General features: G+C 61.7%; 87 protein-coding genes, 3 tRNA genes and 2 pseudogenes (1 of these 92 only partly in view). 63 read left to right on the forward strand and 29 right to left on the reverse strand.

Translation table 11 applies throughout. From position 1 onward, the window contains the following. From ppk1 to QMG46_RS12145, 4 genes are all read right to left on the reverse strand, one after another. Positions 1-471, reverse strand: partial view of a polyphosphate kinase 1 gene (ppk1, locus tag QMG46_RS12130; RefSeq protein ID WP_281848093.1) — the start only. 1,635 nt of this gene lie to the left of the window's left edge; only the first 471 of its 2,106 coding nucleotides appear in the window; its start codon is at positions 469-471; its stop codon lies off the left edge, out of view. Positions 472-544: 73 nt separating this feature from the next. After that, complete coding sequence (phoR, locus tag QMG46_RS12135; protein WP_281848094.1) at positions 545-1,810, reverse strand: phosphate regulon sensor histidine kinase PhoR; 1,266 nt, start codon at positions 1,808-1,810, stop codon at positions 545-547. Between the two features lie 95 nt (positions 1,811-1,905). Next, the gene (gene phoB / locus QMG46_RS12140) at positions 1,906-2,595 is read right to left on the reverse strand and encodes a phosphate regulon transcriptional regulator PhoB (RefSeq protein WP_281848095.1); all 690 of its coding nucleotides are present in this window, start codon (positions 2,593-2,595) and stop codon (positions 1,906-1,908) included. Positions 2,596-2,743: 148 nt separating this feature from the next. Further along, on the reverse strand, positions 2,744-4,375 hold the full coding sequence (locus tag QMG46_RS12145; protein WP_281848096.1) for a M48 family metalloprotease: 1,632 nt from the start codon (positions 4,373-4,375) through the stop codon (positions 2,744-2,746). Between the two features lie 122 nt (positions 4,376-4,497). Between QMG46_RS12145 and grxC the strand changes: the two genes are divergently transcribed. The 3 genes from grxC to QMG46_RS12160 all read left to right on the forward strand — a co-directional run bounded on the left by grxC (position 4,498) and on the right by QMG46_RS12160 (position 6,487). Continuing rightward, entirely contained in the window at positions 4,498-4,764 is a 267-nt protein-coding gene (gene grxC, locus QMG46_RS12150) for a glutaredoxin 3 (protein ID WP_281848097.1), read from the forward strand. Continuing rightward, positions 4,761-5,144 (forward strand): carboxymuconolactone decarboxylase family protein, encoded by a 384-nt coding sequence (locus QMG46_RS12155; protein WP_281848098.1) that lies wholly within the window; start codon positions 4,761-4,763, stop codon positions 5,142-5,144. Before grxC ends, QMG46_RS12155 begins: the two co-directional genes overlap by 4 nt. Positions 5,145-5,470: 326 nt before the next feature. Further along, positions 5,471-6,487 carry an isocitrate dehydrogenase gene (locus QMG46_RS12160; protein WP_281848099.1) on the forward strand — a complete coding sequence of 339 codons (1,017 nt, stop codon included), beginning with the start codon at positions 5,471-5,473 and terminating at the stop codon, positions 6,485-6,487. A 61-nt stretch (positions 6,488-6,548) separates the two neighbouring features. On the opposite strand, the gene QMG46_RS12165 is transcribed toward QMG46_RS12160, so the two are convergent. The 8 genes from QMG46_RS12165 to QMG46_RS12200 all read right to left on the reverse strand — a co-directional run bounded on the left by QMG46_RS12165 (position 6,549) and on the right by QMG46_RS12200 (position 13,200). Then, positions 6,549-7,019 carry a carboxymuconolactone decarboxylase family protein gene (locus tag QMG46_RS12165; protein WP_281848100.1) on the reverse strand — a complete coding sequence of 157 codons (471 nt, stop codon included), beginning with the start codon at positions 7,017-7,019 and terminating at the stop codon, positions 6,549-6,551. 46 nt (positions 7,020-7,065) lie between these two features. Then, positions 7,066-7,959: an RNA polymerase sigma factor SigJ gene (sigJ, locus tag QMG46_RS12170; RefSeq protein WP_281848101.1), complete on the reverse strand. Its 894-nt coding sequence runs from the start codon at positions 7,957-7,959 to the stop codon at positions 7,066-7,068. A 58-nt stretch (positions 7,960-8,017) separates the two neighbouring features. Beyond that, complete coding sequence (locus QMG46_RS12175) at positions 8,018-8,959, reverse strand: aspartyl/asparaginyl beta-hydroxylase domain-containing protein (RefSeq protein ID WP_281848102.1); 942 nt, start codon at positions 8,957-8,959, stop codon at positions 8,018-8,020. Positions 8,960-9,046: 87 nt separating this feature from the next. Then, entirely contained in the window at positions 9,047-9,832 is a 786-nt protein-coding gene (gene thiD, locus QMG46_RS12180; RefSeq protein ID WP_281848103.1) for a bifunctional hydroxymethylpyrimidine kinase/phosphomethylpyrimidine kinase, read from the reverse strand. A 33-nt stretch (positions 9,833-9,865) separates the two neighbouring features. Then, on the reverse strand, positions 9,866-10,192 hold the full coding sequence (locus tag QMG46_RS12185) for a GIY-YIG nuclease family protein (protein ID WP_281848104.1): 327 nt from the start codon (positions 10,190-10,192) through the stop codon (positions 9,866-9,868). Between the two features lie 220 nt (positions 10,193-10,412). After that, positions 10,413-11,792 (reverse strand): PhoH family protein, encoded by a 1,380-nt coding sequence (locus QMG46_RS12190; protein ID WP_281848105.1) that lies wholly within the window; start codon positions 11,790-11,792, stop codon positions 10,413-10,415. Between the two features lie 127 nt (positions 11,793-11,919). Further along, positions 11,920-12,381 carry a peroxiredoxin gene (locus QMG46_RS12195; protein WP_281848106.1) on the reverse strand — a complete coding sequence of 154 codons (462 nt, stop codon included), beginning with the start codon at positions 12,379-12,381 and terminating at the stop codon, positions 11,920-11,922. 228 nt (positions 12,382-12,609) lie between these two features. Beyond that, positions 12,610-13,200, reverse strand: a complete 591-nt coding sequence (locus QMG46_RS12200) for a glycine cleavage system transcriptional repressor (RefSeq protein WP_281848107.1) — start codon at positions 13,198-13,200, stop codon at positions 12,610-12,612. Positions 13,201-13,285: 85 nt separating this feature from the next. Here QMG46_RS12200 and dapA point away from each other — a divergent pair, with 85 nt between their 5' ends. After that, positions 13,286-14,179, forward strand: coding sequence for a 4-hydroxy-tetrahydrodipicolinate synthase (gene dapA, locus QMG46_RS12205; protein ID WP_281848108.1), 894 nt, complete (start codon positions 13,286-13,288; stop codon positions 14,177-14,179). 43 nt (positions 14,180-14,222) lie between these two features. Next, entirely contained in the window at positions 14,223-14,828 is a 606-nt protein-coding gene (locus tag QMG46_RS12210) for a hypothetical protein (RefSeq protein ID WP_281848109.1), read from the forward strand. A 240-nt stretch (positions 14,829-15,068) separates the two neighbouring features. Here QMG46_RS12210 and fdxA read toward each other — a convergent pair whose 3' ends face one another. Together fdxA and QMG46_RS12220 are read right to left on the reverse strand one after the other, a co-directional pair. After that, a complete protein-coding gene (fdxA, locus tag QMG46_RS12215; protein ID WP_281848110.1) occupies positions 15,069-15,392 on the reverse strand; it encodes a ferredoxin FdxA in 324 nt (107 codons plus the stop codon). A 48-nt stretch (positions 15,393-15,440) separates the two neighbouring features. Further along, positions 15,441-15,516 (reverse strand) — tRNA-Glu (locus QMG46_RS12220). 169 nt (positions 15,517-15,685) lie between these two features. On the opposite strand from QMG46_RS12220, the gene pcnB reads away from it, so the two are divergent. The 6 genes from pcnB (at position 15,686) to pgi (ending at position 21,693) form a co-directional block, all read left to right on the forward strand. Beyond that, positions 15,686-17,053, forward strand: coding sequence for a polynucleotide adenylyltransferase PcnB (gene pcnB / locus QMG46_RS12225; RefSeq protein ID WP_281848111.1), 1,368 nt, complete (start codon positions 15,686-15,688; stop codon positions 17,051-17,053). Then, positions 17,050-17,532, forward strand: coding sequence for a 2-amino-4-hydroxy-6-hydroxymethyldihydropteridine diphosphokinase (folK, locus tag QMG46_RS12230; protein WP_281848112.1), 483 nt, complete (start codon positions 17,050-17,052; stop codon positions 17,530-17,532). Before pcnB ends, folK begins: the two co-directional genes overlap by 4 nt. Before the next feature lie 127 nt (positions 17,533-17,659). Then, entirely contained in the window at positions 17,660-18,427 is a 768-nt protein-coding gene (gene panB / locus QMG46_RS12235) for a 3-methyl-2-oxobutanoate hydroxymethyltransferase (RefSeq protein ID WP_281852883.1), read from the forward strand. A 41-nt stretch (positions 18,428-18,468) separates the two neighbouring features. Further along, complete coding sequence (gene panC, locus QMG46_RS12240) at positions 18,469-19,314, forward strand: pantoate--beta-alanine ligase (protein WP_281848113.1); 846 nt, start codon at positions 18,469-18,471, stop codon at positions 19,312-19,314. Between the two features lie 170 nt (positions 19,315-19,484). Further along, a complete protein-coding gene (gene panD, locus QMG46_RS12245; protein ID WP_281848114.1) occupies positions 19,485-19,871 on the forward strand; it encodes an aspartate 1-decarboxylase in 387 nt (128 codons plus the stop codon). A gap of 187 nt (positions 19,872-20,058) precedes the next feature. Then, positions 20,059-21,693, forward strand: coding sequence for a glucose-6-phosphate isomerase (pgi, locus tag QMG46_RS12250; protein WP_281848115.1), 1,635 nt, complete (start codon positions 20,059-20,061; stop codon positions 21,691-21,693). A 109-nt stretch (positions 21,694-21,802) separates the two neighbouring features. On the opposite strand, the gene queG is transcribed toward pgi, so the two are convergent. Beyond that, positions 21,803-22,927, reverse strand: a complete 1,125-nt coding sequence (gene queG, locus QMG46_RS12255; RefSeq protein WP_281848116.1) for a tRNA epoxyqueuosine(34) reductase QueG — start codon at positions 22,925-22,927, stop codon at positions 21,803-21,805. A 58-nt stretch (positions 22,928-22,985) separates the two neighbouring features. Between queG and QMG46_RS12260 the strand changes: the two genes are divergently transcribed. The 5 genes from QMG46_RS12260 to QMG46_RS12280 all read left to right on the forward strand — a co-directional run bounded on the left by QMG46_RS12260 (position 22,986) and on the right by QMG46_RS12280 (position 29,572). Continuing rightward, the gene (locus QMG46_RS12260) at positions 22,986-24,467 is read left to right on the forward strand and encodes an NAD(P)H-hydrate dehydratase (protein ID WP_281848117.1); all 1,482 of its coding nucleotides are present in this window, start codon (positions 22,986-22,988) and stop codon (positions 24,465-24,467) included. Beyond that, positions 24,464-24,928 (forward strand): tRNA (adenosine(37)-N6)-threonylcarbamoyltransferase complex ATPase subunit type 1 TsaE, encoded by a 465-nt coding sequence (tsaE, locus tag QMG46_RS12265; RefSeq protein WP_281848118.1) that lies wholly within the window; start codon positions 24,464-24,466, stop codon positions 24,926-24,928. The genes QMG46_RS12260 and tsaE overlap by 4 nt, the downstream gene beginning before the upstream one ends. Positions 24,929-25,100: 172 nt before the next feature. After that, a complete protein-coding gene (locus QMG46_RS12270) occupies positions 25,101-26,702 on the forward strand; it encodes an N-acetylmuramoyl-L-alanine amidase (RefSeq protein WP_281848119.1) in 1,602 nt (533 codons plus the stop codon). A gap of 43 nt (positions 26,703-26,745) precedes the next feature. Next, the gene (gene mutL / locus QMG46_RS12275) at positions 26,746-28,581 is read left to right on the forward strand and encodes a DNA mismatch repair endonuclease MutL (RefSeq protein WP_281848120.1); all 1,836 of its coding nucleotides are present in this window, start codon (positions 26,746-26,748) and stop codon (positions 28,579-28,581) included. Between the two features lie 112 nt (positions 28,582-28,693). Further along, positions 28,694-29,572, forward strand: a complete 879-nt coding sequence (locus QMG46_RS12280) for a DUF1684 domain-containing protein (protein ID WP_281848121.1) — start codon at positions 28,694-28,696, stop codon at positions 29,570-29,572. Positions 29,573-29,680: 108 nt separating this feature from the next. On the opposite strand, the gene QMG46_RS12285 is transcribed toward QMG46_RS12280, so the two are convergent. Then, entirely contained in the window at positions 29,681-30,463 is a 783-nt protein-coding gene (locus QMG46_RS12285) for an enoyl-CoA hydratase-related protein (RefSeq protein ID WP_281848122.1), read from the reverse strand. A 132-nt stretch (positions 30,464-30,595) separates the two neighbouring features. Between QMG46_RS12285 and QMG46_RS12290 the strand changes: the two genes are divergently transcribed. From QMG46_RS12290 to QMG46_RS12300, 3 genes and pseudogenes are all read left to right on the forward strand, one after another. After that, complete coding sequence (locus QMG46_RS12290) at positions 30,596-31,312, forward strand: BamJ family beta-barrel-assembly machinery protein (RefSeq protein WP_281848123.1); 717 nt, start codon at positions 30,596-30,598, stop codon at positions 31,310-31,312. Between the two features lie 63 nt (positions 31,313-31,375). After that, positions 31,376-32,169, forward strand: a pseudogene (locus QMG46_RS12295) (CoA pyrophosphatase). Then, positions 32,166-33,014, forward strand: coding sequence for a sulfurtransferase (locus tag QMG46_RS12300; protein ID WP_281848124.1), 849 nt, complete (start codon positions 32,166-32,168; stop codon positions 33,012-33,014). Before QMG46_RS12295 ends, QMG46_RS12300 begins: the two are co-directional and overlap by 4 nt. Here the strand turns inward: QMG46_RS12300 and QMG46_RS12305 are convergent. From QMG46_RS12305 to uvrA, 4 genes are all read right to left on the reverse strand, one after another. Next, positions 33,011-33,766, reverse strand: a complete 756-nt coding sequence (locus QMG46_RS12305; protein WP_281848125.1) for an enoyl-CoA hydratase/isomerase family protein — start codon at positions 33,764-33,766, stop codon at positions 33,011-33,013. The two genes, QMG46_RS12300 and QMG46_RS12305, sit on opposite strands and share 4 nt — an antisense overlap. 314 nt (positions 33,767-34,080) lie before the next feature. Beyond that, positions 34,081-35,535, reverse strand: coding sequence for a DUF4139 domain-containing protein (locus QMG46_RS12310; protein WP_281848126.1), 1,455 nt, complete (start codon positions 35,533-35,535; stop codon positions 34,081-34,083). 105 nt (positions 35,536-35,640) lie between these two features. Continuing rightward, positions 35,641-36,075, reverse strand: a complete 435-nt coding sequence (locus QMG46_RS12315; RefSeq protein WP_281848127.1) for an acyl-CoA thioesterase — start codon at positions 36,073-36,075, stop codon at positions 35,641-35,643. Then, a complete protein-coding gene (gene uvrA / locus QMG46_RS12320; RefSeq protein ID WP_281848128.1) occupies positions 36,072-38,930 on the reverse strand; it encodes an excinuclease ABC subunit UvrA in 2,859 nt (952 codons plus the stop codon). Before uvrA ends, QMG46_RS12315 begins: the two co-directional genes overlap by 4 nt. Before the next feature lie 174 nt (positions 38,931-39,104). On the opposite strand from uvrA, the gene QMG46_RS12325 reads away from it, so the two are divergent. The 7 genes and pseudogenes from QMG46_RS12325 to QMG46_RS12355 form a co-directional block, all read left to right on the forward strand. Continuing rightward, a complete protein-coding gene (locus QMG46_RS12325) occupies positions 39,105-39,635 on the forward strand; it encodes a DUF2059 domain-containing protein (protein WP_281848129.1) in 531 nt (176 codons plus the stop codon). A 154-nt stretch (positions 39,636-39,789) separates the two neighbouring features. Beyond that, the gene (rplU, locus tag QMG46_RS12330; protein WP_281848130.1) at positions 39,790-40,104 is read left to right on the forward strand and encodes a 50S ribosomal protein L21; all 315 of its coding nucleotides are present in this window, start codon (positions 39,790-39,792) and stop codon (positions 40,102-40,104) included. Between the two features lie 25 nt (positions 40,105-40,129). Then, positions 40,130-40,387 carry a 50S ribosomal protein L27 gene (rpmA, locus tag QMG46_RS12335; protein WP_281848131.1) on the forward strand — a complete coding sequence of 86 codons (258 nt, stop codon included), beginning with the start codon at positions 40,130-40,132 and terminating at the stop codon, positions 40,385-40,387. Between the two features lie 179 nt (positions 40,388-40,566). Further along, positions 40,567-41,646, forward strand: a complete 1,080-nt coding sequence (cgtA, locus tag QMG46_RS12340) for an Obg family GTPase CgtA (protein ID WP_281848132.1) — start codon at positions 40,567-40,569, stop codon at positions 41,644-41,646. A gap of 54 nt (positions 41,647-41,700) precedes the next feature. Beyond that, entirely contained in the window at positions 41,701-43,170 is a 1,470-nt protein-coding gene (locus tag QMG46_RS12345) for a DUF3375 domain-containing protein (protein WP_281848133.1), read from the forward strand. After that, on the forward strand, positions 43,157-43,819 hold the full coding sequence (locus QMG46_RS12350; protein ID WP_281848134.1) for a DUF4194 domain-containing protein: 663 nt from the start codon (positions 43,157-43,159) through the stop codon (positions 43,817-43,819). Before QMG46_RS12345 ends, QMG46_RS12350 begins: the two co-directional genes overlap by 14 nt. Beyond that, positions 43,816-47,211, forward strand: a pseudogene (locus QMG46_RS12355) (SbcC/MukB-like Walker B domain-containing protein); the annotation flags it as partial. The gene QMG46_RS12350 and the pseudogene QMG46_RS12355, both read left to right, overlap by 4 nt. A 315-nt stretch (positions 47,212-47,526) precedes the next feature. Here QMG46_RS12355 and rpsT read toward each other — a convergent pair. Next, a complete protein-coding gene (gene rpsT, locus QMG46_RS12360; RefSeq protein ID WP_281848135.1) occupies positions 47,527-47,790 on the reverse strand; it encodes a 30S ribosomal protein S20 in 264 nt (87 codons plus the stop codon). Between the two features lie 247 nt (positions 47,791-48,037). Between rpsT and murJ the strand changes: the two genes are divergently transcribed. The 14 genes from murJ (at position 48,038) to QMG46_RS12430 (ending at position 65,559) form a co-directional block, all read left to right on the forward strand. Beyond that, positions 48,038-49,630 (forward strand): murein biosynthesis integral membrane protein MurJ, encoded by a 1,593-nt coding sequence (gene murJ, locus QMG46_RS12365; protein WP_281852884.1) that lies wholly within the window; start codon positions 48,038-48,040, stop codon positions 49,628-49,630. Positions 49,631-49,710: 80 nt separating this feature from the next. Next, the gene (locus QMG46_RS12370) at positions 49,711-50,664 is read left to right on the forward strand and encodes a bifunctional riboflavin kinase/FAD synthetase (RefSeq protein WP_281848136.1); all 954 of its coding nucleotides are present in this window, start codon (positions 49,711-49,713) and stop codon (positions 50,662-50,664) included. A gap of 77 nt (positions 50,665-50,741) precedes the next feature. Continuing rightward, positions 50,742-53,615: an isoleucine--tRNA ligase gene (gene ileS, locus QMG46_RS12375; protein WP_281848137.1), complete on the forward strand. Its 2,874-nt coding sequence runs from the start codon at positions 50,742-50,744 to the stop codon at positions 53,613-53,615. Between the two features lie 56 nt (positions 53,616-53,671). Continuing rightward, complete coding sequence (lspA, locus tag QMG46_RS12380; protein WP_281848138.1) at positions 53,672-54,169, forward strand: signal peptidase II; 498 nt, start codon at positions 53,672-53,674, stop codon at positions 54,167-54,169. 63 nt (positions 54,170-54,232) lie between these two features. Then, positions 54,233-55,192 (forward strand): 4-hydroxy-3-methylbut-2-enyl diphosphate reductase, encoded by a 960-nt coding sequence (ispH, locus tag QMG46_RS12385; RefSeq protein WP_281848139.1) that lies wholly within the window; start codon positions 54,233-54,235, stop codon positions 55,190-55,192. A 54-nt stretch (positions 55,193-55,246) separates the two neighbouring features. Then, positions 55,247-55,322 (forward strand) — tRNA-Thr (locus QMG46_RS12390). Positions 55,323-55,468: 146 nt separating this feature from the next. Next, the gene (locus tag QMG46_RS12395; RefSeq protein ID WP_281848140.1) at positions 55,469-55,990 is read left to right on the forward strand and encodes a hypothetical protein; all 522 of its coding nucleotides are present in this window, start codon (positions 55,469-55,471) and stop codon (positions 55,988-55,990) included. 275 nt (positions 55,991-56,265) lie between these two features. Further along, positions 56,266-56,793 carry a type IV pilus modification protein PilV gene (gene pilV / locus QMG46_RS12400; protein ID WP_281848141.1) on the forward strand — a complete coding sequence of 176 codons (528 nt, stop codon included), beginning with the start codon at positions 56,266-56,268 and terminating at the stop codon, positions 56,791-56,793. Further along, on the forward strand, positions 56,790-57,911 hold the full coding sequence (locus tag QMG46_RS12405) for a PilW family protein (RefSeq protein ID WP_281848142.1): 1,122 nt from the start codon (positions 56,790-56,792) through the stop codon (positions 57,909-57,911). The genes pilV and QMG46_RS12405 overlap by 4 nt, the downstream gene beginning before the upstream one ends. Continuing rightward, on the forward strand, positions 57,911-58,648 hold the full coding sequence (locus QMG46_RS12410; RefSeq protein WP_281848143.1) for a PilX N-terminal domain-containing pilus assembly protein: 738 nt from the start codon (positions 57,911-57,913) through the stop codon (positions 58,646-58,648). The genes QMG46_RS12405 and QMG46_RS12410 overlap by 1 nt, the downstream gene beginning before the upstream one ends. 36 nt (positions 58,649-58,684) lie before the next feature. Then, entirely contained in the window at positions 58,685-64,096 is a 5,412-nt protein-coding gene (locus QMG46_RS12415) for a pilus assembly protein (RefSeq protein ID WP_281848144.1), read from the forward strand. A gap of 11 nt (positions 64,097-64,107) precedes the next feature. After that, complete coding sequence (locus QMG46_RS12420; RefSeq protein ID WP_281848145.1) at positions 64,108-64,518, forward strand: type IV pilin protein; 411 nt, start codon at positions 64,108-64,110, stop codon at positions 64,516-64,518. A 26-nt stretch (positions 64,519-64,544) separates the two neighbouring features. Next, positions 64,545-64,949 (forward strand): DUF4124 domain-containing protein, encoded by a 405-nt coding sequence (locus QMG46_RS12425; RefSeq protein WP_281848146.1) that lies wholly within the window; start codon positions 64,545-64,547, stop codon positions 64,947-64,949. A gap of 52 nt (positions 64,950-65,001) precedes the next feature. Beyond that, the gene (locus QMG46_RS12430; protein WP_281848147.1) at positions 65,002-65,559 is read left to right on the forward strand and encodes a GspH/FimT family pseudopilin; all 558 of its coding nucleotides are present in this window, start codon (positions 65,002-65,004) and stop codon (positions 65,557-65,559) included. A 12-nt stretch (positions 65,560-65,571) separates the two neighbouring features. Here the strand turns inward: QMG46_RS12430 and recD are convergent, their stop codons facing one another. The 3 genes from recD to recC are packed head-to-tail and all read right to left on the reverse strand — an operon-like array spanning position 65,572 to position 74,613. Further along, positions 65,572-67,494: an exodeoxyribonuclease V subunit alpha gene (gene recD / locus QMG46_RS12435; protein WP_281848148.1), complete on the reverse strand. Its 1,923-nt coding sequence runs from the start codon at positions 67,492-67,494 to the stop codon at positions 65,572-65,574. Beyond that, complete coding sequence (gene recB / locus QMG46_RS12440; protein ID WP_281848149.1) at positions 67,484-71,146, reverse strand: exodeoxyribonuclease V subunit beta; 3,663 nt, start codon at positions 71,144-71,146, stop codon at positions 67,484-67,486. The genes recD and recB overlap by 11 nt, the downstream gene beginning before the upstream one ends. Further along, a complete protein-coding gene (gene recC / locus QMG46_RS12445) occupies positions 71,143-74,613 on the reverse strand; it encodes an exodeoxyribonuclease V subunit gamma (protein WP_281848150.1) in 3,471 nt (1,156 codons plus the stop codon). Before recC ends, recB begins: the two co-directional genes overlap by 4 nt. Before the next feature lie 189 nt (positions 74,614-74,802). On the opposite strand from recC, the gene QMG46_RS12450 reads away from it, so the two are divergent. From QMG46_RS12450 to QMG46_RS12535, 18 genes are all read left to right on the forward strand, one after another. After that, positions 74,803-75,513, forward strand: coding sequence for an STN domain-containing protein (locus QMG46_RS12450; protein WP_281848151.1), 711 nt, complete (start codon positions 74,803-74,805; stop codon positions 75,511-75,513). Positions 75,514-75,517: 4 nt separating this feature from the next. Continuing rightward, entirely contained in the window at positions 75,518-76,063 is a 546-nt protein-coding gene (locus tag QMG46_RS12455) for an RNA polymerase sigma factor (RefSeq protein ID WP_281848152.1), read from the forward strand. A gap of 4 nt (positions 76,064-76,067) precedes the next feature. Beyond that, on the forward strand, positions 76,068-77,069 hold the full coding sequence (locus QMG46_RS12460) for a FecR family protein (protein ID WP_281848153.1): 1,002 nt from the start codon (positions 76,068-76,070) through the stop codon (positions 77,067-77,069). A gap of 468 nt (positions 77,070-77,537) precedes the next feature. After that, a complete protein-coding gene (locus tag QMG46_RS12465; protein ID WP_281848154.1) occupies positions 77,538-77,717 on the forward strand; it encodes a hypothetical protein in 180 nt (59 codons plus the stop codon). Beyond that, entirely contained in the window at positions 77,714-79,318 is a 1,605-nt protein-coding gene (locus QMG46_RS12470; RefSeq protein ID WP_281848155.1) for a ShlB/FhaC/HecB family hemolysin secretion/activation protein, read from the forward strand. The genes QMG46_RS12465 and QMG46_RS12470 overlap by 4 nt, the downstream gene beginning before the upstream one ends. A gap of 50 nt (positions 79,319-79,368) precedes the next feature. After that, positions 79,369-81,189: a DUF2341 domain-containing protein gene (locus tag QMG46_RS12475; protein WP_281848156.1), complete on the forward strand. Its 1,821-nt coding sequence runs from the start codon at positions 79,369-79,371 to the stop codon at positions 81,187-81,189. A gap of 14 nt (positions 81,190-81,203) precedes the next feature. Next, positions 81,204-81,611, forward strand: a complete 408-nt coding sequence (locus QMG46_RS12480; protein ID WP_281848157.1) for an ExbD/TolR family protein — start codon at positions 81,204-81,206, stop codon at positions 81,609-81,611. A 16-nt stretch (positions 81,612-81,627) separates the two neighbouring features. Continuing rightward, entirely contained in the window at positions 81,628-82,299 is a 672-nt protein-coding gene (locus tag QMG46_RS12485; RefSeq protein WP_281848158.1) for a TonB C-terminal domain-containing protein, read from the forward strand. A gap of 53 nt (positions 82,300-82,352) precedes the next feature. Then, positions 82,353-84,107, forward strand: a complete 1,755-nt coding sequence (locus QMG46_RS12490) for a putative porin (RefSeq protein ID WP_281848159.1) — start codon at positions 82,353-82,355, stop codon at positions 84,105-84,107. A 15-nt stretch (positions 84,108-84,122) separates the two neighbouring features. Next, a complete protein-coding gene (locus QMG46_RS12495; RefSeq protein ID WP_281848160.1) occupies positions 84,123-84,755 on the forward strand; it encodes a hypothetical protein in 633 nt (210 codons plus the stop codon). Continuing rightward, complete coding sequence (locus tag QMG46_RS12500) at positions 84,752-85,369, forward strand: OmpH/Skp family outer membrane protein (protein WP_281848161.1); 618 nt, start codon at positions 84,752-84,754, stop codon at positions 85,367-85,369. Before QMG46_RS12495 ends, QMG46_RS12500 begins: the two co-directional genes overlap by 4 nt. Continuing rightward, positions 85,366-85,731: a hypothetical protein gene (locus tag QMG46_RS12505; RefSeq protein WP_281848162.1), complete on the forward strand. Its 366-nt coding sequence runs from the start codon at positions 85,366-85,368 to the stop codon at positions 85,729-85,731. The genes QMG46_RS12500 and QMG46_RS12505 overlap by 4 nt, the downstream gene beginning before the upstream one ends. A gap of 217 nt (positions 85,732-85,948) precedes the next feature. After that, a complete protein-coding gene (locus QMG46_RS12510) occupies positions 85,949-98,116 on the forward strand; it encodes a filamentous hemagglutinin family protein (protein ID WP_281848163.1) in 12,168 nt (4,055 codons plus the stop codon). Positions 98,117-98,279: 163 nt separating this feature from the next. Continuing rightward, complete coding sequence (locus QMG46_RS12515; RefSeq protein WP_281848164.1) at positions 98,280-98,663, forward strand: hypothetical protein; 384 nt, start codon at positions 98,280-98,282, stop codon at positions 98,661-98,663. Positions 98,664-98,876: 213 nt separating this feature from the next. After that, positions 98,877-100,217, forward strand: a complete 1,341-nt coding sequence (locus QMG46_RS12520; protein WP_281848165.1) for a PstS family phosphate ABC transporter substrate-binding protein — start codon at positions 98,877-98,879, stop codon at positions 100,215-100,217. Positions 100,218-100,376: 159 nt separating this feature from the next. Continuing rightward, positions 100,377-100,781: a type IV pilus modification PilV family protein gene (locus QMG46_RS12525; RefSeq protein WP_281848166.1), complete on the forward strand. Its 405-nt coding sequence runs from the start codon at positions 100,377-100,379 to the stop codon at positions 100,779-100,781. After that, the gene (locus tag QMG46_RS12530) at positions 100,778-101,434 is read left to right on the forward strand and encodes a prepilin-type N-terminal cleavage/methylation domain-containing protein (RefSeq protein ID WP_281848167.1); all 657 of its coding nucleotides are present in this window, start codon (positions 100,778-100,780) and stop codon (positions 101,432-101,434) included. The genes QMG46_RS12525 and QMG46_RS12530 overlap by 4 nt, the downstream gene beginning before the upstream one ends. Beyond that, on the forward strand, positions 101,431-102,273 hold the full coding sequence (locus tag QMG46_RS12535; RefSeq protein ID WP_281848168.1) for a type II secretion system minor pseudopilin: 843 nt from the start codon (positions 101,431-101,433) through the stop codon (positions 102,271-102,273). Before QMG46_RS12530 ends, QMG46_RS12535 begins: the two co-directional genes overlap by 4 nt. Positions 102,274-102,409: 136 nt before the next feature. Here QMG46_RS12535 and QMG46_RS12540 read toward each other — a convergent pair whose 3' ends face one another. Then, positions 102,410-104,866, reverse strand: a complete 2,457-nt coding sequence (locus QMG46_RS12540) for a TonB-dependent receptor plug domain-containing protein (protein ID WP_281848169.1) — start codon at positions 104,864-104,866, stop codon at positions 102,410-102,412. Between the two features lie 302 nt (positions 104,867-105,168). Between QMG46_RS12540 and QMG46_RS12545 the strand changes: the two genes are divergently transcribed. The 4 genes from QMG46_RS12545 (at position 105,169) to QMG46_RS12560 (ending at position 109,265) form a co-directional block, all read left to right on the forward strand. Beyond that, complete coding sequence (locus tag QMG46_RS12545) at positions 105,169-105,630, forward strand: DUF3574 domain-containing protein (protein WP_281848170.1); 462 nt, start codon at positions 105,169-105,171, stop codon at positions 105,628-105,630. Positions 105,631-105,662: 32 nt separating this feature from the next. Next, positions 105,663-107,258: a hypothetical protein gene (locus QMG46_RS12550; RefSeq protein ID WP_281848171.1), complete on the forward strand. Its 1,596-nt coding sequence runs from the start codon at positions 105,663-105,665 to the stop codon at positions 107,256-107,258. Positions 107,259-107,765: 507 nt separating this feature from the next. Then, positions 107,766-108,884, forward strand: coding sequence for a hypothetical protein (locus QMG46_RS12555; RefSeq protein ID WP_281848172.1), 1,119 nt, complete (start codon positions 107,766-107,768; stop codon positions 108,882-108,884). A 69-nt stretch (positions 108,885-108,953) separates the two neighbouring features. Then, the gene (locus QMG46_RS12560) at positions 108,954-109,265 is read left to right on the forward strand and encodes a hypothetical protein (RefSeq protein ID WP_281848173.1); all 312 of its coding nucleotides are present in this window, start codon (positions 108,954-108,956) and stop codon (positions 109,263-109,265) included. A gap of 452 nt (positions 109,266-109,717) precedes the next feature. On the opposite strand, the gene QMG46_RS12565 is transcribed toward QMG46_RS12560, so the two are convergent. Next, positions 109,718-109,792: transfer RNA gene (locus QMG46_RS12565), tRNA-Val, on the reverse strand. 137 nt (positions 109,793-109,929) lie between these two features. Here QMG46_RS12565 and QMG46_RS12570 point away from each other — a divergent pair. Next, positions 109,930-110,274, forward strand: coding sequence for a lipid-A-disaccharide synthase N-terminal domain-containing protein (locus QMG46_RS12570; protein ID WP_281848174.1), 345 nt, complete (start codon positions 109,930-109,932; stop codon positions 110,272-110,274). Between the two features lie 119 nt (positions 110,275-110,393). Here QMG46_RS12570 and metH read toward each other — a convergent pair whose 3' ends face one another. From metH to QMG46_RS12585, 3 genes are all read right to left on the reverse strand, one after another. Continuing rightward, positions 110,394-113,078, reverse strand: a complete 2,685-nt coding sequence (gene metH / locus QMG46_RS12575) for a methionine synthase (protein WP_281848175.1) — start codon at positions 113,076-113,078, stop codon at positions 110,394-110,396. A gap of 118 nt (positions 113,079-113,196) precedes the next feature. Beyond that, the gene (locus QMG46_RS12580) at positions 113,197-114,270 is read right to left on the reverse strand and encodes a homocysteine S-methyltransferase family protein (protein WP_281848176.1); all 1,074 of its coding nucleotides are present in this window, start codon (positions 114,268-114,270) and stop codon (positions 113,197-113,199) included. A gap of 3 nt (positions 114,271-114,273) precedes the next feature. After that, positions 114,274-115,209, reverse strand: a complete 936-nt coding sequence (locus tag QMG46_RS12585) for an ArsR/SmtB family transcription factor (RefSeq protein WP_281848177.1) — start codon at positions 115,207-115,209, stop codon at positions 114,274-114,276. Positions 115,210-115,343: the final 134 nt, after the last annotated feature.

The following is a 115,343-nucleotide window of genomic DNA, read 5'->3' on the forward strand; positions in this document are numbered from 1 at the left end:
ATCCAGTCCCAGCGGGGACAGCACCGGCATCACTTCGTTTTCGAAATAGCCCTGCAGCCAGCGACGCTGACGGTCGCTCCAGCGGTCGCGCGTGAGAAAGTGAATGTCCTCGCGCGCCAGTGCCGGGCCCAGCTCGTCCTGCCAGGTGATGTACTCCTCGGCCACCAGTTCGAGCGCGCGCTTGCGAATGCGCGTCAACAACTCCCCCGAGGAAATGCCGTCGGGGCCGGGGGCTGCCGAGCCGTAATAGTGGTGATGCTTGAGCATCGCCACGCGCACCTCGAAGAATTCGTCGAGGTTATTGACGACGATGCTCAGGTAGCGCAGCCGTTCCAGTACCGGAATCTGTTCGTCGCGCGCCTGCGCCAGCACGCGGAAATTGAATTCCAGTGCAGCGAGTTCGCGGCTGAGGTAGAGCTCAGGTGCGGAGCGGTCGGCGGTGGGCGAGGGTGTTTCGGGTTTACGGCGCATGACGCCATTCTGGCCTAAGCAGCTTTCACGTACATGCCGCAGTGCCGTAAACGTGATGGCCGTTCAGCGACGGTCAGCTCTCGTCGTTGCCGCCGGGCTTGAGCAGGCGCTCGTGGCTGAAGCTGCACGAGAAGGTCGAGCCCTGGCCCGGTTCGCTCTGGATGTCCAGGCGCGCCTGGTGCAGGTTCAGCACGTGCTTGACGATCGACAGCCCCAGACCGGTGCCGCCGCTGTCGCGCGAGCGGCTGGACGATACGCGATAGAAGCGTTCGGTCAGGCGAGCCAGATGCGTCGCGGGAATGCCGAAGCCGGTGTCGGTCACCGAGTAGGTCGCGCCTTCGGGCGTGCGCCGCCAGCGGATGGTGATGCTGCCGCCGGTGGGTGTGTAGCGCACGGCGTTGCTGACCAGGTTGGACAGCGCGCTGTGCAGATCCTTGGACGAACCGAGCAGGTCGGCCTCGGCGGTCGACTCGAGCGTGATGCGATGCCGGCCTTGGCTGAGCGCTTCGGCTTCCTTGCGGATGGTCGCCATCAACGGCGTCATCGGCACGCGTTCTTCGCTGATGTGCTCCTGCGTTTCCAGGCGCGACAGCGTGAGCAGGTCTTCGACGATCTGGCCCATGCGCTTGGACTGCGCACGCATTTCGCCGAGCACCGGTGCCAGTTCCGGCACGTCTTCCGGATCGATCAATTCGAGATAGCCGTGGATCACCGTCAGCGGCGTACGCAGTTCGTGCGAGACGTTGGCGACGAAGTCGCGGCGAATCTGTTCCAGCCGCGTCATGTGACTGATATCGCGCGCCAGCAACAGACGCTGGTTACTACCGAACGGCAGCAGCGTCACATTGATATGGCGGTTGGGGTGGCCTGGAGCCGCGACGTCGTTAAGCGGCTCGTGCGCGCCGTCTTCCAGCCAACCGGCCAGTTCGGTAGTGCTCAGGCGCTGATGCAGGTCCGCGCCGCGGTCATGCGGGCGGCGCAGGCCAAGCAGGTCCTCCGCCGCGTGGTTGAACCAGCGGACATGTTGATGACCGTCCAGCAACACGACGGCATCCGGAAGGCTGCCGGCGGCGCTGCGTAGATCACGCAAACTGGAGGCGATACGACGAGAACGCGTCATGAAACGGTCATGCTGCAAAGGGCTGATGCCGGGGACAGATGTCATCATGAGCTGTGTTTCATGACGAATTCGAGTCAGCAAAAAGACGATTTCCGCAATAGCGACAATAGCCACGCCGGTTGCGACATGCCCGCCCGTGAACCAGCCGATCGCGCCGCCGAAAAACAACGCAGCGGCCAGTGCTATGGCAAGTTTCCAGCGATGGGCGGGTTCGAGCATGTAGCGCTGCCTGGGCTTGGGACGCTCAAGCATCGGCAGTGCACTCAAGGAAAGCAAGCTGCCGAGTCGAGCGAGCCGGCACGGCAGCGCCGCCCTCAGGTGTTGGCGGAGAAGCGATAGCCGGCACCGCGCACGGTTTGCACCATGTCATCGAGCTTCCACGGTTCGAGCGTCTTGCGCAGACGGCGGATGTGCACGTCGACCGTGCGCTCCTCCACATACACGCTGCCGCCCCAGACATGGTCGAGCAGCTGCGCGCGCGAGTACACGCGCTCGGGATGGGTCATGAAGAAATACAGCAGGCGGTATTCGGTCGGACCGATCGGCACGGCGTCGTCGCCGGCAAACACGCGATGGGCCGGCCCATCGATGCGCAGGCCGCCCAGTTCGACCAGGCCCGAGCCGTCGTCGCCCTGGCTGCGACGCAGCACCGCCTTGATACGGGCGACCAGCTCGCGGGTGGAGAAGGGCTTGACCACGTAGTCGTCCACGCCGGCCTCCAGCCCGTTCACCCGGTCCATTTCCTCGCCGCGGGCGGTGAGCATGATGATCGGGATTTCGCGGCTGAGCTCTTCCTTGCGCAGGCGGCGAGCCAGCTCCAGGCCGCTGGTGCCCGGGAGCATCCAGTCGAGCAGGATCAGATCGGGGACTTGTTCGGCTATCGCCAGTTGGGCAGCGCGGGCATCGGCGGCGTGAGCCGCGTCCATGCCAGCCTTGCGCAGGGCGAAGGCGACCATGTCGCGGATCGAGGCTTCGTCTTCGACGATAAGTATGCGTTTATGCACGCTGGTGATCCGCTTGAGAGGCCTATGACGCAATTATTGCAACGATCCAATGTTACGCGACAATGACAAGCGGCACTTTTTGACAAAAATAAGCAGATTTTGAGGCTGGGTAACGATTCCGTTTTTGGGGTTTTCCGAGCTCAGTGGGTCAGTTCAGCTGCTGATCGCGTCCGGAAGGGTTGTCTTCGGTCTGTACCCGGCGTTTACGCAGCTCCATCACCAGCGGGGTGAGCTCGGTAATCCGGGCCTGGATACGGGCCCGGGCGTAGTAGTCGAGATCCGGGCGCTTGAGCAGGCGCTTGAGCTGCTCCATGGCGTCGAACGGGCGCCCCGACAGGTAGCTGGCATCGGCATAGGCTTCGCCGGCCCGGACGGGGTCGCCGGCTTTTTCGCTGGAGCGTGCGTAGGTGCGATACACCGTCGGCTCATCGGTATCGTCCAGCATCGGGCGCAACATATTGGCCGCCTGGATGGCATCGTCGCTGTTGCCGGCCACCAGCGCCTGCGCGTAGCCCAGCGCGATCGCGCGGTTGCGTGGCGATAGCCGGTTGAGTTCGGCATACAGCGACAAGGCCGCACCCCGCTGGCCCGATTGCAGGTACGCGTCGGCCAGGCCGATCTGCAGGATCTGATTACCCGGATAGGTCTTGAGCAGCTTCTGCATCTGCTCGGCAGCCAGCGTGCCGCGGCCACTGCGGGTCAACGAGAGCGCGTAACCGTAATGGTTTTCCGGGGTATCGAATGTCTTGTCCCTGGCAAGATTGTCACCGTAGTAGGTGCTCAGCTGCAAGGCATCGCCGGACAGCACGCGAATGCGCTCGCGCATCAGCAGGTAGGTGTCCAGATCGGTCTTGGACGAACCCTTGAGCAGGGTGGTCGGGTCCTTCACGTAGATGATCGGCGCGGTGGATTTTTCCCACTGATCCTTGACCAGGGTGGTATGGGTGGGTTTCAGCTTTTGCTGGGCGATCAACGTGCCGGCGCGCGACTTGGCGTCGCTGATGCGCGATAGCGTGACCGGATGGGTCTGCAGGAACTCGGGCACGTCGCGGTCGCCACCCGAACCGACGCGCATGGTGTCCTGCATGCGCTCGAAGAAATCGGCCATCGCGTTCGGGTCATAGCCTGAATTGGACAGCGTCTGGATGCCGGCGCGATCGGCTTCGACCTCGTCCTTGCGGGTGAAATTGATCTGCCGCTGCATGATCAACCCCTGGCCGCCGGCGAGCACCGCCGCGGCGCCGTCGCCTGCTCCGGCGCCTGCACCGGCGGCGATCGCGCCGAGCAGTACCAGGGCCAGCAGCGGGGCGTCTTTTTTTGATGCTTCGAAGGCGCGCTCCAGATGGTTCTGGGTGATATGACCGATTTCGTGAGAAATCACCCCGGCCAGCTCGCTTTCGCTGCGGGTGATGACGATCAGGCCGGAGTTGACCGCGATATAGCCGCCGGGCGCCGCAAAGGCGTTGATCACCGGGTCCTTGACGATAAAGAACGAGAAATGATCCTTGGGCTTGGCGCTATTGGCAGCCAGGCGGTGACCCAGGTCGTTCATATAGTCGTCGAGCATGGCGTCGTCGATGACCATGTCCAGTGCGCGCATCTGCCGCAACATGGCCGCGCCGTAGTCCTGGGCCTCCTGCGGGGAGATCAGGGCGTTGGCCGAGCTGCCCAGGTCGGGCAGGCGCGTGGGATCCTCCTGGGCACCGGCACTCAGGGCGAGGCCGGCGCAGATCAGGGTCGTAAGAAGTCGTACGGTCAGGTAGCGTGGTGCCATGCGCATAGGTGAGCGACAATACCATTTGAGACAGCTGCTCGGCGTAACGGTTCAGCCGCCGCCGGGTTGATTTTTGCCCTTTTTGCCCCATAAAGCGGGGTATCTACAGCTCTTCCGGAGTGTGCGTCGTGTCCACCAAGATTGAGGTCTATTCGACCGCGGTTTGCCCTTACTGTGTCGCTGCCAAGAACCTGCTCAAGTCCAAGGGGCTGGAGTGGAGCGAAGTGCGTATCGACACCGACCCGGCACAACGCGACGCCATGCTGGCGCGCAGTGGCGGCCGCCGTACGGTGCCGCAGATCTTCGTCAACGATCAGCACGTCGGTGGCTTTGACGACCTGGTGGCGGCCGACCGTAGCGGCAAGCTGGCCGAACTGCTGGGGCAGGCTGCATGAGCAAGGATCGCGTCGCCGAGTTCACTGCCTTCCGCCAACGCATGAACGAGCGGATCCTGGGCGAAGACAATCAGGTCATCCGCCGTTTCTTCGCGCTGGACACGCAGACCTACAAGCCCGGCGCCCTGGACGTGAAGACCAAGGAACTGTTGGGCCTGGTCGCTTCGATGGTGCTGCGCTGCGACGACTGCATCAGCTACCACATTGCCCAGTGCGTCGAGGCCGGCGTGACCCGGGAAGAGTTCTTCGAAACCTTCAGCGTCGGGCTGGTGGTGGGTGGGTCGATCGTGATCCCTCATCTGCGCCGTGGCGTGGATTTCCTGGATCAGTTGGAAGGCGGTACGGCCGCTGGCGCGGAAAATTGCGCCGATCACGCCTGAGGGCTTCATAGGAACTGTAGGAGCGACTTCAGTCGCGACAGCACGGTTGCGTCACGGCTGATCGCGACTCAAGGTGGTCTCGAAATAACCTCCTAGTCGTCATTCCGGCCTGCGCCGGGATGACGATAAGAAAAACTGAGTTTATCCGGGGCTCCAATAGGGGGCGTTCGAGTTTGCTTGACGCTGCATACGAGGATTTGCAACGCCTCAGCATGCGTCCGCACTGTTACGGCGCAGGCGCATCGGCGATAATCGGCAGGTTATGCAGGCGCCTGAGGCCTTTGCCGCCTGATCAGCTTCCCCCTTCCGTTTGAGGAGTTCCCCCGATGAGCAAAACCATTGCCGTGATCCCGGGCGACGGTATCGGTCCGGAGATCATGAATGCCACGTTGCGCGTTCTCGATGCCCTGGACACCGGCCTGAACTATGACGTTGTCGAAGCGGGCATGGTCGCGCTCGACAAGCACGGCGATTTGTTGCCGGCCGCCACGCTGGAGGCGATTGCCAAGCACAAGGTGGCGCTCAAGGGGCCGCTGACCACGCCAATCGGCGGTGGCTTTACCTCGATCAACGTGACCTTGCGTCGCCATTTCGATCTGTACGCCAACGTGCGTCCGGCGATCAGCTTCCCGGGCACCAAGGCGCGCTACGACAATATCGACATCATCACCGTGCGCGAGAACACCGAAGGCGCATATCTGGCCGAGGGTCAGACGCTGTCCGAAGACGGCGAGACGGCGCAGTCGATCATTCGCAATACCCGCAAGGGCAGCACGCGCATCGTGCGCTATGCCTTCGAGATGGCCGTCAAGAAGGGCCGCAAGAAGGTCACGGCGGTGCACAAGGCCAACATCATGAAGACGAGTTCGGGCCTGTTCCTGAATATCGCGCGTGAAGTGGCGAAGGAATATCCGCAGATCGAGTTCAACGAAATGATCGTGGACAACACCTGCATGCAGCTGGTGATGAAGCCCGAGCAGTTCGACGTGATCGTCACCACCAACCTGTTCGGCGACATTCTTTCTGATCTTTGCGCCGGCCTGGTCGGCGGCCTCGGTCTCGCACCGGGCGACAACATCGGCGAGAGCGCAGCGATCTTCGAGGCTGTGCACGGCTCTGCTCCGGACATCGCCGGCAAGGGCATCGCCAACCCGTGCGCGCTGCTGCTGGCTGCCGCCGACATGCTCGATCACTTAGGGATGGTCGAGAAGGGCAGCAAGATCCGCGCTGCCATCCGCGACACCATGGCCAACGACCGTGACCACGTCACGCCGGACCTCGGTGGCAAGGGCAGCACGGAAAGCTTTGGCGAGGCGATCGTCAAGCGCGTCAAAGCCGCCTGATCCCAGGTTTCACCCATAAAAAACCCCTCCGTATGCGGAGGGGTTTTTCTTTGCGTAACGATCAGGAAGCGAGCTTGGCCTGCGCCGGCTGGTAGTGCCCGGGTTCGGACTGGAAGGTGATGCCGAAGCGGTTGAAGCTGTTGATCATCACCACCGCCATATTGAGATGGACCAGTTCCTCGTCGCTGAATGCAGCGGTGGCCTGCTCGTAGACGTCGTCGGACACGCCGTGCTCGCCGAGTTTCGTCACGGCCTCGGCCCAGGCCAGGGCGGCACGCTCGCGCTCGCTGTACATCGAGGCGGCCTCGCGCCAGACCTGCACCAGGTACAGGCGTTGCTCGGTTTCACCTCCCGCACGCGCATCCTTGGTGTGCATGTCGATGCAGAAAGCGCAGCCATTGATCTGCGATACGCGCAGCAGCACCAGTTCGATCAGCGGCTGCTCGAGGCCGCTATGACGCAGCTGTCCGGCCATGGCGAACAAAGGCTTGAGAATGCTGGGAAATTTGTTGTAGTCGAGGCGCTTGGACATGGGATGTCTCCTGTGAGTTGTGGGGCCAAAGTGCTTGGCTTCATCTCTAGGACGCACGACCCGGGCTGGGCGTGACAGCTTTCAGCCGGGCCAGTTTGAGCGGGTCGCGCAGGGACTGGATCGCCACGATCTGCTCCCCATCGGTTTCGATCCACATCACCGTGGCCAGTTCGCCCTCGACCCAGGTCAGCAGGGCCGGAGCACCGTTGAGCCACTGCAGGCGGTGTACCGCCTCCACTGTCTGATAGCGCGCGGCGATCTGCGTATAGAGCCGGGCGACGCGGTCGCTACCTTGCAACGGACGCAGCGCAGCGGTGGCGCGGCCACCGCCGTCGGCCAGCATCATCACATCGTCGGCGAACAGGCTCTTGAGCACATCGGGCGTGGGTTGCTGCATGGCCTGCATGAACTTTTCCAGCAAACGTTGCTGCGCTTCGGGTGCGTGGGTGAAACGCGGGCGACCCTCACGCAGGCGCTGTTTCGCGCGATGTGCACGTTGTCGGCAGGCGTCTTCGGCGATGCCGAGCATGGCGGCCGCCTCGGCATGGCTGTAGTCGAAGATGTCGTGCAGCAGAAAGGCAGCCCGTTCCTCGGCGCTCAGTCGCTCCAGCATCAATAGAAAGGATATCTGCAGGCTTTCGCCGCGTTCGGCTCTGGTCTGCGGTTCTTCCTCTTCGGCGATCAGCGGCTCGGGTAACCAGGGGCCGACATGGTGCTGGCGCTCGGTCTTGGCGCGACGCAGGCGGTCCAGCGCCAGCCGCGTGGTGACCGTGACCAGCCAGGCTTCGGGGTCGTCCAGCAGCGCGGTGTCCTGTTCATGCCAGCGCAGCCACGCATCGTGCAGCACGTCTTCCGCGTCACCTGGCGTGCCGAGCATCCGATAAGCCAGCCCGAACAGGCGTGGGCGGTGCTGTTGGAATAATGCGGTTTGCGCGTCCATCAGGTACTCCTAGGGTGGATAGTCCCAGGACGCACGACTCACGTGAAACGTGACCGTCTCAGCGAAAGAACGGGTAGGGCGCCAGGAACACCAGCCAGATCACCAAGACAATACCGGCGTACTTCGCCACACGAAAAAGCTTCGGATATTTTTTCTTGAACGCGCGGCTACGTTCGCGGCTACGCTGATTCAAGGCGAACATCTGGTTGACGAAGCCGATTTTCTCTTCTGGCGACTCGGTATTGGGCGAGGCGGTGATCTTGCCCATGAAGGCGCCGACGCGGTGATTGATCGTATTCATCCAACGCGTGCGCAGCGGGCGCTCCACGTCGGCGAACAAAATCACGCGGGTCTGGTCGCTACGGTTCTCCGCCCAGTGCACATAGGTCTCGTCGAACACCACATCCTTGCCGTCGCCCCAGACATGTTCCTGGTCGTCGACGATGATGCGGCAGTTATCGGAGTTGGGCGTGATCAGGCCCAGGTGATAGCGCAATGAGCCGGCGAATGGATCGCGGTGCGGATTGAGTTTGCTGCCCGGAGGTAACAACGCGAACATCGCCGCCTTGACGCTGGGAATCGAGCGCAGCAGTTCGACCGTCTTCGGGCATAGCGATTCGGCCGAGGCCAACGGCTCGCCGTACCACTTCAGGTAGAAACGTTTCCAGCCCTGCTTGAAGAAGCTGTTGAAGCTGGCGTCGTTGTGCTTTTCGGCAGCGCGGATATAGCCCTCGTCGAAAAGATGCATCGCCTCTTCGCGAATGGTCTGCCAGTTGGCCTGCAATAGATCGAGCTGGGGAAAGCCGCGGCGATCCAGAATAGGGCGTGCCGGCACGGCGGAGAACGCGTACATCAGCAGGTTGTACGGCGCAAAGATCGCCGAGTGATCCACCAGCTGGCGATCGAAGCGCAGTCGCGCCCGTCCGCGCAGGTGCACCAGCAGCACGCACAGAACAAACAGCGCGAAGACGATCAACAGGATGAGTCGGGGCGAAAGCATCAGTGGGACCAGGCCAGGGGGCGACGGATAGATGGCTATTCTACTCCGCCCGGACAAGGGGGCGGATTCAACGATGTCGCAGGCCGTTCAGTGTCCCAGGACGTGGACGCTTCCGCCTCCCGGGCGATAGGCACGCTGCAGAGCCTGGTGGACGTAGGTCGCCGCGCTTCGCACCGCTGAGCGGGGCGTGCGCCCCTTCGCCAGCTCCGCTGCCACGGCCGAGGCCAGGGTGCAGCCGGTGCCATGGCCTTCGAGCTTGAGCCGGGGGTGGTGGAGTTCGAGTACCCCGCGCGCGTCGTAAAAGTGGTCGATGACCGTACGACCGCCGGCATGGCCGCCCTTGAGTAGCACGCTCTTGGCGCCAAGTTCGAGCAGCGCCAGGCCGGCACGATCGAAATCCGCCGGCTTGCGAATCGACCAGCCGAGCAGGGCTTCGGCTTCGGGAATGTTGGGGGTCAGGATGTCCGCCAGCGGAATCAGTTCCTGGACCATCGCTTCGACGGCGTCCTCGTCCAGCAGACGCGCACCGCTGGTGGCGATCATCACCGGATCGACCACCAGCCATGCCGGCTGCCGCCGCTGTATCTCTTGCGCGACCAGTCGGGTGATGGCGGCGCTGCCCAACATGCCGGTCTTTACGGCGCCGATGGGGAAGTCGTCGAACACGGCAGCGATCTGGCTGCGGATATGTGCCTGCGGTACGGCATGCACTGCGGTGACGCCGCGGGTGTTTTGCGAGGTGATGGCGGCGATGACGGACAGGCCGTGCACGCCACGAGCGTGGAAGGTTTTCAGATCGGCCTGGATACCGGCGCCGCCGCCTGAGTCGGAGCCGGCGATGGTTAGGGCGATGGGTGGGGAAGTTCTAGGCATGGGGGATTTGAAATTGAATTGCGGTCAGCTTACTTACTCGTCATTCCGGCGCAGGCCGGAACCCAGTGGCATCAGTGTCGAATAAAGATCGGTCCACTCCGGATTCTCGCCTTCAATCAGGCAAGCCTTCCATACACGGTGCCAACTCTTGAGTCGTTTCTCGTGCAGGATCGCAGATTCCATGGTTTCGTGCAGTTCATACCAGACGAGCGTATGCGCTCGATGGCGTCGACTGAAGCTATCGGCAACGTTGTTCTTATGCTGCCAGACGCGTTTGATCGGATCGCTGGTCACGCCTATATAAAGCGTGCCATTGCGCCGGCTCGCCATCATGTAAACACAAGGTTGCCGCCTTTCCATGGCGTGATCTCCACTGGGTTCCGGCCTGCGCCGGAATGACGAGTAGGTAAGGTGACTACCGAATACCTACCTTTTGATCGTCATCCCGGCGCAGGCCGGGACCCAGTGGCATCAGTGGTGATAGATGCTGCTATCAACATTTGGCTTTCTGTACAGGCGCAAGCCGGTCTTCCCTGTCATCTAAAAAGCCGGAACGGTGAAAGCCGCCCCGGCCCCAAACTCACAAAGCCTCAGAAGCAAAATCCGCCAACCTCGACCGCTCACCACGCCGCAACGTGATATGCGCCGAATGCTCCCAATGCTTGAACCTGTCCACCGCATACGTCAAACCCGACGTCGTCTCAGTCAGATAAGGCGTATCGATCTGCTCGACGTTACCCAGGCAAACGATCTTGGTACCCGGGCCGGCACGCGTGATCAAGGTCTTCATCTGCTTGGGCGTCAGGTTCTGCGCTTCATCGATAATCAGATAACGCGACAGAAAGGTCCGTCCGCGCATGAAGTTGAGCGAACGGATCTTGATGCGTGATGCCAGCAGGTCGTTGGTCGCCTGACGGCCCCAGCTGCCGCCTTCTTCCGGATTGGCCAGCACTTCGAGGTTATCGGTAAGCGCCCCCATCCACGGCGTCATCTTTTCTTCTTCGGTACCCGGCAGAAAACCGATGTCCTCGCCGACCGACACCGTGGCACGCGTCATGATGATTTCGCGATAGCGCTGCTGATCCATCACCTGAGCCAGGCCGGCGGCCAGCGCGAGTAGCGTCTTGCCGGTGCCCGCCGTGCCGAGCAGGGTGACGAAATCGACATCGGGATCCATCAGCACGTTCAGTGCGAAGTTCTGTTCGCGGTTGCGCGCGGCGATGCCCCAGACGCTGTGATTGGCGTGGCTGTGATCGTCCAGCAACACCAGGGTGGCTTTGACATCGTCGACATGCAGCACGCGAAGTTCGACGGCGTTTTCCCCAGGCAGGAACAGACACTGGTTGGCGTACCAGTCTTCGCTTTCGTGGCGATCGACTTTGTAGAACGTACGGCCTCGTTCGTTCCACGATTGAACTTCCGGATGCTTGTCCCAGAAATCCTCGCCCAGCTCGGTGGCGCCGGTATAGAGCAGGGCGAAATCGTCGAGCGCGCGATCGTTTTCATAGTCCTCTGCGTCGATGCCATAGATCTTGGCCTTGATGCGCAGGTTGATGTCTTTCGTCACCAGGATGACCGATCGATCCTGGTTCTGCTCCTGCAGCTCGATCACCGCGGACAGGATCTGATTATCCGCCTTGCCGTGTCCGTTGCTGGTGCGTTGCTGAAAATACAATCGCCCCACCGCGCCGCCGCGTTTGAGCGTGACGCCTTCCGGGTTGGTCAGTTCCAGGCCGTTGCTGATGCCGTGGCCGTTGCCACGGACGATCAGCTCATTGAGAAACCGGCTGACCTGGCGGCCGTTGCGGGAAACTTCCGAGGCGCCTTTTTTCTTTTCGTCCAGCTCCTCCAGAACTGTCATCGGAATGAACACGTCGTGTTCTTCGAAACGGAACAGCGACGTGGGGTCGTGCAGCAGAACGTTGGTGTCGAGAGCGTAAATGCGCTTGCTTCCGGTCATGCGGAAGTGCCTCGCTTAAGTCGCAGTTGGAGGAATCGCGGCGGAATCGTCGCGTGTTTCTGGCCATGGTGGCCAGTCGGCCCGCGGGCAGCGGGCCGGTGGAACGGGAAGTGACGATGCCGTTGGGTCACTTCGCCGGGATTGCGTCGAGCACAGCTTGCGCGTGGCCGGGGACTTTCACTTGACGCCATTCATTCACGAGTTTGCCTTCAGGGTCGATCAGGAAGGTACTTCGTACGACACCCATGTGACGTTTTCCATACAGCACCTTCTCATGAATCACATCGAAGGCCTGGCACCAGGTTTCGTCGGGGTCGGAAACGAGCGGGAACGGCAGCTCCTGCTTGGCGGCAAAGTTGGCATGGGACTTCACCGAATCGCGCGACACGCCAACGATCTGGGCGTTGCGCTTGACGAACTTCGGATACAGATCGCGGAAGTCTTTCGCTTCCGTGGTGCAACCGGGTGTGCTGTCCTTGGGGTAGAAATAAACCACCACCCACTTTCCTTTGAGACTGTCGAGCTTCAGTTCGCTACCGTCGCCGGTAAGAGCTTTCAGCTTGGGTACTTTCTTGCCGATTTCAGGCATGGATTCTCCTGCGCGGCCTGGGGCGGCCACGGCTATGTGTATAAATCAGAGAAAAGACATCGTGACGACGGAGTCGATGGCGCGGGAGGGTGTTGGACATCGTGCGATAGATCTCGCTCGATCTTCGGACCCGCATGCGCGCCCCTCCTGTGTGATGCCTTGGGGCAAAGACTAGCGCGATATGGAACAGATAACAGCCCTTGCGGAGCGATCAGCCTGGGAGCATTCTCAGAACTTCACCGGGTCCATGATGGCGTCCAGATTCAGGCCGTCGCAGAACTCCAGGAAATCGTCGCGCAAGGCGGCGATATGCGTCTGGGCCGGAATGCCGATGGTGATCTGCGCCTGGAACATCGCGGTGCCGGTCTGCATGGCGCGGTAGCGCATCGAGCTCAACTGTTCGACGCTGATCGCGCGGCGATCGAAAAATTCCACGATCTTGGCCAGGATGCCCGGCCGATCCATCGAGATCACCTCGACCAGATAGGGCAGCAGCTGCGCATCGGCGTCGTCCTCGCCCTGGCCGGTGCGGTAGTGGCTCAGATGCCAGTCTTCTTCCCGCGCCAGCTTGGCCAGCGCGGTCTCCAGCTTGGCGATCGCATCCCAGGCGCCGGTCGCCAACACGGTGATGGAGGTGTCCGGGCCCAGGCTCGACACCCGGGCATCGGCCAGGTTGCAGCCGGCATCGGTGATGCGGCGGGCCAGGGCCTGCAGCGGCGTACGGGAGGCAGGGGTAAGCGTCTGGATCAGCAGCTGATGATCGTTGCCGGTACGCGTGGAGGGACGGTTCAAGTGCTGTTCTCCCGCTCGACGCGGCATGACTTAAGGGCGTCCAACCAGCTTACTTGCCGCCCCAGCAAGCCCGCAAGTAACATGCATGGCTTGGATTTAGGCGGAGTCAGCCTTGAACATTCGTGGAAGCATCTGTGCGCTGGTGACGCCGTTTACGGCGGACGGTGCACTTGATCTGCCCGCTTTCGGTCGCCTGCTCGATTATCAGATCGCGGGCGGCACCGAAGCCGTGGTGGTCGCCGGTTCCACCGGCGAAGCGCATATGCTCGACCATCACGAGTACGAGCAGCTGTTGAGCTACGCGGTGGAACGCGTCGCCAAACGTATTCCCGTGCTTGCCGGTACTGGCGAGGCGGCGACCAGCAAGACCGTGGCGCTGACTCGTCGCGCCCGGGAACTAGGCGCCGATGCCGCCCTGGTGGTGGCCCCCTATTACGTGCGCCCCACCCAGGAAGGCCTGCGTCGCCATTTTCTGGAAGTGGCCGAGCAGGGTGGCCTGCCGGTGGTGCTCTATAACGTTCCCAGCCGGACCGGCTGCGACGTGCTTCCGGCCACCGTGGCCGGTCTGCGCGAGCATCCGGGGATCATCGGCATCAAGGAAGCGGTGGGTTCCGATGAACGCATTCGTGCGATCTCGGAACTTGTGCGCCCGGATTTCGTCTATCTCACCGGCGACGACGGTACGGCCTGCAAGGCCATGCTGGGCGGCGCGGCGGGGGTGATCTCGGTAGTGGCCAATCTTGTACCCAAGGCGTTCCGCGCGTTCTGCGACGCGGCGACCCGGGGCGACAAGATGGCCGCCGAGCGTCACAATGCCGGGCTGATGCCGCTGATCGAAGCGCTTAACTGTGCGCCCAACCCTATCGCCGTCAAGGCAGGGCTGCCTTCGCTGGGGCTGGGCACCGCGGGTTTACGCCTGCCTTTGGTCGAATTGGAAGACGGCCCCGACCGTGCACGCATACTCGCGGCACTGGCGGGTCTGGCATCCTTGGCGGATGCCGCCTGAATCTCCTGCTCGATATAAAAAACTTTTACCGGAACCCGACTTCATGAAGAAAACCCCGCTCGTTGTGGCCCTGCCGATCCTGGCGATGTCTGCCTTGCTGTTGTCCGGCTGCGGCATGTTTCGTTCGCACAAACAGTGGGAGACCGCCAAGCAGGAGTCGCCGCTGGAGATTCCGCCGGGCCTGGATACGCCCTCGACCAGCGCCGCGCTGGTGATTCCGGAGCCGGGCGCCAACGCCCCGACGCCCAATGGCGCCACTGCCAAGTTTGGTCCGGGCGGCGGCGTGATCGCTGACGGCTTCGTGATGACCGATACGGTCGATGCGACCTATCAGCGCGTGGGTCAGGCGCTGGAGCACGGCGATATCGGCCAGGTGCTCTCGCATGACGACGCAACGCACAGCTACACGCTGAGCGTGGTTGCCTCGGACAATCCGGCCCCCAAGCGTGGCTTCATTGGCCGCTTGTTCCACGGCAAGTCGGACAACGGCGCAGCCGATTCGTCCAGCGCCCCGGGCGCCAAGCCGCACCAGGTGCAGTTGGTCGTGTCCGCAAGTGGCGAGACCGCCGCCGAAGTGCGCGCACAGGGCGATGCCGGCGCGGTGTCCAAGGTTATCGACACGCTCAAGTCGCGCATGGGCGCCAAGTAAGGCTAGTAGTGAGTGATTAGGAGTGAGGAGTGAGAGAGAGCGGCGTAGCCGCGCTTTTTCTCTGATCAGCGCTAAAAAAGCCGGGCACATGCCCGGCTTTTTTATTCGGCGACCAGAAACGAAAAAAGCCGAGCAGAGGCTCGGCTTTAATGATTTGCAAGAGTAGGTTCAGTCAGAAGTCCGCTGGCAACGATGCCGGCTCTTATCTCACTCCTCACTCCTAATCACTCTCTCCTGCTTTTAGCGCTGTAGCAAGCCCAGCTTATCCGGCTTGTTCTCCCACTCCTTGGCGTCGGCCAGGCCGTCCTTACGCTCGGTGATGACCGGCCAGTCGCGGGCCAGTTCGGCGTTCAGTGCGACGAAGCCTTCTTGCCCGGCGGGCACATCATCTTCCGGATAGATCGCGTTGATCGGGCATTCCGGCTCGCACAAGGTGCAGTCGATGCACTCGTCCGGATTGATCACCAGGAAGTTGGGGCCTTCGTGGAAGGCATCGACCGGGCAGACTTCGACACAGTCGGTGTATTTGCACTTGATGCAGTTGTCGGTAACGACAAAGGTCATGTGGCGGCGCGCCTTTTTGAAGCTCTTGGCCCGTGCCAGGCCGGGATGTGGCGCTCCCTACGAGGTTCGAACTCGTGTTCCCGCCTTGAGAGGGCGGTGTCCTAGGCCACTAGACGAAGGGAGCGAAATGCACCGGAGCGCGGTAGTATAACGGAAATGTTCGGCCCGGCAATGCCCGTAGGCGTTGCGGAACGAACCTAAAAAGGCCCCCGGCAACGCCTCTGGCGCGCACCGGGAGCCATCTCTTTCGGGGCTCAGGGGCCCGTCTTCATGGTTGCAAGGATCCACATCGCTTGAACTTGAAAGCAAGGAACGAGAACGACGCCACGTCTGCGTTACGCATCATTCCGCGCGAGCAGCATGTGATTTCGCGCAAGAACATCAGCAAGGCGGCGTTGCGTGTGCTCTATCGGCTCAACGAGGCTGGCTACGCCGCCTACCTGGTTGGCGGTGCTGTGCGCGATCTGCTGCTTGGCGGCCATCCGAAGGATTTCGACGTCGCTACCAATGCGACGCCCGAAGACGTCAAGAAGCTGTTTCGCAACTGCCGCCTGATCGGTCGCCGCTTTCGCCTGGCGCATGTCGTCTATGGCTCGGAAATCATCGAGGTGGCGACCTTCCGCGGCACCGGTGAGGAGGGCGTCGCCAACGATGGCGATCGCCACGTCGTCGACGGCCGCATCGTGCGCGACAACGTCTGGGGCACGATCGAGGAAGACGCGGTGCGCCGCGACTTTCGTGTCAACGCGCTGTACTACGACATCAGCGATTTCTCGGTGCGCGACTACGTCGGCGGCGTACAGGACGTGCAAGACCGGGTGCTGCACCTGATCGGCGACCCGGAAACGCGTTATCGCGAAGATCCGGTCCGTATGCTGCGTGCCGTTCGCCTGGCCGCCAAGCTGAATTTCCGTATCGATGCGGCCGCGTCGGCGCCGTTCGACGACCTCGGGCCGCTGCTCGCCGACGCGGCGCCGGCGCGTCTGTTCGACGAGTCGCTGAAGCTGTTCCTGGCCGGCCACGGTCTGAAGAGCTTCCGCATGCTCGAGCAATGCGGTTTGCTGCGTTTCATGTTCCCGGCCACGGCGCGCGCGCTCAAGCGCGGCGACGACGCCTTGCGTTCCCTGATCGAACAAGGGCTGTCGAGCACCGACGAGCGTGTCGCCGAAGGCAAGTCGGTCACGCCGGCGTTCCTGTTCGCGGTGCTGCTCTGGGGCGAGGTGCGCGATCTTGCGCATGCCTGGATGGCCAAGGGCGTCGACAGCAACGAAGCCTGGTCGCGTGCGTCGATGAATGTGGTCGCCGAACAGTGCCAGCGCGTGGCGATTCCGCGTCGTTTCACTTTCACGATGGAAGAGATCTGGTCGCTGCAGCCGCGCTTCGAGCAAGTACAGCGCAAGCGCGTCTTCCGTTTGATGACGCATCCGCGTTTCCGTGCGGCGTTCGATTTCCTGCTGTTGCGTGCGGGTGAGTCGCCGGCGATCCGCGAGCTCGGCCAGTGGTGGGACCACGCGCAGAAGTTGCCGCATGAGACCTTGGCCGCGGCGTTATCGGGCAGTGCAGCCGTGGCCGAAGCGCCGCCGCAGGCATCGGCCAGTCAGGCAGCGGCCAAGCCGCGCAAGCGCCGTCGTCGCCGCAAGAGCAAACCGGACGCCTCGTGAACCAGGCTTTTATCGGCCTGGGGAGCAACCTGGGCGATTCGCGTCAACACATACTGGATGCCATCGACGCGCTGGCGCGGTTGCCTGGGACACGGGTGCTGGCGCGGTCGCGTCTTTACAGCACGCCGCCCTGGGGCGTGCTTGAACAGCCATCGTTTGTGAACGCTGCCGTGTCGATCGAGACGCCGCTGGCGCCGCACGAGCTGCTCGATGCGTTGCTGACGATCGAGCGCGCCGCCGGTCGCGTCCGTGGTGGCGAACGTTGGGGGCCGCGTACGCTCGACCTGGATCTGCTGCATGTTGCAGGCGTGACGTTGAGTGACGAGCGACTGACCTTGCCGCATCCACGCATGGCCGAACGTGCCTTCGTTCTGTTGCCGCTCAACGATCTCGCGCCTGACCTCCAAGTGCCCGGAGTGGGTACGGTCGGCGAGTTGCTGGCGGCCGTCGATAGCTCGGAATGCACGTTATTGCCTTGAGCCGTTATGGCTGCGCGCCGGATAATGCCTACTTCGCTGTTTAGCTGACTCTGAAGGAATTCACGTGTACGTTCAGAACGCCAACGCATCCGATCGCAAGCCGGTTACCGTGCCGGGTCTGCGCGCGATGAAAGCGGAAGGGCGGCGAATCGTCATGTTGACCGCCTATGACGCCAGCTTCGCCTGGCAGCTCGAGGCCGCCGGGGTCGATGTCGCGCTGGTCGGCGACTCCTTGGGGATGGTGGTGCAGGGGCATCGCAGCACCCTGCCGGTGACGCTGGACCACATGGTCTATCACACCAGCATCGTCGCGCGTGGCTTGAATGCGACCCTGCTGGTAGCCGATCTGCCGTTCATGGCCGATCGCGATGTCGCGCATATGCTGGAAGCCGGTGCGCGCCTGGTGGGCGAGGGCGGTGCGGCGATGGTCAAGGTCGAGGGTGCGGCGCCGCATATTCTCGACGGCATCCAGGCGCTGACCGTACGGGCCATTCCGGTCTGTGCCCACCTGGGGCTGACGCCGCAGTCGGTACACAAGTTCGGCGGTTTCCGTATCCAGGGCCGCGAAGAAGAAGCCGCCGAACGTTTGGTCAAGGAAGCGCTCGCGGTCGAAGCGGCTGGTGCGGCCATCGTGGTGCTCGAGGGCATCCCGACGGCCCTGGGTGAGCGGATTACCCAGGCCATATCGATCCCGACCATCGGCATCGGTGCCGGCCCGCATTGCGATGGCCAGGTACTTGTATTGCACGACATGCTGGGCATTACGCCCGGCAAGCGTCCCAAATTCAGCAAGGATTTCCTCGCAGGACGCGATTCTGTAGCGGCGGCCATTGCCGCCTATGTACAGGATGTACGCAGTGGTGCCTTTCCGGCACCGGAACACGGCTTCAACTAGCTCGCGCCGGGCCCATTTTTTAAGAGTAAAGCGACTCCTTTATGCAGACAGTGCAAGACGCCGCGGCCCTGCGTGCCGCCGTTCGCGGTTGGCGCAATCAAGGCCAGACCGTGGGTTTGGTGCCCACCATGGGCAACCTGCATGCGGGTCACTACTCGCTGATCAAGCTGGCGCGTGCCCGTGCCGACCGTGTGGTTGCCAGCGTGTTCGTCAATCCGACCCAGTTCGGGCCGAACGAGGATTTCGAGCGCTATCCTCGGACCCTGGCGCAGGACCAGGCCGGTCTGGCCGAGGCCGACTGCGATGTCCTGTTCGCCCCGGAAGTGGCCACGATGTATCCGTTCGGGCCGGCCAACAGCGTCAGCCTGCACGTGCCGCAACTGACCGAAACCCTCGAAGGTGCACATCGCCCGGGTCATTTCGATGGTGTGGCGACGGTGGTGTGCAAGCTGTTCAACCTGGTGCAGCCGGATCTGGCGGTGTTCGGCCAGAAGGATTTCCAGCAGCTCAAGGTCATCGAGCGGATGGTTCGCGACCTCTCGTTGCCGGTAAAAGTGATGGCTGGAGCCACCTTGCGCGCCGATGACGGCCTGGCGCTCAGTTCCCGCAACCAGTACCTGTCACGGGACGAGCGTGAGCTTTCGACGCAGATTCACGCCACCCTGTTGCAGATGCGCGAGCTGATCGACAAGGGACATGCCTGGCGCGTGGTGGAACAGGCCGCGGCGTCCAAGCTGCAGCGGGCCGGTTTCGAGCCTGACTATGCGGCCATTCGCCGCGCCGAGGACCTTGCCGAGCCCGCCGATGGCGAGACCAGTGGGCTGGTCGCCCTGATCGCCGCCCGCCTGGGCACTACCCGGCTGATCGACAACCTTTTGTTCGATTGAGCGACTTTTCGTGAGCCGCCTGGGCCGCCTTTGGGCCCGGGTCTTGCTCCGATATTGAACCCTCGCGCCCCGCCCCCACGTAGGGGGCCAGAGAGAGTAAGTTGCGGCGACTGGTTCGTCGGTTGGATAATTTCCCGTTACGCAGGGCTGTTCCTGCTGGAATGTCTGTCATGAATCTGAACATGCTCAAGGCCAAGATCCACCGTGCCACGGTGACCCATGCCGAGCTCCATTACGAAGGCTCGATCGCGATCGACGGTCTGTTGCTCGATGCGTCGGGCATCCGCGAGTACGAGCAGATCCACTGCTGGAACATCAACAACGGCAAGCGCTTCGTCACCTATGCGCTGCGTGCCGAAGAAGGCTCGGGCATCATCTCGGTCAATGGCAGTGCCGCGCACCGCGCGCAGCCGGGCGATCTGGTCATCATTGCCGCCTTCGCCCAGTTGTCCGAAGCCGAAGTCGAGCAGTTCCAGCCGATGCTGGTGTATGTCGATGCGGACAACCGCATTTCGCATACCAATCGCTCGATTCCGAAGCAGATGGCAGCTGCCTGATTGAGAGCGGGGAACAGGGATCGGGGAACGTCAAGTTTCTCGTGAGTTGTTGTCATCGGTAGCGTATTGCGCGCGACGCGCGATACGCGTGACTACTCTCCATTCCCAGTTCCCCGTTCCCAGCGCTTTTTATTTACATCGCAACTCGTAAGATGGTGCTCTCCGTGACCCACATGTGCGAGTTCCTATGTCTGCCGATTCGAGTTCTCCGTTTGCCGAACATATCGAGCGTCTTTCGCGTACCCACCTGCGCGATCTGCTGAAAGACAGCGCGCGTGGCGAAAGCCTGCGCTTGCGACTGGGCCCGATCCTGCTCGACCTCAGCCGGCAGAAGCTTGATGCTGAAGCGCTCGACGCGCTGGGCGCTTTTGTCGAGGCCAGCGGTTGGGAGAAGGCACGTGATGCGATGTTCTCCGGTGAGCCGATCAATACCTCGGAAAACCGCGCGGTGCTACACACGGCCTTGCGTGCCAGCGGTTCGCGCCTGAAATCGCCGGCACCGCGCGAGGCGCTGCAGGAAATCGAGCAGACGTTGCAGCGTATCGAAAAGCTGGTTCATGCCGTCGAGCACGGCGATACCGAGAGTCTCGGTCTCGCGCCGACGATCACCGACGTGGTCAACGTGGGTATCGGTGGTTCCGATCTGGGCCCGCGCCTGGCCACGCATGCGCTCAACAATTTTCATGTGCCGCGTATTCGCAGTCACTTCCTTACGAATGTCGACGGTCAGGCGGCGGCCGACCTGATGCGCGATCTCGATCCCAAGCGCACCCTGGTCATCGTGGTTTCCAAGACGTTTACGACGCAGGAAACCCTGCTCAACAGTCAGGTGCTGCGTGACTGGATCGTGCGCGCCTATGAAGGCGACGAGCGCGCCACGACGCGGCATTTTCTAGCGGTCAGCTCCAACGTCAAAGCAGCCGAGACCTGGGGTATTGCGGCGTCGCATGTGTATCCGATGTGGGATTTCGTCGGTGGCCGCCTGTCGGTATGGTCCGCGGTCGGTCTGTCTCTTGCGATGGCGGTGGGCATGGAGAATTTCCGTGCGTTCCTCGCCGGTGCCGCCGAGGTCGACGACCATTTCCGTACCGCGCCGTGGCGACAGAACCTGCCGGTGCTGTTGTCGCTGGTCGAGTACTGGAATCGCAATGTGCTGGGCTACAGCAGCCGTGCGGTGATTCCGTATGCCGACCTGCTGGGCGATCTGACCTCGTACCTGCAGCAGCTGGAAATGGAAAGCCTCGGCAAGCAGGCCACGCCGCAAGGTGGCCACGTCAAAGGCTCGACGGTGGCCGTCGTGTGGGGCAGTGTCGGCACGAACGCACAGCACGCCTATTTCCAGGCATTGCACCAGGGTACCGATACGGTGCCGCTCGATTTTATTGGCGTGATCAAGCCGGCGCACCATCTGCGCGCCAGCAACGATGCACTGCTATCCAATCTGCTGGCGCAGGCTGCGGCGCTGGCCCTGGGCAAGACGTTCGACGAGGCCTTGGCCGAAGCCAAGGAGGGCGATGAGGTTGCGCGTCGCGCCCTGGCCGCGCAGCGTACGTTCCCGGGCAATCGTCCCAGCAGCGTGTTCATGCTCGATGCGCTGACGCCGCATTCGCTTGGCGCACTGATTGCGTTGTACGAGCACAAGGTGTTCATGCTCGGTCACCTGTGGGGCGTCAATGCGTTCGATCAGTGGGGCGTGGAGCTGGGCAAGTCGATCGCGCGGCAGATTCTGCCGGCGTTGAATGGCGATGCGAAGGAGCTGGCGGCGTTGGATTTGTCGACGCAGGCGTTGATCGGGGCGATCCAGGGTAAGCGCGAAGGCTGATGGTGTTAGTAGGGATGTTCCTGCGAGCACCCGGCCCCCTCACCCCAACCCTCTCCCCCGGCAGAGCCAGGGGAGAGGGAGCAAAAGCGCGAAACTTTGAAGACTTGCCTCAGTACGTCCCCTCTCCCCTGGATTTGCCGGGGGAGAGGGTTAGGGTGAGGGGGGGCTTTTGTTCATGCCGCCGCAACGCCCACGCCACATGCTCCCGCACCATCTCCGACGGATAGTCGGCCCGCGCACGCAACGAAGCGATCACCTCGGCAGAAGACGGCGCATTACCCAACCCCACCGCGATATTCCGCAGCCACCCTTCAAACCCGGTGCGCCGAATCGCCATGCCTTCGGTGCGCTTGAGGAACTCCTGCTCGCTCCAACCGAACAGCTCCACCAGCTTGGCCCCATCCAGACTGTGCCTGGGAGCAAAATCAGGCTCGCTGGCGTCCTGCGCGAACTTGTTCCAAGGACAGATCAACTGGCAGTCGTCGCAGCCGAAGATGCGGTTGCCCATCGGTGCGCGCAATTCTTCCGGGATGCTGGTTTTCAACTCGATGGTGAGATAGGAAATGCAACGACGCGCATCGAGCCGATACGGTCCGACGATCGCCTGTGTCGGGCAGATATCGATACAACGTCGACAACTGCCGCAATGCGCACTGGCAGGCTTGTCGACCGGCAAGGGCAGGTCGGTATAAAGCTCGCCCAGAAAGAAGTACGACCCGGCGCGGCGATTGATCAGCACCGTGTGCTTGCCGATCCAGCCAAGCCCGGCGTTGCGCGCCAGGGCCTTTTCCAGCACCGGCGCGGAATCCACATAAGCGCGGTAACCGAAATCGCCGACCTGTTCATGGATGCGCTCGGCCAGCTTCTGCAGCCGGTTGCGCATCAGCTTGTGATAGTCGCGCCCCAGGGCATAGCGCGCGACATAGCCTGCCTCGGCATCGCCCAGCACGTCCCATGCATTGCGTGTGCCGGGCGGGACATAGTCCATGCGTACCGAAACAACGCGGATGGTGCCGGGTTCGAGTTCCTGTGGGCGGCTGCGCTTGTCGCCGTGGCGCGCCATGTAATCCATCTCGCCATGGTGGCCGTCGTCCAGCCAGCGCTTGAGATGCAGCTCGTCCTCGGTCAGGTCGGTATCGGCGACGCCCGCATCGGCAAAGCCGAGTTCCAGCGCCCAGCGCTTGATATCGCGCGCGAGCGCAGCGTAATCGCGAGGGGGTGGAGAGGATGACATCCGGCTATTTTACGCGCTGAATGCTTGCCTCATGCCACGCGGCTTCTACAATCGCCTGATGACTCCCCAAACGCATCGCCACGCGCTTTACACGGTCGATCAGGTGCGCGCGCTGGACCAGCGTGCGATCGACGACCTGGGTATTCCCGGTTTTGAACTCATGCGTCGGGCCGCCTGGGCGGCCTTGTCCAGCTTGCGGCGTCACTGGCCCTACGCGCGTCGCATTGCCGTCTACGCGGGTCAGGGCAATAACGGCGGCGACGGGTTCCTGCTTGCCGCGTTGGCCAGCGAAGCATCGATGCATGTCGATGTCTGGTCGGTCGGCGGCCCCTCCCATGGCGATGCCGCGCGCGCACGTGCTGCCTGCGAGGCGGCACATGTGCATATCGCCGATGGCGATGCCCCCGATGTGCTGGCCGAGGCCGATGTCATCGTCGATGCGCTCTATGGCACCGGACTGCGGCGCGCACCCGAAGGCGCTACGGCGGCGCTGATCGAACGGATCAATCACAGTGGCATTCCCGTGCTGGCATTGGATGTTCCCAGTGGGCTGAATGCCGATACCGGCCAATGCCCGGGCGCGGCCATTCGCGCCGCCGTGACGGTGAGCTTTATTGCGGCCAAGCGGGGGCTTTACACCGGCAAAGCTGCTGGTCAGGTGGGCCTGCTGGAACTCGATACGCTCGGTCTGCCCGATGAATTATGGGCGGATCGTTCGGCGTATGCCTCGTTGCTGGACGTGCACACCTTGCCGCGTCGTGCGCGCGATGCACACAAAGGCAATAACGGCCATGTGCTGGCGATTGGCGGCGACCATGGCACCGCTGGGGCCATCCGTCTTTGTGGAGAAGCCGCGCTTCGAGCCGGTGCGGGTCTGGTCAGCGTGGCGACGCAGGCCGAGAACATCATTGCCTTGAACAGTGCGCGCCCGGAACTGATGGCGCATGGCGTGCATGGCCCGCAGGCGCTGGAGCCGCTGCTTAAAAAAGCCAGCGTGCTTGCGGTAGGCCCGGGGCTGGGTCAGGCGGGCTGGGGGCATGCGATGTGGCTGACCGCGCTGGAGGCCGGCAAGCCGCTGGTGCTCGATGCCGACGGCTTGAACCTGCTGGCGCTGGAGCCGCGTCGCTTCGAGCAAGCGGTGGTGATGACACCGCATCCTGGCGAGGCAGCGCGTTTGCTCGGTATCTCCACCCGGGAGATCGAGGCTGACCGTTATGCGGCGGTAACCCAACTGGCCACGCGCTATAACGCAGTTGCCGTGCTCAAGGGCGCAGGCAGTCTGATCGCCGCACCGGATGGACGTCTAGCCGTCTGTCTCTGGGGCAATCCCGGCATGGCCAGCGGTGGCATGGGCGACCTCCTGACCGGTGTGATTGCAGCCCTGCTGGCCCAGGGCCTCGATGCCTGGGAGGCGGCCTGCCTCGGTGTCGGGCTGCATGCGCGCGCTGGCGATGCGGCGGCACAGGAGGGCGAACGCGGCTTGATCGCCAGCGATCTGCTGGGGCCGATCCGCCGTCTTTTGAACGAGAACGCCGCATGAGTCGCTGGTCGGTGGATCTACCCGACGAAGCCGCCACCATCGCCCTGGCCGAACAGGTTGCGGCGGTCATGGCCGAAGGCTTGGTCATCTATCTGCATGGCGATCTGGGCACGGGCAAGACCAGTTTCGCCAGAGCCCTGTTGATGGCGCTCGGGGTCGGCGAGCGAGTCAAGAGTCCGACCTACAGTCTGGTCGAGTCCTATCGTTTGCCCGACCGCACAGCCTGGCACCTGGACCTGTATCGGATTGCCGATCCTGGTGAACTGGAGTGGCTCGGGTTGGACGCGCTCTCCGATCCGGCCGCCCTGGTGCTGGTGGAGTGGCCGGAGCGTGGTGCGGGTGCGTTGCCGGCGGCCGATCTGCAGATTGACCTGGCTTACGCGGGATTGGGTCGTAAGGCGGCGTTCAGCGCGCTGACATCGCGTGGTGCGGAGCTGCTGGCGCGAATGGAGAAGCCTTAAGCCTTTGTTTAGGCTGATGAATTTTTGATGTCTTCATGCTTTTCGCCGCCAATTCGATAGCTTCGTTTACAGCCCAAAGCTGGACGTCACCTGACGAAAAGCTTGCAGGTTATGGATAATCAAGGGAAAAGGGGCTTGTGTTCAGCGAAACGCTGCGCTTCAATACCGCCCTATGAGGGGATACCGCGCCGTATGTTGCCTAATCACCAGCTTCGCCATCCTGGCGAGCCTGCCCTTTGGTGTGTCCAAAGCGGCTGATGTGAAGTCGGCCCGCGTCTGGGCTGGGCCGGAATACACCCGCCTGGTGCTGGATCTGTCCGGCCCGGTGACCTACAAGATCGATCAGGACAGTGGCCAGGTCGTGCTGAATCTGCCGAGCAGTGCACTCGCCGGTGGATTTGTCTCGCCCAAGGCGCAGGGCCTGTACAAGGGCCTGGGCAGCGATAGCCAGGGCAGCCGGTTGCTGCTGACCGCCAAGGTCGATCCTGATAGCCGCGCCAAGAGCTTTGTGATCAAGCCGTCCGCGGATGCCAAGGATTACCGCCTGGTGGTCGACCTGTATCCGGGCAAGGGAAATCAGGGCAAGGGAAGCGCCGGCAGCAGCAAGACCGCGCCGGTCGACGACGATGACGATTCGGCACCGGTCGCCGACGCCGCGCCATCTGTTCCGCCACCGACGGTAACGCCGAGCAAGTCCGGCGGCCGCAATAGCGTCAAATCCAGTCAGAGCGGTATGGCCTCCACGCGCCAGGCCGCGGCGTTGCTCAACGGTAGCCGCAAGGTCGTGGTGGCGATCGATGCCGGCCACGGCGGCAAGGATCCGGGTTCGCACGGTCCGGGTGGCACCTTGGAGAAGAACGTGACGCTGGCGGTCGCCAAGGAGTTGGCGGATCAGATCAATCGCCAGCCCGGCATGAAGGCCGTGCTGACGCGCGATGGCGACTATTTCATCCCGCTGGCGCAGCGCTACAAGATTGCGCGCGAGAACAACGCGGACATGTTCGTCTCGATTCACGCCGACGCCTACACCAGCTCCGACGCGCGCGGCTCGTCCGTGTGGGTGCTGTCGCCGCGTGGCAAGACCAACGAAGCGGCGCGCTGGCTGGCCGATCGCGAAAACCGCGCGGACTTGATCGGCGGCGTGTCGCTGGACGATAAGGACGATAGCCTGGCTGCGGTGTTGCTCGATCTGCAACAGGGTTATGCGATGCAGGCCAGCGAATCGATCGCCGGTAACGTATTGAAGGCATTGGGGTCGCTGGGCCCGACGCATCGTGGTTATGTCGAGCGCGCGAACTTTGTCGTGCTGCGTTCGCCGGATGTGCCCTCGATCCTGGTCGAGACGGCCTTCATCAGCAATCCGGTGGAAGAGCGCAAGCTGCGCGATCCGACGCATCAATCGCGCCTGGCCGAAGCGGTCATGGGCGGCGTGCGCAACTACTTCGAAGCCACGCCGCCGCCCGGTAGCTGGTTTGCCGCGCAGGCGGCGCGCCGGGCAGGAGTACAGGTCGCTTCCACGAGCGGTTCCGACAATGCCGCTGCCGATGATGACGACGACAGCAGCAAGTCGCCGGCCTCGTCCAGCAAGACCGTGGTCGCCAGCGCCAGCAAGGACGAAGACGTGCGTGACCTGCACAAGGTCGAGCGCGGCGAGAGCCTGCGCAGCATCGCGCGCCAGTATGGTGTGAGCATCAGCGCGCTCAAGAGCGCCAATCGTCTCAACAGCGATGCGTCGGTCCGCACCGGCATGGTGCTGGCGATCCCCTCCAGCTAAGCACGGTCTAGCCCTCATCGGGTTCAAGCTCTAAGCTTGCCCGATGTCTGCCATACGCCCGCTTCCGCCCGAACTGATCAACCAGATTGCCGCCGGCGAGGTGATCGAACGTCCTTCGTCCGTGGTCAAGGAACTGGTGGAAAACAGCCTCGATGCAGGCGCCACCCGCATCGAAGTCGATATCGAGCAGGGCGGTGCACGCCTGATTCGCGTACGCGATGACGGCGGCGGTATTCCCAAGGACGAATTGCCGCTCGCGGTGGCGTCGCATGCCACCAGCAAGATCGGTAGTTTCGACGATCTGGAGCACGTCGCCAGCATGGGTTTTCGCGGTGAGGCGCTGGCCTCCGTGTCGTCGGTGGCACGCTTTGCGCTGACCTCGCGCGCGCGTGGCGAAGACGCGGCGTTTCGCATCGAAGTCGATGGCGGCAAGCTGCAGGCGGCGCGGCCGGCACAGCATCCGCAAGGCAGCAGCGTCGAGGTACGCGATCTTTTTTACAACGTGCCGGCACGACGCAAATTTCTCCGCGCCGAGCGCACCGAGTTTGCGCATATCGATGACTTGCTCAAGTCGCTGGCGTTGGCGCGCAGCAAGGTCGAGTTCCGTTTGAGTCACAACGGCAAGCCGGTGCGCATGCTCAAGGCAGCGCGTGACGAAAACGCCGCTCTGCAGCGCGTGGCCGAAGTCTTGGGCGAGGAATTTCCCGCACAAAGCCTGCGTATCGATCACGCGGCGGCGGGCCTGCATCTTTCTGGCTGGGTCGGCTTGCCGACGGCATCGCGGTCCCAGGCCGATTCGCAGTATTTCTACGTCAACGGCCGCCTTGTGCGTGACCGCATCGTGGCGCACGCGGTGCGGCAAGCCTATGCCGACGTGCTGTTCCATGGTCGGCATGCTGCTTTCGTGCTGTATCTGGAACTGGATCCGGCCGGTGTCGACGTCAACGTGCATCCGGCCAAGAGCGAAGTGCGCTTTCGCGAGCAGCGGCTGGTGCACGATTTCCTGTTTCGTACCCTGCACGAGGCATTGGCACAAACGCGTGCCGGCCAAGTGGTGACGAACGCGCAATCGAGCGATGGCGTATTGGCGATGGCGTCGACGACGCAAGCGGCATACGCCAATCCCATGCCGGTGCGAACCTCGACGCCCGCCTGGTCCGGGCAATTCAGCCAGAACCGGTTGAACCTCGGTGTGCGCGACGAACCCTTGGCTGACTATGCTGCATTGCTGGGCGAGCCGGGCAATGCGTCGGTTGTTGCCGCGATGCCGTTACCCGAAACGGAAGAGGGTGAGGCGCCGCCGCTTGGCTTCGCGATCGCGCAACTGAAAAACATCTACATCCTCGCGGAAAATGCTCAAGGCCTGGTGCTGGTCGACATGCATGCAGCGCATGAGCGCATTACCTATGAAAAGCTGAAGACAGGGCGCGCTTACAGCAATCTGCGTTCGCAGTTGTTGCTGGTGCCGTTGCAGGTCTCGGTCAGCGCCAAGGAAGCCGCCGCCGCGGAGGAACATGCCGACGCTCTTGCCGAGTGGGGTCTGGAGCTTTCGCGCAGTGGCCCGTCCGGCGTGGTGGTGCGGCGCATTCCCGCCTTGCTCGAAGGCGCGGATGTGGCGCAGCTTTGCCGCGATGTGCTCGGAGAGCTTGCTCAACATGGCAGCTCCCGGCGCCTACAGGAGCTCGAAAACGAATTGCTTTCCACCATGGCTTGTCATGGCTCGGTGCGCGCTGGCCGCCGTCTGAGCGTGCCCGAGATGAACGCGTTGCTGCGTGAGATGGAGGCGACCGAGCGCTCCGGACAATGCAACCACGGCCGTCCCACCTGGACCCAGCTCAGCCTGGGCGAGTTGGACCGCCTGTTCATGCGTGGCCGCTGAAGGCTTGCGTTCTGGATTTGGACGTCCATACTGCAAAACGTCCATCTCATCGGTGTCCGCCATGCTAGGTCGATTTCTGTTTGGATTTGGTTTGAGTCTTGGAGTGGTTACTGTGCACGCCGAAAATACCGTGTCGCCGTCTGACGCCTCTGCCGCCGAGGTGACGAAACAGGTCGAGCAATGGAAGCAGGGGCGCCTGCAGCGCCTTACCGCCCCGGACGGCTGGCTTAGCCTCGTCGGGCTGGAATGGCTGCACCCGGGCGCCAACCGGGTAGGCAGCGCCAGTGACAACGACATCGTGCTGAAAGTCGGCCCGGCGCACCTGGGCGTGGTCACCCTGGCCGCCGATGGCACGGCCAAGATCGTGCTGGCCAAGGACAGTGGTGCCACCATCGATGGCAAGCCGGCGCAAGAGGCGACACTGGTCGACGATATCCAGGCCGGTGAAAACGGTCATCCGACGACGATCGCCTTTGGTGCCGCGAATTTCTACGTGATCGAGCGCGATGGTCGCAAAGGGCTGCGCGTCAAGGATGCGGACGCGGCAACGCGCAAGCACTTCCTGGGGCTGGACTATTACCCGATCGACCCGTCCTGGCGCATCGTTGCCGACTGGGTGCCGTTCGATCCGCCGCACAAGCTGGAGATCGGTTCGGTCCTGGGCACCATCGACAAGGTCGACGTGCCGGGCAAGGCCGTCTTCAAGCGCGACGGTCATACCTTCGAACTGTTGCCGTATCAGGAAGAGCCGGGCGGCGAGCTGTTCTTCGTGCTGGCCGACCGCACCTCGGGCAAGGAAACCTATGGCGCTGCGCGTTTTCTCTACGCCGCGCTGCCGAAAGACGGCAAGGTGATCCTGGATTTCAATCGCGCCTACAACCCGCCGTGTGCCTTCACCGAATACGCGACTTGTCCGCTGGCGCCGCCGGAGAACCGGTTGGATGTCGCGGTAACCGCGGGCGAAAAGAAGTATCGCGGCTCCGAACACTAAAGCGGACCACCCTAGTTTTTGTAGGAGCGACTTCAGTCGCGACATCGCGGTTACGTCACGGTATGTCGCGACTGAAGTCGCTCCTACAAACTAGCTCGGTGTTGGCTTTCAGCGCCCCTTGAACTCCGCCTTGCGCTTCTCCAGGAACGCCGTCGTCCCCTCGCGCATATCGTCGGTCGAGAAAGCCAGTGCAAACGCTTGGGTCTCGAACTCAAGTCCTTGATCGATCACGGTCTCGCCGCCTTGCAGGATGGCATCGAGAATGCCGGCGGCGGCTAGCGGCGCGGCGGCGGCCAGTTGATCGGCCATCGCATTGATGGTGTCGTCCAGCGCCTCGGGCGCGACGACGCGGTTGACCACGCCCAGTTCATAGGCGCGCTGCGCGTTGATCGGCGCGCCGAGCAGACACAGCTCCAGCGCTGCGGCACGTCCGGCCAGACGCAGCAGGCGTTGCGTGCCGCCGAAGCCTGGAATCAGGCCGAGATTGATTTCCGGCTGGCCAAACCTGGCTTTTTCGCTGGCCACGCGCAGATGACAGGCCATCGCCAGCTCCATGCCGCCGCCCAGGGCAAAGCCTTGCACCCGTGCGATGACCGGTTTGCCCAGGCGCTCGATGCTGCTCATCAGGCGTTGCCCCGCACGCGAAAAGCCCTGCGCCTGCACCGGTGTGTATCCATTCATTTCGGCAATATCGGCGCCGGCGACGAATGCTTTCTCGCCTGCACCGGCCAATACCACGACACGCACCGCATCGTCCTGTGCAGCCTGGGCGAAGGCCAGGGTCAACTCGTTGAGCGTCTCGCGATTGAGCGCATTGAGTTTGTCCGGGCGGTTGACGACGATATGGCGCACCGCGCCGCGGTTGCTGATTTCCAGGTTGCGATAGGCCATGGCAAGTTATCCGGTAGATAAAGCCCAATATTATCAGCGGGAACCTTTGCGGCGGCCCGCTTTCTTATGCCTGATCCGGGCGCTGGATGCGTACGGGCATGGTAAGGTTCGCGAGTTGCGACGGAGGATGGCATGACACATTGGCGTTGGTTGGCTCTGGGCATGCTTTTGCTGGCAAGTCTGGCGCATGCGCAGAATCGCGCCGCCGCGCCCGGTCCGGCTCCCGTGAAGCTGGACAAGAACAAGCTTTCCTATGCGATCGGTTACCAGATCGGCAGCCAGTTCGCCGGCGGCGAACCGGATGTCGACATCGCCACACTGCAGAAAGCCATTCAGGACGCCTATAACAAACGTTCGCCCGCGGTGCCGATGCTCGACATGCATCGCCAGTTGCAGGCACTCGACAGTCAGGCCCACGATCAGGCGGTCGCTGAATTCAAGCGCATCGCCGCGTCGAACGCACGCAAGAGCGCGGACTACCTCGAACGCAACGCCAAGCAATCAGGCGTGGTGCAATTGCCCTCCGGCATTCAGTACCAGGTGTTGAAGAAGGGCGACGGTAGCGCCAGCCCGGTGGTGACCAGCATGGTCACGGTCAACTACCGCGGCATGCTGATCGACGGCACCGAGTTCGATAGCACCTGGGCCCGTGGCGCCCCAGTCAGCTTCATGGTCGACAAGGTCATTCGCGGCTGGCAGGACGTGATTCCGCGCATGCACGTGGGCGACCGCTGGAAAGTCGTGATCCCGCCGAATCTTGCCTATGGCGAAGGCGGTGCCTTGCCGCGTATCGGGCCGAACGAGGCCCTGGTGTTCGAAATCGAGCTGCTCGAAATCAAGCAGCCCTGATACGGGGCTGCTCTCGCACCGCAGCGTTTGGTCGGAGGCGACCTGAGCTAATATATGAGGCTCATGTCGAACGATTCCGCCCCCCTCATTACACCTCCGCTAAGCCCCTGCATCGGCATCTGCCGGCTGGATTTTCGCGGCTATTGCGAAGGTTGCCTGCGCAGCGGCGATGAGATCGCGCGCTGGCGCGGCATGGACGATGCCGAGCGCCTGCGCTATATGCGCGAGATTCTTCCCGCGCGGCGGCTCGATTGATGGGGCCGACGTGGCCCGAGCTGGAAGGCGCATTATTGCCGCTGTCGCAACCACCGACAGGGCCTGGCTGGAACCACGCCGAAATGGCCGATCTGCTGGGCGAAGGCGAGCGCCGTCCGGCTGCCGTACTGGTGGCCCTGCGAGAAAGCGTCGAGCCGCGATTGATCCTGACCGTGCGTACCGATCATTTGCAATCGCATGCCGGGCAGGTAGCGTTTCCCGGCGGCAGCATGGATCCGGACGATCGCGATGCCGTGCATACGGCCTTGCGTGAAGCGCACGAAGAAATCGGTCTCGACCCGACGCTCGTTACCCCCATGGGTTACCTCGACGGTTTCGAAACGATCAGTGGATTTCGCGTGACGCCGGTGGTGGCGCGCGTGTCCGCCGATGCGCCGGTGTATGCCGCCCCGGATGAGGTGGCGGATATCTTTGAAGTGCCGTTATCGTTCTTTCTGGAGCCGGCCAACCTGCGGCGTTACACCATGGATTTTCGCGGCCATCGTCGCGCCATGGTGGAATTCACGCACGGTGGCTACCGTATCTGGGGAGCGACAGCGGCCATGTTGTTGAATCTGCTGACGAGGCTCGGGCGCATATGACGTTGCACACGACGTTGGTTTCGGTCGATGAGCTGGCCGCATTGGCGGCCGAGGGTGTACTGATCGTCGATTGCCGTACCGATCTGGCCGATCGCAGCAAGAGCGAGCAGGCTTATCGCGAAGGGCATATCCCCGGCGCTGTCTATGCCAGCCTCGAAGACGATCTGTCCGATCTTTCGCGCATTCCGCAAGGTCTGGGCCGTCATCCCTTACCGATGGAATCCGCATTCAGCGCGCTGCTCTCGCGCTGGGGCTGGCAGCCCGGCATGCAGGTGGTTGCCTATGACAGCGCCGGTGGTGCGTTGGCCGCCGCACGTCTGTGGTGGATGCTGCGCCTGATCGGCGTACGCGATGTTGCCGTGCTCGATGGCGGTTATCAGGCGTGGCTGGCCGCGGGCCGGCCGGTGGAAACGAAGGTGCAGGAGCGTGCGGCGAGTAACGTCTCGGTGCATTACGACCCGGCGCAGGTGTTGTTTGAATACGACGCTTCGGATCGCTCCGGCGCATTGCTGATCGACGCGCGCGCCAATCCGCGTTTCCGTGGCGATATCGAGCCGCTCGATCCGGTGGCAGGACATGTGCCCGGTGCGCGCAATCGTCCTTATGGCGACAACCTCGACGAGCAGGGACGCTTCAAGTCCGCTGCAACATTGCGCGAGGAGTTTCGCTCGATACTCGGCGACAGCACGGCCGACCGGGTCGTGCATATGTGCGGTTCGGGTGTAACGGCCTGTCATAACTTGCTGGCCATGGAGCATGCCGGTCTGCACGGTGCGCGCCTGTACGCGCCTTCGTGGAGCGGCTGGGTCAGTAACCGCAGCCGCCCGGTGGCCAAGGGCGACTAGCCTTTGTTCTTCAGTCGCGCGACCAGTGCCTGCAGAACAGCCTGGGTCTGCGGATGGAAGAAGCCATCGATAAAGTCGTTCAACGGCAGGGCGTCGACGTCGGCATAGGCGGTGCTCAGATCGGCGCGTGCGGTCGCTCGTGTGGCAAGCATGGCGAGCGATGGGAGCGCCAGCACGTCGGTCAGCCAGTGCAGCGCACGCGGCACCACTTGTTCGACCGCGGTCAGCTCATCGACAAAGCCGTAGCTCAGTGCTTGTTCCGAATCGATCATCGCGCCGACCATCAGCAGACGTTCCGCGCGATAGGCGCCCACGACGCGGCGCAATGCCAGCTGGATGCATTCCGGCACGGACAGGCCCACCTGCACTTCATTCAAGCCGATGCGGAACGGACCGTTTGCCATGATGCGGTAGTCGCAGAACAGCGAGAGCACCGCGCCGCCGGCGGGGCTGTGGCCGGTAATGGCCGCAACCACCGGCACCGGGGAACGCGCCAGGCGCGCGCAGACGGTAAAGAAGGCATGCCAGTAGGTGCGGATGTCCTCGCGCTCGCGACCGAGCAGCGACGGTACGTCGACGCCGGCGGAAAACATGCCTTGCGCGCCGGACAGCACGATGCCGCGTGCGCCATCGGCTACGGCGCGATCCAACGCATCGCGCAGAGCGTGCAGCAGTTCCAGATTCAGTGCGTTGACCGGCGGTCGCGCGAGATTGATTTCGACGATGGCGTCGTGGGCGATGATGTTGAGCATGGCACGGCCTGGAGGCGGGAGAGGGAAGATGCCATTGGCCGATAAAATGGGGCGGGATGCAACAGGCGGTGCAGCAAGGGTTTGTTTCAAACGGGAATGGAGACGTGCTGTTCGTGAGTCGTCCGTGACTCACCTGTGACTCATTCGTGACTCACCTAGTCGTCATTCCGGCGCAGGCCGGAACCCAGTGGGCTCAGTTGTGGGTTTTCGCGAACACATCCAAGAGTGATGAGGCGGCGACGCGACAACCGATTACTGAAGTCACTGGGTTCCGGCCTGCGCCGGAATGACGAGTAGGTGGGACCGAGGTTTCGTTACTGCGGCTTGATGTCAGCCGCCCACTGATAACGCACCGAATATTCCAGCGTAGCCTTGCCATGCGCAGGCACCTCAACCCGGAAATCCAGCGTGTCCGGCGATTGCTTGCCCGGCTTGACTGACGACGAAGTCACCGTCCATTCGCGCCAACGACTGGGATGTTCGCGCACTGTGATCGTGCGCGCGCTGTCCCCGGCATTGCTCAGGTCGATCTTGAACGACTCATCCATCGTGCGTGCGGCTTGATCCACTTTGAATGCCGTGCGCTCGCGTTTCGCGGTGAGGTCGAATGCCTGTCCCAATGTGATGGTGGCATCCTGGCCTTTGGCGGTGTCATTGATGCGTCCTTCGCCGATCACCTGTGGCGTGCCACTGCGATCCGCAGTCAGGACACGCAGGAAGCCGGCGGGCAGACTGTCGAAGGCCTTGATCTGCACCGTGCTTATGACGTTGCCGCCGTCGCTCATCAGGTCCGGTGAAATGTATGGTTGCGGAGGATGCCATCCGCGGTTACCCGATTCGTAGAGTGCTGTCTGCTCGCAATCGATCGTGCGCGTGGCATACAGCGGCGATTGCGTCACGCTGCCATCGGGTAGATCGATACTGCCGGGCAGCGTATAGCTGCGGTAATCGGCCAGCGTGGCTTGTTCGGGCATCGCGTCGATCGAAGCCATCGCTGCCGGAGCCGCCTTGGCCATCATGTACGCGCGCGGCGCCGACGGCTTGCTCAAGTTCGGCTCGCCGGCGATCAGCGTCAGCTTAAGGCCATTCCAGTCACGGCCGCTGCGGTTGGCGATGCTGGCACGCGCTTCGAAACGCATCTTGCAACTGCTGCCCGGCTGCAAGGTACCAATATAAGAAGCACGCCAACCCAGGCCCGAGGTGGGGTAGCTAAGTACCGCATCGGCCTTCTCGGTGCGCTCGCTCTGGACCCGAACCTGCAACACCGATCCTGGCGTCATATCGCCGTTTCCGAGAATGCCCGCATAGCTGCGAATCAGGGCGGTGCCTTGAGGACCTTTGATCAGCAACCCATTGTTGGCGCTGATCAGGGTGCCGCTGATCATGGGCTTGCCGTCGGGGCCCAGCACCGAGATATCTTTGCCGACCAGGCTGCCGGCAATCGCGTCCTGGCCCTGGCCGAGAATCAACCGCTGCGAAATCACCTTCGCGCCGCCATCGATCGACAGCGACAGGCCTTCGGTATCGAGGAACTGCGGCAGGCCGCTCAGGCTAACGTCTTGCACGCCGCTTTTCAGATCCAGCGCGCGCGGCTCGCGTGCCACGGCGTAGCCGGACGAGACGCTGCCATTGTTGTCGGCACTGAAAAGCGAACTGTCGTCGCTGCGATAAAGCGTCAACTCGGTATGGTCGAGTGTCGCGGCAGCGGCCTGGCCGGCAAAAGCGGTGGCGCAGGCAAAGGCGAGCAGGGAGGGGGAAGGGCGGCGCATGGGGCGAACTCCTTTCGTGGGATCCGCGCCGATCTTACCCATATCGCATGAAGCTGCGGCATCCGTGCCGCAGCCTCGATCAACCCCAAACAGGGGTTCTGTGCGTTATGCCGCCGCGCTGTCGCGAACGACCTGCGGCAGCGGCACGGATTTACCGGTCTGCGGGTTCATCCACACCATCACCACATGCCCGTCGCAATAGACGCGCTCGCTGTCGCTCGCGTCGACAATGCGGTGGCCGATGACCATCGAGGTATTGCCCAGGCGCTGGTTGAACAGTTGCACGCGGACCTGTGCCGGCCACGCGATCGGCCGGCGATAGTTGACTTCGCTGGCCGCCATCACGGGTGCGGCCTGTGCATTCATCCACTCGCCCGGCAGTTGCTGCAGCCACTGCAAACGGGCTTCTTCCAGATAGGTGAGATAGTTGGAGTTATTGACGTGGTTGAACGCATCGAGATCGCGCCAACGGACGCTGATGTCCGCCTCGATCAATGCGACGGTGGGTGCGCTGTCCACGATGGTACCGGTCGAACTCATGCTTTCTTTTTCCGTGCCTTTGGCTTTCTGATTTCAAGATGCGGCGCCAGGAAGCGGCCCGTATGCGAGTTGGGTGTTTCCGCGACGACTTCCGGCGTGCCCGATACCAGGATGCGCCCACCGCCGCCACCGCCTTCGGGGCCTAGGTCGACGATCCAGTCGGCGGTCTTGATCACGTCGAGGTTGTGCTCGATGACCACCACGGTATTGCCTTGGTCAACCAGTTGATGCAGCACGTCGAGCAATTGCTCGATATCGTGGAAATGCAGGCCGGTGGTCGGTTCGTCGAGGATATACAGCGTGCGGCCTGTATCGCGCTTGGACAATTCCTTGGACAACTTGACGCGCTGCGCCTCGCCGCCGGACAGCGTGGTCGCGCTCTGGCCGAGCTTGATGTAATCCAGGCCGACCGCACGCAAGGTATCGAGCTTGCGCGCGATGGTCGGCACGTTCTCGAACAGCTTCAGTGCGTCTTCCACAGTCATGCCGAGCACGTCGGAAATGGTGTGGCCCTTGTACAGAATCTCCAGCGTCTCGCGGTTGTAGCGCTTGCCGTGGCAGACGTCGCAAGGCACGTAGACGTCGGGAAGAAAGTGCATCTCCACCTTGATCATACCGTCGCCTTCGCAGGCCTCGCAGCGGCCGCCGCGCACGTTGAAGCTGAAGCGGCCCGGCGTGTAGCCGCGCGAGCGTGCCTCGGGCACCTGCGCGAACATCTCGCGCAGCGGCGTGAACAGGCCGGTATACGTGGCCGGGTTCGAGCGTGGCGTGCGGCCGATCGGCGACTGGTCGATGTCGACAACCTTGTCGAACAGCTCCAGCCCTTCGATCGATTTGTACGACGCCGGTTGCGCACTGGAACCGTTCAATTCGGCGGCGGCCAGACGGAACAGGGTGTCGTTGATCAGGGTGGACTTGCCCGAACCCGAGACGCCGGTGACGCAGGTAAACAGTCCCGCAGGAATATCCAGGTTCACGTTCTTGAGGTTGTTGCCGCTGGCACCCTTAAGATGGAGCCACGAGTCCTTGTCCGTCTGCTCGCGGCGTTCCTGCGGTACTTCGATCGCACGCTTGCCGGAGAGGTACTGGCCGGTGACCGAGCGTGGCGAGTTGAGGATGTCCTTCATACTGCCTTGTGCGACGATTTCGCCACCATGCACACCTGCACCGGGGCCGATATCGAGCACATGGTCGGCGGCGCGAATGGCGTCCTCGTCGTGTTCCACCACGATGACCGTGTTGCCGAGATCACGCAGCCGCGTGAGCGTGCCGAGCAGGCGCTCGTTGTCGCGCTGATGCAGGCCGATCGACGGTTCGTCCAGCACATACATCACGCCGACCAGGCCGGCGCCGATCTGCGATGCCAGGCGGATGCGCTGGGCTTCGCCGCCGGACAAGGTGTCGGCCTGGCGATCCAGTGTGAGGTAGTTGAGACCGACGTCGTTGAGGAAGGTCAGACGTTCGCGAATTTCCTTGACGATCTTCACCGCGATCTCGCCGCGCCAGCCAGCCAGCTTCAGCGCATCGAAGAAAACCAGCGTGTCGTCGATCGAGCGCGAAGTCAGCGAAGGCAGCGCGTGGTCGGCAACGAACACGTTGCGCGCCGAGCGATTCAAGCGCTGGCCGCCGCAGTCGGGGCAGGGATGATCGCTGATGTACTTGGCCAGCTCTTCGCGTACGGCTGGTGATTCGGTTTCTTTGTAGCGGCGTTCGAGATTGGGCAGGATGCCTTCGAAGGCATGCTCGCGCGTGACCTTACCGCCGCGCTCGGTCAGGTAGCGGAAGGCGATCTTGTCCTTGCCGCTGCCGTAAAGCACTGCCTGCTGGACCGTATTGGACAGCTTCTGCCACGGCGTATCGACATCGAAGCCGTAGTGGTTGGCCAGCGACATGATCAACTGGAAATAGTGCGCGTTGCGCCGGTCCCAGCCACGCACCGCGCCGCCGGAAAGCGGCAGCTCCGGGTGGCCGACCACGCGCGACGGGTCGAAGACCTGGGTCACGCCCAGGCCGTCGCAGGTCGGGCAGGCGCCGACCGGCGAGTTGAACGAGAACAGGCGCGGTTCCAGTTCCGGCAGCGAGTAATCGCATACCGGGCAGGAATAGCGCGACGACATCAATTGTTCCGGCGCCTTCGGATCGTCCATGTCCGCCAGGATCACCAGGCCGTCGCCAAGCCGCAGTGCGGTCTCGAACGATTCGGCCAGGCGCTGCTTGATGTCTTCGCGCGGACGGAAACGGTCGATCACCGCTTCGATGGTGTGCTTCTGGCGCAAGGTCAGCGGCGGCACCGCATCGAGATCGAACACCGTACCGTCGACGCGGGCGCGCACGAAACCCTGGGCACGCAATTGCTCGAACACCTGCACATGTTCGCCCTTGCGCTCGCGGATCACCGGCGCCAGCAGCATGAAGCGCTTTTCCGGGTCGAGCGCGAGGGTGGAGTCGACCATCTGGCTGACCGTCTGGGCTTCCAGCGGAATGCCGTGATCGGGGCAGCGCGGTGTGCCTACGCGCGCATACAGCAGGCGCAGGTAGTCGTAGACCTCCGTAATGGTGCCGACGGTCGAGCGCGGGTTGTGCGAGGTGGACTTCTGCTCGATCGAGATCGCCGGGGACAGGCCTTCGATGTGATCGACCTCCGGCTTTTCCATCATGGAGAGGAATTGCCGCGCATAGGCCGACAGCGATTCGACATAGCGTCGCTGCCCCTCGGCATAGATGGTGTCGAAAGCCAGCGACGACTTGCCCGAGCCGGAAAGGCCGGTGATGACGATCAGCTTGTCACGGGGCAGGTCAAGGTCGATGTTCTTCAGATTGTGCGTGCGCGCGCCGCGTATGCGGATCGTATCCATAGCACCTGGGGTGTCGGGGGTTGGGAAAACTGTACTATATCAAACCGCTCAGGTTACTTATTGCGGCGTGGTGGTGTTCCGAGGGGGTTGTGGCTTAATACCGGATGCGGCCGTACTCGGGTCGCCGGCAGGCCTCTTATCTGGGGCTGAAATACGAATAATCGAGGGATAACGATGAAAAAGAGCGTATGGCTGAGTCTGGGCGCGGGTCTGGCGCTGACATTGACAGCCGGGCAGGCGTTGGCCGCCCAGGCGACCGAGGCCAAGGTTCGCGAGCTCATGGACGCTGTGGGGGTCGGCAAGATGCTGTCGCAGATGAACGGCCAGATGGCCGGCGTGATGCAGCAGACGCTGCCTTGCGTGCCAGGCAGCTACTGGCAGGGCTTTATCGATGCCAACGGCACCCAGCAACTGATCGGCCGCATGGTGCCGATCTACCAGCGCCACTTCACCGCCGAGGACGTCGACGGCCTGCTGAAGTTCTATCGTTCTCCGCTTGGCCAGAAGGTGATCACCGAAATGCCGGCGACTATGGCCGAAGGCATGCAGATCGGCCAGCAATGGGGCCAGGAGCGTGGTCGCCAGATGATTACCGAGCTGCAGCAGAAGGGCACTCTGGATGCCCAGGGACGCTGTCCGGCCTCGCCAGCGGCCGCTCCGGCGACTCAGCCGGCAGCACCGGCCAAGGGCAAGGGGAAGAAGTGATTTGGGATTTGAGGGGTGAGGGCCTGGTTGGCTTCACCCTTCTATCTGGTCACTAATTGACCAGCCTCCCTTCCCCCCGATATACTCCGCAGTTCGCCAAGCCCGAAAGGCTTTGAGCGAAACCCAAGAGAATAACGACAGAAGGGATAATCCCATGAGTTATGCAGTCATCAAGACCGGTGGCAAGCAGTACCGCGTTCAGCAGGGCGATGTCCTGCGCGTGGAACTCTTGAACGCCGAAGAAGGCGCCAGCGTGAATTTCGACCAGGTGCTGCTGGTCGGTTCGGGCGAGAGCATCACCGTCGGCGCGCCGACCGTGAGCGGTGCCACCGTCAGTGCCACCGTGCGTAAGCACGGCCGCGCCGATAAGATCCGCATCGTCAAGTTCCGCCGCCGTAAGCACTACAAGAAGCAGCAGGGACATCGTCAGCACTTCACCGAAGTCGAGATCACGGGCATCAACGCCTGATCCGCCAATTCTGGAGTAATCAGTCATGGCACATAAAAAAGGCGTAGGTTCGTCGCGCAACGGTCGCGATTCGAACCCGAAGTACCTCGGCGTGAAGATCTACGGTGGCCAGGCCATCGAAGCCGGTAACATCATCGTGCGTCAGCGCGGTACCCAGTTCCATCCGGGTACCGGCGTGGGCCTCGGCCGCGACCACACCCTGTTCGCCCTGGTGGACGGCGTGGTGCAATTTGCGGTTCGCGGCGAGAAGAACCGTCGTTACGTCGACGTCGTCCAGGGTTAATTCCCCGGCGCCGTTGCGGTAAAGGCCCCGCCTCGGCGGGGCTTTTTCGTTGTAAGAGCAGTAAATGGTCAACAGTAAATGGTCAGTGGGAAGAGCCGGGTAGCCGGTTCTGCGGACCATTGCCTAAGAATTGCCGTTTGCTTTTCCCATTCACTGTTTACCCTTTACCATTGACCCCTATGAAATTCGTCGACGAAGCGATCATCAAAGTCCATGCCGGTGACGGCGGCAACGGCTGCATCAGCTTCCGTCGCGAGAAGTTCATCCCGTTCGGTGGCCCCGACGGCGGCGATGGCGGTAGCGGTGGCTCGGTCTGGCTGATTGCCGACGAGGGCCTCAATACGCTGATCGATTTCCGCCACCAGCGCAGCTTCAAGGCGCAGCGCGGCCAGAACGGCATGGGCAGCGACATGTACGGCAAGGGTGGCGAAGACACCACCGTTCGCGTGCCGATCGGCACCGTGGTGACCAACGTCGACACCGATGAAATCATCGGTGACCTCACCGTGCACGGCCAGCGCCTGCTGGTGGCGCAGGGTGGCAAGGGCGGCCTGGGCAATATCCACTTCAAGAGTTCGGTCAACCGCGCGCCGCGCAAGTCGACGCCGGGTACGCCGGGCGAAGTGCGCGAGCTCAAGATGGAGCTGAAGCTGTTGGCCGACGTCGGCCTGCTGGGCTTCCCCAATGCCGGCAAGTCCACGTTTATCCGTGCGGTGTCGGCGGCGACGCCGCGCGTGGCCGATTATCCGTTCACCACGTTGCATCCGAATCTGGGTGTGGTGAGCCTCGGTACCGACCAGAGCTTCGTCATTGCCGATATCCCTGGACTGATCGAGGGCGCAGCCGATGGCGCGGGTCTCGGTATCCAGTTTCTGCGCCACGTTTCACGCACGCGCATCCTGCTGCATCTGGTGGACATCGCGCCGATCGACGGCAGCGACCCGGTCGAGCAGGTGCGTGCGATCGAGCAGGAGCTGCTCAAGTTCGACCCCGAATTGTTGGAGCGTCCGCGCTGGCTGGTGCTCAACAAGGCCGACGTGTTGCCCGACGACGAGCGCCAGGCGGTTGCCGAAGGCATCGTTGAGCGTCTCGAATGGAAGGAACCCTGGTTCCTGGTCTCGGCGATCGCACGCGAGAACACCATGGCCGTCTGCCAGCAGGTGCAGCGCTTCTTCGAATCGCAGCGTAACCTGCGCGAGAGCCGCGATGACATGCTGCCCGGCGATGTGCGCCTGCGCGGCGAAGTGTCTGGCGAGTAAGCCGCTCGCCGGTTTGGATCAGCGAAGGATCGTCGCGGGGGCGCCATTCCAAGCATGAAGTTGCAAGCTCGTATCGCCGGATACCGGCGGCTGCGCGAACAAGCCCTGTGGCGGCTGCTGGCCGCCGATCACGCGCCTGAAATCATCGGTCTTCTGCAGACGGTATTGATGGACGGCGAGCGCAAGCTCGGTGCATCCGTGCTGCTGGAGCGCCTGCAATACCAGCTGGACACGCTCAATGCGTCGGAGCTGCCACGCGAGTTGCCGCGTACGGCCCAGGCCTATGTCGCCGACTGGCTGTCCAAGGGCATCCTGGAACGTCGTCTGCCCGACGATGCGCTGGAAGAAGAATACGAGCTATCGGCGCAGGCGGCACAGGCCATCCGTTTTATCGGCGGCCTCGACGCGCAGCGTAGCGCCGCCACGGAAAGTCGCCTGGCCCTGGTGATCGAGCAACTCGTCCGTCTGGCCGAACAGACCGAAACCGATCCAGCCGCACGTCTGTCCGCCCTCTATGCAGAGCGTGACCGCATCGATGCCGAAATTACGCGTATCGGCACCGGCAAGGTGGCCGCCATCGATGGCAAGCGCGCCCTCGAACGTACGCGCGAAATCATTCAGCTGGCCGACGAGCTTACCGAGGATTTTCGTCGCGTGCGCGACGATTTCGAGCGACTCAATCGGGAATTTCGCGAACGTATCATCGACGATGAAGGCGAGCGTGGCGACGTGCTTGACCGGTTGTTCGAAGGTGTGGACGTGATCGGCGAAAGCGAGGCTGGCCGAAGCTTCAACGCCTTCTGGAGTCTGCTTAACGATGTCGAGCAGAGTGCGCAGCTCGACGCGGCACTGGAAGAAGTTCTTTCACGCAATTTCGCGCGCAAGTTGCAGCGCAACGAGCGGCAGTTTTTGCGCGGTATTACCGGCGTCATGCTTGAACGCGGTGGCGAAGTACACGATGTGCTGCAGACCTTTGCCCGCAGCCTGCGCGGTTTCGTGCAGAGTCGCGGCTACCTGGAACAGCGGCGGCTCAACCAGTTGCTCAAGCAGGCGCAGGCCGAGGCCTTGCAACTGCGCGACTCGGTGCATACCCGCCAGCGCACGTCCTATACCTTGCAGCTGACGACCAGCCGCCTGCGCTCGTTATCGCAATGGAAGCTGCACGACCCGCGGAGCACCAGAATCGACGGTCGCATCGACCGTAGCGGTGGCGCGGCCATTTCGCTCGATAGCGTGAGCGAACTGGTGGCCCAGTCCGAAATCAATTTCCGCGGCCTGCGCCGCGATCTGCACGAACTGTTGGACACGCACGAGCAACTTTCCATTGGGCAGGTGCTGCTGCAGAAACCGGCCGAACAAGGCCTGGGCAGCGTGATCGGCTATCTGTCACTGGCAACACGCCATGGCGTGGTTGCCGACGGCGAATGGGAGGCGATCAGCTGGCTCGGCGGCGACGGAAGCTGGCGGCATGCTCGCGTACCCCTGGTGTGGTTCCTGAAAGAGAAGCGCAATGAATTTGCTTGAGGACGAACTCCCCATCGAGGAAGTCAGCGCGACGCCATCGAAATCCGGCGCGCTCTTCGATGGCGATACTGGCAGCTTGCCGTTGGACGCGCGTCGCGCGCTTTGCCAGCTGTTGAGCGGACCCAGCCTGGATGCGGGTCGTCACGACACGCTGTGGCCGGCATTGCTGCGCTACGAGTCACCGGTGCGTTCGCATCTATGCGAGCTGTTCCTTGAGCTGGTGATCGACCGCGAGGCCGGTGTGGCCTTTACGCGTCAGGCCGATACCGGCGAGCTGGATACACCCGTATTGCTGCGCTCGTCGCCGTTGACCTTCATCGACTCGGTCCTGCTGCTGCACCTTCGTCAACAACTGGCCGAGGCGGAAGCCCGCGGTCATCGCGCGGTGGTCGAAGAGGCCGCCTTGTCCGATGCGCTTTCGGTCTACGAAAAGAATCTGTCCACCGACCGGGCCGGTTTCGCCAAGCGCGTGTCTTCGTCGATCGCCAAGATGAAGGAAAACCACGTGCTGGAAAAACTACGCGGCAGCGAAGATCGCTACGAAGTCTCGCCCGCCTTGAAGCTGCTGTTTTCTGCCGAAGACGTGCAGGCGCTGGCACAGGTTTACCGCGAGCTGCGCGATGCTGGCGATGACGAGGTAGACGCATGAGCACCAAGCCCAAGGCGCCGCGTAAGAGTGCACCGAAAAAGCCCAAGCCGGTGCGCACGGTCGCGCCGTCGCTGTTTCTATCGGATTTGCCCGATCCGCGCGACGAACAGTTCCGCATGCGCCGCCTGCAGGTGTTCAACTGGGGCACGTTCAGCGGTCTGGTCGAAGTGCCTATTGCCGAGCGTGGCTTTCTGTTTGTCGGTCGCTCCGGCTCAGGCAAGTCCACCTTGCTCGACGCGATGTCCGCCTTGCTCGTGCCGCCGAACCTGGTCGATTTCAACGCCGCCGCGCGTGAAGCCGAGCGCAGCGGGCGTGACCGAAATCTCGCCTCCTATGTCCGCGGCGCCTGGGCCGATCAGCACGATAGCGATTCGGGCGAGATCGCCACCCAGTATCTGCGCAAGGGCAGTACCTGGGCGGCGCTGGCGCTGGAGTATGGCAATCGCCTTGGCCAGACCGTGAGCGTGATCCGCATGTTCTGGATCGCCGGTAATGGTTCGGCAGCGGCAGACGTCAAAAAACATTACATGGTCACCGAGCGTGCATTCGATATTGCCGCCGAACTGGACGGTTTCGACCTCGACCTGCGCCGCCTGAAAAACCGGCTGGGCGATGACGTTCATCACTTCGATACCTTTGCCGGTTATGCCGAGCGTTTTCGCCGCCTGCTGGGCATCCAGAACGAGATGGCACTGAAGCTGCTGCACAAGACGCAGTCGGCCAAGAACCTGGGCGATCTCAACCAGTTCCTGCGCGGTTTCATGCTGGACGAGCCGGAAACCTTCGCCGCGTCGCAACGCCTGGTCGCGGATTTTGCCGAGCTCGATGCCGCGCACAAGTCCGTGGTGATCGCGCGCGAGCAGGTCGACACTTTGTCGCCCGCCCGCGTTGCGCACGACGACCTGCTGACGCTGCGTCGGCAGACCGGCGAGCTGCGTGAGCTGCACCTTTGCGTGGACGCCTACCGTGAACAGCGCCGTCTGGTCCTGCTGGACGCGCGCATGGCCGAGATCCAGGTACAGGACACGGCGCTCGCCGGCGAGGTGGCGCAGCGGCGCCAGACGGTGGAAAACCACGATCAGCGTCTGGCGGATCTTGAACGTCAACGGCGCGAGCAGGGCGGCGATGCGCTCGATGCACTCGAGCGCGAACATGGTCAGGTGACGCGCGAACGCGACGATCGCCTGCGCCGCCGCGGCAAGGTCGAACAAGCCTGTCGCGAACTCGCCTGGAACCTGCCGGGTACGGCACAAGGCTTTGCCGAAATTGTTGGTCAGGCGCGAGAGTTACTGGACGGCGCACGCGATCGTGCGGCTGGCGTCGAAGACCGCATGGATGCGATCAAGCGCGAACGCGTGCAGGCCGAGCAACGCTTTGCCGAGGTGCGTGCCGAAATCGACGCCTTGAAGCGCAACCCGTCGAACATTCCGGCGCCGGTTCAGGCCATGCGTGCGCGCCTGTGTCAGGAGCTTGGCCTCTCCGAGAACGCGTTGCCATTTGTTGGCGAGCTGTTGCAGGTCAAGAGCGAGCACGCCGCGTGGCGTGGCGCGATCGAGCGCGTGCTGCATGGATTCGCGCTTTCGCTGCTGGTCGACGAGCAGCATTACGCCGAAGTATCGGCCTGGATCAACAAGACTCATCTGGGCGGCAAGCTGGTTTACTACCGTGTCGGTCATGTCGATGCGCTGCGCGGTCGCGCTCTGGACGCGCGCTCGATGGTGCATCGGTTGGATATTCGCGACCACGCGCACCGCGACTGGCTATCGGCCGAGTTGTCGCGTCGTTTCGACTATACCTGTGTGGATACGGCGGCGGCTCTGCGCCATGCCGAGCGTGCGATCACTCGCGAGGGCCAGGTCAAGCATCCAGGCGATCGTTTCGAGAAGGATGACCGTCGCGCGGTCGACGACCGTCGTCACTGGATCCTTGGCTTCGATAATCGCGACAAGCTGGGCGTTTTCGAGCAGGAAGGGCAGGGGCTGGCGCAAACCATTGCGCAAAGCGCGGCGGCGCTCGATACGTTGAAGGCCGAGCGCGACGCCGATGGCGACCGCCGGGTGTCGGCGGCCAACCTGCTGCATGTGGAATGGGAAGAGATCGACGTGGCGCCGAAGCTGCGCCGCCTGGGTGATATCGAAACCCAGTTGCAGCAGTTGCGTCAGGGCGATGCGAGCCTGCAGGACGTGATGCAGCGGCTCGACGAAGAGCGCACCTTGCGTGTCCGCGCCGCCAAGACATACGAAGATGCGATGGCCGAACGGCTGGCCGTGGGCAAGGAGCGGGAGCGGATCGAAGCGCGTCGCGAGGGTTGTGCATCCAGAGCTGGTGAGATGCCGCTGTCGCCGATGCAGTCCCAGGGGCTTGCGGGGCGCCTGCCAGCGCACCCGCCGCTTACGCTGGACAACCTGGACGGCCAGGTCAATCAGGTCGAGCGTGGCTTGAACGAATCGCTGGCCCATCAGGCCGCGCAGGACAACGCACTAGTTCAGGCCATCGAAGAATGTTTCCGCGCGTTCTGCCGCCGTTGGCCCCAGGATGGCGGTGACTTCACGCCGAATATGGATTCCGCCGAAGGCTTTCTCGCCCGCCTGCGCCGGCTGGAGCTCGACGGCCTGCCCAAGCATGAGGCGCGCTTCTTCGATCTGTTGCAAAGCCAGAGCAAGCAGAACCTGCTGGTCCTGCAGAAACACATGACCGAGGCGCGCAAGTCGATCGGCCAGCGCATGGACGAGGTCAACGAGAGTCTGGAGCGCGTCCCCTTCAACCGAGGTACGCTGTTGCAGATCGATCTCTCCGATCGCGGTCTGCAGGAGGTGCGCGACTTCCAGCAGCAGCTGCGCGACGTGCTATCGCACAACCAGACCGAAGATCGTGAGCGCGCCGAAGCGCAGTTCGCGATCCTGCGCCAGTTGGTGGCCCGACTCGGGGCGGATGACCCAGAGCACAAGCGTTGGCGCGAGCAGGTGCTGGACGTGCGCCAGCATGTCGAATTCGTTGGCGTGGAAATGGAGGCCGATACGCGTCGGCAGATCGAGGTGTATCGCAGCGGCGCGGGCAAGTCCGGCGGTCAGCGGCAGAAGTTGGCCACCACCTGTCTGGCCGCCGCATTGCGTTATCAGCTTGGTGGTGATGACGGCCACCTGCCGCGCTATGCGCCGGTGGTGCTCGACGAGGCGTTCGACAAGGCCGACAACGAGTTCACTGCGTTGGCGATGAATATCTTCGAGAACTTCGGGTTTCAGATGGTAGTGGCCACGCCGTTGAAATCGGTGATGACGCTGGAGCCTTTTATTGGCGGGGCGTGTTTTGTCGATATCACTGGACGCCATGATTCGGGCGTGTTGCTGATCTCGTATGACGAGGATGCCAGGCGGCTGGCGTTGCCGGAGAAGGTGCGTGAGGTTGAGGTGGTGTAAGAGCCCCCCTCACCCCAACCCTCTCCCCCGGCAGAGCCAGGGGAGAGGGAGCACACTGAGGCAAGTTTTAATCGTGCGCGTTTTAGCTCCCTCTCCCCTGGCTCTGCCGGGGGAGAGGGCTGGGGTGAGGGGGCGCTCTCGATCAGAAAACAAAAAAAAGCCGACTTTCGCCGGCCCGCTTTTATAGGTAAACAAAAAAGCCGACTCACGCCGGCCCGCTTTTATAAGTAAACAAAAAAGCCGGCTCACGCCGGCTTTTCTTATCCAACCCGAATGTAATCCAAGGCCGGCTTACGCCAGCTCGTGGATCTTCGCGTTGAGGCGGCTCTTATGACGAGCGGCCTTGTTCTTGTGGATCAGGCCGCGGGCGGCGTAACGATCCATCACCGGCTGGGCGGTGGCAAAGGCTTCGACAGCGGCAGCCTTGTCCTTGGCCTCAATGGCCTTGATGACCTTCTTGAGGGCGCTGCGCACCATGGAACGGGCGCTGACGTTGCGCAGGCGGCGCTGCTCGGACTGGCGCGCACGCTTCTTCGCGGACTTGATGTTGGCCAAGGTAGAACTCCGAAATCGTTAGGGTTGGAAAAAGACGGCGATTATCACGTCTTTGCGTCGCTACGTCAATAGCTTAGCTCGGGGCGACGCAGGCGAGGATCGCCATTTTGCCACATCTGGCCTGTCATCTTGCCCGATGGGGCTGTCAAACTACGCGCCTTTTCGGGCAAGACCGCAGTTTACTCGGTTTTGCCGCCCATTCCGCCTCCCAAGAGAAGGTTCCGGCGACCGCATGAAGTCCCCCAGCATGTTCCGCGGGCTGCTCTCGTTCAGCAGCATGACGATGGTTTCGCGCGTCCTCGGGCTGGTCCGGGATATGTCGATCAATATGGCGTTTGGCGCGAATGCAGCCACGGACGCTTTCTGGGTAGCGTTCCGCATCCCCAATTTCATGCGTCGGTTGTTCGCCGAGGGCTCGTTTTCCACCGCTTTCGTACCGGTCTTCACGGAAGTGAAGGAAAAACGTCCCCACGAAGACCTCAAAGGGCTGATGTCCCGGGTCTCGGGCACCCTGGGCAGCGTCCTGCTGATCATTACGGCACTGGGCATCATTTTCGCCCCCCAGGTGGCCTCGCTTTTCGATTCGGGCGCGGCGGCCGAGGCCGGCAAGTACGAGCTGACCGTCGACCTGTTGCGCCTGACCTTTCCCTTCCTGCTGTTCGTCTCGCTGACGGCGTTGTCGGGCGGGGCGTTGAACAGCTTTCATCGTTTCGGCGTGCCGGCACTGACGCCGGTGATCCTCAACCTGTGCATGATCGCCGGCGCCCTGTGGTTGTCGCCGCGCTTGCATACCCCGATCCTGGCGATGGGTTGGGCGGTGCTGGCGGCCGGCCTGCTGCAGTTGCTGTTCCAGCTCCCCGCTCTGCGGCAGCTGGACCTGCTGACGCTGCCGCGCTGGGGCTGGAAGGACCCGGATGTGCGCCGGATCATGCGGCTGATGGTCCCGACCCTGTTCGGCTCCTCGGTGGCGCAGATCAACCTGCTGCTGGACACCCTGATCGCCGCCCACCTGATCGACGGCTCGCAAAGCTGGCTCTCGCAGGCCGACCGGTTTCTCGAGCTTCCGCTGGGAGTGTTCGGCGTGGCTCTGGGTACGGTAATCCTGCCATCGCTGTCACGTCACCACGTGGCCACCGATCGGTCCGGTTTTTCGATGGCGCTCGACTGGGGGCTGCGCACCACGTTGCTGATCGCGGTACCGGCGATGTTCGCGCTGATGCTGCTGGCCGAGCCGCTGGTGGCGACGCTGTTCCAGCATGGCGCGTTCACTGCGTTCGACACGCACATGGCGACCTTGTCGATTTCCGCGCTGAGTTTCGGCCTGCCGGCCTTTGCCCTGGTCAAGGTGGTGTTGCCGGCGTTCTACGCGCGCCAGGACACGCGTACGCCGGTCCGTGCGGGCGTCGCGTCGCTGGTGGCCAATATGGTGTTCAACCTGCTGTTTCTGGCCTTGCTGTTCAGTTGGTGGGCGTCGCCCGAGATCAAGCAATTGCCGGTGATGGAAGCGTTGGTCAAGGTGCCGGGGCTGCATATGGCACTGGGCATGGCGAGTGCGACGGCCAGCTATATCAATCTGGCGCTGCTGTGGCGTTGGTTGGGCAAGGCCGGCGTCTATGAGCGCCAGCCGGGGTGGGGGCGTCATTGGGTGCGGCTGGGCTTGTCATGCGCGGTGATGATCGTCGTGCTGCTGCTGGGTCGATGGTTGTGGCCGGATTGGTCCACGACGACGTGGTGGACGCGCGTCTGGCATCTGGGCATGCTGGTGGCTGCCGGCGGTGGTGCGTATGTCGCAACGTTGTTTGCAACCGGTTTCCGTATGCGCGACTTGCGCGGCGTGTAAAGGCGCTGGGCCCCGGCGTCTTGGGCCTTCAGGACGATTTCGGACGGCCAGAATCCAGGTCCAGCCGCTATACTCGGCCGATGATGAGACTTTCCAGGGACGTCGCGGGCCCTTGTCTGGCCCCCGGCGGTAGCGTGGTTGCCGTTGGCGCCTTCGATGGCCTGCATCGCGGGCATCAGGCGCTGTTGGCGCAGGTGCGTGAGCGCGCGCAGATCAGCGGCTGGACGCCGACGGTGGTGAGCTTCGAGCCGCTGCCGCGGGCATTTTTTTCGCCTGTGCCGGTGCCGCGGCTTTCCGGCGTGCGCGAAAAGCTGAAAGGCTTTGCTGCGGCCGGGATCGAGCAGGCCTTGCTGCTGCGTTTCAATAAAGCCCTTACCGCCATGTCGGCCGAGGATTTCGTGCAGCGCGTGCTGGTCGAGCGCTTGGCCGCCCGTGAAGTATGGGTCGGCGGGGATTTTCGTTTCGGTCACAAGCGCGCAGGCGACGTCGCCTTGTTGGAAACGATGGGCGCGGCCTGTGGTTTCGAAGCGCATGTGATGGCGCCGGTATTGCTGGAAGGCGAACGTGTCTCGGCCACCCGCGTGCGCAGCCTGCTCGCCGCCGGCCAATTTGGCGCCGCCGAGCCGCTGCTGGGCCGGCCGTTCGTGATCGAGGGCAAGGTCGAGTACGGCAACCAGCTTGGTCGCACCCTTGGCTTTCCCACCGCCAACATCCATCTTCGTGAGAGGGTCACGCCGGTGCAGGGCATTTTTGCCGTCCGCGTCGGCCTGGGCGAAAGCGAGTGCAGTTGGCCCGGTGTCGCCAGCCTGGGCGTACGGCCCACGGTGAACGAAGTGGCCGAGCCCTTGCTCGAAGTCCATCTGTTCGACTTCGATGGCGATCTGTACGGTCGACGCATGGCGGTGGAGTTTGTCGCCAAGTTGCGTGACGAGCAGAAGTTCGACGGCCTGGAAGCGTTGACGGCCCAGATGAATCGCGACGCACGTGAAGCGCGCGCGGCACTGGGCATGAATCCGCGTCTGGCCGAAGCGTGACCTAAGTTTTTCAAGAATCGCGCGGCACCGTTCGGCGACGAGCCGGTGCCGACCACTACCCGATGGCAGCGTAAACAATGAGCAAGGATTACAAGAGCACCATCCATCTGCCGCAGACGGAATTTCCGATGCGCGGCGATCTGCCCAAGCGCGAGCCGAACTGGCTGGCGGAATGGGAGAAGGTGGACCGCTATGCGCAGATTCAGGCGCAGACCGCCGGTCGCGACAAGACGTTCGTGCTGCACGACGGCCCGCCCTATGCCAACGGCATGATTCACCTGGGCCATGCGGTCAACAAGGTGCTCAAGGACGTCGTGGTCAAGTCCAAGCTGATGGCCGGCTATCGCTCGCCTTACGTGCCCGGCTGGGACTGCCACGGCTTGCCGATCGAAATCGCCATCGAAAAGAAATTCGGCCGCGTCGGTGACAAGCTGGATGCCGACGCCTTCCGCCAGAAGTGCCGCGAATATGCGCAACAGCAGATCGATCTGCAGCGCACCGACTTCAAGCGGCTTGGCGTGCTGGGCGACTGGCAGAATCCGTACCGCACCATGGACGCCAAATACGAAGCGGACATGCTGCGTGCATTGGGCAAGATCGTCGAGAACGGGCACGTCGTGCGCGGCGCCAAGCCGGTGTACTGGTGCTTCGACTGCGGCTCGGCACTGGCCGAGGCGGAGATCGAGTACGGCGATAAGGTCTCGCCGGCCGTCGACGTAGCCTACGATGCCGTCGATGCAAAAGCGCTGGCGGCGAAGTTCGGTGTCGATGCCGGCGATGCGATCGTCGCCATCCCGATCTGGACCACCACGCCGTGGACGCTGCCGGAAAGCCAGGCCGTCTCGCTCGGTGCGGCGATCGACTATGTGCTGATCAAGGCACCCAAGCGCGACGGGCGCGAGGTGTGGGTCGTGGTCGCGCAGCGCCTGGCCGATAAGGTCGCGCACCGCTATATGCAGGTCGAGCACGCCGAGCAGGTGGCGGGCAGTGTCGCGGTAGCGGGTGCGGAACTCGATCGCGTCGCTCTGCGTCATCCGTTCTATCCGCGCGAAGTGCCGGTGATTCTTGGCGACCACGTGTCGGATGAAGACGGTACCGGTGCAGTGCATACCTCGCCCGATCATGGCGCGGAAGATTTCGTCGCCGCCAAGCCGTATGGCATCGACACGCTCAACTACATCGGTTCGCGCGGCACGTACGGCGACAACACGCCGAACGTGGGCGACACCGTGCTGGTCGGTCAACATATCTGGAAGGCCAACGATCAGATCGTCGAGTTGCTGCGCGAGCGTGGCGTGCTGCTGGCGTTTGCCAAGATCGAGCACAGCTATCCCAATTGCTGGCGCCACAAGACGCCGGTGATCTTCCGCGCGACGCCGCAGTGGTTTATCAGCATGGAGCAGAAGGGTCTGCGCAAGACCTCGCTCGATGCGATCAAGACCGTGCGCTGGATCCCCGGCTGGGGTGAGGAGCGCATCTCCGGCATGATCGCCGACCGCCCGGACTGGTGTATCTCGCGCCAGCGTACCTGGGGCGTGCCGATCGCGCTGTTCGTGCACAAGACAACGCAGGATCCGCATCCCGATTCCGTCGCGCTGCTCGAAAAAGTCGCGCAGAAGGTGGAGCAGGGCGGTATCGATGCGTGGTTCGCACTCGACCCGGTCGAGCTGCTGGGCGCGGACGCGGACAACTACGAAAAAGTCACCGACGTACTCGATGTGTGGTTCGATTCGGGTACGAGTCACTTCACCGTGGTCGGCCAGCGTCCCGAGCTGCAGCAAGGCACCGCGAGCGAATACAAGGTGATGTACCTGGAAGGCAGCGATCAGCATCGCGGCTGGTTCCATTCTTCGTTGCTCACCTCGGCGGCCATCTACGCGCGTGCGCCCTACCAGGAAGTGCTCACCCACGGCTTCACCGTGGATGCGCAGGGCCGCAAGATGTCCAAGTCGCTGGGCAACGGTATCGAGCCGCAGGACATCATGAAGAACCTGGGTGCGGACATCCTGCGCCTGTGGATCTGCTCGACCGACTACCGCAACGAAATGTCGCTGTCGGACGAAATCCTGAAGCGCGTGGCCGATACGTATCGCCGTATCCGTAACACTGCACGCTTCCTGCTCGGTAACCTGGATGGTTTCGATCCGGCGACGCAGTTGCTGCCGGTGACCGACAGCGTGTTGCTCGACCAGTGGGCCGTGCAGCAGGCCTACGACACACAGCAGGCAGTGGCGGCCGCATACGATCGTTACGACTTCCCGGAAATCGTGCAGCGCGTGCAGAATTTCTGCACCAACGAAATGGGCGCGCTGTATCTGGACATCACCAAGGACCGGCTCTACACGATGCCGGAAAACAGCCATGGTCGCCGCAGTGCGCAGAGTGCGATGTATCGCATCCTCGAAGCCCTGGTGCGCTGGCTGGCGCCGATGCTGAGTTTCACCGCCGAGGAAATCTGGCAGCACATGCCGGGCAAGCGCAGCGAAAGCGTGATGTTCGAGACCTGGTACGACGGTCTGGCCGCGACGCAGGGTTCGCCCGAACAGCGCCGTTACTGGTCCGATCTGTTGGTCATTCGCGACACCGCTTCGCGTGTGCTCGAAGAGATGCGCAAGGGTGGTCAGATCGGCGCGTCGCTCGAAGCGAAGCTCGCCATTCACGCCGACCAGGCCGTCGTGTCGCGTTACGCGTCGGCGATGGAAGAGATGCGTTTCTTCTTCATCACCTCCGATCTGCGTCTGGATGTTGCCGGCGGTCAGCCGGAGACGGCAGTGCTCACCGAGCTGGAAGGGGCCGATGTGTGGGTGTCGGCCACGGTCAGCGAAGCGCCCAAGTGCATCCGCTGCTGGCATCGTCGCGACGACGTCGGTACGCATGCCGAGCATCCGGAGCTGTGCGGCCGTTGCGTGAGCAATGTCGACGGTCCGGGCGAAGATCGCCATTACTTCTAAGACGCAAGGGCGCACCTCAAGGGTGCGCCTGATTTTTTCTTCGACCGAGTTTGTTCATGTCGCCCAAACCCTCTGCTCTGTCCTGGCTGTGGCTTACCGCCGTGGTCATCGTGCTCGATCAGCTCAGCAAGGTCTGGGCATTGAGCGCGTTGCAGCCACCCGGTGTACCGCACCCGGTCATCCCCGGGTTGCTTAACTGGACCCTGGCCTTCAATACCGGCGCGGCGTTCAGTTTCCTGGCCAATAGCGCGGGCTGGCAGCGCTGGTTTTTCGTGGCGTTGGCGCTGGTGATCGGCGTGACGCTGGTGGTGTGGCTGTCGCGCATCTCGCGCCGCGACTGGCGTACGGCAGTACCGCTGGCGATGATCATCGGCGGCGCCTGGGGTAACGTCATCGATCGCCTGCATCAGGCCAAGGTCACCGACTTTATCCACGTGCATTACTACGACAGCTGGGATTTTGCAGTTTTCAATGTGGCCGATTCGGCCATTACGGTTGGGGCGGTCATGCTGATCGTATTCGGCTTGTTTACAAAGCAGGCTTCGCAGCCCTAACAAAGCTGAACGTCCCGACGTGCGATAATCCCTTCAAAGCAGCCAACGAGCTTCCCCAGCCCCATGGACATCCTTCTCGCCAATCCCCGCGGCTTCTGCGCCGGCGTCGATCGCGCCATCGCCATCGTCGAGCGGGCGCTCGAATCGTATGGCGCGCCGATTTACGTGCGTCACGAGGTTGTGCATAACCGCTATGTGGTCGACAAGCTGCGGGCGGGCGGGGCGGTATTCGTCGAAGAGCTCGACGAAGTGCCGGATGGTTCCACTGTCATTTTCAGTGCGCACGGCGTGTCCAAGGCCGTGCGTGAAGAAGCCGAAAGCCGCAACCTGAACGTTTTCGACGCGACCTGTCCGCTGGTCACCAAGGTACATATGGAAGTGGCGCGCCTCGGGCGCGGCGGGCGCAGCGTGGTGCTGATCGGCCATGCCGGCCACCCGGAAGTCGAAGGCACGATGGGGCAGTGGAACCCGGCCAATACGGGCGAGATCCTGCTGGTCGAGTCCGTCGACTGCGTGGCGAAACTGCAGCCGAAGTTTCCGCACGAGCTGTCCTATGTCACGCAGACCACGCTGTCGGTCGACGACACCAAGGCGATCATCGCGGCGCTGCGCGAGAAATTCCCGGACATCGATGGACCGCGCAAGGACGATATCTGCTACGCGACGCAGAATCGCCAGGATGCGGTGCGCCGGCTTGCCGATGCGGTCGATCTGGTCCTGGTAGTCGGGTCGGTCAACAGCTCCAATTCCAACCGCCTGCGCGAGCTGGCGGAAAAGCAGGGCGTGACGTCCTACCTGATCGACGGTGCCGAGCATATCGAGCGCAGCTGGCTCGACGGCGTAAAGCGCATCGGCCTGACCGCGGGCGCCTCCGCTCCGGAAAAGCTGGTCCGCGACGTGATCGCCCGCCTGCAGTCCTGGGGCGGCAACGAGGTGCAGGAACTGGACGGCGAAGCGGAAACCATCACGTTCGCTTTGCCCAAGGAGCTGCGCGTGGTCGGCAGCTCGTCGGCAAGCCTTTAAGCATCCCGACGGCTTGCGCCGGTTGGCTTGGCCCCGTAAAATTCCAGATTCACTGCCGGAATAGCTCAGTTGGTAGAGCGGCGCATTCGTAATGCGTAGGTCGTAGGTTCGATTCCTATTTCCGGCACCATTTTTTGCAATTGAAACAGCGCATTACACGTTGCAGTGTAGTGCGCTGTTTTGCTATGAACGGCAGGATTTTGTAGAACGGCTACGGCAAATTTGTGGCAAGCTACGACCTGCAATTGACGCCTATGCCACGACGGGGAAATAGCCATGCCACTCAAAGCAAGGTTTGTTGCGGCGATGGTTCTCCTAGCCGCCCACTTACTTCCTGTGGCGTACGGTTCGGAGCCGGCCAAGGGTTATATCTATGACGCAGCCGATGCAGGCGACAACAGGGCCCTTGTCATCGATGTCGTTACCCGTAACGTGGAAATTCAGAGTAAAGCCAAAGCACACATTGACGCGCCACTTGGCGATCTTGGTGGCGGCTACGACGATTGCGGAAATGAAAAGTTCTTTTGCCTGACTGGCCTACTTGAGATCGTCATTCCAAAGGCCATGCCGATGAAGCAGTGGGGGTATCACGGGTTGTTTTGCAAAGGCGTCGCTCAGCCGAGAGGCGATATCTATCGCATCGCGTGTCGCTCATCCAAGTATCGTGGGCACCCCACTTATACGTACTCGCGCTCGCGTGGTGTCCTATCCATTGATAGTTCACCTATAGGCGGGGCACGAGGTGGATTCCAGCTGCGCGGCGAATATGGGCTGTTTTCACCTGGTAGTAATCCCTAGCCGAACGCGAGGTCGCTCAAGGCGAATAGCCGGGGCGTTGACGGACGCCGAGAGCGGCTTGGGTAACGGCAAGGGCCAAGTGATTCTCTTAGCGTTCCTCCCCAGTGCGGGCTTTTTTGTGCCTGGAACCCGCCCGAAGGCGTGTGAAGGCCGTCACTCTTGTTCGGGCCGTCGCCGCCGCTCGTCGGCCAATTCCGACCGCTCATCGGTGGGGGCCTTGGCGGCTGCGCGGCCCCGGTCCACAGTTCGCCCAAGGGCATCCAGGGGGAATCCCAATGCGGGTTATATCGCGCCAGCGAGGCGTCTCGCTGATCGAAGTGCTTGTGGCGATCGTCATCTTCAGCGTCGGCGTACTCGGCCTGGCGTTGTTGCAGATCAAGGGCGCTCAATTCACCAAACAGGCTGGGTCGCGCAGCTACGCCATTATCCAGGTGCGTAGCCTGATCGATGCGATGCGCGCCAACCCGACCGTAGCGGTACTGCCGCAGACGGCGGCCGATCAGTCGGCACCGACCGCGAGCGAGTGTCCTTATTGTTTCTCCGGCTCGACGCCGCCGACGCTGATCGATTGCTCCGCGGGCTGCACGCCGCAGCAGATAGCCAGCAACGATATCAGCCAATGGATCAATCGCCTGAAGAGTGCCGCGCCGGGACCGGTTGGCGGCAATCTGGCCACGGTGACCTGGAATGGATCGCTTGGCCAGTACCAGATAACCGCACATTGGTCCGGTGGCTCCGTCGATACCAACACGACGACCAGCGCAAACGATGATCTCTCCTACACATTGAACTACATGCCATGAAGCGACCCGAGTCCATGCAACGGCGGTCCCGGCAGTTGGGCGTTTCGCTGATCGAGCTGTTGGTAGCGGCATTGCTCGGTCTGATCGTGGTCGCGGGCCTGATTCAGGTACTTCTGGCCAATCGCCGTGCGTATCAGGTGCAGCAGGGCAGCAACTATCTGCAGCAGAACCTGCGCTTTGCCAACGACACCGTCAGCTGGTCGGTGCGCATGGCCGGCTTCTGGGGCGGCGTGTTACCGAACGAAATCCAGGGGCTGACCGATGGCACCGGGGCTTCGTCCTGCAACGACGCCTGGCTGCTGGCCGCACAGAATGCCACCGGTTCGGGTAGCGTGTACGGTGTCGATGGCGGCGCTAAATTCCCTGTCACCGGGTGCGTCAACGACGCCAACTATGTGCCTGGCAGCGACGTGCTGGTAGTGCGCTATGCCGATGCGGACCCTTGTGCCGTGGATACCGGCGCGACCGCACTCGATACCAGTACCTGCCTGCCGGCATCCACCTATTACCTGGCCGCAAACGTCGGTCAGACGGGGCAGATCTTCAAGGCATCCGCCTCGGTACCGACGCTACCGGGCAGTACGCATCGCTATGTCTATCCGTATCGGGTGGACATGTATTACCTGCAGCCGTGTTCCGATACCAGCGGTGGCAATTGTTCGGCAACGAGCGACGGTGGCACGCCGCAGCCGACCCTGATGCGCATGAGCATCAGCGGTGGCAAGTTCCAGGCGTTCCCGATCGTTTCGGGTATCGAGCAGTTGCAATTCGAATACGGTGTGTACATCCCCAGCGGCCAGCAAAGCGAAGTACCCGCGGTCAATCAATACAAGAGCGCGGCCAAGATGACTGATCAGGACTGGACCAATGTCCTGTCCGTGCGAGTGAGCATGGTGGCCCGCGGCCGCGAGCGCGACCTGTCCATTCCGCAAACCGGCACGTTCGCCTTGACCGGTACCTGCTCTTACGAAGTGGATGCCGGCGGCAAATTTACGCTTACCAGCACGGGTGCCGACTGCGATGGTTTTTCCATGGCAGGGCTGAACCGTCCCGATCAGTTCGTGCGTACGTTGATGCAACAGACCGTGCAGCTGCGTAATCGCAGTCGAGGTGGATAATGGCTAGTCGCGCTCCTGGTTACGCAACGCTCCGTCGCGCACAGCGCGGCGTCGCACTGTTTATCGGCCTGGTATTCCTTGTCGTGCTGTCGGTGGTGGCGGTCATTGCCATGCGTGGCACGCTCACTGAAATGCATATGGTCAATAATGTCGCCCAGCATGAGCAACTGTTCGAAGTATCCGAATCGTTGCGCGATGTCACGGTAGCTTTGTTCGACGACCACACTTTCAACCGTGGCTGGCCTACGACCATGACCGGCGGGACGGTGCCCTCCACCGATTTCAGTACGTTTCCGATCTGCGGCTCCAAGCCTATCGGCAGCAGCGGCGTCACCTGCGACATGCTCAAGAGCATGACCATCCGTACCGATGCCACCACCGGCACGGTCAATCTTTACGCCATTGCCTATCAGACCAGCGAACTTGCCTACGATCCTTCCACCTGGGTCAAGAACAGCAAGCCGGACGTCACCATCACCAGTTGCACCAGCGGCGATTGCACCAGCGGCGGCACATCCAGCATCTGGGTGCGGCCCGATGGCACCGGCCTGCAGGCCGGCTCGGCCGCGGCGCAGGCTGCGGGCTATCGGGGGCAGGGCAGTGGTGCCGCCGGTGGTAGCGCAGCCATGTACTTCGAAATTCTGAGCGTGGCGAGCGCCGGCGGTACCGGTCCGACGGATGCGTCCGCGACCAATGCCATGACGCTCTCGCAATACAAACAGCGCATTGCCAACTGACCGCACAGCAAGCCCATACCTTTGAAGAGACGGGTCATGAATCGATTCCTTCGTCCCAACCAGGCACTACATCGCTCCGCTCGCCGGATGATGTTGGCTGTGCTGTTGATGCTCCTGGCGATATTGCCGCTATCTGCCGCCATGGCGGCTACGGCGGCCGGCGCGCCGGGTGCTTCCATCGCGGTGAACAAGAACAACAAGACGGCGGTGGGCGGCGACTACACCGCATATCCCACCTTGAACGCCAGCGCGGTGGCGCCATTGGTGATGCTGGTTATCTCGCGCGACGAGCAGCTGTTCATCAAGGCCTATACCGACTACACCGATCTGGACGGCGACGGCGTCGTAGACACGACCTACAACGACAAATTCAACTATTCGGGCTACTTCGATTCCAACCTTTGCTACCAGTACGGTACCGCCACTTATAAGGCCAGTGCCAAGGCGACTGGGACAAACGGTCATCAGTGCGATGGCACAACCTGGAGCGGCAACTTCCTGAACTGGCTGACCATGAGCCGCTTGGATGTCTTGCGCTTGGTGCTTTACGGCGGTTTGCGTTCCACCGATACGTCGACGGCTACCACGCTTGAGCGTGCGCCGATTCCCAATGACCTGCATGCCTGGGCGAAAGTCTATTCGGGCACCGATATCAACAATTTCACGCCGTTCACCACAACGATGTCGTTTTGTAACGCGACGTTTGACGACAACGGCAACTACAGCGTCAGTGGCTCACCGCGCCTGCGCGCTGCAAAGGGTGTATTTTCCGAATGGGGTTCCACGGCCAGTCAGCAGTGCCAATGGCAGACTGGTAGCAAGCCTTCCAACGGAAACAGCAACTGGTTCGATATTCCCAATCAGTCTTCGACCGGCGGTACGTCATATACCGTACGCGTTCAGGTATGCGATCCGGGTTCGAGCTTCCGCGAGAGTTTTTGCCAGTCGTACAACAACAGCGGTACGCCCAGCTACAAGCCGGTGGGCCTGCTGCAGCGTTACGGCGAAAACGGCCAGATGCGTTTCGGTCTGATCACTGGCAGTTATGGCGACCCGCGTTCGGGTGGTGTGCTGCGACGGAACATCGGCAAGCTTGCCGGCAATGTTGCCAACACCGACTGCGGGACCGGGGACGAAATCAGTCTGCAGACGGGTGTCTTTTGTTCGTCGGCGTTGGCTTCGGGAGCCGAGGGCATCGTCAATGCGCTGAATCGCTTCAATATCGTCAATAACATCGGTAGCTGGAATGGCACCTGGTCCGATTGCAATACCTACGGCATCAATAACCGTACGGGCGGCAACGGTCATTTGAACAATCCCGGCACCACGTCGAGCTACAGCTGCGAGGCCTGGGGCAACCCGCTGTCGGAGATGTACGCCGAGGCGCTGAATTACATTGCCGGTGGTACATCTACGGCAGCTTACTTGCCTGGGACTGACCTCACTGGTTTGCCGAGCGCGACCTGGTTTGATCCTTACGGCAAGGACAGCAGCGGCAATGTGCGCAATCCGTACTGCGCGCAGTGCAGCATCATCGTGCTGTCGACAGGTCTGAATTCGTTCGATGGCGACGAGGTGTCCAGTGTTGCCATTCCCAACCTCGGCAGCACCGTTGCTAACGACTCGACCAAGACAGTAGGCACGCTCGAAGGAATCAACGGCACCTATCTGGTCGGTCGGTCGCTCGATAATCTGGTGGCGACTCAGTCGGCTACGGCAGGCCCGGCGCAGACAGGCGATGCAAGCGTAGTGGGCAATGCCGCGAACACGCATGAGGACATATGTACCGGCAAGACAGTAGATAATTTGAGCCTGGTGCGCGGGATCTGCCCCGATATTCCGTCGCAGGAAGGTAGTTACCTGATCGCCGGTCTTGCTTACAAGGCGCGCATTACCGATATGCGGCCCAACTTGAAGACGGCATCGGGCGCGGCCAAACCGTCAGGCAATCCCAACAATATTCAGACCTATACCGTGGCCTTGGCGGAAAACCTGCCGAAGTTCCAGATTCCGCTCTCAAATGGTAGTTTCAGCATCGTCCCGATGTGCCAGGCCAACAATAGCGGTTCGGCCACGGCATCGTCGTCCGATTGGCGTAACTGCTATCTCGGTAACGTGACGATCGGCACCAAGACGTCAATCATCTCCCCGTTCTTCGTCTATGGCCGCCCGCAGCTCAGCACCGGCAAGGCCGGTAGTTTCTCGGTGGTATGGGAAGATTCCCAATGGGGTAACGATCACGATCTCGATACCGAGGTGATGTTCACCTATTGCGTAGGCGCCCAGTGCAACCTGACGACTACCAATCACGGTAGCTATACCGGCTATGACATCTGCTGGCTGGCGACATTGTCGACAAGCTCGGTGTGCGGCACCAGTGGTAAGCCTACTATCGGTGAAGACACGGCGCTGGTGCGCATCGAACATTTGTCCGCTTATGCGGGCAATGCAATGCTCGGTGGTTTTACCGTGACCGGCTCGGACAACGATGGCGTCAAGCGCGATCTGTTGCGTCCCGGTAATCAGGACAACTCCATTCTGACCCAGAGCAAGAACATACCCAGCACCTGGACGGTGCCCCAGGTCTACAAATTCAAGATCGGTAGCGCACAGGCTCAGGCACTGCAGAACCCGCTTTACTACGCTGCAAAGTACGGTGGTTTTGCTGCAACCACCGACGCCAATGGCAACGCCATCAACCAGCCTTGCGACAGCACCACGACACCTGCGTGCTCGACGTCCAACTGGGATCGCGTGGACAACAACACGGGGCAGCCGACCACGGCCGGTACGGGCGATGGCTTGCCGGATAACTTCTTCCCGGTGCGCAACCCGGCGCAGCTTGGTGCCCGTCTGGCTGACGTGTTCAACAAGATCCTTGCCCGGTCGGGTTCGGGTACCTCGGCGGCGGTGGTTTCCAGCAGCGCCGCGGGTGAGGGTCTGACGTATCAGGCGCTCTATCAGGCGCAGCAGCAGAATAAGGACGGCAGTCAGAAGGTGGCATGGACCGGCGCGCTGAATGCGCTGTGGACCGATGCGCAGGGTCGTCTGCGCATGGGCGGCTACAACGTGAATGGTGTGCCGACGCTGGGTAATTACACCCAGAATCCGATCGTAGTGTTCTGCACCACGACCACGGGTGAGTCGCGCTACCAGACCTTCACCGACGTAGCATCGGCGCCCAGTTCGATCGCGCCAGCGCAGTGTGCAGGCCAGACACTCGACACCTTGACGACGGTCTGGTCGGCGCAGACGCAGCTCAATGCCGGCACGTACACCACCGCTACCCAGCGTACCTATGGGACGGCGGCAACACCTGCCAATGGCCGCTACATATTCACCTGGGTCGACGCCAACCATAACGGCAAGGTCGACGCCGGCGAGCAGATGGATTTCACCTGGACGTCCAGCACGCTCAACGGCACAGGCACATGCGCGGGTACGACGTTTACCGGCAACTACCGTTTCCTCAATACCTGCGATGCGACGGGTGCGAGCGCACTGGTCTCATGGGTACGCGGTGCGGACTATGTAGGTAGCGACGGCAAGCCCGACCCCAACTGGCGCTCGCGTACGCTCGATACCCAGGTCTACCGTCTTGGCGACATCATCAACTCCACGCCTTTGGCTGTTGGTACACCTGCCGAAGCGTTCGACCTGCTGTACAACGATGCGAGCTATGGCGGATTCCGAGCGGTCTATCAGAGCCGTCGCCAGATGATCTATGTCGGCGCCAACGACGGCATGCTGCATGCATTCAATGGCGGCTTCTACGACGCGGCCAACAAGCAGGTCGATCTGCAGCCACCAAAATGCGCCAGTGACGGCACCTGTACTGCCGATACCGGTTACACCGCGCACCCGCTCGGCGCCGAAGTGTGGGCCTACGTACCCGGCAACCTGCTGCCGCATCTGCGCTGGATGGCCGATCCGCAGTACACGCACATGTTCTATGTGGACGGCTCGCCGATTTCCCAGGACGCGCGTATCTTCAGCGCGGACACGGGTTGCGCGGCCAGCGGCACGACGCAATGCCATCCCGATGGCTGGGGTACGGTGCTGATCGTTCCGTTCCGTTTCGGCGGTGGCCCGATCGGTCTGGATACCAAGTCGGGCAGCGGTGCGACTCAGCAGAACTCGTTCTCCGCGTATGTGGTGCTGGACGTGACCAATCCGGAGGCCCCGCCGGTAGTGCTCGCCGAGCTGACCAATACCAGCGCGACCGGCACGACCTGCGCCAGCACGATCGTTTCGTGCGCCGACCTGACCCAGCTGACGGCAACCTACACCTCGTCATTGCCAGCGGTTGCGATGTTCCGCCCGGCCGGCACCACCAACCCGAACCCGAGCAAGTTCTACCTGTTCACCGGATCGGGTACCACGGATAACAGCGGCGTGGGCACGACCGAAGGCGGCAGCGCCGGCTCCTCGCAGAACCTGATGATCCGCGCTTATGACATGGCCAACCTTGCCTCGGCCAACCCGACGCCGGTGACCTGGGGCAGCAAGAGCAATGCGGCCGATTTCGGCAACGTCGGTAGTGCGAAAGCCGGCGCACAGAGTTTCGCGGGCGACCTGATTGCCTCGGACTTCAATCTCGATGGTATTGCCGAGGCGCTTTACTTCGGCAGTTCCCAGGGCACCAGCAACTCGTTCAGTGGCGGCATGTGGGCGATCGATTTCAACAACAGTACTGATCCCACCGCCTGGACGCCTCGTATGCTGGTCTCGGGTGTCAATCGCCCGGTCACGATCCGTCCGACTCTGGGCGTGGACGACCAGCAGCGTTCGATGGTGTTCTTCGGTACGGGGCGTGCCTACACCAAGGCCGACCTGGGCGATCAGCAGCGACAGATCGTTGCGAGCATCATCGACAGCAAGGGCACGGTCGCGCTGTCGTCGCTGATCGATATCACCAACGTGCAGATCACGGCAGACGACAAGGTCGTCGGGTCGCCGAAGACGGTGGCTAACGAAGCGGCGTTCGCGCAGCTGGTGGCTACCTACCCGGGTTGGTTGTACAACCTGTCGGTCACGGACAGTAATGGCAATACAGTGCCCGCCGAACGCGTTATCAGTTCCCAGGCCCTGGCCGGCGGTGTGTTGTTGACGACGACGTATCTCCCCGGTACCGATACCTGTACCGACCAGGGCCAGGGCTTGCTCTACGGTATGGACTACAAGTCGGGCACGTCGAGCACGGGCTTGCTTGGCTTCCTCGACACGACCACCTCCGGGCAGTCGACCTATGTTGCGCGCTCCGTTTCGCTCGGCGCCGGCCTGCCATCGCAGCCCAGCCTGCACAAGGGCGGTACCGACGCCAACGGTACGCAGCAGTTGCGCGTCTGCGTGCAGACGTCCAGTGGTGCCATCATCTGCCACGATGTCACTCCGCTGCAGGGCATCACCAGTGGCGAAATTTCCTGGCGCGAGCCGCTGGACAAGTAAGGGGATACGAGATGCATCGTCGTCAATCGGGTTTTACGCTGATCGAGATCATGATCGTGGTGATGATCGTGGCCATACTTGCCGCCATCGCGATCCCGGCGTATCACCGCTATGTGGTTCGGGCGCATCGTACGGATGCGACCCGTACGTTGCTGGATCTGGCGGGTCGTCAGGAGCATTACTTCTATTCGAACAACACGTACACGACAGATGTGACCGCACTGGGTGGTACGACCACGATGGCGGGTCAGTTCTACGCCGTGGCCATCACCAGCGCCGATACGAAGAACTTCTCGATCACGGCAACGGCGATCGGCCTCCAGGCGACAGAAGACACCGAGTGCGGGAACTTCACGATCAACCGCCAAGGTCAGCAGACCATCAGCGGTACCGGCACCAAGGCCGCTTGTTGGGGCAACTGACGATGCCGACGCTGAGCCGACCATCGTTGAATAACCTTGCATTTGTCGCGCTGGCTTTGGCGTCCGAAGGGCTTTGCGCCCAGCAGGTCTATAAATGGACCGACGCCGCCGGCACGGTCCACTATGAAGAACATCCGCAGGCAAAGAATGCCAAGCTGGTGGAACTCAAAGGGGGCGTGGATACCCCTGTGCGGTCGATGGCCGATGCACCGCAGTTGACGGTGTCCAAGGCGGATGTGGATCAGATGGACAAAACGCAGCGCGTCCATCTTTGTCAGGTTGCGCGTGACAATCTCAAACGGATCGACGGTCAGGCAGCGGTTGTCGATAGCAGCGATATCCACGCAGCCCGATTACTCAGCAGCGACGATCGGTTGAAGGCGCGTGGCGATGCCCAGGCACAGATCGGGAGCTATTGCGATGACAAATAGAACGCACTCGATTAAAGCGGGCAGGCTCAGGCACCAATCGGGCTTTACGCTGATGGAGCTGGTTATCACCACGGTGATACTTGCGATCCTTGCGGCGGCCGCGATGCCTAATTTCCGCGACTTCATGCGGCGCAATAACGTTGCCGCACAGGCCAACAATGTGCTGGCCGATCTGCAGAATGCACGCAGCGAAGCGATCAGCCAGCGCAAGCAGGTATCGGTATGTCCCCGCGCCCCCGGGGCTGCCGAAACGGATACGTCGTGTCAGTTGGCTAGCACCAATTTCGATGGCGGCTGGCTCTCTTACACGACCACCGCGGCCGGCTCGGCCTATGCGGCCGGTACCGCCGGGTACGATCTCCTGCACAGCAGCTCGGGTAATCCCTCGCTTTCGATTCGCTCCAACCAGTCCGTATACACCTTCAATTCGCGCGGCGAGCTTAGCGACCAGGTACAGCACGCGATAAGCGTGTGCTTCAAGCCGGTGTCGGGTCAGGCCACCGAAGGCACCAGCACGGGTGCGGTGCCCGGCAAGACGATCATTATTTCGCCGACAGGCCGAGCCATCGTTCAGGACCTGGCGGCTGGTACCGACTGCACGCCCACCTGAGGCTTGTTGGCGCTAGCTGGAAACTTTTTCGGCGAGTGCCGAATAGCGATGTGTCGGTTTGGCGATAGCGCTGTCGATGACCGTTTGCGACGCACAAAGCGTGAATCTCGACCGCGCGCGAGTAATGGCGGTGTACAACAACTCGCGCGACACCAAGGCGTTCGCTTCGTGTGGCAGCATCAGCGCGACATGGTCGAACTCCGAGCCCTGCGATTTGTGCACCGTCATGGCATAGGCGGTTTCGTGGCTGGCCAGTCGGGACGGTTGCAGAAAGCGGATGCGCTCTACACCGTCGGTGCCCGTGGATATGCGGAAAGCGACGCGCAACTGCGTCAGGCCGCCTTCGACGGGAACGGACAAGGCAATGCCGACATCGCCGTTCATCAGGCCCAGGCTGTAATCGTTGCGAGTGATCATCACCGGGCGCCCTTCGTACCAGCCGTGCTCGCTGGCGATCAGCCCGGCTTCGTGCAGTAGCGAGACCACCTGCGCGTTCAACCCGGCAACGCCGTAGTCGCCATGACGTATCGCGCACAACAGCTGAAATCGCCAGAATGAGGCAAGCGCCTGGCGCGCCCAGGCATCGATATCCTGCTCGCTTGCCTGCGGGTTGGGACGCTGCGCGGTGAGTCGGTCGAGATAATATCGGTAGCCCGTGGACGCATCGAGCACCAGGGTGGCCAGTGAACGCCTGTCGATGGCGCTCTGTAGCCAGTGCATGTCGTTCGACGAAGACAGAAGCTGTTGGGCGGTGTCGGCGCGACCGGCATTGACGGCTTGCGCCAGGCGCCCGATGCCGCTGGTCGCGCCGAAGCGATGACTCTGGCGTAACATCGCAACGTGCTGATCGAGTGGTCGCTGATCATCGCCGACCCATGGGGTAACGTCATCGCCGCTGATGTCGCGCAGCCATTGCGCGGTGTCCGCGCTGTAGTGGCCGGCTTCGGCACGCTTGCACAGATCGCCGAGTACGGCGCCGGCTTCCACCGATGACAGCTGGTCCTTGTCGCCGAGCAGAATCAGCCGCGCCTGCGGTGGCAGAGCGGTAAGCACGGCGGACATCAATTCGAGGTCGATCATCGAGGCTTCGTCGATGACCAGAACATCGAGGTGCAGTCGATCGTTCGCCTGGTGATGGAAACGGCGGCTGTCGGGGCGCGCGCCGAGCAGTCGATGCAGCGTGACGACGTCATTCGGGATGGCCGCGCGTACAGCTTCGCTGACGTCCAGGGCCGCTACCTGTGACGCGATGGATGCATTCAGGCGTGCCGAGGCTTTACCGGTGGGGGCGGCCAGGCGGATGCGTAACGGGCGATGGTGTTCGGCCAGCTGCAAGGTCTGAAGCAATCCGAGCAGACGGACGACGGCGGTAGTTTTGCCGGTACCGGGGCCGCCGGTGATGATGCTGAAAGCACTGCGGGCAGCGAGGGCGCAGGCGACACGCGGCCATTGAACGGCACCGCTGCCGTCATCTGGAAACAACCGCAACAACTCCTGCTTGAGTCCCGGTGGCGGTGTAACGGGCGAGAGCAGGCGTTGCTGGATGGCGGACGCAACCAGGCGTTCGTGGTCCCAGTAGCGACGGAGGTAAAGCCGGCCGTTATCCAGTACCAATGGTGTCGCCGAGATCCGTTCGTCGCTTGCCACCACCGTCGAGGCGTTTAGTTGTTGCATGAGTGCAGGCGTATCCAGCAACGGCTCGCGCCAGCTCGCCGGCAAGTCCAGTCGATCGATCAGGGCGCCCAGCGCGTCGAGCTCAAGGCAGAGATGGCCTTCACCGGACTGTTGGCTGACCAGGGCGCCGAGCATCGTTGGCACGACATTGCCGGTACCGTCCTGTTCGGCCAGAAAGCGTGCAAAGGCCGCGTCCAGCGGTCGCAGGCGACCTTGGTCTGCGGCCTGTTCGATGTGCCGTAGCAGTGCTTCAAGCGGCATCGGCGCGACCTTCGTTGTCGAACAGACGATCCAGTGCATCGACCAGCGCGTAGGGCAGGCATTCGTTATGGATGCCATGCCCTTCGCTGTCGACGCCGCGCAGATACAGGTACATCACGCCGCCCATATGGCGTTGGTATTGATATCCCGGCAGGCGTGCGCGCAACTGGCGATGCAAGGCAAGCGTGTATAACGCGTACTGCAGGTCGTAGCGCTCGTTCAATACGGATTGCCGCATGGCATCGTGCGTATAAGCGTGGGCATCGGGCCCGAGCTGGTTGGATTTGTAATCGACGATGTAGTAGCGCCCCTGATGCTCGAAGATCAGGTCGATAAAGCCCTTCAGCATACCGTTGATAGTTTCGCGTGCCAGCGGTTGGCGCGGTGTGCCGCTTAGCGTGTGCTTGACGACAAGCTGATCGAGTCGTTGCGTGTCTACCCGGTCCGCTTCGATCCAGAACTCGAGTTCCGCGTAGTACTGGCCGAGCTCCAGACTCGCCAGCGACAGGGTATTGCCGGTCGGTAGCTCTAACGATGTATCGAGCAATTGAATCAGCCATTCCGAAAGCATGCCTGCATGGTGTTGCCACGCATGGCGTAGTGCCCGCTGCGCGATCCAGGTAATCAGTTCTTCGTGCGAAGCCCTGGCATTCGCAAAACCTGTTTCGGCGGCCCATTCGAACAACTCATGCAGAAACGTACCTGCCATGGCGCCGCGGTGAAAAGCATGAATGCCGCTCGGCTCGCCCTGTGTTTCGATGGAAGGCAACGTCGTTTCGCTCAATGCCTCGCTGAGCACATCTTGCGACGCCGTTTCCGGCGCATGCGGTGTTGGTGCCGTTTCCGCGTACTTGAGACCGCTGTAGCTGGCTATGCGCCAAGGCTCGGGGGATGAGCCGGTATAGCGAAGCGCATGTCGGTTCGACGCAGCTTGGGCCTGGGCAGAGCGATAGACCCGCGTATCGGCATCATCGGCTAACGCAGTCACCACGATATCCGCGACACCGCGCCTGAGGTTCTCGAGTCGCTTGGGCAGATCGGCAGGTTCGATCGGTTCGCCACCGGATAGCAGGTAGCCCAGCGCCGAACGATGCAGCATCGGCGCTTTTGCGTTGCCGATGCGATAGCAGGCAATACCAAGCCAGCAGGCATGACGTGCACGTGTCAAGGCAACGTAGAGCAATCGCAGGTCTTCCTGCCATTGCTCGCGTGCCGAAGCGGCACGCGCCAGGTCGCCGGCTGCCAGGTCTGCTACAGGCGTGCCGTCCTGGGTATGCCATACGACAACATCGCCGTCGCTGCGGGTGCGCGTCGCCGCCGCGAACGGCAGCATGACAAAGGGGTATTCCAGACCCTTGGACTGGTGAATGGTGATCACCTTGATCAACGCGTCTTCGCTTTCCAGGCGGACGATCTGTTCTTCGCTGGCGTCCACCTGCGCATCGTGTGCTTCGGTAATACGTGCGGCGAAATAGCGGATCAGGGCACGCTCGCCGTCGAGCGCTGCGGCGGCATGCTGCAACAGTTCGGCCAGGTGCAGGATATTGGTGAGGCTGCGTTCGCCGTCGGGCAACGCGAGCAGGCGAGCAGGGAGGTCGAACAAGTGCAGCAGATCGTGCACCATCGCCAGGACGCCGTGCCGTAGCCAGGTATCGTGGAGTCGGCGGAAACAGTCGCCGCTGCTTTCCCAGTAACGCTCATCGGTATTCAGACGTTCGAGCTCGTCGTAGCGCTGGCACATCGACGGCGTAGCCACGGCACCGCGCATGGCGCGATCGGAGCCCGGTTCGGCGCAGGCTTGCAGCCAGCGCAACATGTCCTCGGCCTGGGGCGAGGCGAAGACCGAGTCGCGATCGGAAAGGAATACGCTCTTAAGACCGCGTCGCCGCAACGCGTCGCGAATCAACGTGGCTTCGGTACGCCCACGTACGAGAATGGCGATATCGCCTTCGCGCAACGGGGTCAGCTCCCCGTGTGGGTCGACAAAGCCGCAGCGCCGATGTTGTGCGGCATCGAGCAGGTCGACCAGCGTCGCTGCGGCGTGCTCGGCCATGGCATGACGATACGACTGAATACCGACGGCTTGCTCGCCGCCCTGTAGCGCGAAGGTCAATGAGGCTACCGGCTGGCCTTCGTAGGTCAGCGTTTCGCTTCGACCGTGCGCGTCTACGGGGTGGAAGGGAAGCGCCTGGCCAAATCCGAAGGCGCCGCTCTCATGCGTGTCCCCCAACTCGAACAGCCGATTGACGGCATTGACCATGCCATGGGTCGAGCGGTAGTTCGTGGAAAGCGTCCAGGTCGGTGATAGCGCTGCATCGCGCGCGCGCAAGTAGGTGTGAATATCCGCGCCACGGAAACTGTAGATGGCTTGCTTGGGGTCACCGATCAGCAACAGCGCCTGCTGCGGTCGTGTCGCATAGATGCGCTCGAAGATGCGCCATTGCAGCGGGTCGGTGTCCTGAAATTCGTCGATCAAGGCCGCCGGGAAATCCTTGGCCAGGGTGTGCGCCAGCCGGTCGCCGCTAAGGCCATGCAGCGCGCCATCCAGCCTACGCAGCATGTCATCGAAACCGATCTGTGCTCGCTGTTGCTTGATCGCTTCGATACGTCGATGAATCCACGGCACGGCATGCGCCAGTATCACGGGCTTCAACGGCGCAGCGTTGGCTTGCGCCGCTTGCCAGGCCTCGATCGCATCGAAGGCGCTGAAGGTCGGTGGCTTCGTCCCTTTTTTTGTCGCGCTGATCAGACGAGCCTGGGTGTAGCGCAGCAGAATCTTTTCGTCGATCGCGCCGCCTTCGCTCCAGCGGCGCAGCAGCAACAGATCGTTCGCCACTGCATCGGGCTTCATCATGTTGGCCTTGAAGCCGCCACTTTGGAGGATATCGGTAAGTGTCGAATCGATCGTGTCGATCTGTTCGCGCCACCGGCGTTGCGCCAGATCGAGCGCGGCGAGTTCCGGGCCAAGCGCTGTTTCGATCTGCTGCCCAAGATCTGCGATAGCGGGCAACGGGGCGCCATCGAGGCGCAGATAACCGATAGGTTGGCTTAACAACGGCCGCAAGGTGCGATGCAGATCGCGAGGTGTTTTCCAGTAGGCCCGGATCCGAGCGGCACCGTAACGGTCCAGCGGGAAGAAGTGCGCGCGCCAATAGTCGCGGATCGCTTCGGCCTGGAGCAGGCTTTCGTCGGCCTGGGTGTCTTGCGCGAATGGATGACCGCTGTCGAACGCGTGCTGCTGCAGCATGCGCTGGCACCAGCCATGGATGGTATGGATAGCCGCTTCGTCCATCCATTGCCCGGCATACTCCAGGCGTCGCGCCGCACCGGCACGCGCTTCATCGTCCGGATAGGCTGCGATTAGCTCGGCGAGAAATGCATCGTCCGGCGCCGTGGCCAAGCGGAACGCCAACGCGGCGTCGGCAAGACGTGCGCGGATGCGTTCGCGCAGTTCCGCGGTCGCCGCCTTGGTGAAGGTCAGGACCAGGATCTGCGATGGCAGGAGCGGTTCTTGAGCAGGTTCACCATGGCCTAGCACCAGGCGCAGATAAAGCGCGGCGATGGTCCAGGTCTTGCCGGTGCCGGCACTGGCTTCGATCAATCGAATGCCGTGTAGCGGCATGGTCAGCGGTTGCAGGGTCAGCGTGCTCATGCTGCCGCCTCGTCGACCAGGGTTTCCATCAGCGGTCGGTAGAGCGGCAGGGTGGCTTCGAAACCGCCGCGATGGAGTGCGGCAAAGCTTGGCCAGGCGCGACTCAGATAGGAGTCGCGTTGCAGCTCCGCTGCCATACCAAAGTCACTACCTTCATAACAAAGCCTTGCCGCTTCGTACGTGGGCTTGTCGCCCCGTTCCGCCTGCAGCCACGCGAAGGCAGCACGTGCCGATGCGGCGAGCGGTTGCGTCAAAGCCTGTTCAAGGGCGGCGATCAGTTGAGCCAGCCAGGCCAGCGCCTGCGTCGTATCGATGATTTCCAGGCGGAGCTGCGCGTCGGCGGAGACGATATGCGTGCGCATCGACAAACCTTGCGCATTGGCCAGCAAGTGGATGATCCAGGGCGCGATGAGCTTGTCGTAACGCAGCGTCTTGCCGTCGCGCAGGCCGCCCTGTACCAGGGTGATACGAAGGCGTTGGTTGTCGTCACCGCTGCGTAGATCGTTCAACCAATCTTCGATCGTCCAGCCTCCGATCGCGAGCTGGAGTTCGACGGGTGCGAGCCGATGGGGGTAAAGCTCGTCCATAAATTGCCACAGCGCAGCCAGGTCGCCCACGCTCTCGTCCAGTTCGGCTTGCGCCAGGCTGCCGAACCCGCCTGGTGGTAATGCGCCCTGCGCGCGCAGGCGTTCGGTAGCTGCCATGATCGCTTCGCGCGGAGCGGCGGTGCCGAGCGCAGCCATGAGCAGCTCCTGTTCGGCCTGGTAGCGATCCAGTCCGCCGAGCGCAAAGGGCTCGTCATCGACGACTTCGGTATCGCTATCGTCGAAATACACTTTCAGACGCTGATTGAAAAAATAGCGAACCGGACGCGCAAGGAAGTTTTGCAACTGCGCGATACTCAGTGCAGCTGCCGGCACGACATCCGGTAGCGTGTCGAATGTGTCGACCGTCGCGACATCACGGCGCGCGTGCTCCCATTCGCTGGCGTACGTCGTCAGCATTGCGGGGTCGTTGGCGTCGAAATAACGTTGACTGAATGCCTGCAGTGGATGAACGGTAGTCAGCGCGGAAAGCAGCGACGTATCGTTTGGCGTATGCCAGCCTGCGGCGAGATAGTCGCGCAGCTGGCCGACCAGCACGGAGGGTGGCATGACACTGTTGTCCCGCTCGCTCAAACCCACCCAGCTTATGTGCAGGGTATCGCGTGCCGAGAGCAGCGCTTCGAGGAACAGATAGCGATCGTCTTCGCGACGCGAACGGTCGCCGGGGCGACTCAATGCGGGCAGCGCCATCAGATCGAAATCCGCTGGCGTCTGTCGTCGCGGATAATCACCGTCGTTCATGCCAAGCAGGCAGATCACGCGAAAGGGAATCGCGCGCATCGGCATCAAGGTGCCGAAGCTGATTGCCCCGCCCATGAAGCGTTGCGTCAGCCGGCTTTCGTCGATTGCGGCCAGCCAGTGCTCGCGGACGATCTGTAGCGGTACGGGTAGATTGAACTGCGCTTGGGCACAGGCTTGCTGCCAGGTACTCAAGGCGTCGTCCAGGCGGCCGAGCAGATCGCTATCGTCGCTGTCTTTGCCGGTGTCGAAAAATTCGATCAAGAGTGCGCGCAGACGTTCGACCCAGGCGTCGGGCGTTGCCGGTTCGCGCAATGCGCGCCAGTAGGCCGCCAGTGTTTCCAGCAACCGTTGCAAGGGTCCGACGGTGGCTGCGTCCAAGCCGCCCACTTCGCCATACGGCGCGATACCGTTCCATACCTCGCCATCGCCCACGGCATAACCGAGCAGCATGCGGCGCAAACCGGTTACCCAGCTGTTCTGTTCGATCTGCGGGAGATCCAGGCTGCCGATCTGGGTGGCGTCCAATCCCCAGCGAACACCTGCACCTTCGATCCAGCGGCGCAGCATGGGTAGCGTGGCCTCATCGATATCGAAGCGACGCTGCAACGCCGGTACGTCAAGCAGATCGAGCACTTCGCTCACAGCGAAGCGCGAATCGGGCAAGGCGAGCAGATGTTCCAGTGCGACCAATAAGGGCACGGCACCGCGGCTGCGCTGGTCGGCGACCGAATAGGGCAGGTGGCGTGGATCGTCCCATGGAATGCGTCCGAATACCGCCTGGATATGCGGCGCATAGGTCTGGATATCCGGCACCATGACCATCACGTCGCGCGGCGCCAATGGCCTGCCGGCTTTTGCCGCCTGTTCGAAAAGAGCCAACAGCCGGTCATGCAGCACTTCAACTTCGCGCTGGCGGTTATGTGCGATGTGAAAGCCTAACGATGTGTCGTTTTGCTGCCAAAGCTTGCGCTGCTCAGGCGATGACGGCAGCGGTTGCAGATCGAGAATCGCCTGCTGTATCTGCGCAAGCAACCGCGGACGTTCGGGGTCGGCAACGTCGGCAAACAGATCGATCCCGCGGCTCCAGGCGACGAACTGGTCGCGATAGCGTTCGGGCTGGTCGAAGGCATCGAGCAGGCGAATAAAGTCTCGCCCTTGTTTGCCCCAGGCGGCGAGCAAAGGATTGGCATGCAGGTGCAGGTCTTCGAAGCGCGGCTCGGCGGGCTGGCCGGGTTTGACCGCATGGCGGCGACGGTCGGCCCGAAGCAGCTCGCGCTCTTCGATGATGTCGGCCCAGTAGTGGCGGCACGGGTTGGCGACGACCAGGAAGATCTGAACGAAACGCGCCAGCGCGGTCAGCGCTTCGAGCGTCTGCTGCGGCAGCGACGACATGCCGAAGACGACGATGCGCCGCGGTAATGCGGCCGGTCGTGTTGTGGTGGTTTGCAGGCGTTCGACAAAAGCCTGATGCACCGCCGCGCGATGGCTGTGCCGATCCGCCGGGGCAACATCGTCGATAAGCATGCGCCACAGGTGCGCCTGCCAGCGTTGGGCGTCGGGTAGTGGCAGGCTACGGCCGCGCAGCTCATCGCGCAGGATCAAACGCCCGGCCTCCCAATCGCCCAGCCAGTCGGCCCGATAGACCTGATACTGGTCGAACAGGTCGGCGATGCGTTCGGCCAGCTGAAAGCGTTTGTTCCAGTCGTCTCCGCTGAGAAAGTCCGACAGCGGCTTGAAGTCCGGTTGATGGAGCAGGTCCGGTAGCAGTCGCAGCAAACGCCAGGTCAGGCGTGACTTGTCGAACGGCGAGGTGGCCGGTACGGCCGCGTCACCAAGGACTGCACGGTAGGCCGTCCACAGAAACCGCCCCGGCAGCTGCATGTCCACGGCTGCGCTGATCCCCAGGCCGCCCTCGGCCGGGGACCGCGCCAGGGCCAGCTTCAGCCACTGCGCGATGCCGTTGCTTTGCACCAGCATCAGCTCGTTTTCCAGCGGTCGCAGCGGGGTGCGTGCCAGCCAGGCGGTCAGCAGGTCGCGCAGGTCTTCCAGGCGATTGCCATGGATGACCATCAGGCCGGGTTCGATCGGGACGCCCAGGGGCAGCTCGAGGGTGGTACTCACGGGTGCGGCAGGCTCGCAGTCGCTTCCAGGCCCTCATTGTGGCTGGATGGGGCGTCAATGTCCCGCAAGACGGTTATCTGTTTGTCACAAACCCTGCCTAGGCTAGATGCCTTACCGAGCGCTTTGCCTCCCGGTCGCGGAGCCGACCGCCCGGTGCGTACCTCCTTTTGAGATCGGGCGGGCTGGGGAATGGCGGTGCCACGCGGTGTGCTTGTCTGGATCGGGTGCACGATGCTGGCCAGCACGCCTTGTGTTGCGGAAATCTTTCAGGCGGGCTTTTCCCAGGATGTTTCCGATGCAGCGACGGCTGACGAGCACACGAATTTCGACATCCCGGCGCAGGCGCTCATGACGGCCTTGCGTGCCTATAGCGAGCAGACGGGCGTGGCGGTGTTGTTCGACGACAACCTGGTCCGCAACCGTCGTTCACCCGGCGTGACTGGCTCTTACAGCGCGCCCGACGCTTTGCAGCGTCTGCTGGATGGCAGCGGGCTGGCCGCACACTACGCCTCGCCCAAAGCCTTCACCTTGATGCCTGACCAAACTCCCGCAGCGGCGGCGAACGCCCCGAATGATGGTGTCGACGCAGCAGCCTCGGAACATTTCGCCGGTCGCTTGCAGACCAGTCTTGTGCGCAGCCTGTGCAGCTCGGAGCGGACGCACCCTGGGCGTTATCGCTTGGCCATGCAATTGTGGCTGGACGCCTCCGGTGCGGTGACGCGCACGCAGCTGCTCAGTTCCACCGGCAATGCCGCGCGCGATACCCAGATCGAAACACTCGCCGCCGGCCTTGTCGTCAGCGAGATGCCGGCCGATATGCCACAGCCGATCACCATTCTCTTGCTGCCGCGTCCAGCCGAGCATCCGTTCGACTGCAGTCCCTATCAGCGTGTCGGGTGAGGCGATGAATTCCACCTCGGTCACCATGCTTGGTCTTTTCATGCAGCGGCAGCAGGATCTGCGCCGTCGCCTCAAGCGTCGGCTGGGTTCGGACGATCTGGTCGACGACGTATTGCAGGAAACCTATTTGCGCGTCGAACGCATGGACGAAGCCGGCGGCCAGGCGCGCAATCCCGATAGCTACCTGTTTCGCATGGCGCTCAACGTGGCGGCGGACCAGCGGCAAACGGACAGTCGTTTCCTGACTGGCAGCGAGGTCGAAGAGCTGCTGCATCTGGCCGACGATGCGCTCGACCCGGCACGGGTCGTGCATGCGCGGTTGGAGGTGGAGGTGCTCGAACAGGCCCTGAGCGAGCTCACTGCACGCCAGCGGGACATTCTGCTGGCGGCCCGTGTCGAAGAGGCTCCGCACCTGGAAATCGCCGCGCGCTACGGCATCTCGGTACGCATGGTGGGCAAGGAACTGCGCAAAGCCTTGGAATTTTGTGGCGAGCGTCTCGATCGGAAGGTGTTTCAGCGGTTCGGTCCCGGGGCAGGAAACGAGTCTTAAGAGCATGGCAGTCGAACTTTCCTCCCGCCCGGCACCCGAATCGCGCAGCGAAGCGCAGGCCTGGCTATTGCATTTGACCTCCGGTCAGGCCACTCCGGCCGACGCCGAGGCATTCCGTGTGTGGCTTTCCAGCAGCGAAGAACACGAGCGCGCTTTCGTCGAGGCACGGCTGCTGTGGGATGGGCTGGGCGCGGCGGCCAAATCGATGCGCCAGAGCGAAGCGCACGGTACGCGGCGGCGGCCGATACGCGTGGCGCATGGCGGGCCACGCATGAATCGTCGAGCATTCCTCGGCGGCCTGCTTACTGCATCGGCTGCGGCAGTATGCTTTCTCAGTCTGAATCCGCCGGGGCATCTGTGGCCGGCGCTGGGCGAACTGACGGCCGATTACCGCACAGCCACGGGCGAGCAGCGTGAGGTCGCTGTCGCGCCGGGCGTGACCGTGCAGATGAATACGCAGACCACGATCAATATGCGCAAGACCGCCAGCGGTCATGTGGCGATGGAGCTGGTATCGGGCGAGGCACAGATTCTTACTGACCCGCAGCTCATCCATCCTTTCACTGTGTTTGCCGGTGCGGGCAGCGTGCGTGTTGCCGCGGCCAGTCAGTGCAATGTGCGTTGCACCGGGCCACAAGTGCAGGTGATCTGCCTGGGCGGCGAAACCTCGCTGGAATGCGGTGACGACCACGTCGCGCTGCAGGTGGCGCATGAAGTGAATTACGACGCCGGTGGCGTGGGTGAAGCCATCGCAGTCGATCCCCAGAACGCGGTGGCATGGCGTCAACGCGTGCTTGTCTTCGACAACCAGCCGCTTGCCGAGGTGGTCGATGAGATCAACCGTTATCGTCCAGGCAAGATCGTGCTGATGGACAAACAGCTGGCTGCGCGCAAGGTGCATGCCCGCTTCATGCTCAACCAGCTGACCGATGTCGCGGCGCTGATTCATGACGCCTATGGGGCGCATGTCACGTCGTTGCCTGGTGGGATTGTCTTGCTGAGCTGAAGAGCTTCCCCTCACCCCAGCCCTCTCCCCCGGCAAAGCCAGGGGAGAGGGAGCAGGTTTTCGGAAATACGGAACGCTGAGGATCTACTCAGTCGGCTCCCTCTCCCCTGGCTTTGCCGGGGGAGAGGGCTGGGGTGAGGGGGGGAAGCAGAAGGCGATGCGAGGCGAGCCCGCGCCCCCTTCAAAGAAACGTGCCGCGACTGCAACGCCCGCATCGCCCGGGGAGGTCAGGATGCGGACGTCGTTGCAGTCGCGACAGGCGCGAACATTGTCTTTTTCTTATGACGCTTTGATGTCACACCCGCGCGTTTGGCCACCCATCAGGCCAACTCAGTGAATTTTTCGTGACATGTGTTCAGTCGTGCCGATAGACAGCCGTCTTCCCAGGCAAAGGCATTGAACATAGCGACAAGGACGTCCACTCATTGATAGGCCCGCCGCGATAGCGACGGGCAGGGGGACGAGCGGATGGTTTATCAGGCGGACTCGGATGGTGCCTATGGCGGCCTGTCCACGATCGGCACGTCGTGGCTTGGCGGCATCGACGGTGCGACATCTGTCTGTCGCCATTCGGTTATCGATGGCGCGCTAGCGTGGCCTGCCGGCCGGCATGGAATGGTGCTGGCGCAACAGCGGGTGATCGGATGAGCATAAGGAATAAAGCGGGAGCAGCGTTGCTGCGCCGTTCGCTTGGGATGGCACTGGCCATGTCGGTGATGCCGACTGTGTACGCCCAACAGGCCCCCCAGGCACCGGCACAGGCGCCGTCGAAGTTCGACGTCAACGAGTATCTGGTGCGTGGCAACACGGTGCTGGACAGCGTCGATATCGAATCGATCGTCGAGCCGTTCCTCGGCCCCGACCGGAGCATGGATGACGTGCACGGTGCGCGCGACGCGCTGCAGAAGGCCTATCAGGACAAGGGCTATCAATCGATCGTGGTCGACGTGCCGCCGCAGCAGGTGAAGGGCGGTGTGGTCCTGTTGCAAGTAACCGAGAACCGCATCGGTCATGTGCGCGTCGAAGGCGCGAAATACCATTCGCCGCAGGAAATTCGCGACGCCGTGCCAGCGCTGGCCGAGGGCACCGTGCCGAACTTCGGCAACGCGCAGAACGAACTGACGCAGGTCAATCGCCAGGCGGGTCAACAGGTCGTGCCCCTGCTCAAGCCCGGTGCGTTGCCGCAGACGATGGACGTGACGCTCAAGGTCAACGATACCTATCCGCTGCATGCGAGCCTGGAGGTCAACAACGACCATAGCCAGGACACGCCGGAGCTGCGCACGATCGCCACGGTCGGTTACGACAACCTGTGGCAGGCCGGTCATTCGGTATCGCTCACATACATCGTGGCGCCGCAGGATCGCAACGCCGCCGAGGTCTACGCGCTTTCGTACCTTGCGCCGCTCAATCAGGACTGGAGCCTGCTCGCTTCGGGCTACAAGTCCAACAGCAATGCGAACATCGTCGGCGGCACCACGGTGCTCGGTCGCGGTCATGCATACAGCCTGATGGCGACACGCCAATTGCCGACGCTGGGGCAGTACACGCAGAGCGTCTCCTTCGGTGTCAGTCGCAAGCATTTCGATCAGAACACGACATTAGGTGCCGACACCCTCGAATCGCCGGTGACCTATCTGCCGTTCTCGTTGACCTACAACGGCCAACACGTAACGGACAAGTCGACGATGGGCTTCAGCGTTGCCGGCAACTTCGGCGCACGCGGCGTCGGCAGTACTCGCGGCGAGTTCGACAACCAGCGCTTCAAGTCGCATTCGGACTTTGCGTATCTGCGCGCCAGCTTCAACTACACCCATCAGTTTGCCGGCGATTATGCGATCGCGTTCCGCGCCGATGCACAGGGCTCCGACTCGCCGCTGGTGTCGAGCGAACAGTTCGCGGCGGGTGGCGCGGGCAGCGTGCGTGGTTATCTCTCGGCCGAGAACACAGCGGACAACGGCGCGATCGGTTCGGTCGAATTGCGCAGCCCCTCGGTCGCGTCCTGGCTGGGCGCACCGGTCGACGAGTGGCGTTTCCATGTCTTCCTCGACGGCTCGCGGCTGTTGTTGATCAGCCCGCTGCCGGAACAGAAAAGTCGCTTCACCTTGCTCAGCACCGGCATAGGCACGCGTTTCGCCTTGTTCGGCAGCCTCAAGGGCGAAGTCGAATACGCCTTCCCACTCAAGGATGGCGTACGCACCAAAGCACATGACGGCCAATGGCTGTTCAACGTCAAGGCCGGTCTGTGAGGCACCGGGCGATGGCATATCACTTCATTTCGGATAGAGGTTCAAAGGTCATGCGATTCCTGATCCTGGTCTGTGCGCTATGCCTAGCATGGCTGCCGCGCATCACGCTCGCCGCCGATGCGGGCTGGTGGAACGATGACTGGTCGTTCCGAAAAGAAATCACTCTGGACACCAGTGCCAAGGGCGCGAATCTGTCGCAAGGGGCAGGGCGCGTGCCGCTGTTGATCCGCTTGCATTCGGGTAACTTCCAGTTCGACGGCGTGGCGCAGAACGGCAACGACCTGCGCTTTATCGGGTCGGACGGAAAGACGCCGCTGAACTACCAGATCGAAAGCTTCGATCCGGTCCTTGGCGTGGCGCAGATCTGGCTGGACGTGACCGACCTGCCGGCCAGTGCGCAGCAGACCGTGTGGATGTACTACGGCAACAGCAAGGCGCCAGCGCAAAGCAATGGCGCGGCAACCTTCGACCCGGATTACGCGCTTGTCTACCATTTCGACGACAACGCCGGTGCGCCGCCGCACGACGCCACTGCGTACAACAACAATGCGCAAGCCGGCATGTTGCGCATGGTCGATGGCGGCGTGATCGGCAAGGCGGCCAGCTTCGACGGCAAGACGGCCGTGACCCTGCCGGCCAGTGCTTCGCTGGCCACTACGGCCGGTGGCGCGTTTACCTTCAGCAGCTGGATCAAGCTCGATGCGCTGCCGACCGCGCCGACCCTGCTGTATGCACATCGCCAGGATGGCAAGGCCCTCTTGATCGGCTTGAACGGTGCGGTGCCATTCGTGGAAGTCGATGGCGACCAGCCGCAGCGCAGCCAGCCGGGCGAACCGCTCAAGGCCGGCCAGTGGACGCATATCGCCGTGGTCGCCGGTTCCGGCCAGGTCACCCTGTATGTCGATGGCAAGTCGTATGCACAGGTCGCCGCGGCATTGCCTGCGCTGACCAGCGCGGCAACGATCGGTGGTGAGGCGGCCGGTGCCGACGCGGCACAAGCGCTGGCGAACTTCACCGGCGAAATGGACGAATTGCGCCTCTCGCGCAGTGCGCGTCCGGTGACGCTGATCCAGGCCGACGTGCTGGCGCAGGGCGCCGAGTCGAAGCTGATCGCCTATGGCGAAGACGAGAAGAAATCCGGTTTCGGCTTTGGCTACTTCGGCATCATCGTCAAGTCCGTCACCGTCGACGCCTGGGTGGTCATCGGTATCCTGATGATCATGGCGGTGCTGTCGTGGGTGGTGATGTGGACGCGTGGTCGCTATGTCAGCGAAGTCACCCGTGCGAATGACCGCTTTCTCGATCGCTTCCGCGCGCAGGGCACCAATCTGCTTGGCATGGCCAGTGCGGAAGGGCAGCCGGCGTTGCTGCGCGAACTGGGCAAGTCATCGTTGTTCCGGCTTTACGAAGTCGGCGCCAAGGAAGTCTGGCGTCGCCGCGACAGTCATGGTCGCCTGGTCATCGCCTCCGAGTCGATCGAAGCGATCCGCGCGGTCATGGACTCGACGCTGGTGCGTGAGAACCAGCGCCTGGCCCGCTCGATGGTGTTGCTGACGATCGCCATTTCCGGCGGCCCGTTCCTGGGTCTGCTCGGTACCGTGGTCGGCGTGATGATCACCTTCGCCGCGATCGCCGCGGCAGGCGACGTCAACGTCAACGCGATCGCGCCGGGTATCTCCGCGGCGTTGCTGGCGACGGTTGCTGGTCTGTTCGTCGCGATTCCCGCGCTGTTTGGCTACAACTACCTGCTGACCCGTAACAAGGCAGTGACGGCGAACATGCAGGTGTTCGTCGATGAATTCGTAACGCGCCTGGCCGAGCTGCATCGCGACATCGACCAGAAAGAACCCGAACGTGCCGTGGTCGGTTAAGGGAGCGCGCTGCCATGCAAGTACAGGACGACGACAAGCCCTATGACGACATCAACATCACGCCGATGCTCGATCTGGCTTATGTGTTGTTGGTGATATTCATCATCATGACCACCGCTTCGGTGCAGGGCGTCAAGGTGAACCTGCCCAAGGCCAGTGCCTCGGTCAGTCTGGCCAAGCCGCAGACCAAGGCGATCACCGTGTCCGATAGCGGGCAGATTTTTCTCGATGCCTTCCCGGTGACGCTGGGTGAGCTCGAGCAGCGGTTGCGCACGCAAAAGGCGGTCTCGCCGGATTTCCCGGTGATCGTCAAAGGCGATTCCAACGTGCAATACCAGAAGGTGGTGGACATTCTCGATCTGCTTCGTCGTCTGGATCTGTCGCAGGTCGGTCTGGTGACCGGCCGGCAGCAAAGCAACTGAGCCCGGGCGCGAGTCGATGGACGATTTCGATCAGAAAACTCCCTGGCAGCGCTGGCGCGGTCGTCTGATCGCGTTGGTGGTGGTCGTGCTGGTGGCGTTGGCGGTCTGGCAATTTGCCGGCCATCAGGTGGGCGTGCGCCGTTCGGCGCCGCGCATCGCCACCATCACGCCGTTGCCGCCGCCACCGCCGCCACCGAAAGAGAAGCCGCCGGAACCGAAGAAGGTCGAGGAAACCAAGCAGGAAATCGCCAAGCCGAACGAGCCGGTCAAGCCGGTCGAGGCACCCAAGCAGGCCCCCGATTCACCCAAGCAGATCACCATCGATGGTCCGGCGCAGGCCGGCAACGACTCGTTCAATATCGGTGCGGGCGACGGTGGCGGCATGGTCGGTTCGGGCGGCGGTACGGGCGTGGGCGGCGGCTCCTACGACCAATACCTCGGTTATGAATTGCAGCAGGCGATCCAGCGTGACGAGCGCACGCGCCGGTTGGTGTTCGACGTGCAAGCGAATCTATGGATCGGCCCGGACGGCGTCATCAGCCGCATCGTGCTTCAGGGTTCCAGCGGCTCGCCGACCACTGATCAGGCGCTGATCGATGCCTTGCAGGGGCTGCATCTCGATACCGCGCCGCCACCCAAATTATCCATGCCCATACGCGCATCGATGCGCGGACGGCGACCCAGCTGACACCACTCTATCTATCCACCCAGCCACGGCGATAAGCCGCAGCGGAGAAACTCATGAAGTCATCGATCGCCAAACCAGGTTCCACGCGACTGCACCGTCGCGCGCTGTGCCTGGCCGTCAGCCTGTTGCTGGGTGGAGCGAGCGTCAGTGTGCTAGCGCAGGATGCAGCCCCGTCCACCAATGCGACGATCAACCTGATTCGCCTGATGGTGAAGAAAGGCCTGATTACCCAGGCCGATGCCGACGGCCTGCTGGCACAGGCGAAGTCTGAAGCGGCTCAGGCCGCACGCCAGACTGCGCAGGCCAATCCCACCGCCAACGACGGTGCGCAGCCGGGCGATGTGCGTGTGCCTTATGTGCCGCAAAGCGTACGCAACCAGATCCGCGACCAGGTCAAGGAAGAAGTGATCGCACAGGCCAAGAGCGAGCATTGGGCCGAACCCAATGCCTTGCCCGAATGGCTCGATCGCATCAGCTGGTCGGGCGATATCCATGTGCGTGACGAATCGTGGTTGTTCAGCCGCAGCAATTCGCCGTTCTTTATCGACTACGGCACGCTCAATCGCACGGGTCCGTTCGACCTGAGCAAGATCACCCAGGGCGTGACGCCGCCGATCTTCAATACGCAGCAGAACCGCTTGAACATGCTGCGTCTGCAAGCGCATATCGGCATGGACGTGAAGCTGGGCGACACCATCACCGCCGGTATCCGCCTGGGTTCGGGCAACGACAACAATCCGGTCTCGACCACGCAGACCCTGGGCGGCGGCCTGATCAAGAAGAACATCTGGCTGGATCGCGCCTGGATCGCCTGGACCCCGACCGATTGGGCCAAGGCCTCGGCGGGTCGCTTCGCCAACCCTTTCCTTGCCACCGACCTGATCTATTCGAACGAACTGAACTTCGACGGTATCGCCGGCCAGTTCAAGGTGCCGTTCAACGATAGCCTCGATACGTTTGCCACGGTCGGCGCCTTCCCGATCGAGTTCACCGGCAACGATACGCCCTCGCAGGCCCTGGGTACCGAGAAGAACACCAGCTACGACAAATGGCTGACGGCAGCGCAGATCGGTGCGATCTGGAAGTTCGACCAGGATACGAAGCTGAAGGTGGCGCTGGCGTATTACTACTTCAATCGCATGCAGGGCCAGTTGTCGCAGCCGTGCGCGCTGTACACCGGTATCAACTTCTGCAGCACCGACGATACCGCGCCGCAGTACATGCAGAAGGGCAATACGGTATTCCTGTTGCGCGACATCATTCCGGACCCCACCAATCCGAGCAACTACGCGCAGCCGCAGCTGGTCGGCCTGGCCTACAACTATCACCTGGCCAACGCGACCGGTCAGTTCGACTTCAAGGTCGGCCAGACGCCGGTGCGCCTGCAGGCGGACTATGTGCGCAACATGGCTTATCACGAGAGCACGGCGTTCCGTTATCCCAACGGTCTGGGACAGCCGGTCAACAACTTCGAAAGCAGCAGCGATCCCAATGTCCCCGGCACTTACAAGAGCGGTCCGGTCGCCTGGATGGTTCGCGGCGTCGTCGGCACCCCGAATCCGATGGCGGCGAACGAGTGGAACGTATCGCTCGGCTACAAGTACATCCAGCCCGATTCGATGCTCGACAGTCTTACCGACCAGAACTTCCACCTGGGTGGCACCAACGCCAAGGGCTTCATCCTGACCGCCGATTACGGCATCGCGCCGAACACCTGGATCTCCGCACGTTACTTCAACTCCAAGGAAGTATTCGGCCCGCCGCTGTCCATCGATGTGATGCAGCTTGAAATCAGCAGCAAGTTCTAAGGAGGGCTTACGCCGATGAAACGCATCGTAGCTATGGTCGTATGGTTGGGATTGTGCGCAAGCGCATCCGGACTGCATGCGCAGCAACAAAGCCTGGAAGAACAGCTGCGTGCGCAGCTGCGTGACACGCGCAGCCAGTTGCAGGATCTGCAGAATCAGCAGGCGCAGTGGCAAGGGCAGAAGACGACGCTGGAGCAGGAGCGCGACCAGGCCAAGAAGGCGCTGGAGCAGGCGCAGGCCGAGTTGGCCAAGACGCGTGGCACGTCGCCCGCGCTGGCCGCCCAGAATGCCGCCGAAAAGGCGGGTCGCGAGAAGGCTCAGGAAGAGGCGAAACAAGCGCAAGCCGCATTCGCCCAGGCGTCCAACCAGGCCAAGCAGCAGGACGCGCGCAATGCGACGCTGGCCACGCAACTGGGCGAATCGCAGAAGCAGGTCGAGGCCTGCACGGCGAAAAACGAACAGCTCTACAAGGTGGGCCTTGAGGTGATCGATGCTTATGCGCATATGGACATGGGCACCTTGATGTCTGCGCGCCAGCCGTTCGCCACATCGGCGCGGGTCAAGCTCGACAACGCTGCACAAGCCTACGGCGACCGGATGTACGAACAGCGCTACGATCCGCGCGCAACGCCGGCGAAACAGCCATGAGCGTGCACAGTCTGAAACGAGTCGTGCTTGGCGTCGCCGTGGCACTAGGTGCGGCAGCGGTGTCGGCGGCACAGCCGCCGGCATCGCCCAAGGTCGCGCCGCTCGATGGTCCTGCAGTTGCCGGCGTATGCCTGCTGTCGCGTGAAGCCATCGTGGCGCATGCCAAGGTTGGCGTTGCCGCATCGGCTCGCCTCAACCAGCTTGCGCAGCAGGCACAGGCCGAAGTCGACGCGCAACGCAAGCCGGTCGATGCCGATGTGCAGAAACTACGTGCGCAGGCGGCAAGTCTGAAGCCGGACGATCGCATGAAGCAGGAGCAGGCGCTTGCAGTGCGCATGCAGCAAGTCCAGCAGCTCAACACGCAGCGTTCGCGTGAAATCGAGATCACGCGCGAAAAGGCGACTGGACGCATTGCCGAGCTGGCGCAGCCGGTGATCGCCAATGTCTACAAGAACAAGGGCTGTGGCCTGTTGCTCGATCGCAACGCGGTACTTGGCGGCAACATGAGCAACGACCTCACCGCAGCCGTCGTGCAGGGACTCGATGCAAGCGTCACCACGATCAGTTTCGAGCGTGAAAGCCTGCCGGCCAACGGTGGTCAACGCAGCCCATGAGCCCGTTACGCGCGAGCGTAAGAAGCCTCTTATTCGTCGTCGCGGTGGCGGCTGCGCATGCCGATGACACCAAGGGCGCTGCACGTGTGGCGCCCCACCCGGATACCTGCGTCGACGTCAGCATCAACGATCATCCGGTGCTGGCCTATGCGTGCCTCAATCATCAGCTCGCGCCCGACACCTCCGCGCCGCCGGCGCCGGGACTGACCGCCGCGGTGGCCGCCGAGCCGTCGAACCGGCAGGTCGGGCAGTTCAATTTTTCCGCGTTCAGCAATCGCATGGGCGATCAGTTGGGCAGATCGGTGCATCCGCAGCGTCCACCGCCGCCGGTGCCGCCGCCCTTATTGGTGCCCGGTCGATGACGGTTGCATTGCAGAGGCGCGTTAAATCGCCTGAGTTGCCTAGGTAGATGAAATTTCAGTGACAGCGGTTCAGTCGGCCATGGATCGGTCGGTCTAGTTAAGTGATAGGGAAAGCGGGCGGGCAGGGACGCCCTGGCGAACACGATCGTCGATGGCTCTCGGGTCGCGGCGGTCGTGCTGCGCATATCGACAAAGCACACCAGGGGAAGAGGTTCGCGTGATCAAGCCATTGCATCCGACCAGCAAGAAACCGGCGTCCCAGGGCGCGAGCAACAGGGCCCCGATGCACCGGCGCCCGCTGGCGCAATGGATTGCCGCAGCCTTCGCCATGAGCGCGATGCACGCGCACGCCGGCGGTCCGCCGCTGAGCCAGGCGTGGCTGGCCTCGCAGCGCCAGGCCGCCACGGGCAGCAACCCGCAAGCCACGCCGGGTTCGGCGGGCGTGCCAGGGCTGTCGCCTCTGACCGCGGCCCAGGCGCAGCAACAGCAGAGCGTGCAGCAGGCGCTACAGAACCTCAACCGCGCCGCGCAGGCCGTGGCCGCACAGATCAGCGCGCAGCAGGCGGCTCAGCAGGCTGCTGCGGCGCAAGCGGGCTCGCCCGTGCCCGACGGCATCGCCGCAGGTGGCCTGCAGGTCGCCGCCGGCATCGCCAGCAATCCGGCGCTATGGCAGAACGCCAATGCGCCGACGCAGAGCGTCAGCAACGGTCAGACCAATGTCGAGGTCAAGCAGACCGCACAGAAAGCCATCCTGACCTGGGACAGCTTCAACGTCGGCCGCCACACCACGTTGCATTTCGACCAGACCGGTGGTACCCAGACCGACGGTAGCAATAACTGGATTGCGCTCAATCGCATCAACGACACGACCGGACCTAGCAAGATCTTTGGCCAGATCAAGGCCGAAGGTTCGGTCTACTTGATCAATCGCAACGGCATTCTGTTCGGCGCCGGCAGCCAGGTGAATACGCATTCGCTGCTGGCGACGTCGATGAACTTGTTTAGTAGCGATGTAAATGCGAGCAATGCCTTTTTCCTGCAGAGCGGCATTGCGCAAACGAACGATCCGAATCATGTGATCAGCAATAACGATCAGCTAGCGGCCTTTCTGGTCGATGGCGGACAGGTCGATTCGGCTTCGGGCAAGGTGGTGACGAGCGGTGCTATAACCGTCGAGAAGGGCGCCTCCATACAAAGCCAGGCGCAAGGCTATATCTTGCTGGCCGCGCCGACGATTCAACAAAGTGGATCACTGGTTGCCGATGACGGTACCGCCATTCTCGCCTCGGCCGACCGGTTGAAGTATGTGGCTCCGGGCAGCGGGAGCTCCGGTTCGTTCACTGTCGCTCGCGGCGATAGCCCGGCCCTGCTTCCGAACTGGACCGGTACCGTTGAAAACGACGGTGTGATCCAGACGCGCCGTGGCGATGTGCAATGGCTCGGTACGTCGTTGCAGCAGAACGGCGTGGTGGTCGCTTCTACCAGTCTGACCAGCCCCGGTAAAATCACGTTCAATGGCATTCAGATAGGTGCCACCACCTCGAACGTGGAGCTTGGACAGAACGCTGTAATCACCGTGCTGCCTGAAAAGGACGGTGAAACCACGTCCTCCAGCAGCGCCGCGGATCAGGCATTCCAGACCAGTTCGATCACTCTTGCTTCCACGGGGAGCATCGTTCTCGATCAAGGTGCGCTCATCGAGGCGCCGAGCGGCAATGTCAGCTTGCTGGCGATTCCCACCGGCGGTTCGCCGACGCCCACTCGCGTGTATATCGACCATGGTGCCATCATCGATGTATCGGGCTTGACCGACGTCGAACTGCCCATGTCGGCCTTGTTGGTGAGCATTCCGCGAATTGGCCAGAACGAACTGGCCGATTCGCCGTTGTTGCGGAACAGTTTCCTGTTCGCACAGAAGAATGTGGTTATCGACAGTTCGCAAAGTGGTACGCGTGCCGATGGCCTGGACTGGGTCGGTAGTCCGGTCCTGAACGCTGCCGGATACGTTGAAAATGTGCCGCGCAGCATCGATCAGTTGATGCTGAAGGGCGGCACGATCACGCTCACGGCCGACGAGGTGATTACTCGAAGCGGATCGCAGCTCAACCTCAATGGCGGTTACCTGAACTACCTGGCGGGATGGATCCAGACACCCAACTTGCTGGGCGCCGATGGGCGAATCTACAACATCGCTTCGGCGGATCCCGATATGGATTACGTCGGCTTTGCCGGCCAATTCAATGCGGATCATGCACGTTGGGGTGTGACCGAAACCTATTCCAATCCGTTGCTGGCCGGCATGGTTCGTTACGATACCGGCTTTATTCAAGGGGTCGATGCCGGATCGTTGATCATCGGTGGGAACGGTGTGACGGGCGTTGCACAGCTTGATGGCAGTTACTCGGCGCAGGCCTATCGCGGACGCAACCAGGTATCCCAGGGAAACGCTCCGTCCAACGGTTCGTTCGAAATCAATACCGGTGAAGCGGGTGTCTCGGCCGCGGGCGTAAACTTTAAGTTCGTCGACAGCGCGGCCCCCATAGAATCGATCAATCCTCTATTTGATGCTGATACAGCGCTCGGTGGGGAGCCAGATGAACCAGGCTCGCCGCAAACACGTTGGTATCTCTTGCCAGCCGATCTGATCGAGCGTGGCGGTTTTGCGCGAGTGAAGGTATCGACCGGTGGGGCCATCGAAGACGATGCCCATACTTTCAGTGTTCAGCCAGGCGGTGAAATCGATCTGACCGGCGCGAGCGTCAAGATCAGCGGTACGTTGCAAGCCGCAAGCGGCATCATCAATGTGACGGGAATTGGATTCGCCAGTGCTGGTGGCGGTATTTTTGTCGATGCCAACGGCAAGCTTGATGCGCGGGGCCTGTGGGTCAATGACAGCGGGCTGTCAACTGACACGATGGCCGGCAGCCAATACATCAATGGCGGCCAAGTGAGTCTGTCGACTTGGCAACAGAGCAATACCTCCGGGGCTGATCAGACAGGGGGAATTACGCTGGCTGCGGGAAGCGTTATTGACGTGTCCAGCGGCGGCTATGTTCAACAGAATGGGATCGTCGCGACCAGTGGCGATATGCCCATCGGTACCGGCGGTGACATCAGCATTGCGACACACGTTGCATCCAAGTTGCCCTCGGACTTTACTTCACTTGGCGGACCGACATCACTCAACGCAGGTGCCCTGGCTCTTGACGGTACATTGCTGGGGTATGGATTCTCCGGCGGTGGCAGCTTGACTTTGGAGGCGCCTCTGATCCAGATCGGCGGCACTCCCTCGGTAGACTCCCCCATCCCGTTACTGTATCTGCCGGCTTCGTTTTTCTCCGGGCAAGGTTTTGCCAGCTACAAACTCATATCGGAAACCGATGCAAGTATTGCCACGGGCACATCTGTTCAGGTCCGCGCAGCAAACTTGCTACCCAATTACAATGCGCTTGCTGCAGCGACAACCGGCACGGACATCTACACGGGTGGCTTGACCCAGATCGGCTATCTGGATGACTACCATCGGTGGTTGGGTACGGCAGGTGCGGGCAATGCCGGCGGAATATCTATTCAGGCCGGTTTGTATAGCGGTTGGGTCTCGCAAGGAAACAAGACAACGCCATCCTATTCCGGTGTTACAGGTTCGCTCGTAGTGGGTGAAGGCGCGTCGCTGACGGCCGATGCCGGCGATTCGGTCCTGTTGCAGGCAGCTGATCATCTGGATGTCTTTGGAAGCGTGACCGCGCATGGAGGAAGCATCACGCTCAACAACATTGGCTACGGGGCCCGGGTTTTCGCGGCTCCCGATCGCGCACTGTGGATCGGAGCGAGCAGCGTTATCGACACAAGTGGCGTTTCGCTCATCAATCCCATCGCTTCGGTTTCCGGTACGTTGCAGGGTGGGTTTATTCCTCGTACGGGCACGGTGCTGGATGGTGGCGCGATCGATTTGAATGCCGAAGCGAATCTGGTTGCCGAAAGCGGTTCGCGACTCGATGTTTCCGGTGCAAGTGACGTCTATGATTTGCCTTCGGCACAGAGCGTACTTGGTAGTCCCGTGCCGGCAACGACGCCGACGGCGGTATGGAGCGATGCCGGCAGTATCAATCTAGCCGCTGCTAACGGCATGTTCGTCGATGCGACGTTGGATGCGCATGCGGGGGCACCACAAGGATTGGGCGGCAGCTTGTCTATTCTTCCTTTGAAGGCCGCCAATACGAGTCAGCCTTCACCGAAAGCGGTGGTGTTGCAGCAAAGCGGCGATTTGGTACCGACGGGTGCGCAGCCGGGTGACGTGATTGGATCGGGAAGCTCGGCGGGTGTGCTCTATTTTGCCGCCGATCGCCTTGACGGTTCGGGGATGGCCGATTTCTCCATCGGGCCAGTGGTGGGAGATAGCAATTCGCAGAGTGCATACGCGGAAGTGCCGGTGGTGTTTGCCGGCAACGTCACGCTGAATCTTGGTCGCAGCGTAAGCATCAATGCTCCGGCGCTGATTGCGGCGCCAGCGGAAACGACGGCTTTGCCGGGTAACGGCACGGTAAGTGGCGCCGGCTTGGTATCGATCAACGCGCCTTATGTTTATCTCGCCAGCGGCAATAGCGGCGCCAAACCCGTGGCCGTGGGTGGTGACGGCAAGCTTGCCGTCCATGCCGACTTTATCGATCTTGGCGGTCAAATGTCGCTGGAAGGTTTTGCGGATGCGTCCTTCCAGTCGGAAGGCGATTTGCGCTTCTACTTGCCGCCGCTGAATGCTTATGAGAATGGTCAACCGCAGACCGGTTGGCTCTACACCACGGGCAATCTCGATTTCGCCGCTACGCGCATTTATCCGGATAGCGATTACAGTTTCCTGATCGATGCTGCCCCCTTGGACGGCACGCAGACGACAACCGTTACTTTCAGCAGCAACGGCCATTCCGACAGCTCAACACCGCTCTCGGCCGGTGGCACCTTGGCTGTAGCCGCAAACGAGATTGTTCAGGGCGGTACGTTGTGGGTGCCTTCGGGCGATATCACCCTTGGCGTATCCGATCCGGTGGCAGAGCGCACGGCGCTGGGCCTCTCGTCGACCTTTGCGCTGCCGACAACCGATAGCGTGCAATTGACCGTCGGCAGCGTGACCTCGGTGTCGCTGGGCGGGGCGACGTTGCCTTTCGGCAGTACCCTGGATGGCAAGGAGTGGCGCTACGACGCCGACCCTGCAGTGACGGGCAGCGATATCATCGCTCCTCCCGCGAAGCAGATCGAGATCAATGGGCAGCAGGTGGCCTTGCAGCAAGGCGCCACGGTGGACTTGTCGGGCGGCGGCCAGCTGCAGGCTTTCGAGTGGGTCCCCGGTACGGGAGGTTCGCGCGATGTCCTGGCGCAGTCGCAACCGAACTACACGAATAGCTCGACCGGCACCGCACAGTCCCAGTATCCGGATGGTCGCGCTATCTACGCCATCGTTCCAGGCTATACCGCGCCGGTATCTGCTCATGATGCTGCACTGGAAAAAGGTGCAGGCGCAGGCCCTTCCTTGGGACAGGCGGTCTATCTTTCGGGCGTTCCCGGACTTGCGCCGGGCGTCTATACGTTGCTGCCGGCACGTTACGCGACCTTGCCCGGTGCGTTCCGCGTCGTGCAAGACACGTCATCGCAAGACGCGGTACTTGGGCGTAATACCACGACACCGGACGGAACAAACGTGGTCGCCGGTTACTTTGTCGATGCGCTCACCGGCGCACGCAGCGCACGCACCACGACATTCGACGTACAATCGAGTGCCACTTGGCAGCAGTATTCGCAATATACGCTGACCGACGCCGACACCTTCTTCTCGGCGCAGGCGCAACACAATGGCAATGTCGCGCCACCGCTTGCGCGAGATGCCGGAAATCTTCTGCTGCAAGCCGGGCAACAACTCGAGCTCGGTGCCACGCTTACGGCCGGTATGGGTACGGGAGGTCGAGGTGCGGAAGTCGATATCGCCGGCCAGGCCATTGAAATTGTCGCTTCGGGTCAGCCTGCGCTTGACGGATATCTGGCCATCAATGCGGCCGATCTGAGCACGCTGGGTGCGTCCAGCCTGCTTATTGGAGGCTCGCGTACCGCCAGCAGCGATGGCGACGTTATCGACGTCAAGGCCCAGAGTATCGTGGTGGCTAATGACGCGGCGCAGTCTCTCGTAGCGCCGGAGATCATCCTGGTTACCAATGGTCAAGGTAACGGTATTGAATTGAATGCAGGCAGCGTCCTGCGCGGTGAGGGTGATTCGACTGGCCTGATCGGCACGCCGCTGCTGATAGGGCAACTGGGCGATTCCACGCATGCGGCGGTCAGTGGCGATGGCGCGCTCCTGCGCGTGTCCAGTGGCGCACCGAGTCCGATCGTTCGCCAGAACGTCACGGGCGTGGACGGGGCGGCAGGTACCGCCACGGGCGATATTTCCATTGCCGACGGCGCGACCGTTACCGCTGCCAATGCCTTGAGCATCGATGCGACCGGAAATACGCACGTAGGAGCGAATGCCTTGCTCGCCGCGGACAATGTCGATGTCACAGCCAATCGCATCGCCTTTGTGGGTGACGGTGTGGTGACGGACACATCGGGCATGTTGATCGGCGGCGCCACCTTGGCTCAGCTCGCCGGCGCGCAAAGCATTGTGCTGCGGAGCCGAGGCGATCTCGATTTTATTGGCAACGTCGACGTCGATGTTGCAAATGGACTCGAACTCGACGCACAGGCACTTGAAGGCGACGGTGGCATCGTAAATATCGCGGCCGGCAAGTTGGGGCTGACCAATACCTCCGGGCGCACATCGGCCTTCGCGAGCGGTAGTGGTGCATTGAATCTCCAGGCCAACGAACTCGACCTCGGCGAGGGTGCGTTTACGCTCCACGGCTTCGATGCATTCTCGGCGAAAGTCGCGCAAGGCATTGCGGCACAAGGTAACGGCGACTTCGATTTCGGTAATCTGGACGTTACGCTCAATACGCCCGTTGTGCTGGCCGATTCGGGCGCCGCCTTGAAGCTGCATACGACGGGCGCGTTGGATATCGAGGGAAATGCCGGCACCGCATTGAGTCGCACGGCCTTCGGGGGCGGTCTGACGTTGTCGGGCGGAACGGTAAAGGTGGCCACGCAACTCGTGGCCCAGGCCGGCTCTATCACTCTGGACGCAACCACCGGCGACCTGACGCTTGATGACGGTGCGAGCTTGAATGCCGCAGGCGCCGCCAAGACGTTTAATGACGTCCAATCGTTTGCATCGGGTGGCACGGTGACACTCGATGCGGCAAACGGAGATATTCAGGCGTCTGCCCAATCGTTGATTGACATCGCGGGTGCCTCACAGGGCGGCAACGGCGGAAAGCTGGTGGTGCAGTCGGGTGGAAATGCCCAGCTACTTGGAACGCTCGAGGGTGGGGCTGCTTCCAACTACCTGGGTGGCGTGCTGCAAATGGACGTCAACGGCACGGTCGACTTGAACAGCCTTGCCGACGTGCTCGCCCCGAGTGGCATCAACGGCGCTATTTCAATTCATACGCATACCGGAAATCTGGACCTGGACGCGGGGCGCAGCCTCGTGGCGCATCAGGTCGTGCTGACGGCGGACGGCGATCCGGCGCAGGGCGGCGGTTGGGTTCACGTGGATGGAACCATCGACGCATCCGGCACTTTCGGCGGCCCCATTCAGCTCTATGGGCAGGCGGGCGTTGATGTCGAAGGCACGTTGTCGAGCTTTGCCACGGCACCTGGGCGTGAGGGTGGCGATATTACCCTCGGTACGGGCGGCAAGTCCGATGGTTCGCTCAATGCCAACTATGGCTATGAAAACATTACTGCGGTGGGCTCAGGGCAGATCATCCTGGGCGAGCATGCGGTACTCAATATGGGTGGTGACGGCGGCGATGGCGGCCTGTTGCTGCGGGCACCTGTTCTTTCCGATGGCGATGTGCTCGTCAATATCGCCAGTGGCGCAAAAATCAATAACGCTAGGGGCGTCACGCTGGAAGCGGATGCGACTTGGAGTAGCGGCGACGCCGTAGGCGACCCGGCCAAGCATTTCGATGGGCTAATCGATCCGGCCGGTTGGTATGTGCCAGATCCGACCACAGGCGCTCCTGTGCTCGTTGCCGGTCAGTTTGTCGATGCCAAGGGCAATCCCGTTGCTGCCCCGGATCCAAACAATGCGGAGCAAATGGCCGATTACCTGGCCAAGTACTACTTTGTACCGGATGCAAATGCGGTGAATGCAGCGCATCAGAGTTTCTACGGATATCTCAATGGCGACGCATCGCAAGGTCCAGGCGCATTGATGGGTTTTGTAGAGAACCCCGGATTTGCTTTTGGGTCGCGCTTTGCGTCTGTCGCCAATTTTAACGTTCGTCCCGGTATCAATCTTGTCAATCCGGATACCTCGGTCAATAGCGGCAACATCAGCGTACTCACGACATGGAATCTCGGCGCTGGTGTGCGCAATGCCGATGGCACGCTCAGTCTGGCTTATCGCTACGGCAACCAAGCGCCCATACTCAATTTCCGCGCTGTGAACAACCTGGACATCCGCGCCAGCATCACGGATGGCTTCTTCCAAAGTGCCAACGTGGAAAAGGGGGCTGCACCGGACGATACAGGTACCTATGATGAGGCATTGGCTGAGTGGAACATGATCGATGCGCTGGTGACCAATGATATTGGAGGGGGGACTGCGCAATGGTTTCCCATGCCAGACGAAGACGTGATGGGCCAGAGCAACGCAGGCCAGTACTACAGCCAGTACATACTCTATGCCAAGTACCTCTTGAATGTGTCCGACACGGTAGGCGGCGGCGGAACGGGTTTGACGCCTGCTGACGTCATTGCTTTTGGCGAAGGGCTTGGCGGCCCTGTGTCTGCGCCCGGTACGATTGCGGCGCCGACGCTACCGACGACGCTCGCTGATTATCCAGGCTATTTGACTGCCTACGATCCTTATCTTGTGTCGGCGGTCGATAACGCTCAGTTCCTGGTGAACCTCACCCTTCCCGATGATTTCCAGGTGTTGGCTGCGCCGCCGACTGTCGGCACGATCCCATCTGCACCCCCGACACTCGACAACAGTCCGTCGCCGCTTCGCACGCCGCAGAATCCGCTGCCGTTGTTGAGTGCGACGCTCAGTGGCGGAAACAGCAGCAGTTATCGTCTCGTTGCTGGCGCCGATGTAGGCAGTGCCAACCCGCTTGCGGTGCTCCCAGTGAGCTCTGCTGGATCCGGGCAGCTGATGCTCGGTGGCCATACCGAATTTGACGACGCGGCAACCAGTAGTACGGTCTACGCGCCGACCCTGGTTCGCACGGGCACCGGCAATATTGACCTTGCCGCGTCTGGCGATATCGTCTGGTTGGATAATCTTGCGCCGGCCGCGGTCTATGCCGCGGGTGTGCCGCTGACATCCGGGGGCGCCTCAACGGCTGCGCTGGTCCAGCCGTCAGGCAGCCCGGAAATGGTCGTCAGCAACCCGGTCAATCCCGTCGATGGTGGCGACATTTCCATAACCGCCGGCGGCAATATTGTCGGCATCCAGCAGGTCTTCGATACCGACGGCAGCGTTACGGGCACGAAAGGCCTCTCCACCGCCCAGTACTGGTGGCAGTGGATGCAAATGGGCAATCCCGTCGATGGCAGCCGCTCGTCGATCAATTTCTCTTCGTTCGATCAGGGTGTAATGAGTGTCGGCGGTAACGTCGATGTCGAGGCCGGTGGCGATATTCGCCAGCTCTCCGTTTCGTTGCCGACCACCTGGTACCTGACCACCGATGCCTCCGGTTCGAAGACGGTAAATACCGTGGGCGGCGGCAACCTCAATGTCAACGCGGGTGGTGACATTCTCAGCGGCAGTTATTTCGTCGCCAAGGGGGCGGGCAACATTACCGCGCAGGGCCGTATTGGTGCGGATTTCAATTACAACCAACGGGCTGTCGACAATAACGGCCAGTTCATAACGATCAGTACCCCAGTGGACACGTTGTTGGCTGTGCAAGATGCTCAGTTGACCGTGCAGGCGGGAAGCGGTGCCGATATTGGCGGCGTTTACAATCCATCCTGGCTGGATGCAACCACGCCGTTGCTATTGGACAAGTCGTTGCCTGCGCGTCACTTCGATGGGCAAAGCTATAGTGCCGCGTCATCGGTGTCCGTGCTTTCGGCATCGGGCGACGTCAACTTCGGCACGCTCGATAATTCATTGGAGCTGTTCGTCCCAAGCAGCGGCCTGGATTTGCCGCCGGGTAGCGCGGGATTCGTTCTACCTGCCTCGGTAAGCCTCACATCGCTCAACGGCAATTTGAATCTGCTGACCAGCGGTGAACTGTATCCGTCGTCCAATGGCAATCTTTCCTTGCTCGCTGGCGACTCGATTCATTTCGACAACGCGCGTGAGGCAGCCAATAACAATGTTCATATTGCGTGGGGTCTGATCGATGCACCGGCCTCGCTATTGCCCTCGCCATTGAATATCGATGCATTGACGGGTGGTGTCGGTTCGTCGTTCAACCAGGTGCTACGCGCCGGCGGCTATCTGTTCTCGAACCTGCCAGGTTGGTCGGATCAGGCATCGTTGTTGCATCAGGCTCAGCCTTTGCACGGCGCCGACGAACAGCCGGTCCGGGTGTATGCGTTGACGGGCGATATCGTCAATGGGGATGGCGGCGGACTCGATGGCGTCTATCTCGTGCCAAACAAGCCGGCACGCATCATCGCGGGCGAGGACATCGTTGATCTCGCGTTTATTGGCCAACAGACCCACGATTCCGATGTCACCTTGATCAGTGCGGGTCGGGACATCTACGACACCTCGCTATTGATGAATAGCGGATTGTTCAACGCTGGCGAGATCCCCAATCTGGTGTCGCCAGTTATTCTGCAATCGGGTCCCGGCAACCTGCAGATACTGGCGGGGCGCGATATCGGCCCACTGACCAGTCAGGTGGATCTGGCGCCTGTGCCCAGTACCGGGATCTTGAAGGACGTCTTGATCAATGGAGACAGCCAAACCGGTATCGAGACGATCGGTAACGCGCTCAATCCCTGGCTGCCAGACAATGGTGCTTCGCTGCAGATTTTCTATGGCGTGGGGCCAGGTATCGACCAGTCGGCATTCATCGCCAAATACATCGATCCGAACTCGAGCGTGGCGGGCATCGCCAGCTTGACGCCGGCTCTGGTGACTTTCATGAACAACTACACCTCCGGTTTGGTGGTGGATACTGGATTGGTCAAGGATCAGGTCAGCAGTAATCTGACGGTAGACCAGGCATGGGCGCAATTCCAGGCGCTACCGGTGGAAGTGCAGCGAATTTTTGTACAGCAAGCGCTGTTCAAGATCCTTGCCACCGTTGGCCAGGACTACAACGACAGCACAAGTCCTTATCATGGCCAATACGCGCGTGGCTACGAGGCGCTATCCAGCTTGTTCCCTGCATCTTTGGGTTATACCGACAACGGAAGTGGGGCGGGTGGTATCAATGGTGCGCAGAAGACCGTAGACACGGGTGATCTGGATATCCGCAACTCCACCATCCAGACGCAGCAAGGTGGCAATATCGCGATGCTAGCGCCGGGCGGCGAAGCCCTATTGGGCAGTAGCTCGGCGCCGCCGGTCATAACAGACAGCCGTGGCAACGTCATCGCCGGTCCCAACAGCATGGGCGTGTTGACGTTGCGCCAGGGCGATATCGACATCTTTACCGATCGCAGTGTGCTGCTGGCGCAGAGCCGCATCTTTACCGAGCAAGGCGGCGATATCGTTGCCTGGAGTTCCAACGGTGACATCAATGCTGGCAAGGGCGCCAAAACCACCACGGAAATTCCGCCGCTTACGTATATCTGCGATTTGGATGCCTATTGCCTGATCAACCCGGCCGGGCAGGTGAGTGGTGCAGGTATTGCGACGCTGCAGACCGTTGCGGGTGCTGCTGTCGGCAACGCGTTCTTGATGGCACCGAGAGGTACGGTGGATGCAGGTGATGCCGGTATCCGCGTGTCAGGTAACCTGGTCGTTGCCGCCGCGCAAGTCGCTAACGCGGATAACATCCAGGTGCAGGGCGAAAAGATCGGTGTTCCTGTAGCAAGCTCGGTAAATATCGGTGCGCTTAGCGCTGCAAGCGCGGCCGCGAGCGCGGTCAGTCATGTCGCCGAGGAAATGGCCGACAAGCAGCGTAACGATGCGAGAAACCAGCAACCATCGGTCATCTCCGTGCATGTGCTCGGCTCGGGCGAAAACAGCAGTAGCGTGCAGGGCATTCCGGGCGATGGCGCTTACGACCCGGCCAGCCCTGTACAGGTACTTGGTGCCGGACGTTTGAGCAGTGCCAAGCGCAAGGTATTGACGACAGCGGAACAGCAGGCTCTTTCCGAATAGCGATCTCGAACAAGGCGAACTCTCGGGTTCGCCTTGTTCAGCCGCGGCAGTCGTCGTGGTCAGGATGTATTACAAGGAAGATTCGGTGGCTAAACATGAAGAATAGAACATCCGCATTACAGCGGCCGGTTGTCTGCGTGCGTTGTTTTGTGAGATTTTCGCAATGAGCGGCGTATACGTTCTTGCGGAAACGTTACGCCAGCTATTTGACGCCAAGCAGTATCGCGTTGCTGACTGGTTTATTGATCATTGCGGGCGTGGACAATTGGAAGAGCTCGTTCAAGCCCATGGAACGGCCATCGCTATGCGTATCGATTATGTAGTCAAGCGGCGCTTGCAGCGTCGCTCCACTAGCGAATCCGCTGGTGATCTGGTTGAAGCGCTCCCCTATGTACTTAATTTATGGTGTCGGGAGGGCAGGCGTTCGGCGGTGAGATATGTATTGAAAGAGCTCGATGAGCCAGAAGTTGATGCCTTGGCAAGGCGTCCCGATCTGGATTCGGAGGTGGTTTCCATGTTGCGTGAATTCCGCGTCAATTACACTTGATAAGTGTGATTTTCATCTCATTATTTATTTGAATGAATAATATTTCATTAAACATGGCGATTGTATTTTGTCTTTATGTTTTTATCTTTAATTAACGTTGTAATGGATGAGGAATATTCGGCGACTTTTTTTCTTAATTGCGATGTCATTGGCCGACTGTACAAATAGCAGGCCCCCAATTCCGGGGGTCAATAAAATGCAAGGGGATACACCATGAGTTCTGGATTTACTATGGCCAATACCCGCATGAAAATGCTCGCGGGTGCAGTCCTGTTCTGCGTCGGCGCGGCAATGGCGACGAGCGCCATGAGCACCACGCTGTACGGCGGTGGCGCGACCCTGCCTGCCGGCGCCTATGTCGGCTGGAAGTTCCAGACCACGACGCCGCTCGGTGTTCTGACGCTGCCGGCGGACGTGAGTTCTACCTCGATCTTCGGTCAGTGGGGCGGTACGACCAATAGCGTGCAGTACTGCCAGACCGGCAGTGGCGGCGGCAAGCGTGTTCTCAACGGCGACACCAGCGGTAGTCCGTCCCTGATCGCCAACGGCGTTTGCAACCCCGGTTTCCCGGCCTCCCCGCCCGCCGCCAATCCGCCTGGATTCCAAGTCCCAACCACGGCTGTGGTGCAGCCGGACTTCATCGGCTCGGATGCTCCGTATGCGTCGAGCGAGTACGCCACGTTTGTGGCTAACAAAGGCACGGCGAAAGGCGAACCGGTCCAGTTCCCCTCCATCGCCGGCTCCATTGCCATCGTTTATAACAACGCTGACCTCGGCAGCACCACCCTGAACCTGACCCAGGCGCAGGTTTGCGGCGTGTTCTCCGGTGCGATCACCGATTGGAAGACGCTGAATTCGTCCCTCCCGAGCAAGACCATCAATGTGGTCTTCCGTTCGGATGGTAGCGGCACCTCGTTCAACTTCGGCAACTACCTGGCGAATGTCTGCGGTACGGTCGGCGGCGGCCATTTCCAGACCCAACAGACGTTCTTCTCGTCCACGTCCACCGCTTCCGTCATCGGTTTGACCGCGCTCAATAGCTCGTCGTCGAAGACCGGTGTGAGCGGCAACCCGCTCGTTGTCAGCACCGTTGCGTCGACTGACGGCACGATCGGTTATGCCGAAGCCGGCAATGCGTTCAGTCATCCGGCTGGTGGTACTCCCACGAAGCTGGTGAACATTGCCACGATCGGCGGCAAGGATCCGATCGCGGATCTTCCCGCTTCGCTCGCCGTGACGGTCACTTTCGACAAGACCATTACCGGTGTGAACAGCACCGGTCAGGCGACCCTGGCGGCTCAGACTCCGAACTCGGTTGCCAACTGCCTGGGCATCGTTGACCCGAGCACCTACGCGGTGCAGCCGGCTGCCAACTACCCGATCGTTGCGGTGACCTATCTGATCGCGAACCAGAAGGGCAACAGCACGGATCTGACCGCGCTGCGCAGCTTCATGATCTTCCCGCAGAACCACACCGTCACCGAGCCGGGCTATGCTCAGCTGACCGGTACGGGCATCAACACCGCCAAGGCGCTGACCTGCCTGTCGAGCTAAGGTCTACCAAGAAACAGGATGTTTCGTAGAAAAGGGGGCTTTGCCCCCTTTTCTTTTTCTATTCGTATAAGCCGCATGGGATTTAGTCATCTGATGGAAAGAAAAGAGTGCAAGCATTAATACCTCCAAAAGACGTCTAAATATGCGAGCCATCGAAAGATGATCGGTCATCGCCATCGTGGCTTTAGCCTATTGGAAGTGATTGCCGCCATTTTGATTCTTGGCATAGCTTTTGGTGCATTGCTGCGTGTTGGAGCATCTTCGCTCAACCTGACAGCTCGCTCGACCGAATATACGCAGGCCGCGCTCTGGGCCAGTTCGTTACTGGACAAACTTTACATTGTGGATTTCCCTCGTCCGGGTCAAAGCGAGGGAAAGTTCAATGATCGGTTTCGTTGGCATCTCAATGTCATCCCTACACAAGATGAGGATGAGCAGGTTCGGATTTATCAAATCGCATTGGATGTCTCGTGGGGAGACAAGCCCCGGGTCTATACCGAACATTTCGAGACACTGCGCGTCGTGCCCAATGTGAAGGCGCCCCCACCGGATGTGCCGCTTTGAATGCGTCGCGAGGCTTTACTTTGCTGGAAACGCTGGCGGTCCTGGTGCTGCTTGCTTTGCTTCTCTTGGGCACGTATTCCGGCCTCAGGGTAACTACGCATACGGCGCAAACCGGGTCCGACGTCGCGCAGCAACTTGATGGCATACGCTCCAGTCAGCAGTTCCTGCGTAACGAATATACGCAGCTGCTGATGGTGCCATGGGAGATCGCGCCGGATGGTGGACACGTGGTATTTCGTGGCGACGCCTCCAGCATGTCCTATGTGGCACCGTTACCCGGATATCTCCAACGCACGGGTTTGCAACTGCAGCGGTTGGTTCTGATAAAGGACGGCGAGGATACCTACAGGTTGGAGGTGGCATTTTCCAAGCTTCCTTCGCGTCGAGGTTCGCCCATCGTCCCGAGCGAACCGGAGGTACTGCTGCGAGGAATAAAAAGCGGAAAGTTTCTATACGCCGGCGACGATGATCAAGGTAGGCCATTGGGATGGCAGCCGAACTGGCCTTATCCGGCGCGGTTGCCAAGGATGATTGCAGTGGACCTGGAGCTTGCCGGATCGGTCGCATGGCCTCGTCTCGAAGTGCCACTGCGGATGGATATAGCTGCCATTAATCAGTTCACGGCGGCATCAAGACTTCCAGTGACGCCATGATCCATATGAGAGCGCAGCGCGGCATCGCTCTTCTGGTGGTCCTTTGGGCCTGTACGCTCGGTGCGATCGTGCTCGGCGGCTTTGCCATGACGGCACATGTCGAGGGTGTGCAGGCGCGCGGGCAGTTGGATAAGAGTGTTGTGCATTACGCCGCGCTCGGCGGTATCGATCGTGCGGTGTACGTGATGCTCTTGAAGGACCGCACTCAACATTGGGTACCCGATGGGCGTTCTTATCATTTCAAGCTGGGCGATGCAGATGTCAGCGTCGCTATCGATGATGAAGACGGCAAAATCAACTTGAACAGAGCCGACCCAAAGCTGCTGCAGCGAATGTTTGTCATCGCAGGCATGAGCGATGACGATAGCCGTGCGCTGGTGGACCATGTTCAAGCCTGGCGTAAGCTGGACGATTCCGATGAGTCTTCGACGCTTGGAGGGTTTGTAAGCATTGAAGACCTGCAAACGGTGCCGGGCATGCCCGCGGATATCTACACCAAGGTGGAGCCTATATTGACGCTTTGGTCGATCTCGCCGGGGCCAAATCCCGTGCATGAGTCGGCATTGGCGTTAGCCGTTACGACGGATATGAACCTGGCCCAGACCGAGCCGTATGTCGAGAAGCGAAAGGCTTTGCCATCGTTGGACGGCGTGCTTCCAGTGCTTCCAAATGGGGTGCCTATTACAGGGGGCGGTGGCAGCAGCGTCTTGAGCGTGACTTCCACGGCCAGTTTGCCTAACGGTATACGCACTCGACTGCGCGTCACGTTGATGTTGCACCCCCAGCTTGACGACCATCGCGCTTATCGCATTTTCCGCTGGCGGGAAGATGTGGGTTGATGGATAGCGGCTTGTTCTCGGAAAGCGCATAAACGATGGGGCGCTAATCGGCACCACGCCTGCGCATCGACGTGGTGCCTTTTCTCAAATCGCTCAGCCGGCTCGCGCAATGGTGGGTAAACAAGCTTGAGTGGGCTCAGAAGGTATAGCGCACCCGCCCATACCAATACGCCCCATTCGTGCCGATCGGCGAGATCACGTCATACGGAAAATTGCCACCGTAATTGATATCGCTGTTGGAGCGGGTAGGGTACTGGTTGGTGATGTTGTAGCCACCGAGGGCCAGGCTCAGTTGCCTGGTGACGTGGTACTCCGCTTCCGCATCGAGCTGCCAGCGTGCGGCGTAGCGCTGCTCGGGTTCGAAGCCGCCGCCGAAATCGAACACGCGTACGGTTGAGCCCTGGCGTGTTAAGCGGGTGAGCAGGCTCCAGCGCGCATTGTCCCATTTCGCGGTAAACGATCCGCGCTGTTTGGGTGCGGCGTCGGTCAAGGTGTTGCGCTCTTCGTCGCCGAACAACACATTGCCAGCACCAGTCGCCGCGAGCTGTTCGGGCGTGGCGCGAACGTGCAGGATGTCGGTGTTGTTGTGGCTATAGGCGGCCGTCAACAGCAATTGTCCTCCGGCCCACGGTATGTGGTAGTTGCCCACCAGTTCGGCGCCGCGTGTGCGTGTGTCCACCGCGTTGGTGAAAAACGCCACGCTCTGCACGCCGGGCACGCCGAAGTGCTGCAGGATATAATCTTCCAGGCCCGGGCTGTCGATGGTCTCGGAGAGCGTTACCCGGTTGTCGATATGGATCTGGTAGACGTCCAGGGTGAAATCAAACTGGCTGCCGATCTGGCCGGTCAGACCCAGGCTGATATTGCGTGACTTCTCCGGCTTCAGTGACGTGGCGCCCAAGCCGCGCGCCAGCGGGTTATTGACCGAAAGGATGCGGCCGGTGACGAGTTTGCCGTCGGCACCGTAACCGCTGGTGGTCGATTCGAAGCCGATCTGGCTCAGCGACGGTGCGCGGAAGTTGTTCGACACCGCGCCACGCAACGCAAAGCCGGGTACGAATTCCCAACGTCCGCTGAGCTTGCCACTCCAGTTGCCGCCGAAATCGCTGTAGTGCTCATAACGCGTGGCTGCATCGACAAAGACATGGTCGGTGATGTCGCTGGACGCTTCGGCATACAGCGCTTTGACCTGACGTGTCAGATGTGCCGCGTCCTGCGGTTGCAAGCCACCGCCTGCCTGTGCGCCCGCGGGGGCGTCGACGATGGGTCCGACGGCATACGAAGCAGGATCGCCTGGTTTGGTCTGGAAACTTTCGTGGCGAAACTCGCCGCCCAGTGCCAGGGTAAGAAACCGGCTGCCGATGCTGAAATCGCGGTTGGTGTCCAGGTTGGCGCTCGTCTGGTCGAAACGATAGGACGCAATGTGAAACGACGTGGGGCTATCCGCGCCCAGCGAGGCATTCAGCGAATCGCGCAGGTCGTAGTCGAACGCGTTACTGCCCCAGTTCAAGCTGCCATCGTAGTTCCAGTCGCCCCATCGTCCACGCACGCCGCCTGCCACCTGCGCATCGCGGTTGTGACCCAACGATTGGGGCAGATAGCCGTCCGGATAAATTGAGGGGACATTGGCGCTGCTGTCGGGATAGCGAAAGTAGTTGTCGCCGATCGTGTGCCGTTGGGTATAGGTGCCGAAACCATACAACTTGGTCGTGTCGGTCAACGGCAGTTCACTGTTGAACCAGCCGTTGTAGCTTTCGCTTTCCGGATCGCCAGCGATGTAGTTGCGGCGACCCTGCAGCGCCAGATTGGCGGGCGTGGGGTCGGCGATGAAATCGGGTACGGTATCGAAGCCGGCGCGATTGGTGGCGTTGTGATGGCTGACCTCAATGCCGCCGTCGAAAAAGCCGGTGCCAGCCAGTCGGGTGCCGAACTTCGCGCTCGCGAACGTACTTTGCCCATCGGTGATATCACGGTTTGTCGGGCTGAAGTGCGTGTGATTGGCACCGTAGTTGGCTACCACTTCGCCGCCTTCGTGCGCATCGTCAAGGATGATATTGACCACGCCGGCGATGGCATCGGAGCCGTATTGCGCGCCGGCGCCATCGCTCAGCACTTCGATACGCTTGATCGCGCTGATCGGGATCGCGTTGAAATCCACAGGCGTGGTGCCGCGTCCGATCTTGGTGTCGGTATTGACCAGTGCCGAGGTATGGAAGCGCTTGCCGTTGACCAGCACCAGGACCTGGTCCGGCGAGAGTCCGCGCAGCTGCGCCGCGCGGACATGATCGGAGCCGCCGGAGTTAGATTGGCGGGGGAAATTGAACGACGGCAGCAGCGTTGCCAGTGCCTGACCCAGCTCGCCGTTGACGGCGCCGGCGGCACGCAGATCCTGCTGCGTCAGCACGTCGATCGGCACGGGTGATTCCAGCGCGGTGCGACCGCTGGCACGCACGCCTGTGACGACGACCTGTTCGAGCGTTTTTGCCTGTTGGTCGTCGGCGGCTTGCTGCGCATGCAGGGGCGCCACGGCGAGGCCCAGGCCAAGGGCGATATACAGTCGGCTATGCCGGAAGCGCAGAGTAGAAAGCAACATCGATGGTCCTTGAACAAACGGGTGCCTTCGCCCGAGATCGCGGGCGAGGTTGGTAAGAGAGGCGCCAAGGCGCCGCGAGCGGGCAACGCCTAGCGGCGGTAACATCGCCGCATCGCGGTTAGCGCATGCGGCATGGTGCTGGCGGGGACAAGGCAAATCACGGTGTAGCGGGTTCCCAGGAAAAGCTAAAGCGTGCGTTGGCAGTGGGCACGGGCCTGACGGGCAGGTGAGGTATTTGTTGCATTGCGGTGAAGGCTTGTCAATACTTCTTGCGATTTCAATCTATACGTCTGGATGTCCAAATGCATTTCGATAAAACCGCGCGTCATATGCTTATGACGTTTGCTTTGCTTCTCCCATTGGCCGCTTGCGCCGTACAGTCGACGACGCCGGGCTCGACGCTACATGGCGACACCGCCCATCCGGCGCAGGCACAAGGCTGGGTCGATACACGTCTCTACTTTGGACTTGGGTTGGCCGACGATACGAAAAGCGGCGTTAGCGAGCAGGACTGGCGTGCGTTTCTCGATCGCGAGGTGACATCGCGCTTTCCGGATGGCTTGAGCGTGATCGATGTCTACGGCCAATGGCAGGGCAAGCAACAGACCTCGCCCGAGCGGCTGCGCTCCAAAATGCTGGTGATCGACTATCCCGACACCGCCGAGAATCGCGCCAAGGTCGAAGCTATCCGTGCCGCTTGGAAGCACAAGACCGGCGATCAATCGGTGCTGCGTGTTACCCAACCGGCCGATGTTTCGTTCTAAAGTCCTTCTCTAGCGCATCCGCAGGAATTACCGTGCAAACTGCTTCCCGTCGCTGGCTCGCGTCAGGCGATCTCAATGGCTTCCTCGGGCTTGTGGTCGACAACTTGTCGATCATGGCCTTCCTCTCGATGGCGCTGATCCATATCTTCGGGTTTCCTGCGGATATCGTCTTCCTGCGCATGTTTCCCGGCACGGCGCTGGGTGTACTGCTCGGCAATATCGCCTATACGGTCATGGCCCGGCGATTGGCTCGTCGCACGGGCAGGGAGGATGTCACTGCCATGCCGCTTGGCCTGGACGCTCCCACCAGCATCGGCATGGCACTGCTGGTGCTGGGACCGGCCTTCCTGAGTTTCAAACAGAGCGGTATGGACCCGCATGCCGCAGCCGTTGCGACCTGGCAATTGGGTATGGCGTCATTGGTCGTGATGGGCGTGTTGAAGACGGTGCTGTCGTTCTTCGGCGCGATGGTGCAGCGGCATGTGCCGCGCGCCGGGCTGCTCGGGTCGATTGCCGGCATCGCGCTGGTGCTGATGGGTTTTCTGCCGCTGGTGGAGATTCTGAAAGTACCGGTGGTCGGCTTTGCCGGGCTCGGTATCGTGTTGTATGCGCTGGTGGCACGAGGACGTCTGCCGTTTGGCCTTCCGGGTGTGTTGGTGGCTTTTGTTGTTGCCGCCTTGCTCTATTTCCTGCTTGGTCCTTTGGGGTTGCTGGGGAATGGCTACCACGTGCCGCCTGCATGGGAGTGGCGCTTCGCCTTGCCGCTGCCCACGCTCGAATGGACGCATGGCCTGGCATACACGCTGCCGTATCTGCCGCTGATTCTTCCGTTCGGCCTGTTGATGGTTGTCGGCGGTATCAATGTGACCGAAAGCGCGCGCGCCGCCGGCGACGACTACTCCACGCGCGACATCCTGCTGGTCGAGGCGCTGGCCACTTTGGTGGCCGGTTTCTGCGGCGGCGTCGCGCAGACAACGCCGTACATCGGACAGCCTTCGTACAAAGCCATGGGGGCGCGTAGCGGCTATACCTTGCTGACCGGTCTGGTGATCGGCTTGGGCGGTATTTTTGGCTATGTGTCGAACATCGTCGAGCTGGTGCCCCTGTCGGTACTCGCGCCGATTCTTGTCTTTGTTGCCATTGGCATTACCGTGCAGGCCTTCGAGGCCACGCCGATGCGCTACGCCGCTGCCGTGGTCTTCAGTTTCTTTCCGGCAATCGCGCGCATGGTGACGATCAAGCTCAGCGATCCCACGTATGTGGCGCCGGATCATTTTGTTGCGTTATTCAACGACAACACACGTGGCATCTCCGAGTTGGCGGTGATCGCCGTGTTAGGCAACGGCTTCATCATCACCTCGATGATCTGGGCAAGTTTTGTCGTGGCGCTTATTGATGGACGCGTTGCACGTGCCGCGGGCATCGTGCTGCTTGGCGCGGTGCTGACAGTATTCGGCCTGATTCATTCGGTCGATCTGGCCGGCGGAGTTTATTTACCCTGGCAGTTGAGCGCCGGTGCGCAGTCGATGGTGTGGCAGTTCGTCGGGGCCTACGTTGCATTGGCAGCTGTGTTGTTCCTGTTGTCGCTGCAACGGGACAAGCCATCTGGAGTGGGCCACACCTCTTAGATGCTTATGCAATCTTTGTAGGAGCGACTTCAGTCGCGACAAGCCGTGACGCAACCGGGTGTCGCGGCTGAAGCCGCTCCTACAAAAACTCAGGCGGGTTTTCAGCGGATGGGTGTTGATCGCATCGCCTATGATCGCCTTGGTGTGCAAGATGGGCTGTTTCTTTCGGCCGATGCGCCAGCCAAGCAGGAGGCGATTTCTTGCGCCAAGCCTTCGTCGGGCTTTCGATGTGTGCACAGTCCGGGGCAGCAATGCGCTTTCCAACTGGCCTGTGCTCTGTCGTCGTAACTTTGTGCGTGAGCGGTGACGCGAAGGCGATTGATAGGCCTTAAGTTAGAGTCGCCCGTTCTGGCCTTTTTCCGGCAAATGCCGGTGCTAGCATCGCCGCAAGGCATCGTTATCGATGGCTAGCAGGGGAGACCAATGCGAAGCGCAGCGTATGCTGGTGTACCGGCAATTGTCGTCGGTCGCGGACCGACCGCGCTTGGTATTTTGCGCTGCTTGCGCATGGCGGGCATCGACAGTTACGTAGCCTGTCCTAAAGGCGACCATGTAACTGCATCGCGATGGTATCGACCGACGCCGGGCGTTCCCTGGGATGGCGCTCTGGGGAGTGCTGGTCATGAGGCTCTCGATCGCATGCCGCTGGATAAGGCTGTACTTATCGCTGGTGCGGATGATGCTGCGCTCTGGATGAGCGAACTACCCGACGCATTGCTGGGATCAAAATTTGCCGTGAGCACTGCATCGTCGGCGACGCAGGCGCTGTTGCAGGACAAGTCAAAGTTCGCGCAGTTCTTATCCGGCACCAGCATGCCGCACCCGAGAACGTTTTATCTCGAAAGCGTGGATGACGTAACGGCGGTGCCTTTTGATGAGCTCGATCGGGTATTTCTCAAGCCGATCAATTCGCAACAGTTCAGCGATGTGATGGGCGCAAAGGGCGTCTGGGTCGCGAGCCGTACCGAGCTGCTCACCCGTTGGCAATCCCTGCATGCGAGGGGGTTCAAGCTGATGGCGCAGGAGTATGTCCCCGGCACGGCAGCGGATCACTATTTCATCGATGGTTTTCGCGACCGCCACGGTGTCCTGACCGGTTTGTTCGCGCGAAGGCGCTACCGTATTTCGCCGCCTGATTTCGGCAACAGTTCGTATTGCGAAAGCATCCCCTTGATCGATGTCGAGGTGCCCTTGCGACACCTCGAAGCATTGTTGGCGGCGTTGGATTATCGTGGGATATTCAGCGCGGAGTTCAAGCGCGACGCTCGCGATGGCGCGTTTCGTATCCTGGAGATCAACTCGCGCGCCTGGACCTATGTGGAGTTTGCCGCGCGCTGCGGTGTCAACGTCTGCGAGATGGCCTGGCAAGATGCACTCGAACATGAAGTGCGGTCGGCTTCGCTCCAGTATGTCGTGGGCGCCGGTTGTGTTGATTTCTACAGGGACTTCGGAACCTTATGGGCACAGCGCCGAGCGATGCCACTCAATTGGTGGGCTGTCGTTCGTCAGTGGACGCATGCCCACTACCACTCATTCCGCCTGGATGATCCGAGTCCGGCGTTTCGTTTTGCGGTGGGCGTGGTCAAGCGACATGCCAAAGATGCCCTGGTAGCCAGGAGCCGGTAAGAGGCGGGGAGCCGCCACCCAGTTTTTCGTTGTACCTTGTGTCCTTGAACAGCCGGCTGGTCGAGTCGCTTGTTCGTGCGCCACGAGGACAGCACGGTGGGACCCAAGAAAAAAAAGAGCCCTCAAGAAAACACCAAGGTGGCCTCCGCGGAATTGCGCGTGGACGGTCTCACGTTGACCGCGCACGAAGCTGCGGTGCTCCGATTCCTTTATATGGGATACGTTGGCTTGCTCAAGAGCGACAAGGAAGCCTTGTCGGGGCTGGAGGCCAAGGGGCTTGCCCAGTACCTCATGGGAGGGTGGCTTTTGACGTCGCTGGGGAAGTCCTGTGCTCAGGAGCTTGGGCCTGGTTCGAAAGCGGCTCCGGAAGACCATGTGTGAAGCGCCCGCTTCCGTGTTACGCGTCCCTGAAACGACGAAACCGGCCATATAGGCCGGTTTCTGAATCGGTGGTGGGCGGTACAAGGATCGAAGGTGTGACACCTGCCGTGTGAAGCGCCCGCTGCTACACGCACGCTCCGCTTTTGCGTCGGCCTGAAACGACGAAACCGGCCATTTAGGCCGGTTTCTGAATCGGTGGTGGGCGGTACAAGGATCGAAGGTGTGACACCTGCCGTGTGAAGCGCCCGCTGCTACACGCACGCTCCGCTTTTCCGTTGCCTTGAAGCGACGAAACCGGCCGCAAAGGGCCGGTTTCTGAATCGGTGGTGGGCGGTACAAGGATCGAAGGTGTGACACCTGCCGTGTGAAGCGCCCGCTGCTACACGCACGCTCCGCTTTTCCGTTGCCTTGAAACGACGAAACCGGCCGCAAAGGGCCGGTTTCTGAATCGGTGGTGGGCGGTACAAGGATCGAACTTGTGACACCTGCCGTGTGAAGGCAGTGCTCTACCGCTGAGCTAACCGCCCGCCGAGAACGCGCCATTATAGGGACTTCGGGACCGGCGTCAATGCCTGCCGGGGCAGGTTTCCGGGCCGAAAGCTGCCGGGAAGGGGCGTATGGCTTGATAGAATGCCCCGTTTCCCTTTCTGCATCCGGCCCGCTTATGGACTTCCTTCAGCACGAACTCAACCACATTATCGAGGCGCTGAATCGCTTCCATCTGACGCCGTGGAAGGCGGTGGGCTATGCCGGCTCGATCATGTTTACCAGCCGCTGGTTCGTCCAGCTCTATTACACCCGCAAGCTGAAGCGGGTGGTGATGCCGCTGGCGTTCTGGTGGTTGTCGGTGTGCGGCAGCGTGTTGTTGCTGGCCTACTTCATTATCGGCAAGAACGATTCGGTGGGTATTCTTTCCAACTTTTTCCCGACCTTTGTCTCCGTCTACAACCTCTGGGTGCATCTGCGCGAAGTGAAGCGGCGCAAGGCGTTGGTGGAGAGTGAGGTTTAGAGAGGCGGCAACCGTTGCACGGTGTTGTTATGGGGGACGGTCGCGACTGAAGTCGCTCCTACAAGATAGCTGTGCCGGCCTAATTTTGTAGGAGCGACTTCAGTCGCGACCGCTCTCAATTACTCCGGATCGTAATCGAGGTTAGGAGCCAGCCAGCGCTCGGCCTGCTCGCGGGTCCAGCCCTTGCGCTTGGCGTAATCGTCGACTTGTTCCCGGGTCAGGCGACCGACGACGAAGTACTGGCTTTCGGGGTGCGAGAAATACCAGCCAGAGACCGCCGCGGTGGGATACATCGCGAAGCCTTCGGTCAGCTCGATGCCGGCATTGCCGGTAGCATCCAGCAACTGGAACAACGTGGCCTTTTCGGTGTGATCGGGGCAGGCCGGGTAGCCAGGGGCAGGGCGGATACCCTGGTACTTCTCTTCGATGAGCGCGTGGTTATCCAGGGTTTCCTGCGGCGCATAGCCCCAGAATTCACGACGTACGCGTTCGTGCATGCGCTCGGCAAAAGCTTCGGCGAGTCGATCGGCCAACGCCTTGAGCATGATCGAGGAATAGTCGTCGTGCACAGCCTCGAAGCGGGCCACATGCTTCTCGATGCCGATCCCGGCGGTGACTGCAAAACCACCCAGCCAATCCTGCTTGCCAGCGTCCTTGGGGGCAACGAAATCGCTTAGACAGAAGTCGGGGCGCTCGACGGGTTTGTCGACCTGCTGGCGCAGGTGGTGCAGTCGGGTGGTCTTGCCGTCGTTGGTAACGACGATGTCGTCGTCGATGCTGTGCGCCGGCCAGAAGCCGATCACCCCACGCGCGGTCAGCCAGCGCTCGGCGATCAGCTTGTCCAACATGGCCTGTGCATCGGCGAACAATTCGGTGGCCTGCTTGCCGACCACCTCGTCGGTAAGAATGGCCGGATAGCGGCCGGCTAGTTCCCAGGCGTTGAAGAAGGGCGTCCAGTCGATGTACTGGCGTAGTTCGGCCAGATCGTAGCTGTCAAAGATAGTCAGGCCGGCTTTGTTGGGCGTCGGCGGCGTGTAGCTCGCCCAGTCGCAACGCCAGCGTTGTGCGCGCGCTTTCTCCAGCGGCACGAGTTGTTTGCCGGGGCCGCGTTGCTTGTGGCGTTCGCGAATTTCCTCGTACTCGCCGCGGATCTTCGCCATGAAGTTGTCGACCAGCTCCTTGCTGACCAGTGACTGTGCCACGCCCACGGCGCGCGAGGCGTCCTTGACCCACACGGTCGGCGATTTGTAGTGCGGTTCGATCTTGAGCGCAGTATGCGCACGCGACGTGGTGGCGCCACCGATCATCAGCGGTATCTGGAAATCCTGTCGCTGCATCTCGCGTGCGACCTGGCTCATTTCTTCGAGCGAGGGAGTGATCAGGCCGGATAGGCCGATGATATCGGCGTTCTCGGCACGCGCGGTATCAAGGATCTTTTGTGCGGATACCATGACGCCGAGGTCGATCACCTCGAAGTTATTACACTGCAGCACCACGCCGACGATGTTCTTGCCGATGTCGTGCACATCGCCTTTAACAGTCGCCATGACGATCTTGCCGTTGTTCTTGCCGGCATCGCCGGTGCGCAGTTTTTCTTCTTCGATATACGGAATCAGATGGGCGACGGCGCGCTTCATCACGCGCGCGGATTTCACCACCTGGGGCAGGAACATCTTGCCGGCGCCGAACAGGTCGCCGACGACATTCATGCCGTCCATCAGCGGGCCTTCGATCACGTCGAGCGGGCGCGTGGAGTCCTTGCGCGCTTCTTCGGTGTCCTCAACGACATACTGGTCGATGCCATGCACCAGCGCGTGGCTCAGGCGCTCGCGTACCGGCTTTTCGCGCCAGGCGAGGTTTTCGACGACCACTTCGCCTTTCTTTGCCCTGAAGCTCTCGGCGATTTCCAGCAGGCGTTCGGTGGCGTCCGCACGTCGGTTGAGCACGACATCTTCGACGCGCTCGCGCAGTTCCGCCGGGACGTCGTCATAGATCATCAACGCACCGGCGTTGACGATGCCCATGTCCATGCCGGCGCGGATCGCGTGATACAGAAACACCGAATGGATCGCTTCGCGCACGGTATTGTTGCCGCGGAACGAGAACGATACGTTCGAGACGCCACCGGATACATGGGTATTCGGAAAGCGCCGCTTGATTTCGCGGGTGGCTTCGATGAAGTCCACCGCGTAGTTGTTGTGTTCTTCGATGCCGGTGGCGATGGCGAAGATATTCGGATCGAAAATGATGTCTTCGGGCGGGAAATCGAGCTCGCGGGTCAGCAGCTCATAGGCACGCGAGCAGATCTCGACCTTGCGTTCGCAAGTATCGGCCTGACCCTGCTCGTCGAACGCCATGACGACCACGGCAGCACCGTATTGCTGCACCTTGCGCGCATGTTCCAGGAACAGCGCTTCGCCTTCCTTCATCGAGATCGAGTTGACGATACCCTTGCCCTGCAGGCAGCGCAGACCGGCCTCGATCACGGTCCATTTGGATGAGTCGACCATCACCGGTACGCGCGCGATATCCGGTTCGGCGGCGATCAGGTTCAGAAAGCGCGTCATCGCCGCTTCCGAATCGATCAGGCCTTCGTCCATGTTGACGTCGATGATCTGCGCGCCGCTGGCCACCTGTTGGCGCGCTACGTCGACGGCTTCCTCGTAGCGTTCTTCCTTGATCAGTTTCTTGAACTGAGCCGAGCCGGTGACATTAGTACGCTCGCCGACGTTGACGAACAGCAGGTCGGGTGTGAGGACCAGCGGTTCGAGGCCGGACAGACGGGTATGGCGGGTGACGCTCATGTGTAACTGGACTCGCTAAGGGGTTCGATGGTGAAAGGAGCCAAGAGCGCCCCCTCACCCAACCCTCTCCCCCGGCGGAGCCAGGGGAGAGGGCTCGTTTTCGTCACGCAGCCGCTCATCATGCGGCTTGCTGTTCTTCGGTAGGGAGCGCGCGTGGGGCGTAATCGCGCACAGCCTCGGCAATGGCGCGTATGTGCGCAGGCGTCGTGCCGCAGCAGCCGCCGACCATGTTGAGCAGACCGTCGCGAGCGAAGCCGCCGATCACCGAGGCCATCTGTTCGGGTGTTTCGTCGTATTCGCCAAAGGCGTTCGGCAAGCCGGCATTCGGATGCGTGCTGATAAAACAACTGGCGCTGTTGGCCAAGGTCTGCACATGAGGGCGCAGATCGGCGGCGCCCAACGCGCAGTTGAGGCCAACTGACAACGGCCGCGCATGGTTCACCGAGTAATAGAATGCCTCCGCCGTCTGGCCGGATAGGGTGCGGCCGGAGCGGTCGGTGATGGTGCCGGAGATCATGATCGGCAGCCGGTAGCCGCGCTCGCGAAATACTTCGCTGATCGCAAACAGCGCGGCCTTGGCATTGAGCGTATCGAAGATGGTCTCGACCATGATCAGGTCGGCACCGCCATCGATCAGCCCGCTGGTCGACTCCATGTAGTTGCTGACCAGCTCCTCGAAAGTCACATTACGGAATCCCGGATCGTTGACGTCCGGCGACAGCGATGCGGTACGGCTGGTGGGACCAAGCACGCCGATGACGAAGCGTGGACGCTCTGCCGTTTCCACGGCATCGCACGCGGCGCGGGCCAGCGCGGCACCCTCGCGATTCAACTCGTAAGCCAGATGCTCCAGGTGGTAATCGGCCTGGCTGATGCGCGTAGAGTTGAAGGTATTGGTTTCGACCAGATCGGCGCCAGCTTGCAGATAAGCCTCGTGCACGCCGCGAATGATGTCCGGTTTGGTCAGCGTCAGCAGGTCATTATTGCCCTTGAGGTCGCAGCTGCCGGGATGGTCGTGCTGGTGATGGCTATCGTGACCTTCGACGAAGCGATCGCCACGAAAACTCGACTCGTCCAGCTGATGACCCTGCAGCATGGTGCCCATGCCGCCGTCGATAATCAGAATACGTTCGCGCAGCGCCGCTTCGAGTTTGGCGACACGCTCAGGGTTGTGCCAGGGTAGTTGGCTCATGCTTCACTTCCTCGCTGGTTTACGGGCCAGCAGGCTGATGACTTCAAAATGCGGTGCCTTGCGCTCGCGGCTCAGACGGATGCAACTGATCACATCCAGCTTGGCGCTCTTGGCAAAACCTTCCAGATCGGCGCTCGAAAAACCCAGGTTGCGGTGATCGAACGGTTCGACGACTGCGCGGTGATCGTGCTTGCCCAGCGTCACCGCAAGCAGCCGACCGCCGGGGCGCAGCACGCGCGAGGCTTCGGCCACGGCCTGTGCGGGCTGCTCGGTGTAAGTGAGGGCGTGCAGCATCAAAACCAGGTCGAAACTGGCGTCCTTCAGCTGCAGTTGCTGCATGTCGCCCTGTTCCACTCGTACGTGCTCGAACGCCTTGAGGCGCATCTTGGCGGCTTCGACCACACGATCGCTGCTGTCGATGCAGACGATGGAGCGCGCATGCGGCGCCAGCAGTTCGGCGGTCAGGCCGTCGCCAGAGGCGATATCGAGCACATCGCCGGTTTCCAGCAACTGCATCAGCGCACGGGCGACGGTTTCCCAGGTGCGACCGGGTGAATAATGCCGCTCCATGTCGCCGGCCACCGTGTCGGCCCAGCCTTGCTCGCGGGCACGATTGGCCAGCACGGCAGGCAGGCGCGCCGCATCGTCGCGCAGCAGCGCGTCGTCGATGCTTTCGCGCAGGGACTTGAGCAGCTCGTGCTGCTTCTCGTCGCCTTCGCTGTTGGCGCGGTAATACGCCGAAACGCCTGCACGGCGGTCGCGGACCAGATCAGCTTCCTTGAGCTTGGCCAGGTGGGTGGATACACGCGGTTGAGCAAGGTGAAGCACAGCAGCGAGCTCGGCCACGGTCAGTTCCTCGCGCTCGAGCAGCGCGAGCAGGCGGACCCGGGTAGGGTCCGCCAGCAGTCGCAGTACGCTCGAAGCCGTGGCCAGGTCCATTAGGCATCCTTATATCTCGATGGAGAGATGGAAGGCTAGGCCGGTTGGTGCGCAGCGTCAAGGGCGGAACGCGCGGCTTTTGTCAGTCCTGGGCGGGCAGATAGGGGTACCGCGCCATTAGGCGATGAAAGCAG

The sequence above is a fragment of the Dyella sp. GSA-30 genome (genome assembly GCF_027924605.1).
In the GTDB taxonomy this organism is placed as follows: domain Bacteria; phylum Pseudomonadota; class Gammaproteobacteria; order Xanthomonadales; family Rhodanobacteraceae; genus GSA-30.

Excerpts from the sequence above, each read along its gene's own strand:
- phoR (WP_281848094.1), bottom strand. The coding sequence starts at position 1,810 with ATGCTCGAACCCGCCCATCGCTGGAAACTTGCCATAGCACTGGCCGCT.
- QMG46_RS12145 (WP_281848096.1), bottom strand. The coding sequence starts at position 4,375 with ATGCGCATGGCACCACGCTACCTGACCGTACGACTTCTTACGACCCTG.
- QMG46_RS12155 (WP_281848098.1), top strand. The coding sequence starts at position 4,761 with ATGAGCAAGGATCGCGTCGCCGAGTTCACTGCCTTCCGCCAACGCATG.
- QMG46_RS12160 (WP_281848099.1), top strand. The coding sequence starts at position 5,471 with ATGAGCAAAACCATTGCCGTGATCCCGGGCGACGGTATCGGTCCGGAG.
- QMG46_RS12165 (WP_281848100.1), bottom strand. The coding sequence starts at position 7,019 with ATGTCCAAGCGCCTCGACTACAACAAATTTCCCAGCATTCTCAAGCCT.
- sigJ (WP_281848101.1), bottom strand. The coding sequence starts at position 7,959 with ATGGACGCGCAAACCGCATTATTCCAACAGCACCGCCCACGCCTGTTC.
- QMG46_RS12175 (WP_281848102.1), bottom strand. The coding sequence starts at position 8,959 with ATGCTTTCGCCCCGACTCATCCTGTTGATCGTCTTCGCGCTGTTTGTT.
- thiD (WP_281848103.1), bottom strand. The coding sequence starts at position 9,832 with ATGCCTAGAACTTCCCCACCCATCGCCCTAACCATCGCCGGCTCCGAC.
- QMG46_RS12185 (WP_281848104.1), bottom strand. The coding sequence starts at position 10,192 with ATGGAAAGGCGGCAACCTTGTGTTTACATGATGGCGAGCCGGCGCAAT.
- QMG46_RS12190 (WP_281848105.1), bottom strand. The coding sequence starts at position 11,792 with ATGACCGGAAGCAAGCGCATTTACGCTCTCGACACCAACGTTCTGCTG.
- QMG46_RS12195 (WP_281848106.1), bottom strand. The coding sequence starts at position 12,381 with ATGCCTGAAATCGGCAAGAAAGTACCCAAGCTGAAAGCTCTTACCGGC.
- QMG46_RS12200 (WP_281848107.1), bottom strand. The coding sequence starts at position 13,200 with ATGCCGCGTCGAGCGGGAGAACAGCACTTGAACCGTCCCTCCACGCGT.
- QMG46_RS12210 (WP_281848109.1), top strand. The coding sequence starts at position 14,223 with ATGAAGAAAACCCCGCTCGTTGTGGCCCTGCCGATCCTGGCGATGTCT.
- fdxA (WP_281848110.1), bottom strand. The coding sequence starts at position 15,392 with ATGACCTTTGTCGTTACCGACAACTGCATCAAGTGCAAATACACCGAC.
- panB (WP_281852883.1), top strand. The coding sequence starts at position 17,660 with ATGAAAGCGGAAGGGCGGCGAATCGTCATGTTGACCGCCTATGACGCC.
- panC (WP_281848113.1), top strand. The coding sequence starts at position 18,469 with ATGCAGACAGTGCAAGACGCCGCGGCCCTGCGTGCCGCCGTTCGCGGT.
- panD (WP_281848114.1), top strand. The coding sequence starts at position 19,485 with ATGAATCTGAACATGCTCAAGGCCAAGATCCACCGTGCCACGGTGACC.
- pgi (WP_281848115.1), top strand. The coding sequence starts at position 20,059 with ATGTCTGCCGATTCGAGTTCTCCGTTTGCCGAACATATCGAGCGTCTT.
- queG (WP_281848116.1), bottom strand. The coding sequence starts at position 22,927 with ATGTCATCCTCTCCACCCCCTCGCGATTACGCTGCGCTCGCGCGCGAT.
- QMG46_RS12260 (WP_281848117.1), top strand. The coding sequence starts at position 22,986 with ATGACTCCCCAAACGCATCGCCACGCGCTTTACACGGTCGATCAGGTG.
- tsaE (WP_281848118.1), top strand. The coding sequence starts at position 24,464 with ATGAGTCGCTGGTCGGTGGATCTACCCGACGAAGCCGCCACCATCGCC.
- QMG46_RS12270 (WP_281848119.1), top strand. The coding sequence starts at position 25,101 with ATGAGGGGATACCGCGCCGTATGTTGCCTAATCACCAGCTTCGCCATC.
- mutL (WP_281848120.1), top strand. The coding sequence starts at position 26,746 with ATGTCTGCCATACGCCCGCTTCCGCCCGAACTGATCAACCAGATTGCC.
- QMG46_RS12285 (WP_281848122.1), bottom strand. The coding sequence starts at position 30,463 with ATGGCCTATCGCAACCTGGAAATCAGCAACCGCGGCGCGGTGCGCCAT.
- QMG46_RS12290 (WP_281848123.1), top strand. The coding sequence starts at position 30,596 with ATGACACATTGGCGTTGGTTGGCTCTGGGCATGCTTTTGCTGGCAAGT.
- QMG46_RS12300 (WP_281848124.1), top strand. The coding sequence starts at position 32,166 with ATGACGTTGCACACGACGTTGGTTTCGGTCGATGAGCTGGCCGCATTG.
- QMG46_RS12305 (WP_281848125.1), bottom strand. The coding sequence starts at position 33,766 with ATGCTCAACATCATCGCCCACGACGCCATCGTCGAAATCAATCTCGCG.
- QMG46_RS12310 (WP_281848126.1), bottom strand. The coding sequence starts at position 35,535 with ATGCGCCGCCCTTCCCCCTCCCTGCTCGCCTTTGCCTGCGCCACCGCT.
- QMG46_RS12315 (WP_281848127.1), bottom strand. The coding sequence starts at position 36,075 with ATGAGTTCGACCGGTACCATCGTGGACAGCGCACCCACCGTCGCATTG.
- uvrA (WP_281848128.1), bottom strand. The coding sequence starts at position 38,930 with ATGGATACGATCCGCATACGCGGCGCGCGCACGCACAATCTGAAGAAC.
- QMG46_RS12325 (WP_281848129.1), top strand. The coding sequence starts at position 39,105 with ATGAAAAAGAGCGTATGGCTGAGTCTGGGCGCGGGTCTGGCGCTGACA.
- rplU (WP_281848130.1), top strand. The coding sequence starts at position 39,790 with ATGAGTTATGCAGTCATCAAGACCGGTGGCAAGCAGTACCGCGTTCAG.
- rpmA (WP_281848131.1), top strand. The coding sequence starts at position 40,130 with ATGGCACATAAAAAAGGCGTAGGTTCGTCGCGCAACGGTCGCGATTCG.
- cgtA (WP_281848132.1), top strand. The coding sequence starts at position 40,567 with ATGAAATTCGTCGACGAAGCGATCATCAAAGTCCATGCCGGTGACGGC.
- QMG46_RS12345 (WP_281848133.1), top strand. The coding sequence starts at position 41,701 with ATGAAGTTGCAAGCTCGTATCGCCGGATACCGGCGGCTGCGCGAACAA.
- QMG46_RS12350 (WP_281848134.1), top strand. The coding sequence starts at position 43,157 with ATGAATTTGCTTGAGGACGAACTCCCCATCGAGGAAGTCAGCGCGACG.
- murJ (WP_281852884.1), top strand. The coding sequence starts at position 48,038 with ATGTTCCGCGGGCTGCTCTCGTTCAGCAGCATGACGATGGTTTCGCGC.
- QMG46_RS12370 (WP_281848136.1), top strand. The coding sequence starts at position 49,711 with ATGATGAGACTTTCCAGGGACGTCGCGGGCCCTTGTCTGGCCCCCGGC.
- ileS (WP_281848137.1), top strand. The coding sequence starts at position 50,742 with ATGAGCAAGGATTACAAGAGCACCATCCATCTGCCGCAGACGGAATTT.
- lspA (WP_281848138.1), top strand. The coding sequence starts at position 53,672 with ATGTCGCCCAAACCCTCTGCTCTGTCCTGGCTGTGGCTTACCGCCGTG.
- ispH (WP_281848139.1), top strand. The coding sequence starts at position 54,233 with ATGGACATCCTTCTCGCCAATCCCCGCGGCTTCTGCGCCGGCGTCGAT.
- QMG46_RS12395 (WP_281848140.1), top strand. The coding sequence starts at position 55,469 with ATGCCACTCAAAGCAAGGTTTGTTGCGGCGATGGTTCTCCTAGCCGCC.
- pilV (WP_281848141.1), top strand. The coding sequence starts at position 56,266 with ATGCGGGTTATATCGCGCCAGCGAGGCGTCTCGCTGATCGAAGTGCTT.
- QMG46_RS12405 (WP_281848142.1), top strand. The coding sequence starts at position 56,790 with ATGAAGCGACCCGAGTCCATGCAACGGCGGTCCCGGCAGTTGGGCGTT.
- QMG46_RS12410 (WP_281848143.1), top strand. The coding sequence starts at position 57,911 with ATGGCTAGTCGCGCTCCTGGTTACGCAACGCTCCGTCGCGCACAGCGC.
- QMG46_RS12415 (WP_281848144.1), top strand. The coding sequence starts at position 58,685 with ATGAATCGATTCCTTCGTCCCAACCAGGCACTACATCGCTCCGCTCGC.
- QMG46_RS12420 (WP_281848145.1), top strand. The coding sequence starts at position 64,108 with ATGCATCGTCGTCAATCGGGTTTTACGCTGATCGAGATCATGATCGTG.
- QMG46_RS12430 (WP_281848147.1), top strand. The coding sequence starts at position 65,002 with ATGGAGCTGGTTATCACCACGGTGATACTTGCGATCCTTGCGGCGGCC.
- recD (WP_281848148.1), bottom strand. The coding sequence starts at position 67,494 with ATGCCGCTTGAAGCACTGCTACGGCACATCGAACAGGCCGCAGACCAA.
- recB (WP_281848149.1), bottom strand. The coding sequence starts at position 71,146 with ATGAGCACGCTGACCCTGCAACCGCTGACCATGCCGCTACACGGCATT.
- QMG46_RS12450 (WP_281848151.1), top strand. The coding sequence starts at position 74,803 with ATGGCGGTGCCACGCGGTGTGCTTGTCTGGATCGGGTGCACGATGCTG.
- QMG46_RS12455 (WP_281848152.1), top strand. The coding sequence starts at position 75,518 with ATGAATTCCACCTCGGTCACCATGCTTGGTCTTTTCATGCAGCGGCAG.
- QMG46_RS12460 (WP_281848153.1), top strand. The coding sequence starts at position 76,068 with ATGGCAGTCGAACTTTCCTCCCGCCCGGCACCCGAATCGCGCAGCGAA.
- QMG46_RS12465 (WP_281848154.1), top strand. The coding sequence starts at position 77,538 with ATGGTTTATCAGGCGGACTCGGATGGTGCCTATGGCGGCCTGTCCACG.
- QMG46_RS12470 (WP_281848155.1), top strand. The coding sequence starts at position 77,714 with ATGAGCATAAGGAATAAAGCGGGAGCAGCGTTGCTGCGCCGTTCGCTT.
- QMG46_RS12475 (WP_281848156.1), top strand. The coding sequence starts at position 79,369 with ATGCGATTCCTGATCCTGGTCTGTGCGCTATGCCTAGCATGGCTGCCG.
- QMG46_RS12480 (WP_281848157.1), top strand. The coding sequence starts at position 81,204 with ATGCAAGTACAGGACGACGACAAGCCCTATGACGACATCAACATCACG.
- QMG46_RS12485 (WP_281848158.1), top strand. The coding sequence starts at position 81,628 with ATGGACGATTTCGATCAGAAAACTCCCTGGCAGCGCTGGCGCGGTCGT.
- QMG46_RS12490 (WP_281848159.1), top strand. The coding sequence starts at position 82,353 with ATGAAGTCATCGATCGCCAAACCAGGTTCCACGCGACTGCACCGTCGC.
- QMG46_RS12495 (WP_281848160.1), top strand. The coding sequence starts at position 84,123 with ATGAAACGCATCGTAGCTATGGTCGTATGGTTGGGATTGTGCGCAAGC.
- QMG46_RS12500 (WP_281848161.1), top strand. The coding sequence starts at position 84,752 with ATGAGCGTGCACAGTCTGAAACGAGTCGTGCTTGGCGTCGCCGTGGCA.
- QMG46_RS12505 (WP_281848162.1), top strand. The coding sequence starts at position 85,366 with ATGAGCCCGTTACGCGCGAGCGTAAGAAGCCTCTTATTCGTCGTCGCG.
- QMG46_RS12515 (WP_281848164.1), top strand. The coding sequence starts at position 98,280 with ATGAGCGGCGTATACGTTCTTGCGGAAACGTTACGCCAGCTATTTGAC.
- QMG46_RS12520 (WP_281848165.1), top strand. The coding sequence starts at position 98,877 with ATGAGTTCTGGATTTACTATGGCCAATACCCGCATGAAAATGCTCGCG.
- QMG46_RS12525 (WP_281848166.1), top strand. The coding sequence starts at position 100,377 with ATGATCGGTCATCGCCATCGTGGCTTTAGCCTATTGGAAGTGATTGCC.
- QMG46_RS12535 (WP_281848168.1), top strand. The coding sequence starts at position 101,431 with ATGATCCATATGAGAGCGCAGCGCGGCATCGCTCTTCTGGTGGTCCTT.
- QMG46_RS12540 (WP_281848169.1), bottom strand. The coding sequence starts at position 104,866 with ATGTTGCTTTCTACTCTGCGCTTCCGGCATAGCCGACTGTATATCGCC.
- QMG46_RS12545 (WP_281848170.1), top strand. The coding sequence starts at position 105,169 with ATGCATTTCGATAAAACCGCGCGTCATATGCTTATGACGTTTGCTTTG.
- QMG46_RS12555 (WP_281848172.1), top strand. The coding sequence starts at position 107,766 with ATGGCGGGCATCGACAGTTACGTAGCCTGTCCTAAAGGCGACCATGTA.
- QMG46_RS12570 (WP_281848174.1), top strand. The coding sequence starts at position 109,930 with ATGGACTTCCTTCAGCACGAACTCAACCACATTATCGAGGCGCTGAAT.
- metH (WP_281848175.1), bottom strand. The coding sequence starts at position 113,078 with ATGAGCGTCACCCGCCATACCCGTCTGTCCGGCCTCGAACCGCTGGTC.
- QMG46_RS12580 (WP_281848176.1), bottom strand. The coding sequence starts at position 114,270 with ATGAGCCAACTACCCTGGCACAACCCTGAGCGTGTCGCCAAACTCGAA.
- QMG46_RS12585 (WP_281848177.1), bottom strand. The coding sequence starts at position 115,209 with ATGGACCTGGCCACGGCTTCGAGCGTACTGCGACTGCTGGCGGACCCT.